This window comes from Ruegeria sp. A5, assembly GCF_056543005.1.
Map to the genome: position 1 here is coordinate 57,672 of NZ_JBQGAV010000010.1, position 99,810 is coordinate 157,481.

The window sequence follows — 99,810 nt, forward strand, 5'->3', positions numbered from 1 at the left end:
TCAAACACTTCTGGTGCCCGGCACAGATGGTAATCCGCAGATTGCCATGGCGGGATATGGCAGCGCGGCAAAACGGGTACGCAAGCGATTTCCGCTAGCCGCTGCCGCAGAATCGCTGCCCAAGGGCACCTATCATATCGCCTCGGGCGTTCCCGCAGATGTGCTTGAGGCTGAATGCCTGGGCTGGCTGATGACGGGATATGCCTTTGATCGCTATGCAGCGCAAAGCCCGGCTAACGCCACGCTGATCGCGCCCGAGGGCGTAGATGCCCGGCGGATCGAAATCATGGCCAATGCCGAGGCATTGACACGGGATCTGGTCAACACACCCGCTTCGGACATGGGCCCGGTGCAATTACAACACGCGGTTGAGGCACTGGCACGGGAACACGGCGCAGACATCTCGGTCATCTCAGGCGATGCGTTGCTGGAACAGAATTTTCCGATGATCCACGCGGTGGGGCGTGCTGCCGAACAGGCCCCGCGTCTGATCGAGATGAACTGGGGCGATCAAGGGCCAAAACTAACATTAGTTGGGAAAGGGGTCTGTTTCGATACCGGCGGCCTGAATCTGAAACCCGGTGCTTCGATGGGGTTGATGAAAAAAGATATGGGCGGAGCGGCCAATGTGCTGGGTCTGGCCCGTATGATCATGGCGCTGGATCTGAAGGTGCAATTACGGGTCCTGATCCCGGCGGTCGAAAACGCAGTAGCGGGCAATGCTTTCCGCCCCGGCGACATCCTGACGGCGCGTAATGGGCTAACGGTTGAGATCAACAACACTGATGCCGAGGGTCGGTTGGTGCTGGCCGATGCCCTTGCTCTGGCGCATGAAGGGGCACCAAACCTGCTCATCTCGATGGCCACTTTGACTGGCGCGGCCCGGGTTGCATTGGGCGCTGATCTGGCCCCGTTTTATACCGATGACGACAAAGCCGCGGACGTGCTGGCGCGTGCTGGCCGGGCTGCCGCTGATCCGGTCTGGCGTATGCCTTTTCATGACCCCTATGAAGCGATGATCGAACCCGGCATCGCTAACCTCGACAATGCGCCTTCTGGTGGATTTGCAGGCTCTATCACCGCGGCACTGTTCCTGCGCCGGTTCGCTGCCGAAAGTCGCTATATGCATTTTGACATCTATTCGTGGCAACGCAGTAAGGAACCCGGTCGCAGCAAGGGTGGTTTGGGCCAAGGCCCGCGTGCCCTCCTGGGGGCTTTGCCAGAGATCCTTGGCCTATGACTCAGGCGCGCATCATTCAACCGGTCATAGACCTGCTACGCCACCCTGACGGTCCGCGCGACCGGCAATTGTTGTTCGGCGACACGGTCACTGTTTTGGACGACCAAAGCGGCTGGAGCAAGATCTCAGCCAGCAAGGACGGCTATACCGGATGGGTGGCGACAGACCATCTGGGACCAATTGAGCCACAGACTCACTGGATCGTCGCCGCTTCGACCCATGCCTATGAGAAGCCCGATATTAAAAGCCGCGATCTGACCTCGCTGAGCTTTGGCAGTAAAATCAGGGCTCTGTCTGAGGAGGGCGGGTTTCTGGAAACGCCAATCGGGTTCATTCCGGGGGTGCATGCCGTGCCCGCCTATTCCCTGCTGACCGATCCCGTTTCCGCGGCCGAACTTTTTCTAGGCACCCCTTATCTTTGGGGTGGTAACAGTCGATTCGGGCTGGATTGCTCGGGCCTCGTACAGCTCGCACTGCTCGCCTGCGGCGTTCCTTGTCCCGGAGACAGCGGCGATCAGGAACGCGAAGTTGGTGGATCGGTGCCCGAGGGCGATCCCGCACGGCGCGGAGACTTGCTATTCTGGAAAGGCCATGTTGCCTGGGTTGCCGCCGAAAACCTTCTACTTCACGCCAACGCCTATCACATGGCTGTCGCGCTCGAACCGATGGATCAAGCGATTGCCCGGATCGCTGCCCAGGGTGACGGGCCGGTTACAGCGCACAAAAGGCTCTAATCCAGGTCAACCGCACGGATAAGCTTGCGTTCCAGAACCCTCAGAACCGCGCGCAGATCGTGCCCGCGCTTCAAAATACGCCCATCCATGCCGACCACGGAATACATGCCCTGACGTAGCCGCAGACGCGGGTGCTTCTCGACCCTGTAAATGGGATGTTCCGCCGTGCGCCGAAAGATCGAAAACACCGCCATATCCCGCAGGTTCGAGATTCCGTAGTCGCGCCATTCACCGGCAGCAACCATTCGGCCATAAACAGACAGGATTTGAGACATCTCGCGCCGGTCAAACGCGACCGGCATCTGGGCAGAGCCGGACCCGAACCGGCTGGGAGGCTGCATGTTCATATGACAAGCCTTGCCGGAAATCGCCGTCGAATCAAGCCCACTGGCATCAAGGTGTTGTATTTTTGGATCGCCCGCCCGCTATCTGCGCCCAACCTGACGGCAAATCAAGATCACCGGCAGCAACCCGACAGCCAGAATAACCAGCGACGGAACCGCTGCACCTTCAAGCCTCTCATCCGAGGCCAGACGATAGGCCTGCACTGCTAGCGTGTCGAAGTTAAAAGGCCGCATGATCAGGGTCGCGGGCAGCTCTTTCATCACATCCACAAAGACAATCAACAGTGCCGTCAGCAATGAAGGCGTAAGGATCGGCAGATGTACCCGGCGCAGCGTTCCTAACGGGGTTTGACCCAGTGACCGCGCGGCGGCATCCATATTGGCGTGAACGGTACTCTGCCCACCTTCATAGGCGCTGAGCGCGGCGGCCAAAAAGCGCACCATATAGGCCGCGATCAACAACCAGATGGATCCAGTGACCAGCAGTCCGGTCGAGATACCAAAGGTTTGGCGCATCCACGCATCCAGTGCGTTGTCGAATCCCGCAAAGGGGACGATCAGCCCCACGGCGATCACGCCACCCGGCACCGCATAGCCCAACCGCGCCACATAAGCCGCCATGGCGGACCCGCGCCCGGGGCGCAGGCGTTGGAAGAATCCTATCGAAATCGCCGCGCTGACGGTGATAACCGCCGCAGCCCCCGCCAGTGTCAGCGAGTTCTGTATGAACCCGATATATCGGCGCGACAGCAGGTTCTGCTCGGATTCCAACCCCATCTGCACCAGGATAACCACAGGCAGAAGGAATCCGAACAGGACGGGAATTGCGCATAGCAGAAATGCCGCAAGTGATTGCCATCCCTTGAGTTGCGCCGCTGGCAGACCTGCGTGGCGCTTGCCTGCCTGATAGTATTTGGCTTTGCCGCGCTGTGTCCGCTCGGCCACGGCCATGACAAGCGCAAAACCCAACAGACAAAGGGCGAGTTGCGCCGCAGCAGCGCGATCAGCCATGGAAAACCAGCTTGTGTAGATGCCAGTGGCAAAAGTCTGCACTCCGAAATAGGCGACTGTGCCGAAATCGGCGATGGTTTCCATAACCGCCAGCAAGACGCCCCCCGCAATCGCCGGGCGTGCCATCGGCAGGGATACGCGCCAAAAGGCATGCCAGGGGCCGTTGCCCAGCGCCCGGGCCGCCAGAAAGGCCGTGGCGCTTTGCTGCAGAAACGCCGCGCGCGCCAGCAAATAGACATAGGGATACAACACCAGGATCAACATCACCGCCGCACCCTCGGTCGAGCGAATCTCGGGGAACCAATAGTCGCGCGGGCCCCAGCCGGTCACATCCCGCAGCGTGGTCTGAACGATTCCGGGGTGATCCAGAATGAAGGTATAGGCATAGGCCAGCACATAAGCCGGAAAGGCCAGCGGCAGGACCAGAGCGATTTCCAGCCACCGCACTCCGGGAAAGCGGGTCATCGTGACCAGCCACGCAGCGCCGACGCCAATCGAAAACGTCCCTGCTGCGACCAGCACCACCAGGATCACCGTGGTCAGCGCATAGCCAGGCAAAACAGTCTCTAACAAATGGGAAATTGTGTCGGTGCCACCGGTCACCGCCGCCAGAACAACCGCCACCATTGGCAACAGACAGGCGGCTGCCACGACATAGGCAATGCCGCCCACAAAGCGTGTGCCTAGTGCGCCGCGATTATGCGTTCCGTGTTCTGAATATTCGACTTCGGCCATGGCGTCTGACTGAGAATCCCGTAGGGTCTGCCTTTAATCGACTAAAACTCTAAGAAACACCAGTGGGCGGACTAACAAAAACTGCGGCAATGTTCGCCGCAGATCCCTATTCATAAACGCGCTGATCCTCGATCACCAAGCCATCTTTTGGTAATGAGCCCGGCGCCACAACTTCAATCGCGCCTTTCAGTTTCAGGACTTCGACCACCGATTTTGCATAGGCACCATCGTTCTCGCAGGGGCTTTCGATCTGAACGGTCATGGTATCCATCTCGCCCTGTCGCGCCGCAATGACACGCGCCTTGACGATTTCATCATGCTTGTCGACCAGCGCGGCCACCTGTTCGGGGCGGACGAACATGCCCTTGATCTTGGTGGTCTGATCGGCGCGACCCATCCAGCCTTTGATACGCATATTTGTGCGCCCGCACGGAGACTCTCCGGGCATGATCGCCGACAGATCACCGGTTGCAAATCGGATCAACGGGTAATCGGGGTTCAGCGTAGTCACAACCACCTCACCTACTTCACCAGGTGCAACCGGGGTTCCTGTGCCGGGGGTGACGATCTCAACGATCACGTGTTCGTCGATGATCATACCCTCCATCGCAGGGCTTTCATAAGCTATGTTGCCCAGATCAGCGGTCGCGTAGCATTGCAGGCAGACGATGCCCCGATCGGCGTAATCTTGTCGTAGGCTTGGAAACAGCGCCCCGCCACCCACAACGGCCTTGGAAAATTTCAGCGCGACGCCCATGGCTTCGGCTTTATCCAGAATGACTTTCAGATAGTCAGGCGTTCCTGCATATGCGGTGCAACCCACATCGCGCGCAGCTGTCACCTGCAACTCGGTCTGACCTGTACCTGCAGGCAGGACCGACGCGCCAACAGCCTGCGCGCCGCTTTCAAAGATCATGCCCGCGGGGGTGAGGTGATAGCCAAAACAGTTCTGAACGATATCGCCCGGACCAACCCCGGCTGCATTCAGGAACCGGCCCATGCGCCACCAGTCGTGATCAGTGCTGCCGGGTTCATAGATTGGCCCCGGAGATTGAAAGACATGCTGGAAATTCCGCGCCGGTTTGACGGTGAACCCTCCAAACGGAGGCCGGGTGCCCTGCGCCTTTGTCAGATCAGATTTTCGCAGAACCGGCAGTTGTGCCAGCGCCTGCATGTCTGTCACTGTGCCGGCGTCCACGTTGGACAGGATGCCGGCATATCCGGGCGCTTTTTGCGCGCGGGCAATCTGTTCTGGCAAGGCGCGCGCGTGATCAGCGGTGCGCTCGTCAGCGGATCGGGTTTCAAGCTTATCAAAATAGGTCATTGAAATATCCTCCACCCACTTACAGCCATCTCTTGCGGCGGCGGTATGAGCGCACGTCTCGAAAGCTCTTGCGGCCTTCGTCAGACATGCCGAGATAAAATTCCTTTACGTCCGGGTTTTCGCGCAATTCCGCGGCGGGGCCGTCCATCACCACGCGGCCAGATTCCAGAATATAACCGTAATGAGCAAACCTTAGAGCCACATTTGTGTTCTGCTCGGCCAACAGGAAGGACACGCCTTCCTTCTCGTTCAGGTCCCTTACGATGCCAAAAATCTCTTCGACAAGTTGCGGAGCCAGACCCATTGAGGGTTCATCAAGAAGGATGGTCTCGGGGCGCGACATCAGAGCCCTGCCCATCGCCACCATCTGCTGCTCGCCGCCCGAAGTATAACCGGCCTGACTACGACGGCGTTCCTTCAAGCGTGGGAAGTAATTGTAAACCAATTCAAGGTCCTGCTGGATCGCGGCAGACCCGTCCTTCCGGGTATAGGCACCGGTCAGCAGATTTTCCTCGACTGTGAGGTGTTCGAAACAGTGGCGGCCTTCCATGACTTGAATGACGCCCTTCTCAACCAAGGCAGCCGGGTCGCTTTCATGCACGCCCTCGCCGCGATATTTAATCGAGCCTTTGGTGACCTCGCCCCGTTCCGAATGCAGCAAGTTCGACACGGCCTTCAATGTGGTTGTCTTTCCCGCACCATTGCCACCCAGTAGGGCTGTGATGCCGCCCTTGGGCACAGTCAGGCTAACGCCTTTCAGAACAAGGATCACATGGTTGTAGATCACCTCGATATTGTTGACCTCAAGCAGGGTTTCCGCCTGCACGTCAGTGGTTTGTGCCGCATCCAACATCAGCGCGTGTCCTTGTGCGAGTGTGGGGTTCGGGGCGGCAGCGATCCGCCGCCCCGTTTGGTTCAGAGCACCTTATTCGCAGCGCTGAGAAATATTGTTCTCAGCAGCATATGCGCCCGAGTCTTCGTCGATCAGTGCGTTGATGACCTCAGCGTCAGTCGGTTCGAAGCCCTGAATCGAGTTCCAGGTACCCGCCGCTGCATCCCACTGAACAACGCCGACAAGGCCTGGGCCGCCGTGGTTTTCGCACGAGACCGCGAATTCAGGTCCGAAACCGGCCATACCCAACGCTTCCATCTTGGCGTTGGTGATCTCCAGCGCCTCCATGCCATCGCGCATCATCGATGCGTCGATTTCGGCAGTGCCGTGCATCTCTTGCGCGGTTTTCACTGCTTCTGCGGCCAGCATCGCAGCATAGAGGCCGCGGTTGTACTGCACCGTACCCAGTTGATCACCGGCGCCTGCAGCTTTGCCCGCATCGACGACATATTTCTTCAGGTCGTCATAGACAGGATAGTCGTCGCCCAGACCGGTGAAGGTCAGCGCTTTGTAGCCGGTGGCCTTATCACCCGCAGGCTCAACATCAAACTCGGCCCCGGACCACCAGACGCCGATGAAGTTCTCCATCGGGAAGCGGATATTGGCGGCTTCTTGCACGGCGACCTGGTTCATAACGCCCCAGCCCCACATGATCACATAGTCGGGCTTTTCCCGGCGGATTTGCAGCCACTGCGACTTCTGCTCCTGACCGGGGTGGTCGACCGGCAGCAGGGTCAGGTCATAGCCATGTTTTTCAGCCAGTGTTTCCAGCGTACGGATCGGTTCCTTGCCATAGGCCGAGTTGTGATAGACCAGCGCGATCTTCTTGCCGCTCAAGTCGCCACCGTTTTCGTCCAGCAGATAGTTGATCGCGCCCGACGCCCCGTTCCAGTAGTTGGCAGGATAGTTGAACACGTTGCTGAACACCTTACCGTTCGCCGCCGAGGTGCGGCCATAACCCATCGTGTGCAGCGGAATGCCGTCTGCGGTCACTTTAGGGATCAACTGATAGGTGATGCCGGTGGACAGGGGCTGATAGACCAAAGCACCTTCGCCCTTGGTCGATTCATAACATTCCACGCCTTTTTCCGTGTTATATCCGGTCTCGCATTCGATCACGTTGGCCGCAACACCGCCGATACCGCCATCGCGTTCGTTCAGCAGTGTGAAGTAGTCGGCATATCCGTCCGCAAATGGGATACCGCCGGCCGCATAAGGCCCGGTCCGGTAACTGAGCGACGGGAATACGAGGTCGGCCATGACCGGGCCTGCGGCCATCACGGCGCCCAGCGCCAGGGTTGCCAGTTTCTTTTTCATCGGGTGTCTCCTCCCTTGGTTGATCCGATGTTGGGTTTCGGGTTTCACACCCGTCTTTTCGTTGGGCCGGTCCTTAGTGCGGGAACGGCCAGAGTCTGAGTTTCTCTTTCGCCACACGCCAGAGCTGCGCCAGACCGTGCGGTTCGAGGATCAGGAACATGATGATCAGAGCACCGACGATTACGAGGTTCAGGTGCGCCACGATATCTGTGGGCCAGCCCAGCAGATCGACGCCAAGCAGTTTCAAAACGACTGGCAGCAACACGAGGAAGGCGGCACCGGCAAAGGACCCAAAAATAGACCCTAATCCGCCGATAATCACCATGAACAGCACCAGGAACGATTTTTGAATGCCGAACACTTCTCCAACCTCGACCGCGCCCAGATAGACCGCAAAGAACAGCGCGCCGGCCACGCCCACGAAGAACGAACTGACAGCAAAGGCGGTCAGCTTGGCCTTGAGCGGGTTCACCCCGATGATCTCGGCCGCGATGTCCATGTCGCGGATTGCCATCCAGGTACGACCAGTGGTGCCGCGGGTCAGGTTACGCGCGATGATCGCGCAGACGGTCAGGAAGATCAGGCAGAACAGATAAGTCGCCCATGCCGGAGCATTCGGGCCGGTGATGATGATCCCAAATACGTCGCGTTCCGGCGCATTGATCTGGCCCGAGGCCGAGTAGTTGTAGAACCACGGCACCCGGTTAAACAGCCACACAAGAAAGAACTGCGCCGCCAGCGTGGCAACCGCCAGATAAAAGCCTTTGATCCGCAGTGATGGTAAGCCGAATAGGACACCCACAATGGCGGTGATGCCGCCGGCTAGGATCACATGGATGAACATGCTAACATCGGGAAAGGCCGTCATCAGCTTGTAGCAGGCATAGGCCCCCACTGCCATGAACCCGCCGGTGCCCAGCGAGACCTGCCCGCAATAGCCCACCAAAATGTTCAGCCCGATCGCAGCGATGGCATAGATCAGGAATGGCAGAAGCAGCGCATTGGCCCAATAATCGTTGATGATGAACGGAATTATTCCAAACGCCACCGCCAGAACGACATAGTACCGATACCGGTCAAACTTGATCGGGAAAGTCTGGCTGTCGGCGATATATGAGGTTTTGAAATCCCCGGCCTCACGATAGAACATGTCTTACTTTCCCCATTCTTCCTGCGCCCGATTGCGGGCAGCGGCGTCCAGTTGATTGGACCCTTTGGCATATCCGGTGGCCTCGGAAGCGCGCACCAGTTTCATGTAAGCCAGGATGCCCATGACCAGCCCGGCAAAGGCCAGAATTACAGCGATCACAAGTTGGCCCTCGGTCAGATCGCTCGATGTCAGGGCGATGTAGCCGAAGGCCCAAAACCCCGCCCATGCGATCACGTTGATGATGGCAATCAGCTTGGTCACGCCCTACACCCTCTCGATGATCTTCTCGCCGAACAGGCCCTGAGGTCGGAACACGAGGAATATCAGCGCCAATACATAGGCAAACCAGTTCTCAGTCGCACCGCCAACCATTGGGCCGATGGCGAACTCGAACAGTTTCTCACCCACACCGATGATCAGGCCACCGACGATGGCTCCGGGGATCGAGGTGAACCCGCCTAGCATCAGCACCGGCAGCGCCTTCAGCGCGATCAGCGACAACGAGAACTGAACGCCCGATTTGGTGCCCCACATGATGCCCGCGACCAGCGCCACAAACCCGGCGACCGACCAGACCATGATCCAGATGAAGTTCAGCGAAATCCCGACCGATAGCGCCGCCTGATGGTCATCCGCAACCGCACGCATCGCCCGACCCTGCTTGGTGTACTGGCTGAACGCGACCAGAGCCGCCACCAGAAGTGCTGCGATGATCGTGGCCACGATGTCCAGATTGTCGATGAAGAAACCGTAGTCGAAGATATTAAAGGTCGTCTCGTCAATCCACAGGTTGATACCCTGCGGCAGACCCACATCCAGCGTCTTGATCTCGGACCCCCACATCAGGTCGGCGACGCCCTCAAGGAAATAGGCCAGACCAATGGTCGCCATGAACAGGATGATCGGCTCTTGCCCGACCAGATGGCGCATGACGAACCGTTGCACGCACCAGGCCAGCAACACCATCACGGCCATGGTCAGAATAATCGCAAGCAACGCGGGCACATTCCAACCAAAATTATAGACGTGCGTGCCGAAAGTCGCGTTGATCAGGTGCGCAAAAGGCACCTGCCCGTTCATGATTCCGACCAGCGTCATCGCCGCAAACAGGGCCATAACCCCTTGGGCATAATTGAAAATCCCCGACGCCTTGTAGATCAACACAAAGCCCAGCGCGACCAGCGCATACAGCACCCCAGCCATCAGACCGTTGAGGATGACCTCCATCGCGAAGATTAATTGTTCAGGCATGCCAGCCCCTCCCCAATTCTGCCCGGACCTCAGTCATGGCTGACCCCCAAATAGGCATCAATGACTTCTTGGTTGTTGCGCACCTCATCCGGGGTGCCGTCACCAATCTTTTTGCCGTAATCCATCACAACCACACGGTCGCTCAGATCCATTACCACGCCCATATCGTGCTCGATCAGCGCAATCGTGGTGCCAAACTCGTCATTCACGTCGAGGATAAAGCGGCTCATGTCCTCTTTCTCTTCGACGTTCATCCCGGCCATCGGCTCATCCAGCAGCAGCAGTTTCGGTTCCGCCGCCAGCGCGCGCGCCAGTTCGACGCGTTTCTTCAACCCGTAAGGCAGGCGGGACACCGGCGTTTTGCGGATGTGCTGAATCTCAAGGAAATCAATGATCTTCTCGACCGCCTCGCGGTTCTCGGTCTCTTCTGCCTCGGCCTTGCCCTTCCACAGCGCTTGCTGAAGAATATTGGTCTTCATAAAACCCAAACGCCCGGTCATCACGTTATCCAACACGCTCATCCCTTCGAACAGAGCGATGTTTTGAAACGTCCGCGCGATCCCCTGCTGCGCCACCTCAAACGGCCGCATCGGAGGGCGCTTGGAGCCGTGAAACCAGACCTCACCTTCTTGCGGGACATAGAACCCCGAGATCACATTCAGCATCGAGGACTTACCCGCCCCGTTTGGCCCGATGATTGCCCGGATCTCACCCTCACGGATGTCGAACGAGATATCCTTGATGGCCACCACGCCGCCAAAGCGCAGGGTGATGTTCTTCATCTCCATCACCACACCGCCGATCTTGCGGCCGTCTTCGGTGACATATCCTTCGGAGTTATCCAGCATCAGAACCTCCCTGACACAAAAACGGGACGGCGGGCGGGGCGATGACCGCAGGTCGAGCGGCGCGCGTCAGCCCACTCATTCCGCCGCCACCTTGTGCTGCGCGACCGGAACCACTGGCGCATCGACAATTTCCAACGTCGCAGAAATCGATCCCTTACGACCATCTTCATAGGTCACTTCAGTCGTGGTCGAAACGCTCGACGACCCGTCATACAACGCCGCAATAATGTCGCTGAATTTGTCCTCGACAAACCCACGCCGCACCTTGCGGGTCCGAGTCATCTCGCCATCATCGGCATCCAGTTCCTTGTGCAGAACCACAAAGCGATGCACCTGACAGCCCGATAGCATTTCATCCGCCGCGACCGACTTGTTTACCTCTTCAACGTGGCTCCGAATCGTCTCTAACACACGAGGATGTCCCGCAAGTTCCTGATAGGACGCGTAGGCCACGTTGTTGCGTTCCGCCCAGTTTCCGACCGCCGTCAGGTCGATATTGATGAAAGCCACGCATCGATCCTTGCCATTCCCGAACAGCACGACTTCAAGAATATCGGGATAGAACTTCAGCTTGTTCTCGACATATTTCGGCGCGAACATCGAACCATCAGCCATCTTGCCCACGTCTTTGGCACGGTCAATGATCCGCAGATGGCCGGAGTTCTCCTCGATGAACCCGGCATCCCCCGTCGCCACCCAACCTTCGGCATCCTTAGTCGAGGCCGTTGAATCCGGGTTGTTGTAATACTCGACGAACACGCCGGGTGAGCGGTAATGAATCTCGCCCTTATCATCGATCTTCAGCTCGACATCCGGCGCCGGAACACCAACCGTATCCGCCCGTACCTCGCCATCCGGCTGCACGGTGATGAACACGGTCGCTTCGGTCTGACCGTAAAGCTGCTTCAGGTTGATGCCCAAAGAGCGGTAGAAATCAAAGATTTCCGGCCCGATCGCTTCACCCGCCGTATAGCCCACACGGAACCGGCCATAGCCAAGCGTATCCTTGAGTGGCCCATAGACCAGCAGATTGCCCAACGCATATTTCAACTTGTCGCCAAAGCCCACCGGCTTGCCGTCCAGCAGCAATCCACCAACCCTCTTGGCATGGGCCATGAAATAATGGAACATGCGCTGCTTCAGCTTGCCCGCATCCTCCATCCGGATCATCACGTTGGTCAGCTGGGTTTCGAACACCCGCGGTGGAGCAAAGAAATAGGTCGGCCCGATTTCACGCAGGTCTGTCATCATCGTGTCGGCGCTTTCGGGGCAGTTCACGCAGAAGCCGCACCAATAAGCCTGACCAATCGAGAATATGAAATCGCCAACCCAAGCCATCGGCAAGTAAGACAGGATGTCTTCGTTCCGGGTAAGATGATCGAATTCCGCCGAGTTCTTAGCGCTTTCGATAACATTCCGGTTCGACAGCACCACGCCTTTGGGCTTGCCCGTGGTGCCCGAGGTATAGAGCATCACGCAGGTATCGTCATAGGTGATCGCAGCGATACGCTTGTCCAGTTCGGCGTCAAACCGTGCATGACCGGCGCTGCCCTCGGCCATGATGTCCTCAAGCGCGTTCATCTGCGAGTGGTCGTATTTCCGCATCCCCCGCTTGTCGGTGTAGAGTATGTGTTTGACCTGATGCAGGTTTTCCTGAATTTCAATGACCTTGTCGACCTGCTCCTGATCACCGCAGACGACATATTTCGCACCGCAATGTTCCAGCACATAGGCCATCTCTTCGGCGACCGAATCCTGATACAGAGGCACCGGCACCGCGCCTACCATCTGAGCGGCAACCATCGACCAGTAATGGGCGGGACGGTTCCGACCAATCACAGCAATATGGTCACCCTTTTCAACGCCAAGTTCTAGAAACCCAAGCGCGATGGCACGGATTTCTTTGGCGGCTTCCGCCCAGGTCCAGCATTGCCAGATCCCGAATTCCTTTTCCCGATAGGCCGGGACATCCCCGAACTGGGTCACATTGCGGTGTAATAGCGCCGGAAGAGAGTCCATCCCTTCAGCGCCCGACTGCGTCTGAGCCAATCTTTTTCTCCTCCCCATCCGACCCCTCCCCGGGCCGAAAATGGCGGGTTCGGGATGGTGCCCGAACGCCAATGCCCCGATAAGGGACGTCGTAACGATCAGCGTCAAGTTTTGCCTGATGTTTTCTCAATTCTTACGAATTGTAACAAGGGCGGAGGAGTGAAGTTCCGAGTTGTACAAGATGTAAAAACCGTTGAACTGGATAAACAAGCGCTGCCAAAAGCGAATACAACCGCCGCGTTTCTTTGGGCAATGCGTGAGTTCGAGATAGAATTGATAATGCATAGAGCTCAGCAGATCATATTTGTGGCCATCGCGATTTTTGTGATCGCTGGTAGCGGGAGTCGACCGATTTCAGCCGATGAGCTAAAGGATTGCCCCGGCCATATTGGTGAACTTGACTTACCCATTGAGTGAATGTGCACAAAAGAGGCGCAACGGATACGGCCGTTCAATGTACAGGGATGCGAAGTGTACGCTTGGTGGAGCAACATTTGTATGGCCGCGGTGCACGCGGGAATTGCTACGCGTGAGGGCGGGCCAGTCCGGATCGAACAAAGGGAACCTCAAGCAGAATACGTCGGTTGCCTTCGTAACGATATGTTCAGCAATGACATGCACCACAGTGATTTGCCAAGCTTTGTCGTTTTGCCAGTTGAGTCAGATTAGAGTCTTTTCAGGGGCTTATAGCCAATCCCTCAGGATCGGGATCAACGGCACATCTGCCGCAGGCATCGGGTAGTTCCTCAGATCATTCGCACGCACCCATTTCAGCGCCTGACCTTCTTTCGATTGCGGTATGCCCTCCCATTTGCGGCAGGCAAACAGCGGCATCAGCAGGTGGAAATCGTCATAGCTGTGGCTGGCAAAGGTCAGCGGCGCGAGGCACGAGGCCCAGGTGTCGATGCCCAGTTCCTCGTGCAACTCGCGGATCAGGGCGGCCTCGGGGGTTTCGCCGGGTTCGATTTTGCCGCCGGGGAATTCCCAGAGACCGGCCATGGATTTGCCCTCGGGACGTTGGGCCAGTAGGACGCGGCCCTCGATGTCGATCAGAGCGACAGCAGACACCAATACTGTCTTCACGAGCGATAATCCGCGTTGATCTCGATATATCCGTGGGTCAGATCGCAGGTCCAGATGGTGGAAGCGCCCTGACCCAGTCCCAGATCGACTGCGATCACCAAATCCTGACCTTTCATATAGGCCGCAGCGTCTTCCTCGCGGTAGTCGGGGCTGACCCAGCCTTTTTCAGCCACAAGGATGTCTCCGAACGATATGCTCAAAAGGTCGCGGTCTGCAGCAGCACCGGATTTGCCGATGGCCATGACGATGCGGCCCCAATTCGGGTCCTCGCCCGCGATGGCGGTTTTGACCAGCGGGGAGTTGGCGATAGCCAGCCCGTGAGTTTTGGCATCAGCATCCGTGGCGGCGCCGGTCAGACGAATTTCGACGAATTTCGTGGCCCCTTCGCCGTCGCGGACCACTTGCTGCGCAAGGTCCAACATCACTGTTTCCAGCGCTTGCGCGAAAGCGGCATTGCCGGTGGCATCGACGCCCGATGCCCCGGTGGCGCAAAGCAAGAGGCTGTCGGATGTCGAGGTATCGCTATCCACGGTGATGCAGTTGAAGGTCCGGTCGGTCTGCGCGCCCAGCATCGCCTGCAGCGCTGTCTGCTCGATCTGAGCGTCGGTGAAGATATAAACCAGCATCGTCGCCATATCGGGCGCGATCATGCCGGAACCCTTCGCTATCCCCGCAATAGAGACTGTTTGGCCGCCAATATCGACCTGCGCCGACGACCCCTTCGGGAAGGTGTCGGTGGTCATGATCGCGCGCGCCGCGTCCTCGATCGCGTGACGGCTGAGGCCCGCCTTCAACGCCTCAAGCTGGGCAACGATGCGGTCATGGGGCAGCGGCTCGCCGATGACACCGGTCGACGAGGTAAAAACCCGATCTACCTCAACACCGGTAGCTTTGGAGACGGCTTGCGTCACCTCGGCCACTGAGGTCTGCCCGTAATGGCCGGTAAACGCATTGGCGTTGCCCGAATTCACAAGGATCGCTGCAGGCCCGTCGCCGGGCCCGCCGATCTTGTCCTGACAATCCAGAACGGGGGCCGCACGGGTGGCCGAGCGGGTGAACACTCCGGCCACCGAGGTGCCCGGATCAAGAACGGCCAGCATCACATCGGTGCGGCCTTGATATCGGACACCAGCCTCGACAGTGGCGAAGCGCACACCGTCGATCGCGGGCAATTCGGGGAAGGCCGCCGGGGCCAGCGGTGAAACCTTGGTTATCGTGGCCACGGGGCTACTCCTGCAGCAGCTCCAGCTGGCGCATGACCTCGGGGCCGGCGCCCTCGAGCGCGGGACGCTCGATCTGCGCTTGCTGCGTCAACTCGTCAATCTTGGCCTGAATTGCTTCTTGCCGAATGGTCTGAGCCAATTCATCGCGCACGACCGCCAATTCGGGGGCCTCGGTCTTGCGCTTGTCGTTCAGCGTGACCACGTGCCAACCAAACTGGGTTTGCACCGGATCCGAGACCTGACCCTTTTCAAGGCCAAGCACGGCACCTTCAAACTCGGGCACCATCTGGCCTTTGCCGAACCAGCCCAGCGCACCGCCATTGGGGCCAGAGGGTCCTGTGGATTTTTCTTTCGCTAGCTCAGCGAAATCTGCGCCTTCTTCAAGTTGGGCTTTGACAGCTTTGGCTTCGTCCTCGGATTCGACCAGAATGTGGCTGGCATTGAACTCGTCTTCGCCCTGAAACTCGGCGAATTGCGTGTCATAGGCGGCCTGTATGGCCTCATCAGTGACACTGGCGGCTGTCAGCGCTTCGACGGTTTGTACGGCGCGCAGGGACCGGGTTTCGTTTTCCAGTCGAAGGGCGTTTAGTGTATTCAGCTCTTCCTGTTCAAGGCTCAGCAGGTGCTGCTGGACCAGTTGCTCGAGGATGAAATCATATAGCACCTCATCTTCAAGCTGCTGATACTGCGCCGGCAGCGCCGAGGCGGTGGCGATGACGTGACCCAATGTGATCTCGTCGCCGTTCACGCGGGCAACCACGGTGTTGGCATCCGGTGCGTCCTGGGCGGCCAGCGGCAACGCCATCACGGCAGCAAGCGCAAGCGATGGCAGAAAAGTGAGGCCTTTGGGCATGGAATTATCCTATTTCTTTGCCGCGACAGGGCGCAGCGTTGACACTGTGGAACCTGCCCCTTACATCGCTTTGAAGCCTTGGACAGGGCCGCCTTTCACCCCCCGTATCTAGGGGCTGCGCGCAAGGTGGGCAAGCCTGTCGCAACCAAGAAAAAAACAGATCCGCTGGAGTGAACATGCTGGGACTCGGAACGCTCGCCAAAAAGGTGTTCGGAACACCGAACGACCGCAAGATCAAGGCGGCCCGCCCGCTGGTCGAAAAGATCAATGCGCTGGAGCCGGAGTTCGAGATCCTGACCGACGATGGCCTGATCGAGAAAACCGCTGAGCTGCGCAAACGAGCGCTGGACGGTGAAAAGCTGGATGACTTGTTGCCGGAAGCATTTGCCAATGTCCGCGAAGGGGCCAAGCGCGCCCTAGGTCTTCGGGCCTTTGATGTGCAGTTGATGGGTGGTTTGTTCCTGCACCAGGGCAATATCTCGGAAATGAAAACGGGTGAAGGCAAAACCCTGGTCGCCACCTTCCCCGCCTATCTGAATGCACTGACCGGCAAGGGCGTACATGTGGTCACGGTGAACGAATACCTGGCCAAGCGCGACTCGGAATGGATGGGCAAGGTATTTGCGTCCGTTGGCATGACGACCGGTGTGATCTGGTCGGGCCAACCGGATGCCGAGAAGATGGCGGCGTACAAGTGTGACATCACCTATGCCACAAATAATGAGTTGGGCTTTGACTATCTGCGCGACAACATGAAGGCCGATCTGGAACAGGTCTATCAGAAGCACCACAATTTCGCGATCGTCGACGAAGTCGACTCGATCCTGATTGATGAGGCGCGGACACCGCTGATCATCTCGGGGCCTGCACAAGACCGATCGGACCTTTATACTGCCATCGATACCGTGATCCCGACGCTGCAGGACGATCATTACTCGCTTGATGAAAAAAGCCGCAGCGTGACGTTCACCGATGAAGGCAACGAGTTTTTGGAGCAGCAACTGCTTTCAGCGGGTCTGCTGCCCGAGGGGCATTCGCTGTACGACCCCGAAAGCACCACTGTAGTGCATCACGTCAATCAGGGCCTGCGCGCGCATAAACTGTTCCAACGCGACAAGGACTATATCGTTCGGGATGGCAATGTGGTGCTAATCGACGAATTCACCGGTCGGATGATGCCGGGCCGCCGCTTGTCGGAAGGTCTGCACCAAGCCATCGAAGCCAAGGAAGGCGTACAGATTCAGCCCGAGAATGTGACGCTGGCCAGCGTGACATTCCAGAACTATTTCCGCCTCTATGACAAGCTGTCCGGCATGACGGGTACTGCGCTGACCGAGGCGGAAGAATTTCAGGAAATCTATGGTCTGGGTGTGGTCGAGGTTCCGACCAACAAACCAATCGCGCGTGAGGACAAAGACGACCAGGTCTATCGCACCACAGCCGAAAAATACGGTGCCATTATTGAACAGGTCAAAAAGGCCGGTGAAAAAGGTCAGCCGGTTCTTGTCGGCACGACGTCGATCGAAAAGTCCGAAGTGATCAGCCAGATGCTGACTAAGGAGGGTATCGAGCACAATGTTCTGAACGCCCGTCAGCACGAACAGGAAGCCCAGATCGTGGCAGATGCCGGCCGTCTGGGTGCGGTGACCATCGCCACCAACATGGCGGGTCGCGGTACTGACATCCAGCTGGGCGGTAACGTTGAGATGAAGGTGCTGCAGGCGCTGGCCGAAAACCCCGAGGCTGACCCGGCCGAGTTGCGTGCGGCAGAAGAAGCCAAGCACGCGGAAGAAAAGGAAAAGGTGCTGCAGGCCGGTGGTCTTTACGTAATGGCGTCCGAACGTCATGAAAGCCGCCGGATCGACAACCAGCTGCGCGGGCGTTCGGGACGCCAAGGTGACCCGGGCCGCACCGTGTTCTACCTGAGCCTGGAAGATGACCTGATGCGCATCTTCGGTTCGGAACGTCTGGACAAGGTCCTGACCACGCTGGGCATGAAAGAGGGCGAGGCAATCATTCACCCCTGGGTGAACAAATCGCTGGAACGGGCGCAATCCAAGGTCGAAGGTCGCAACTTTGACATGCGCAAAAACGTTCTGAAATTCGACGACGTAATGAACGATCAGCGGAAAGTCGTGTTCAGCCAGCGGCGTGAAATCATGTCAGCGGATGATCTGTCGGATGTCGTGTCCGATATGCGTGAGCAGGTGATCGACGATATGATCGACGAATTCATGCCGCCAAAATCATATGCAGATCAATGGGATACAGAAGGTCTGCACGAAGCGGTCAAAGACAAGCTGACCATCGATGCGCCGGTTCAGGACTGGGCCGCCGAGGAAGGCGTTGATGACGAGCAAATCCGCGAACGTCTGATCAAGGCCGCCGATGAAATGATGGCGCAGAAGGCCGTGGCCTTTGGCCCGGAAAACATGCGCAACATCGAAAAGCAGGTTCTGCTGCAGACTATCGATGGCAAATGGCGCGAACATCTTTTGACGCTGGAGCATCTGCGCTCGGTCGTGGGTTTCCGTGGCTATGCACAGCGCGATCCGCTGAACGAGTACAAGAACGAAAGCTTCCAGCTGTTCGAAGGGATGCTTGATTCCTTGCGCGAAACCGTCACTCAGCAATTGTCGCGCGTGCGCCCGCTGAGCGAAGAAGAACAGAAGGAAATGCTCGCACAGATGGCGGCGCAACAGGCACAGGCGCAGAAAGCTGTGGATCAAGCTGCCGGGAATGCTGAGGCGATCGCCGAAGCCGAAGCGTCTGGTGACCGTCGTCCGGGTTTTGTCGAGGATGATCCTTCGACTTGGGGTAACCCGTCACGCAATGATCCTTGCCCCTGTGGCTCGGGGAAAAAATTCAAACATTGCCACGGCAGGTTGACTTAACGTCACCTGCTTTCCACCACAATGAGTCCGCCTCACGGCCACATATTGGCCTTGATTGGGAAGCAAATTGCGACTCGCTCCTTCAACTGGGGAGGGTGTCTTGTTTGTCATTAAGAACTACGTGACCACGGGCGGAACCGTTGCCTGCGCTCTGGCCATTGGATATTTGATGCAAAGCGGATCGGCGCAGCAACCCAATGCTGAGCCGAGCGGTGAACGCGTCGCTTCGATCTCGGAACAGGACTCGGACCTGACCGGACTGGAAAGCGTTGTCCTGACCTCTTCTTCCCCGACAGAAGCACGTCCCAAGGATCTATCTCAATCCATACGCTCAGCGCCAGAAACCAGCCGTTTGCCTTCGAATTGCGATATGAGCGCGCGCGCCATGGCTGTGCCCGGCGCCAACGTACGGCTGCGGGTCAAGGCCCCCTGCCACGCCAATGAGACCATTGAGGTTCATCACAACGGGCTGGTTTTCAGCACCGAGACCGATGCGCTTGGCGGCTTGAACCTGACCATCCCGGCGCTGTCGGAGTACGCTATTTTCCTGATCTCGCTGCCGGATGAGAAAGGCACCGTTGCGACGACGCATGTGCCCGAGATCAACAGCTTCAACCGGGTTGCCTTGCAGTGGCAGGGCGAAACCGATCTGCAGCTTCATGCGCTGGAATTCGGCGCAGGTTACGGGGAAGAAGGCCACGTTTGGTCAGGGTCCCAGACCGGCGGCGCGGGCTCGGTGATCCATCTGGGTCAGGGCGGTTCGGACGTCGCGCGCAATATCGAGGTTTATTCCTACCCCATTGAGACCGCAACCGAAGCCGGAAGTATCACACTGTCGGTTGAAACTGAGGTCACTGAAGCAAATTGCGGCAAGCCCCTAAGCGTGCAATCATTGGAATGGCGCGCGGAACGGCTACGCTCACACGACCTGTCGCTGGATATGCCCGGTTGTGAGGCAGCTGGCGATTTTCTGGTGTTGAATAATCTGTTCTCAGACCTGACAATCGCTGCCAAATAAAAGCAGCAGGCAGATCTACGGTTTCCAATGAACATTCTTCGTGCGGCGTTCGCCGCGCTTTTTGCCTTATCCTTGGCACAGAGCGTATTCGCGCAGGACATCACTTTGACCTCGCATGACGGCAAGGTAGAAGTGGTCGGCACCCTTCTTGGTTACGACGGTGAATTCTACCGTGTCGATACGCTATTCGGAGAGCTGACGGTCGATGGATCGGGGGTCACCTGCGACGGCCCAGCTTGCCCCAACCTGACGGATTTTGTGGCCGAAGTTCGGTTCTCTGGCTCATCAGTGATCGCCGAGACGCTGCTGCCCGCACTTGCACAGGGCTTTGCCATCGAGGAAGGGTTAACCCTGTCACAGCCCGAGGGCACCGGAGACCTGCGGGTCTACGCTCTGCATCACCCTGATCGGCAGGCGCCTTTGGCGAGGTTCATATTTCGTGCAACGGATACGGCTGACGGCTTTATCGATCTGGTTGAGAACACCGCAGATGTCGTGTTGGCGCAGCGGGAAATTCGATCAGACGAACTGGAGTTGACCAAAGCCGCCGGGCTCGGAGATCTGACGCATACCCGTCGGTCGCGCGTCTTGGCTCTGGATGCAATCGTGCCAATCGTGTCGGCCGACAATCCCGTGCGCCAGATATCGCTTGCTGATCTGGTGAAGGTTTTCACCGCCGAGGTCGCAAATTGGGGCGATCTCGGTGGGCCTGATGCGCCGATCTCTCTGCATCTGCCACAGGTCGGTTCCGGGCTGGATCAGGCGGTCGAGGATTTGCTGTTAGCACCTGCCAACGCACATATGACCGCTCAGATCACGCGCCACGATCGAAACAGCAATCTGGTGCGCACGGTCTCGAACGACCCGTTCGCGCTCGGCGTCGCCAGTCTTGCCGAGGCCGGGACTGTGCGCGCCCTGCCTCTGACCGGTGGGTGCGGACATGCCTTGCCGGCAACGCGGCAATCGGTCAAGACCGAAGATTATCCGCTGACCTCACCCATGTTTTTCTATTTGCCACAAAGACGATTGCCCAAAGTCGCGCGACAGTTTTTGGCCTATACCCAAAGCAGCGCCGCACAGATGGTCATCCGGCAAGCCGGATTTGTCGATCAATCCCTTGAAACAATCCAGGTTGGGCTGCAAGGCGATCGGCTGGCCAATGCGATCAGCACCGGTGGAGCTGAGGTCGGGTTGGAAGAGTTGCAGCGCATGATCGAAACCCTCCGTCCACTTTCGCGGCTATCTTTGTCCTTTCGGTTCGAACCGGGGTCGTCGCGACCCGATGCTCAGTCCCGGTCAAACATCTTGAACCTTGCGCAAGCTTTGGAAAGCGGAACGTTGGAGGCGCGTCAATTGATCTTTGTTGGGTTTAGTGACGGCGAGGGCGCGGCGGTCGCCAATTCACGTATTGCCCTGCAGCGAGCCAAAACCGTCCGAAACGCAGTGCTGGCATCGGTCGAAACCAGCCTCCCCGACAGCATCGAAATCAGTGTCGAGGGCTTTGGCGAGGCCATGCCGATGGCCTGCGACGACACCGAATGGGGCCGCAAGGTGAATCGTCGGGTCGAAGTTTGGATCCGATAACCCTTACAAATAGCCTTGCGAGCGGAAACTCAGTTCAGCCGATTTCCCGATGATCAGGTGATCATGCAAAGTCAGCCCAAGGGCGGAACACGCATCCTGAATCCGGTTGGTCATATCGATATCCGACTGCGACGGCGTCGGATCACCGGATGGATGATTGTGGACCAGGATCAGAGCCGAGGCATTGAGTTCCAACGCCCGCTTCGCGACCTCTCGCGGATAGACCGGCACATGATCCACCGTGCCTTTGGCCTGCTCTTCATCCGCAATCAGCACATTCTTGCGATCTAGATAAAACACACGAAACTGCTCGATCTCGCGGTGCGCCATCGTGGTGTGACAATAGTCCAGAAGCGCATCCCATCCCGAGATCACATGCCGTTGCATCACCCGGGCACGCGCCATGCGGTGGGCACAGGCCTCAAGGATTTTCAGATCGGTAATCACCGTGTCCCCAACGCCTTTGATCTGACGCAGCCGTTCCTCGGGTGCCGTCAACACACGATTGAAATCACCAAACGCATCCATCAGCGCGCGCGCCAGCGGTTTCACATCCTGACGCGGGATGGATCGGAACAGAGCAAGTTCCAGCAGTTCATAATCCGGCATCGCTGCTGATCCGCCAGACATGAACCTTTCGCGCAGCCGCTTGCGATGGTCTTTGATGTAGGAGGGTAACCGACCAACGGGCAGCGGCTGCGCCGGTGCTTCATCCGTATCGAACAGCATGGGGGCTTCGGCAAAGGCGTCTTGGGTCATAACACCACTCTGACGCAGAATCGGTTTCCGAAAAGTTAACGCGCCCTATCCCTGCCTGCCGGATCGGCAACACACGGATCCCCTGTTTCATCTGGCCATAAATATCTCGGGGGGGGTCGCCCAAAGGGCGATGGGGGCAGAGCCCCCTGCTCAACCGTTTAACCCTTCATGCCATCCCAGAAGGACTTTACAGAAGAGAAAAAGCTTTTAGATTCCGGGTGGTTATCTTCACCCAAATCGTCAAACTCACGCAGAAGTTCTTTCTGACGACTGGTCAGATTGACCGGAGTTTCCACGGCAAGTTCGATGAACATATCCCCGATGCCTCCGCCGCGCAGGGCGGGCATGCCTTTGCTACGCAGACGCATCTGGCGTCCCGACTGGCTGCCAGCAGGAATCTGAACACGACCGCGACCACCGTCGATGGTCGGCACCTCGATCGAACCGCCAAGTGCTGCCTTGGCCATGCTGACTGGCACACGGCAATAGAGGTTCACGCTGTCACGTTCGAACAGCTTGTGCTCGGAAACTTCGACAAAAATATAGAGGTCACCGGGAGGACCACCACGCATTCCAGCCTCACCCTCACCGGCCAGACGAATCCGGGTGCCGGTCTCGACACCGGCAGGGATGTTCACGGACAATGCGCGATCTTTTTCAACGCGTCCCGCACCTTGGCACGACTTACAAGGGTTCTTAATGATCTGACCCAAACCAGAGCAGGTCGGGCAGGTGCGCTCAACCGTGAAAAAGCCCTGTTGCGCGCGAACCTTGCCCATGCCGGAACAAGTCGGACATGCAGTAGGTTCAACACCACCTTCGGCACCAGTTCCCTCGCAAGAGGAACAGGCCACAGCCGTAGGAACGTTTATGGTTTTCTGCAGGCCTGCATAAGCCTCTTCCAGCGTGACCCGCAGGTTATAGCGCAGGTCTGAACCGCGTGCAGCGCGACGGCCCCCGCCTGCCCCACGCTGGCCACCCATGAAGTCGCCGAACAGGTCGTCGAACACGTCAGAGAACGCGCTGGAGAAATCGCCCTGACCGAAGCCGCCACCGGGACGGCCGCCGCCACCGCCCATGCCGTTTTCAAACGCGGCGTGACCAAAGCGGTCATAAGCGGCTTTCTTGTCAGCATCGCGCAGAACATCGTAAGCCTCGTTGGCCTCTTTGAACTGCGCCTCGGCATCGGGGTTGTCCTTGTTGCGATCGGGATGCAGCTGTTTGGCTTTCGAGCGAAAGCCTTTTTTGATCTCATCCGCAGAAGCGCCCTTGGACACGCCGAGCACTTCGTAATAGTCGCGTTTGGACATCAGTATTTCCTTCTGCCTCAACGTAATCGGGCCGGCCCGGCAACCGGACCGGCCCAAATTGGCCCGGTTACCCGTTAGTTACGCTTGTCGTCGTCCAGATCTTCGAACTCGGCGTCGACAATGTCATCGTCACCCGGCGCGGCATCTGTGGCTGCGGGCTCATCTTCGCCCTCTTCCGCCTGTGCCTTATAGATCGCCTCACCCAGTTTCATGGCCGCTTCGGTCACGTTCTGGATGCCCGACTTGATCTTGTCGGCATTGTCCGTTTCCAGCTCATCCTTGAGCGCAGCAACGGCCAGTTCGATCGCTTCGACGGTCGACGGGTCGACCTTGTCGCCATGTTCCTCGATCGATTTCTCGGTCGCGTGGACAAGGCTTTCGGCCTGGTTCTTGGCTTCGACCAGCTCTTTGCGCGCCTTGTCCGCCTCGGCGTTTTCCTCGGCATCCTTGACCATCTTGTCGATATCTTCGTCCGACAGACCGCCCGAGGCCTGAATGGTGATCTTCTGCTCTTTGCCGGTGCCTTTGTCCTTGGCCGAAACCGAGACAATGCCGTTGGCGTCGATGTCAAAAGTCACCTCGATCTGAGGCATGCCGCGCGGTGCGGGCGGGATCTCTTCCAGATTGAACTGACCGAGGATCTTGTTGTCCGCAGCCATTTCACGCTCACCCTGGAAACAGCGGATGGTCACGGCGTTCTGATTGTCCTCGGCGGTCGAGAAGACCTGGGACTTTTTCGTCGGAATGGTCGTGTTGCGGTCGATCAGTCGGGTGAATACGCCACCCAGCGTCTCGATGCCCAAGCTGAGCGGGGTCACGTCCAGCAGAACCACGTCTTTGACGTCGCCCTGCAGAACACCGGCCTGAATGGCGGCGCCCATGGCAACAACTTCGTCCGGGTTCACACCTTTGTGCGGCTCCTTACCGAAGAACTTGGTGACCTCTTCGATCACTTTCGGCATCCGGGTCATACCACCGACCAGAACAACCTCATCCACGTCGCCAGCCGACAGGCCTGCGTCTTTCAGGGCAGCCTGGCAAGGCTTCATCGACTTCTTGATCAGGTCGCCAACCAGCGATTCCAGCTTGGCGCGGGTCAGTTTCATGACCATGTGCAACGGCTGACCGTTCGAACCCATCGAGATGAACGGCTGGTTGATTTCGGTCTGCGAGGTCGAGGACAGCTCGATCTTGGCTTTTTCAGCGGCTTCTTTCAGACGCTGCAGGGCCATCTTGTCGGCAGACAGGTCGACACCGTGTTCCTTTTTGAACTCATCCGCCAGGTAGTTGACGATGCGCATGTCAAAGTCTTCACCACCCAGGAAGGTGTCACCGTTGGTCGATTTGACTTCGAACAGACCGTCGTCGATTTCCAGAATGGTTACGTCGAAGGTACCACCACCAAGGTCATAAACCGCGATGGTTTGGGTTTCTTCTTTGTCCAGACCATAGGCCAGCGCAGCTGCTGTCGGCTCGTTGATGATCCGCAGCACTTCCAGACCGGCAATTTTACCGGCGTCTTTGGTGGCCTGACGCTGTGCGTCGTTGAAGTATGCCGGAACGGTGATAACCGCCTGCGTGACTTCCTCACCCAGATAGCTTTCTGCGGTTTCCTTCATCTTGCCCAGAGTGAAGGCCGAGATCTGGCTTGGGGAGTACTTTTCACCGCGGGCTTCAACCCACGCGTCGCCATTGCCGCCATCAACGATGGCGTAGGGCACCATTTTCTTGTCTTTTTCGACTTCTGCATCATCCACACGACGACCGATCAGACGCTTGACGCCAAAGATCGTGTTGTCGGGGTTGGTGACCGCCTGACGTTTTGCAGGCTGACCGACCAGACGCTCATCTTCTGTAAAAGCGACGATCGAGGGCGTGGTACGCGCCCCTTCAGCGTTTTCGATGACCTTCGGCTGCGAGCCGTCCATGATGGCCACACACGAGTTGGTGGTACCGAGGTCAATCCCGATTACTTTTCCCATATTTTCAATCCCTTTCCATTCAAGGCGATGTCCCGAGGGTTGGACCCGTTGCGGCATCCTGCCCCCGATTGATGTGCGCGACAGTACTACACCATCGCGCGTCGAGGCGTATATAAGGGCGAGAACAGGGGCCTGCAAGCGTTCAGAAACGCAGGTTTTCGGGAATCTGTGGCCTTTTTTGGCAAGGTTTTGGCAAGGTTTGGGGATTCTGGAATGGCGCGGCTGTTATTGCGCGGATTTGATATTCGGAAAGGCTATTTGGATGCGGCGGCGCAGTCGCATCTAGTTGACCTGCTTAGGCCGATTCTGAAAGTGGCACCGCTTTATCGGCCCGTGACACCTTCGGGCAAGGAAATGTCAGTGCGCATGACCTCGGCCGGGGTGCTGGGATGGGTCACTGACCGGGCGGGCTATCGGTATCAGGACACGCACCCAAAGGGCATGACATGGCCCGCGATTCCAGATGAGATATTGACCATCTGGCAAGACCTGACCTGCGCGGATCGCCAGCCCGATTGCTGTCTGATCAACTATTACGGTGAAGGCACCAAGATGGGCCTGCATCAGGACAAGGATGAGGCCGATTTCTCGTGGCCCGTGCTGTCGATTTCATTGGGCGATGACGCGCTGTTCCGCATCGGCAATACAACACGGGGTGGCAAGACCGAGTCGATCTGGCTGAGCTCGGGCGATGTGGTGATCATGGGCGGCCCGGCACGCTTGACCTATCACGGGGTTGATCGCATCCGGTTTGGATCATCCAAACTTTTGCCAAAGGGCGGACGCATCAACCTGACTTTGAGAGTCGCAACGTGAAACACAATCCAAATTCGGGATCAGCTTTTCAGGATAAAGTGTGCACCGCCAAGATCAGCGTCGCGCATCCCAGCTTTTCGAGACCTGCTTACGGGTATAGAACTCGCCCAGCAGGCCGATCATCGTCAGGATTATCCCGACCCAAAGCGCGTATTCCCAACTGGAGTTGCGGGGAAAGTAGTTTCGGAACACAAAACCACGGCATTGATCTATGATGTGAAACAGCGGGTTCCACGCAAACATAGTCAGCATGAACCCACCCAATGCGTTGCCGACGAACATCTTGCCAGAAAATATCATGTTCAGACGACGGTACATACTTGTCAGGATGCTTACTGTATTTGGAAACCAGGGCTTTAGCGCCAGAAACACAAGACCGACCGAGCATCCTACAAACCATGCCAGCAAAAGCATCCCAAAAGCACCGCCGGGCTCCTGAATTACAAGGGGCGAGACGGCTACGCTGTAGACGAACAGGATGACCAGGATCGAGGCAAGCTGCGTGTACAGAATACCGAAGGCAGAAGCTGACAACATCACCATCATGGTCATCGGCGAATGCAGTGTCATCGGATTGTTGCCGGATCCAACCCCGGCGATAGCAGCGACAGACTTGATATGCGTCAGGAACAGAAAAACTCCGGAGAGCAGGAACAAAACCATCTCGCCCCGGATTTTGGCCATGCCGGTCATTCGACCAATTAGCGTCATAAGTATATAAAACGCCGTCACCAGAAGAACGACCTGAACAATGTTTATCAGGATTGCGATCACCGCATTTGAATGCTGCGAGCGGATATTGCGGACCACCGCATGGAATATAAGCTCGGCGGTGGTGAAAACCCCGCCCAGCAACGACTGATTTCGCTTGTAGTGAAACACCCGAATACTCTTTCCTGCTGTGTCAGCCGCAAATTGGCACGAAATTCTTGCTGTTCCGTATCCATCGCATCATAAGTCCGTGAGATGCCCTGATCAACAAACCACAGGAACGGAGCTTTTTTGTGACTTATGACGCGCTTATTCCCGTCATCCGGCGGCTGGCCTTGCAGGCAGGCGACAAGATCATGCAGATCTATGAAGCAGATGATTTCGACGTCAAGGTCAAGTCAGACTCAAGCCCGGTAACCGAGGCGGACGAGGCGGCGGATGCTTTGATCTCGGCCGGATTGCGCGAGGCTTTTCCAGATATCCTGCTGGTGACCGAGGAACAGGCAGCTTCGCATTCCGAAAAGGGTGATACCTTTCTGATCGTTGATCCTCTGGACGGCACCAAAGAGTTCATCAACCGGCGGGGCGATTTCACCGTAAATATTGCTCTGGTCGAGAACGGCGTGCCGACGCGCGGTGTGGTTTACGCACCGGCGCGGGGGCGGATGTTCTATACGCAAGCCGATGGGCAAGCTGTCGAGGAAACCGGCGCACTGGACAAAGATCAGCCGGGTGTGTTGACGCCAATATCAGTCTCTAAACCAAACAATTCGGCGCTGATGATCGTTGCATCCAAGTCGCATCGGGATCAGGCGACCGAGGACTACATCAACAAATATCAGGTGCGCGACAGCAAAAGTGCCGGGTCGTCGCTGAAGTTCTGTCTGGTGGCGACGGGAGAGGCCGACCTCTACCCCCGTGTTGGCCGCACCATGGAGTGGGACACCGCTGCGGGCCACGCGGTTCTGGCCGGTGCGGGCGGACATGTGGTGCGCTTTGACGACCATTCGCCGCTGACCTACGGCAAAGACGGCTATGCCAATCCATTTTTCATCGCCTATGCTCCAGGCGTTGAGCTGAAGGAAGCCTGATGTCAGTATTGATTGCCATTCCCGCGCGCTACGCTTCGACCCGCTATCCAGGCAAACCTCTGGTTCCGCTGACCGGGGCAAACGGAACCAGCATGACTCTGATCGAACGATCCTGGCGCGCTGCGATTTCCGTGTCAGGCGTAGATCGCGTGGTTGTGGCAACCGACGATGACCGTATCCGCGAAGCCTCAGAGGGGTTCGGTGCCGAGGTGGTGATGACTTCAGACACCTGCCGCAACGGTACCGAACGCTGCGCCGAGGCGCACTCGGCTCTGGGTGGCGGTTATGACATCGTCGTCAACCTGCAAGGGGATGCGCCTTTGACCCCGCATTGGTTTGTTGAAGACCTGATCTCGGGTCTGCGCAACGCGCCGGATGCGGGTGTGGCCACCCCCGTGCTGCGCTGTGACGGGGACGCCCTGAACGGATTACTGAACGATCGCAAGCAAGGCCGGGTCGGGGGCACTACAGCGGTGTTCGGCAATGACCACAGCGCGCTTTACTTCTCGAAAGAAGTGATCCCTTTCACAGCCGAGACCTATGCCAGCAGTGACCCGACACCGGTATTCCACCACGTCGGAGTTTATGCCTATCGGCCTGACGCTCTGAATGCTTATCCGGGCTGGACTAGCGGTCCGCTGGAGACACTGGAAGGGTTGGAACAGCTGCGCTTCATGGAAAACGGCCGCAAGGTTCTGTGTGTCGAAGTCGAAGCCAAAGGTCGTCAGTTCTGGGAACTGAATAACCCGCAGGACGTGGCCAAGATCGAAGAAATGATGGCCGCTATGGGGCTTGAATGACAAATATTCTGGTTACAGGTGGCGCAGGTTATGTCGGCTCTCATGCCTGCAAGGCACTGACAAGGGCAGGGTATACGCCCGTAACCTATGACAATCTTGTCACCGGATGGCAGGGCGCGGTGAAATTCGGCCCTTTCGAGCAGGGCGACCTGCTGGACCGCGCCCGGCTGGACGAAGTGTTCGCCAAATACCAACCCGCCGCCGTGATACATTTCGCCGCCCTCAGTCAGGTCGGCGAAGCGATGGTTGAGCCCGGAAAATATTGGTCGAACAATGTCACCGGTTCGCTGACACTGATACAGGCGGCTGTGGATGCGGGATGTTTGAACTTTGTGTTCTCGTCGACCTGCGCCACCTATGGCGAACATGACAACGTTGTGCTGGACGAGAGCACTCAGCAGCAGCCATTGAATGCCTATGGTGCCTCGAAACGAGCGATCGAGGACATCTTACGTGATTTCCAAGCCGCATATGGCCTGAAGCACGTGATCTTCCGCTATTTCAACGTGGCCGGGGCCGACCCGGATGCCGAAGTTGGAGAGTTTCACCAACCAGAAACCCATCTGGTCCCGCTGATGCTGGACGCCATCGATGGCAAGCGGGGTGGCTTGACTGTATTCGGCACCGATTACGACACACCCGACGGCACCTGCATCCGCGATTATGTACACGTCTGCGATCTGGTCGATGCACATGTACTGGGGCTGAAGTGGCTAGAACAGGGCAAAGAAAGCCGCGTGTTCAATCTGGGCACCGGGTCGGGGTTTTCGGTGATGGAAGTCATCGAGCATTCCAAGGCCGTCACCAACCGCGCGGTACCCTACAGCATCGGCCCGCGCCGGGCCGGGGATTGCACGCGTCTAGTTTCAGGCTCGGTCCGAGCCAAGGAAGAGCTGGGCTGGACACCAAAAAGATCAACGTTAAAGACGATGATCACGGATGCCTGGCGTTGGCATCAGAATGGCGGCTATACCAAGTGAGGCTTGAGGATCAGCCGCTGACCTGGGTGCAGCGCTACAAGCTGCGCCTGAAACGCAAGCGGCTGTTGTGGCGATCCTTTCGCAGCCGCCATCAACTGAAGTCGTTGACTGACAACACGCAAAAGATCACACCCGGCGCCATTCTGGCCTTTACCACGCTGCGGAATGAGATCAGCCGTCTGCCGTGGTTCTTTCACCATTATCGCACGCTGGGCGTTGATCATTTTCTGATGGTGGATAATGGCAGCGATGACGGCTCAGTCCCGTATTTGCTTGAACAGCCGGATGTGTCGCTGTGGCGGACTACGGCAAGCTATCGCGCGTCTCGGTTCGGGTTGGATTGGCTGACTTGGCTGCAGTGGAAATTTGGGCACGGCCACTGGACGTTGATGGTCGACGCCGATGAGTTACTGATCTACGCCCATCACAACACCCATACGCTGCGCGATTTGACCGCATGGCTGGACGCGCGCGGACAAGCCACGTTTGGGGCGATGATGCTGGATCTCTATCCCAAAGGTCGGCTGGGCACGCAAAGTTATGATCCGCATTCCGATCCAACCGATTGCCTGAACTGGTTTGACCCCGGCCCCTATCGTGCCCAGCGCCAAAGGCCGATGGGCAACCTTTGGGTTCAGGGAGGCGTACGCGAGCGGGCGTTTTTTGCAGATCAGCCCCAAAAATCACCGACCCTAAACAAGATCCCTCTAACCCGGTGGTCACGACATATGGCCTATGTGAATTCGTGCCATTCCGCGCTGCCCCGGTTCTTGAATTTTGAATATGACGGTCCGGGTGGGCAGACCGCCTCGGGCGTGTTGCTCCACACGAAATTCCTGCCTGAGGTTGTCGACAAATCGCGGATCGAAAAACAGAGGCGGCAACATTTTCACGACCCCGATCGGTTCGGCGCCTATTATGACGGGATCATCAGCGGGCCTGATCTTTGGACTTCTGACTCGGTCAAACTAGGTGATTGGCAACAGTTACAAGACCTTGGGCTCATGAACGCGGGCGGATTTCCTGCCACAGGGGGGAAGTAAACCGGATTTAAACCCGTTGCCTCACAAGGTGCAGAGATGTCATAAAACGTTAATGTCCGGCACCACTCAGGCCTCAGGCGGCCCCGGGCAGACGCGCGTATCAAAAAAGGTTGGGCAGCCGCGTGAGCCTTTTGGATTCCTATCGCATGAGACTGCGGCGCAAGCGCCGCCTGCTGCGTTGCCTACGTCGGCGTCGGGATCTGAAAGCGGTGCAAGATAACACCAACAAGATCAAAAAAAACGACATCTTGTTGATGAGTGTGATGCGGAACGAAAAGATCCGCCTTCCCTATTTCTTAGACTACTATCGAAAGCTTGGCATCAATCACTTCCTGTGCGTGGACAACAACAGCGATGACGGCACCCGCGAATACCTGAGCGGCCAGCCGGACGTTTCGCTGTGGTGGACGGATGTAGGTTACAAGAATGCGACCTTTGGTCTGGATTGGTCCAACTACCTGCTGCGCCGCTATGCGCATAAGCACTGGGTTCTGACGGTCGATCCGGATGAATTCTTTATCTATCCTTTTTGCGATACCCGCCCGATCCGCGCCCTGACCGATTGGCTGGACGATACTGGTGTGCGCAGTTTCGGCACCATGCTGATCGACATGTATCCCGAAACCGGAATCATGGATGCGCCCTATCATGAGGGCCAGAACCCCTTTGAAGTCGCGCCTTGGTTCGATTCAGGCAACTTCATGATTACCCGCAACCCGACCTATGGGAATCTGTGGATTCAAGGCGGTGCACGCGCACGGGTTTTCTTTCAGAACAATCCCCTGAAGGCTCCGGCCCTGAACAAGATACCTCTTGTGAAATGGCACCGGCGCTACGCCTATGTCAGCTCAACCCACGCCTTGCTGCCGCGCGGGCTCAATCAGGTCTATGAAGAGCAGGGCGGTGAAAAAACCAGCGGAGCGCTGCTGCATGCAAAGCTGATCAATACGCTTGGGGAAAAAGCTAAAGAAGAGTTGCTGCGCGGACAGCACTATGCTGCGTCGGGCGAGTACAAGGCTTATGCCAAGCAGTTAGAGGATAATCCGGTTTTCTGGAACAAATGGTCCGAGAAATACATCAACTGGCGACAGATTGAGATCCTCGGCCTGATGTCCAAGGGGAACTGGGCATGAGCAGCTTGGGCATCGTAATGCTGGTGCACACCGCGCTGGATCGGGTTGAGCAGGTGGCACGCCATTGGGCCGCCTCGGGCTGTCCTGTGGTCATTCATGTAGATCAGAAAGTCGGCGATCCGGCTTATTCCGATTTTGTCGCCGCTTGTTCGGATGAACCGCTGATCCTGTTTTCTAAACGCCATGTCTGTGAATGGGGCGGCTGGGGTATTGTCGCCGCATCACAATCTGCCGCATCGCTGATGTTGGAGAGGTTTCCAGATGTCCGGCATGTATATCTGTCTTCAGGCGCGTGTCTGCCGCTGCGTCCGGTCGCTGATCTGATCGACTATCTGGCCGACCGGCCCCGTGTCGATTTCATCGAAAGCGCAACCACGCGCGACGTCAGCTGGACGATTGGCGGGTTGGATCTGGAACGTTTCACCCTGAGGTTCCCCTTCTCATGGCGCAGGCAACGAAAACTGTTTGACAATTACGTGCGGTTGCAACGCGCCCTCGGTCTGCGCCGCAGAATTCCCGAAGGCCTTGTACCGCATATGGGCAGTCAATGGTGGTGTCTGACCCGCCAAACCTTGTCGGCCATCCTTCAGGATCCCAAGCGCGCCGAATATGATCGCTATTTCCGCCAGGTCTGGATTCCCGATGAAAGCTATTTTCAGACACTGGCACGACTCTATTCCACCCATATCGAAAGCCGATCGCTGACCCTGTCGAAGTTCGACTATCAAGGTCGGCCGCACATGTTCTACGACGATCACCTGCAATTGCTGCGCCGGTCCGACTGTTTCGTGGCGCGCAAAGTCTGGCACAGCGCGAACCGGTTGTATCAGACCTTTCTGACCGACCACGAAGGCGCACTGACCCCGGCCGAGCCCAACCCCGGCAAGATCGACCGGGTGTTTTCCAAAGCGGTCGAGCGGCGCGTTCGCGGTCGTGATGGTCTTTATATGCAAAGCCGCTTCCCTCGCGCGGCTACGGAACGTAGCCTGACAGCCTTTCCCTATTCGGTGTTTCAAGGCTTTACCGAGTTGTTCGAAGATTTCGAACCCTGGCTGACAAACGCCATCGGCGGGCGGGTGCATGGGCATCTGTTCGGTCCCGAACGGGCGCAATTTGCCGAAGATGAGACGATCATCAACGGTGCGCTCAGCGATTGCGCCACGCTACGCGACTATAACCCCTCGGCCTTTCTGTCGAACCTCATCTGGAATACAAGAGGCGAGCGTCAGTGCTTTCAATTCGGGCCAACGGATATTCAGAAAATCAATGAATTCCTGACGCAAGATCAGAATGCACATATTGCGGTCATCTCGGGGGCCTGGGCGGTTCCATTGTTCCGTTCGAACCTGAATTTTGCCGATATCCGGTGCGAAGCTGCCCGCCTACAACAGATCGAAAGCAAACAGCTCAAGCTACTGGATGCCGCTCGGGCAAAGACGCGCATCCGAATATGGACAATGGCAGAGTTTGTGGAATCCCCCATGGAACAACTACAGACCGTTCTGGAGGACATGGGCGCGCCCAAACCCACGCATCTGACCGAGGCACCGACGATGGTCGATCTGACCGGGTTCGGAAAGTTCCTGCAAAACCTCAAGAACCAAGGGATGCATCCCTATCTGATGGGGGATTTCCCTGTGAATGACGTGTTTGGCGCACAGTCCAAATCGTTCAAGAAGCCCTATTTGGTGCAGTAACCTAAAATGACCCGCCGCTTCGATTATTTCATCGTTCTGGCCGATATGCGCACAGGTTCGAACCTGCTTGAATTACAGCTGAACACGCTGGATGGCGTCACGTGTCACGGAGAAGCGTTTAACCCCTATTTCGTCGGTCTGCCAAAACTGGACAGCGTTCTGGGCTTTACCCTGGAAGATCGTGAACGCGACCCGATGGCGCTGATCGACGCCATCCGAAACGCGCCGGGCGAGATGAACGGCTTTCGCTTTTTTAGCGACCACGATGCGCGGGCGCTGCCACCGGCGCTGGATGATCCGCGCTGCGCCAAAATCATTCTGATGCGCAACCCTCTGGATAGCTACATATCGTGGAAAATCGCTTTGGAAACAAAGCAGTGGCGGTTGGTGAACATTAAGCAACGGCGGGAGGCGCAAATCACCTTCGATGCCGAAGAATTCGCCGAACAGCTCGACCAGCGGCAAGCATTTCAACAAACAGTGCTCAAACATCTCCAGACCACCGGGCAAACACCGTTCTATATCGACTATGACGATCTAACAGATTTGGACGTTCTGAACGGCCTTGCCGCGTGGCTTGGCGTCAGCGCACGTCTTAAGGAGCTGAACCAGCATCTCAAACGTCAAAACCCGGCGCCTGCCCTGTCGAAAGTGACCAATCCGGATGATATGGAGCTGGCCCTGTCGCAACGTGACCGCTTCAAGCTACACCATATCCCAAGTTACGAGCCGCACCGCGGGCCGGCTGTTTCGCGCTATGTGGGTGCCGCGCAAACTTCGCTGATGTACCTTCCGGTGCGCGGCGGCCCCGAGGCTGAAGTGGTGCGGTGGATTGCCGATCTGGACGGGGTGTCTCAAGCCGACCTGATCACCGGCCGCAATCAAAAACAGACCCGTCAATGGATGCAGGATCATCCCGGTCACCGCAAATTCACGGTGCTACGCCATCCGCTGGCGCGCGCGCACGCTGTGTTCTGCGACCGTATTCTGCACACAGGCCCCGGCGCGTATGTGAGCATTCGCAATATGCTGAGCCGACGGTACAAGGTGCCTCTGCCTGCCAAGGGTGATCTAAGCAATTATACCCGGGATCAGCATTCCGAGGCGTTCGCGGCCTTTCTGGGCATGCTGCGCAGTATTTTGGCGGGTCAAACCCCGATCCGTGTGGATGGGGAATGGTGCGGACAGGCGCAGACGCTGGAAGGCATGGCCGGTTTCACCATGCCCGACCTGATCCTGCGCGAGAATGAGATGGAAACCGCCTTGCCCGACCTTGCCTACAAAGTTGGGCATACAGCCCCGCCAACGCCAAACAGGGCCAAGCCGGACGCGCCGTTTGCACTTGATCAGATTTACGACGCACAGCTTGAAGCGCTAGCGAAGGAAGCGTACCAGCGCGACTATACAATATTTGGATTTGGTGACTGGAAACCGCTTTGAACCTTGCTTAGGGGCGCAGGGTAATCACGGTTCCTTCATTCACCATGGCGTAGATCTCTTCGATCTCATCATTCTTGACCGCAATACAACCTGCCGTCCAATCCGGGGTCTTCTTCGCCCGCTTGAACTCGGATCGCAGATTGGGTTGTCCGTGAATGAAGATGTCGCCGCCCGGATCAACACCTGCGGCCTTGGCTTTAGCCAAGTCTTCCGAATTGGGATACGATATACCCAACGATAGATGATACCTGCTGCGCGGATTGCGGCGGTCGATCAGATAGGTACCCTCGGGCGTACGACCATCGCCTTTTTTGTTTTTCGTGCCGGTGGGTGCAAATCCTAGATCGATATCATACTCCCGCAAAATCTGCTCGTTATGGAGCAAATACAGCTTGCGTGCACCTTTGTTGATGACCATCGAGGTCACCTCGGGCCCGCGATAAGAAAGAAATCTGGGTTTGGCTGAGGCACATGCTGAAAGGCTCAGCGTTGCCATTGCGCCCATTCCGAATGCTCGACGATCCATTATTTTCACTGCCTGATGCTCTTTTTTGTCAATTATTATGTCAGATTTTCGCGAAACTTAAATCACTTTTTGCTGTTCGACTGTTCCGTCAGTCGGCGTTCAATCGATTCCAGCCTTTCAAGAACCTCATCACGATATGCATCGGTCTTGACCTCATCCTCGGCATGGTGCGCGTCCTGCATCGAGTTCACGATGAGACCGACCAGCAAGTTCACCACCGCAAAGGTGGTCACCATGATGAAGGGAACAAAGAAAAGCCAAGCGTAGGGATACACCTCCATCACAGGGCGGACAATGCCCATGGACCAGCTTTCCAGCGTCATGATCTGGAACAGCGTATAGGCCGACAGACCCAGATCGCCGAACCAATCGGGGAACGTACCCGAGAAAAGCTTGGTTGAGATCACAGCGCCGATGTAAAACAGGATCGCCATCAGCAGAAACACGCTGGCCATGCCCGGCAGGGCTGAGATGAAGCCTTCGACCACTCGGCGCAGGCGCGGCGCGACCGAGATAACGCGCAGGACCCGGAGGATACGCAGTGCCCGCAGAACCGAAAGCGCCCCTGCACTGGGAACTAGGGCGACGCCCACGATCACGAAATCAAACACATTCCAGCCGCTGGTGAAGAACCGGCGCCCTGTGGCGATCAGTTTCATGACGATTTCGATGACGAATATGGCAAGGCACAGCTTGTCCAGCGTCACGATCAGTGGACCCGCTGCGTCCATCAGCGTGGGCGATGTCTCCATCCCCAGCAGTACCGCGTTGAACAGGATCACACCGGTGATGAATTTCCCGAAAGCCGGTGCTTCGATGATGGGCAGCAGTCGTTGGGCGATCACCATGCGGGCGGTCCTTATCTCAGGGTTATTTGTTCAAAATGAACCGAGCGGCAAGTTCGGTGTGTGACGACCATCGAAATTGGTCAACCACCTGTACCCATTCAAGGGCATATCCGGCGTTAACCAGCATTTTTGCGTCACGGGCAAAGGTGATCGGGTTGCACGAGACATAAACAACCACCGGGCGCATGGCCTGCGCCAGCTCGGCCACCTGCGCCTCGGCCCCAGCGCGCGGCGGGTCAAGCACAACGGCGTCGAATTTCTTGAGTTCATCGGGCATGAGTGGGCGGCGGAACAGGTCTCGGGCCTCGGTCGTGACCTGTTTCAGGCCTTGCGCCTTGCGCCAGCCCTGATCCAGGGCTTTCGTCATCTCGGCCTCACCTTCAACCGCATGCACCTCGGCCGTCTGTGCCAGCGGCAGCGAGAATGTCCCGCATCCGGCGAACAGATCGACAATCCGCTTTGCCCCCGACGTAGCGTCGGAAACAGCCTGTAATAGAGCCTGTTCTCCGTCTTTTGTGGCTTGTAAAAACGCTCCGGGCGGTGGGGTGACGCCAGCGGTTCCAAAGCGTTGGATCGGAGGCTCACGCATGGCGATAACCTCATCATCCCAACTAAGCCGGGCAAGACCGTGATGCTCGGTCGCTTGCGCGAGCGCCAGCTCCAACGGTCCATCCAGCGGTTTGCCGCCCTTGACCGCAACATCCAAACCGCCTTCGGACAGGGTCAGCGTTACGGCCAACACACCTTTCCGACTGCCACCCAACAACGCCAAGGCTTCGGCCACCGGGATAGCAGCAATCAAGGTTGGGTGCAGCAAATGGCAATCCGGGATTTCGGTAATCGTGTCAGAAGCGCGACCATGAAACCCGGCCAGCGTACCCTTCTTGGTGCGCCGCACGGCGATGGTGGCCCGACGGCGGGATCGATCAGGCGAAGTGTGAATGGGCCGCATCGGGGCATAGAGCCCCTGCGCGGCCAACGCGTTGCGCACCACCTCAATTTTCCACTCGGCGACAAAATTATCGGTCGCATGTTGCAACTGGCAGCCGCCGCAGGCCTTGTAATGACGACAGGGTGCCTTGACCCGCTGATCCGAGGGTGTTTCGACGCGAATATCGTTCAGAAACTGACCCAGCAACGTACCGCTGACCACTTCACCCGGCAGAGTGCGTGGCGCATAGATCGGACCATCGGCGATTCCGTCGCCCTGATGTCCAAGGCGGTTTATTGTGTATTGCTGCGTCATGGAGGCCTGATAACTGGGGTTTGAGCGCAACAAAACCCCTTATTCTGCAGCCTCGGCCTGAATGAACCCGCCCGATTGGCGATGCCAGAACCGGGCGTACAACCCTCCACGCTCCAGCAGAGCCTCATGCGTGCCGCTTTCAACGATATGACCGTGATCCAGAACAATAATCCGATCCATCTCGCTAAGCGTGGACAGGCGGTGGGCAATAGCCAGCACGGTCTTGCCCTGCATCACCCGGTGCAGTGCCGTCTGAATCGCTGCCTCGACCTCGGAATCCAATGCCGACGTCGCCTCGTCCAGAACCAATATCGGTGCGTCTTTCAGGATAGCGCGAGCCAGAGCGATCCGCTGTCGTTGCCCGCCGCTCAGCTTCACGCCGCGTTCGCCCAGATGCGCGTCATAGCCCTTGCGTCCTTGCGCATCCTCTAGACCGAGTATGAATTCATGCGCCTCGGCTTTGGTCGCGGCCTCTATCAGCTCATCTTCAGTTGCGTCAGGACGACCATAGAGGATGTTCTCGCGCGCCGAACGATTGAACATCGCGGTTTCCTGCGTGACCATCCCAATCTGTTGCCGCAGGCTGTCCTGAGTCACGTGAGAGACATTCTGCCCGTCGATGGCAATAACGCCATGTTCCCCGTCATAGAGCCTTAGCAAAAGTGAAACCAAAGTGGATTTCCCCGCACCTGAGGCCCCGACTATGCCCAGCTTTTCACCCGGTGCGGCAGTGAAATTAAGATTAGCAACACCACCGATATCGCGGCCATAGGCAAAGCTGACGCTGTCAAAGGCAATCTCGCCCTCTGAGACCACAAGTGTCGATGCGTTCGGAGCATCCTCGACCCGAACGCGCTTGGTCAGTGTGTGCATTCCGTTTTCAATCTCACCGACATTTGCGTAAAGGCCCATCAGTGTGAAACTGACCCAGCCGGTCATTTGCGAGATGCGTATCGCCACGGCCCCGGCCGCCACGATGTCCCCGGCCGTCGCGATGCCCGCCTGCCACAACCACAGTGTCGCGCCGATCAACAAGACCGGCAGCACCCCCGCCAGGGTCATTAGGATGAACCGGAAACTGGCCGATAGCTTGCCGAATTCCAGCGACCGTTCACGCAGGTCGACCATGGAATTTCGGGCGGTTTGATCTTCGAACTCGGAATGGGCAAACAGCTTGACGGTTTTGATGTTGGTGATCGTATCGACCACCTGCCCCGATACCATCGCCCGCGCCCCCGCCCGCGCGGCAGAGCGTACGCGTATGCGTGGAAGATACCAGCGGACCAGCAAGAAATAGACAACAAGCCAGGCAACAAATGGCAGCATCACAAGCGGATGAATAGACCCTAATAAAAGCAATGAGCCTGTAAGTGAGGCAATAGCGAAGACAATAGCGCTGATTGTTTCGGACACCACTTGCGTCATGGCGTTTGATGTCTGCATCTGTTTTTGGGCGATGCGTCCAGCAAAATCGTCATCGAAATAGGTCACCGACTGGCCCAGCGTCCAGCGGTTCAGTTTTGCCAAAACCAATGGCGTGATGTTGGGCATGACGATGTAGTTGTTTGCCACCGACGACAGGCCGAACAATGCGGGGCGTAGAAGCATGAAGAATGCGACAGCACCCAAAATGATCGCGAGATTGCCGCCGGTCAGAAACGCCTCAGGACTGCTGTTGGTGGTCAGATCAATGACGCGGCCCAGGACCCAGGCGGTGCCAGCCTCCATCGCACCCGCGATCGCCGAGAAGGCTGCTGCGACGAACAGCATCGGCCAGGCGCCGGACAAGCTCCAACGGATGAACGCCCCCAGCGTTTGCGGCGGGGGCGTTTCTGTGTCTTTGAACGGTTGGATGAGGTCGGCAATCCTCATTCAGCGGCCTCCGGGTTTAGGAAGCCTCCAGATTGCCGCGCCCAGAACTGAGCGTAAAGCCCTCCTTGCGCCAACAGATCGGAATGACCACCTTGTTCAACGATCCGGCCGCCATCCATCACAAGGATGCGATCCATCTGAGCAATCGTGCTGAGCCGGTGCGCGATGGCGATCACGGTCTTACCTTGCATCATGCCGTAGAGTGTTTCCTGTATCGAGGCTTCGACTTCGGAATCTAGGGCAGATGTCGCCTCGTCCAATAGCAAAATCGGCGCGTCTTTCAGGATCACCCGCGCCAGCGTTACACGCTGCCGCTGACCGCCGGACAGTTTCACGCCCCGCTCGCCCACATGCGCATCATAGCCAGTGCGGCCCTCCGGGTCTTGCAGATCGAGGATGAACTCATGCGCTTCGGCCTGTTTCGCAGCGGCAATCATCTGTTCTTCGGTCGCATCAGGCCGACCATAGAGGATGTTGGCCCGAACCGAGCGGTGTAACAGAGCACTGTCCTGCTGAACCATACCAATATGGCCGCGCAAACTGTCCTGCGTGACCTTCGAGATATCCTGGCCATCGATCAGGATCGCGCCCTTCTCGACATCGTAAAATCGCAAAAGTAGCTTTACTAGAGTCGATTTTCCGGCACCGGAGCGGCCGATCAGGCCGATCTTTTCGCCTGGCCGGATGGTCAAGTTGACGTGATCCAAACCACCGGTTTCTCGTCCATAGTGATGAGACAGATCGCGTATTTCGATCTGGCCATTACCAAGCCGCAAAGGTTTCGCATCAGGTTCGTCCAACAGATCGATGGGCTGCGCGATGGTCTGCATACCCTCGGCAACGATACCCAATTCGCGAAAGAAACTGGTCAGCGCCCACATGATCCACCCGGTCATGGCATTCAACCGTAGTGTTAGTGCCGTGGCGGCGGCCACCACTCCCACCGTTGCGCTACCTTGCGCCCAAAGCAGGATTGCCCAACCGACGACTCCCACGATCAGCACACCGTTCAGCGCAACAAGCGCGGCATCCATAATGGTGAAAATCCGCATCTCGATCTGGAAAGTGCGGCGGGTTTCCGCAATCGCCTCGCGCGCATAGTCCTGTTCCTGAGTGTCATGGGCAAACATCTTGATCGAGTGGATGTTGGTATAGCTGTCCACCACCCGGCCCGTCACGGTCGAGCGTGCATCCGACGCCGCCTGAGATGCCGGGCCGACCCGCTTAACGGTCCAGCGCACCAGCGCACCGTAAAACACCAGCCAGATCAGCAATGGTAGCAACAGTCGCGGATCAGCCGCCATAAGCAGAATGGCCGCACCGATCATGTAGGCGATCGAGAACGAGATCGCGTCAAAGACTTGAAAGACCACCTCACCCGCGGCGGGCGGGGTCTGAACAACCCGGTTTGCGATGCGCCCGGCAAAGTCATTCTCGAACCAGCCAACCGATTGACGCAGAACATGTTTATGCGCCCGCCAACGGATCAGAGTCCCAAAGTTCGGCAGGATTGTGTTGTTGAGCAGCAAGACGTCAACAAGCTGAAGGATGGGACGAATAAACAGGATCAAGGCGGCAACCACGACCAATTCAGTCCCGTGCGCCTGCCAGAATTCAGCAGGAGAACTGCCCAACAGGTCCACAACGCGACCCATATAAAAGATCAGCCCGACCTCGACAGCAGCAACGACCACGGACATCAGCGCGGCCAATACGAAAACGCGTTTGAAAGGCTGCGAGTAGCCCAGCATGAAAGGCCACAGCCGCGTCGGTGGCTTGTCTACCTGTTCATAGGCAACAAAAGGGTCAATGAGGTTTTCGAAGTAGCGAAACATGGAGTGTGCTCCGATTGAGCAGAAAATAGGTCATGCGAAGAAAGATGGCGCCAGAACACCACCCCTACGGGTCAAAGTGTTCCGGGCTTTAGCCGAACCAGATCCCGTAATACATTCGCATTCCTCCCTCCATATGAGTCAGGCGCACCCTGCCAAATCAATTCGGGTTTGTCATCCCTTTTTGAGACTTCAAATCAGTCGGCAAGCAATTCTTCGCGGCTAAGCGCGAAATCCGACGCGATCCAACGCGCCTCAAGCTCGGCCAGTTTTGCGCCCAGCGCGGGGCCCGAGAAGGCGGGGATCAAATCCGCCGCCTTGATCGGGAAACTGGCCGCGGACCCTTTTTGCAAAGCTCGGTTCAGGTCTTCGGACCAAGGCTGTTCAAGAAATGCATGACGCAAAAGTGTCTCGTGCAATCCGCCTTCCGACCCATAGCGATAACCCAATTCTGCGACACTGGTCGTCGCCATCGCTTCGTCGCGCATCCGAGCCAGACGCTGCAGTTGCGCGCGGCTAAGACGCAGGGTTTTGGCCACTTCGGGCGATGCAATCGCGGCCAAACGACGAATCGCTTCGGGCGCTGCATGGGCGTCTTGTTCCAGCTGAATCAGGATCGGCAGTGCCCGGTCATCAGCCCCGGGTAAGAGCTGCGCCAAAACGCCAGTGACGCGCATGGCGGCAACCGACGGCGCGGGGTCAGGCGCAGCGAGCAGTTTAAGCATCTCTGCCCCGACCCGTTCGCGCGAAAGTGTCTCTAACCCGTCCAAATTTGCAGCTATTGCATCCAGTGCAGCGGGGTCAAAGCCACCATCCACATCCCCGTACCAAGCATGAAACCTGAAATATCTGAGCGACCTTAGGTAGTCTTCTTGGATGCGATCACTGGCCTCCCCGATGAACCGTACGCGACGCGCCTGTAGATCCGGCAAACCGTTCAGCGGATCAAGGATTGTGCCGTCAGGTTTGGCATAAAGCGCGTTCATGGTGAAATCACGACGCGCGGCGTCTTCTTCGACCTTGTCGGAAAAGGCGACGACAGCACGCCGACCATCCGTTTCGACGTCACGGCGAAACGTCGTGACCTCGTGCGGGATACCTTTGCTGACAATCGTCACGGTGCCATGGTCTATCCCTGTTGGTATCGGCTTCAGCCCAGCTTTCTGCGCCAGTTCCACGACGTGTTCCGGCTCAGCGTCTGTGGCGATATCAATGTCAGAAACCGGCGCCTGCAGCAGAGCATTGCGCACACAACCACCAACGAATAGCGCCTGCGCCCCGCCGTTGGTCAGGGCGGTGCATACATCCTGCGTGGCTTGGTCGGTTAACCAATCTTCTGTGATCCGCTTCATTCACTCATCCGCGCTGCCAATCCCCGCAGCATCCGTGCCGTCGCACCCCAGATATAATAGGGGCCATAGGGCACAGCATAGTAATACCGTCTTTGTCCACGCCAACGGCGCGACTCGACGACATAATTCTCTGGGTTCAGGACATGCGCAAGCGGAACGAAGAAGATCTCATCCACCTCGCCCGGTTCGGCGACTGGTTCAAAACTGGCTTCAAGGATCGCAACAACCGGCGTGACCGAAAAGGACGTCACGGTTTCATGAGTCGGCAGATGACCCAGAATACTGGGTAGTTCTGGCGGAAGACCAATTTCTTCCTGTGCTTCGCGCAAAGCTGTCGCAGTAACGTCGATGTCGCCCTCATCCTGTTTTCCACCCGGAAAGGCGATCTGGCCCGGATGGTGTTTCAACGCCGAAGAGCGTTTGGTCAGGATCAATCGCGGTGCGTCTCTGGTCACAGAAACAGGCACTAACACGCCCGCAGGGCGCAGTTTGCGCCCCGCCGGCAGCACCGTTTCCGGGTTCAGATCAAAGTCACTGGACCCGGACCCATCACGGCTCAGCGCCTCGGTCAGGTCTGTGATCAGATCACGCGCCATCCGGGCCTTCGGCCTCGAACCCGACGGTCGCAGGGTCCAGCACATAGTGCGCACCGCAGAATTGGCAGTCTGCTGTGACGGTGCCTTCGTCCGTGGTCATTGTCGCAATATCCTGCGCCGAATAGATCGACAGGCTTTGGCGCACGCGATCTTCGGAACAGGTGCAGCCGAATTTTACCTGCTGCGCATCATAGACGCGAGGTTGTTCCTCGTGAAACAGGCGCACCAGAAGGTCGGTTGGCGCAACGGATGGCCCGATCATCTCCAGATCATCCACGGTATCGAGCAGGATGTTGACGCGATCCCAGTTCTCGCCCTCTTCACCATCCACCAGATCCGAGGCAGACAGGATCTCTCCGCTGCCCTCCCCGGAAGCGGCAAAGGGCGAGGCTTTGGGCATGTGCTGCAGCATGATCCCGCCAGCGCGCCAGTGTTCACCGACACCGGGCTCAGTCGATTTGCCGAAGCTCAACGAAAACCGGGTCGGCAGCTGTTCGGACTGCGCGAAATAGGCTTCCGCACACGCGCTCAGTGATCCCCCGGCCAGTGGGGTGATGCCCTGATAAGGCTGTGTACCTTCACCTTGGTCAATCATGATGGCGAAGTACCCGTCACCCACCTGGTCGAAAGGGGCCGCTTCGGTCAGCCGGTCGCGGTCAAAGCTCGCATATGCGCGGATCTGCGCGGGTTCGCCCTCGACCTGTGGCGCATAATAATCGGTTGCGATCATCCGCACCGCGCCCTTGGATTGCACCTGCAGAGACAGCTTCCAGCGCAGCGATACCGTTTGCCCTATCAATGCAGTCAGCAGGGCCATCTCGGCCACCAGCGCCTCGACCACCTCCGGGTAGTCGTGCTGTTTCAAGATGCCGCCCAACACGCCGTCCAGCCGGGCCACGCGGCCTCGCATGTCGGGTATATCGAGTTGAAAGGGCAGGACGGTATCGTCCCACGCGATTTTGGTTCCAATAGACATGGGGTTTCCTTAAGCGCCACAGGTTGGCATACCGCCACCATATAGGTTGAACAGTTTGGGTTGAAAGGGGCCTTACATGATCAGACGGTTCGGTGAAAGCCCCGAGGCAGAGCGAAAATACACCCGGCGGGTCGGCGTTTATGCCCTATTGCCACAAGGCAACCGATTGCTGCTGACCTGTCAGCTGGAACCCGGACCCGATCTGCAGCTGCCGGGCGGCGGCATCGATCCGGGGGAATCACCGATTACAGCGCTTCACCGTGAGGTTTACGAAGAAACCGGCTGGCTGATCGCCGCGCCCCGGAGAGTGGGTGCGTTTCGTCGATATACCTACATGCCGGAATACGATCTGTGGGCCGAGAAGGTCTGCCTGATTTACCGCGCCCACCCGGTCAGACGCCTAGGCCCTCCGACCGAAGACATTCATGAGGCCATTTGGATGGAGACCGCAGATGCCGTTCATCTGTTGGGCAACGAGGGCGACGCCCATTTCGCCCAGCGCCACCTGCATGGGCTTTAAGGTCCGTTATATTCAAGAAACACTGCAGAGACATCATCCGCAATTCCGCTGTCCGGTGACATCACCTGTGTAAGACGCCAGAACATGTCATCCAGAAATTCCGGTCCACCGTGATCGGCGGCGCATTCAACAGCCATCGCCTTCAACCCGTCATCATCCAGCAAACTGCCGTCGGCGAGCTGGCATTCGGTGAACCCGTCCGAATGCAAGAGCAGCTTGTCGCCCGGTTGCATATAGGTTTCCGTCTGCTGAAACTGCGCCTCAGGCAGCAAACCAATGGGCAACCCGCCTTCGCCCAGAAACTCGGTTTTACCATCACGGCGCAACAACAGCGGATGCGGGTGTCCGGCCTGCACCATTTTCAGATGTCCGTTGCGCAGATCGATGATGGCATAGACCATGGTGAAATACTCTTCGATCCCGGCATCGGCGATCAGACGCGAGTTGAGCAACGACGCGACCTCTTCGGGTGGCAGAAGGGCGTAGAATTTATTGAAACGACGCTCCATCGCGATGTTCTGATCGAAATGCGTGCTGGACAGATACCCGCCCAGCCGTGCCGTCATCATCGCAGAGGTGATCCCGTGGCCGGAGACATCGATGCTGTAAAACCCCAGCCGATTGACACCGGGCGAGAACATCCCCACCAGATCACCGCCGATATGACCGCAAGGTTTCAGAAGCAGGCTGACCTGTGAGTTGCCAAAGGTTCCCTTCAATTCGGGCACCAGCGAGTCCTGAATCTTTCGGGCCTGCATCAGATCTTTATCGATCGCATCATGGGCAAGCTTCAGTTCGTTCAGCGCTGTTTCGATCAATTGGTTTTTTCGGGACAATTCGCGTTGCATGTCAAGAATACGCGCCCCGGCCGATATGCGCGCACGCAGCTCATCAGCCTCAAGCGGCTTGATCAGAAAATCGTCTGCCCCAGCGTCCAAACCGCGCGCGACCTCCTGCTTTTCGCTTTTTGAGGTCAGAAGAATGAAATAGCTATATTGCTCACTGTCCAGCTCTCGGAAGGCGCGACAAAACTCAAGCCCGCCCATACCTGGCATGACCCAGTCGCTTAGAACAAGATCAGGCGGGTCCGAGGTGCAAAGCTCTATCGCGGCTTCACCACTGTCGGCTTCAAGAACCTCGAATCCCCACTTTTTTAGCGAGGCCACCAGAATGCGCCGCTGCAGACGGCTGTCGTCCACAACAAGAACCTTGCGGATCGCGCCAAAATCCAGCTCGACCCGGGCCTCTACTTGACTGGCATCCGGCACCATGAAGTCCCTGTACTTGCTCAACTCTCCAGTTGTCGCAACGCTATGCCTCTCAGCTTAACATCCTATGAAAAACCAAATGGCCGCGATTTAACCCCATCTTTACCCGCGACGGTCTAACAATATGCAACCGCAAGAGGGTGGCATGATTCAGTGGTCCAGAGTCAGACAGTTACGTGATGAAGTCGGCGCAGACGAGTTCACCGAGGTTGTCGAAATCTTTTTGGACGAGGTTCAGGAAGTTATCACTAAGCTACGCGATGACACTGCCCCCTCCGAGATCGAACAGAACCTACATTTCCTGAAGGGCAGCGCGCTGAGTCTTGGCTTTGATAGTTTCTCGAAACTGTGCCAGGACGGTGAGCGACGCGCAGCCGCAGGTGAAAGCGCCGCCGTTGATTTGCTGGCGATTATCGCGGCCTACGACGAGTCGAAAAAACTGTTTCAGGCCGGTCTGGCCGAAAACCTGCGCTAGATCACAAACTGTGCCAGCGTCTCGTCTTCGGTGATATCCGTATAAGTAAACCCGGCTTCATCCAGATGCGCAAACAGGCGCATGAAATTCTCGGGCTTGCGGGTTTCGATCCCGATTAGCACCGAACCAAAATTGCGCGCCGATTTCTTCATGTATTCGAACCGTGCGATATCGTCTTCGGGCCCCAGAATACCCAGAAATTCTTTCAAAGCGCCAGGACGCTGCGGCAGGCGTAAGATGAAGTATTTCTTGACCCCGGAATAACGCTGCGCACGCTCTTTGACCTCTGGTAAACGCTCGAAATCGAAGTTCCCGCCCGAGGTGACACAGACCACCGTCTTGCCACGCACAAAGCTTTGCACGTCACCCACAGCCTCAACCGCCAACGCACCGGCAGGTTCCAGAACTATGCCCTCGACATTCAGCATCTCGATCATGGTGGTACAGATGCGGTCTTCGGACAAAGTCAGCACATCCGACAGATGCCGCGATTTCAGCAATTCAAACGGTTTCTCACCAATCCGGCCTACTGCTGCGCCATCGACAAATGTATCCACATGATCCAGCGCCACCGGGTGCCCCGCTGCCAGCGCCGCGCGCAAACACGCCCCGCCGGCCGGTTCCACGAACAGGCAATGCGCCCGGTCCCCGAACCAGGTCGCCACCCCCGAAGACATACCGCCGCCGCCAACCGGCAGAATTACATGATCGGGCACTCGGCCCAATTGCTCTTCGATCTCAACCGCCAATGAGGCCTGCCCCTCGATCACATCCGCATCATCGAACGGAGACAGGAAATATCCGCCCTGTTCTGCGCACCAGCTTTGCGCCGCAGCCAGCGTGTCATCGAAATAGTCACCGATCAGGTGAACCTCGATATTGTCGCCGCCGAAAATGCGCGTCTTCTGGATCTTCTGCTGCGGCGTGGTCACCGGCATGAAGATCACACCCCGCACACCCAGATGCTTACACATATAGGCCACGCCCTGCGCATGGTTGCCAGCGCTGGCGCAGACGAAAAGGTCCTGCCCCTGCTGCTTGCGCATCGCATTGAACGCACCGCGGATTTTATACGACCGCACCGGGCTGAGGTCTTCGCGCTTGAGCCAGATATCCGCGCCGTAACGGTCGGACAGATGGGCGTTCCGCTGCAACGGAGTTGCCGGAAACACTGAGCGCATTGCCTTTTCGGCAACGCGGGCGCGGGTCGTGAAATCAGTCATGTTGGATTCCCTGCCCCATCATCGTCGAAAGGGCAAGGAATACATATGTGTACGGGCTTAGGCCAGCTCGCGTTTTTCGATGAACACACCATAGATCGTCGTCAAGATACTGACATTGATCAATGGGACGATCAGCATGCTCGCAAACAAGACAATCAAGACACCGATGATCGGGACGAAAAGCAGCAAAGACGCCAGTAGCTGAAGCAATATTTGGAAGAGGATGGATAAGACGACCAGAAGTGCGATGGCTCCGCTTGCGCCCGAGGTTGCTTGCCACGCTTCAGACAGCTTTATTGGTTTTCCGATCGCTGCGCCGGGTAAAATCGGGGAGGCCCGATAGAATCCGATCGTGAGAATGATGATCAAACCCAGCCAAACCAGAATTCCCAGCGCCACAGAGGATTGCGCCATCATGCCCATGATCAGCGCTCCCGGTATCATGATGATAAGAGCGATTAGGCCGAGCATCAGAAGGCGTCCGAAATAGGCGAGCACACGGTCGAACCTGAAAGGCGGAACCAAACCGCTTGGATATTCCTCAAGTAGAACAAAACGGTGCCACGACACGACAATCCACAGCATGACCCCAAAGACAACGGCCATAAGGCAGAGCAGAAATCCGGTGAAGGACGCGGCCGTTACGCCTTCAGGGAAGCCATTGGTTTCACTGTTGAATTCTTCGAAAGGGATGCCAAACAGGAAGAACAGGCCGATGGCTAAAAAGCCGCCAATGAGCGCCGGTACGACTGAAATCTGTAGCGCCTGCGTCAGGTTCCTAAGAACCATCCTTACCGAATGCACGAAAATCTCTAATCCCAGCATAAATACCGCCCTCTCAACCAATCCTTGTTCTCCATCCGCCCGTTTCACCCCAATTCCCGGGCTGCGTCAATCCACACAGCTTGCCCCCACGCCCAAAACCCGTTAGGGGCCAGTCGTTCTACGCATAAAGGGAAGTCAGATGTCCGCGCCCAAGAAAGTTGTTCTGGCCTATTCCGGTGGCCTTGATACCTCGATCATTCTGAAATGGCTGCAGACCGAGTATGGTTGTGAGGTCGTAACCTTCACCGCCGATCTGGGTCAGGGCGAGGAGCTGGAGCCCGCCCGCAAGAAAGCCGAGCTGCTGGGGATCAAGCCCGAGAACATCTATATCGAAGATATTCGCGAGGAATTCGTTCGCGACTTTGTCTTCCCGATGTTCCGCGCCAATGCACAGTACGAAGGGCTGTACCTGCTGGGCACCTCGATCGCACGGCCTCTGATCTCGAAACGTCTGGTCGAGATCGCCGAGGCGACCGGTGCTGACGCTGTGGCCCACGGCGCGACTGGCAAGGGCAACGATCAGGTTCGTTTTGAACTGGCTGCTTACGCACTGAATCCCGAAATCAAGGTGATCGCTCCGTGGCGTGAGTGGGACCTGACCAGCCGTACCAAGCTGTTGGAATTTGCCGAGGCGAACCAGATCCCGATCGCCAAGGACAAGCGTGGTGAGGCCCCGTTCTCGGTCGATGCCAACCTGCTGCACACCTCGTCCGAGGGAAAAGTTCTGGAAGACCCCGCCGATATGGCACCCGACTATGTCTATCAGCGCACCGTCCACCCCGAGGATGCGCCGAACGAGCCGGAATTTATCGAGATCGGTTTTGAAAAAGGCGATGCGGTCAGCATCAATGGCGAGGCGATGAGCCCCGCGACCATCCTGACCAAGCTGAACGAATATGGCGGCAAGCACGGCATCGGTCGTTTGGACCTGGTTGAAGGCCGGTTCGTGGGCATGAAATCGCGCGGCATCTACGAAACTCCCGGCGGCACCATCCTGCTGGAAGCACATCGTGGCATCGAGTCCATCACCATGGACCGCGGCGCGATGCATCTGAAAGACCAGCTGATGCCGCAATATGCCGAGCTGATCTATAACGGCTTCTGGTACAGCCCCGAGCGTGAGATGCTGCAGGCAGCCATCGACAAGTCGCAAGAGCATGTCACCGGCACCGTTCGGGTGAAACTGTACAAAGGTCTTGCCTCAACCGTGGGCCGCTGGTCGGATCATTCGCTGTACTCCGAGGCGCACGTGACCTTTGAGGAAGACGCCGGTGCATATGACCAGAAAGATGCGGCAGGCTTCATCCAGTTGAACGCACTGCGCCTGAAGCTTCTGGCCGCGCGTGACAAACGGCTGAGCAAGTAAACGTTTAGAATTTTAGATCTGGCCCCGGTGTCTGATCAGGCACCGGGGTTTTTCTTTGCCGGGTTTCCGTCGGGTCGGGCTTGCCCGGATCAGGCGATTGTCTTTACGCATACGTCAATCAGGGAAGGACGGATAATGCTGCAAGACATCGCCGACGGAATTCAAAAGGGTTTGAACGGCAAAAACTTTGACGGATCGCTTAAGTTCGATTGTGGCGACGAGGGCGTGATCGTTCTGGCGGAGAATACTGCCTCAACCCAGGATCGGGACACAGACTGCACCATCCGCATCTCGCGCGAGAACCTCTCTAAGTTGCTGACCGGTAAGCTGAACCCAATGACTGGGGTTGCGCTGGGCAAGCTGAAAATCTCGGGCAACATGGGTGTTGCGATGAAGCTGGGGCATCTGCTGGGCTGATAAACTCGTCTCACCAGCGCGTGACAAATCATGTCAGCGCATTGCAAGCGCAAAAATCTGCGGGCAGCTTGGTTTCGGAAGGAGACCTGCCATGACCCGGATCACTTACCTTGATTGCCTGAAACCTTCACTTCTGTTCGTGCTAATCTTGTTGGCAGCAATGCTGCGCGCCTTACCTGCTCCGGCCGCTGGCACTGAAACGCTAACAGTCGCCGGTGGCTGTTTCTGGTGCGTGGAATCCGATTTCGAGTCCGTGCCCGGCGTGATCGGCGCGGTCTCGGGCTATACCGGTGGCAAGACGGATAGTCCCACCTATGATCAGGTCTCGAAAGGCGGAACAGGGCATTACGAGGCGGTCCAGATCACCTTCGATCCCGCCCGCGTTTCCCGTGCAACCTTGCTGAACATGTTCTTCCGCTCAGTCGATCCCACGGATGCGGGTGGCCAGTTCTGCGATCGCGGCGACAGCTATCGCACAGCAATTTTCGTCTCTAACAAGGGGGAAAAGGCGCAGGCACAGCAAGCCAAGACCAGCGCACAAAACGCGCTGGGGCAGACTGTGGTCACGCCGATCCTGCAAGCCGGAACGTTTTATCCAGCCGAGGCGTATCACCAGGATTATTACAAGGGTAGCAAGCTGGTACTGACCCGCTTTGGCCCCAAGCGCCAAAAGAACGCCTATAAGGCCTACCGCGAAGCCTGCGGTCGCGATGCGCGGGTCAAACAATTGTGGGGCAACGAAGCGCCCTTTGCAGGGTCCTAGTCAAACTGCGCTTCGCGCACCTCTTTCAGATCAGGAATGACATCTGCAGTGCCGTGCCGCGTGACCATCAGGGCTGCGGCGCGGTTTGCTTGGGCAATCGCCTGCGCCATCGGCATACCCCGGTCCATTCCAGCCAACACATAGCCGGTGAATGTGTCACCTGCCCCGGTGGTATCCACAGCGTTGACCTTATGGGCCTGAAACGCTTGGGGTTGATGATCTTGCTGATAATAGCGCGCACCTTTTGAGCCAAAGGTGACGATCACATGTTCGACCGGCAGGTCTGAAGGGGCGAGACCCGTTGCATCCTGCAATTGCTCGGCCTCGACTTCGTTGAGGATCAGAAAATCCAGATACGGTAAAACCGCTTGCACTGCGTCTGCCTGAAATGGGGCGGCGGCGTAGCAGACAGTCAGCCCCATTTCGCAACCTAGTTTAGCGGCCTCAATCTGCGCATTGGTTTCGTTCTGCATCACCAGCAGATCACCTGAAACCGCCGAGGACAACGCCTGCCCAAGTTTGTGGTTCGAGATGGCATGGTTGGCGCCTTGATACAGAACGATCAGGTTTTCACCCTGAGCATCTACTGCGATGATGGCGTGACCGGTCGGCACATCCACCTCGGCAATATGCCGCGTGTCAACGCCATACTCGGTCAACCGATCCCGCGCCCAAAGGCCATCCGAGCCCACCGCGCCGATATGGGATACCCGCGATCCGGCTCGTGCAGACGCCACAGACATGTTGGCGCCCTTGCCACCAAGAAACCTCTGTAGCCCACTGGCCGCCAGTGTCTCACCCGCTTCGGGCAAATGCGGCAGGGCATAGACCATATCCGCGTTGATTGAGCCAAGGTTCCAGATTGTCATGATTTACCCGATATCGCAGGAGGCCAGGATGGCCATGTTCAGAATGTCATTTGCGGTCGAGACCGTCGAACAGATCTGGATCGGCTTGTCGACGCCGGACAGGATCGGGCCGATCACGGTGGCGCCGCCCATTTCCTGCATCAGTTTGGTCGAAATCGAGGCCGAGTGTCGTGCAGGAACAATCAGGATATTGGCTGGTCCGGTCAGTCGTTGGAACGGATAGGCTTCCTGCTGATCCACATTCAGGGCCACATCAACCGTCATCTCGCCTTCGTACTCGAAATCGACGCCGCGCTCATCCAGCACCGCCGGGGCACGGTGCATCTTCTCAGCACGTTCAGACACCGGGTAACCGAAGGTCGAGAAACTGACAAACGCCGCCCGAGGCTCTAGCCCCATGTGGCGCGCCACGGCTGCGGCGCGTTCAGCGATATTGGCCAAATCGTTCTCATCAGGCCATTCATGCACCAAAGTGTCTCCAATCAGAACAATCCGTCCCTTGTGCAGCAACGCGGTAACCCCAGCCGCGCCATGGGCGGCATCGGCGTCAAACACATGGTTGATACGGTCCAGCACGTGCGCCGACTTGCGTGTGGCCCCGGTCACCAGACCATCCGCATGACCATGCGCAAGCATCAGAGACGAAAACACATGTCGGTCCCGTGCAGCGAGGCGGTGAATATCTTTGTGATCAAAGCCCTTACGCTGCAGGCGCTGATACAGAAAATCCTTATAGGCCTCGAGATGCGCGGTATTGGCGGCGTTCACCACATCAATTTCACGCACCGCGTCCCCAAGACCTGCGGATTCGAGCTTTTCCTTCACGTCGTCTGGCCGGCCCACGACCAGCGCCTTGCCGAAGCCAGAACGCTGATACATGACCGCAGCACGCAAGACGCGCGGATCGTCGCCCTCGGCAAAGATCATCCGGCTTTGCGCCTGACGCGCCCGCGCGTTCAAGCCGCGCAAGATGCTTGCGGTCGGGTCCATGCGGGATTTCAGGCTCAGCTCATAAGCGTCCATATCGATGATCGGACGTCGCGCCGCGCCGGTATCCATACCAGCCTTGGCAACCGCAGGCGGGATACGGTGGATCAGGCGCGGATCAAAAGGCGTTGGAATGATGTAGTCGCGCCCAAAAGTCAGCGACTTGCCATAGGCCATGGCAACCTCATCCGGAACATCTTCACGTGCCAATCGCGCCAGAGCATGAGCGCAGGCGATTTTCATCTCGTCATTGATCGCACGGGCATGAATATCCAGCGCACCGCGGAACAGGTAAGGAAAACCCAGAACGTTATTCACCTGATTCGGATAATCGCTACGGCCCGTCGCGACGATCGCATCAACGCGCACCTCGTGCGCCTCTTCCGGGGTGATTTCCGGGTCAGGGTTCGCCATGGCGAAAATCACCGGATTGTCAGCCATGCTGGCGACCATGTCTTGTGTCACCGCCCCTTTGACCGATACGCCCAGAAATACATCCGCATCCTTCATGGCCTCTTCCAAAGTGCGAAGATCAGTCGTGATGGCATGGGCCGACTTCCACTGGTTCATACCCTCGGTCCGGCCCTGATAAATCACGCCTTTGGTGTCGCAGACGATGCAATTCTCATGCCGTGCACCCATGGCCTTGAGCAGTTCGATACATGCAATTCCTGCAGCGCCTGCCCCGTTCAGGACGATTTTCACATCTTCGATCTTTTTGCCCGAGATATGCAACGCGTTAAGCAGGCCCGCCGCACAAATCACTGCTGTGCCATGCTGGTCATCGTGGAAGACCGGGATATCCATCTCTTCCTTCAGGCGTTGTTCGATGATGAAACATTCAGGTGCTTTGATATCTTCCAGATTGATACCGCCAAAGGTCGGACCCATCAGGCGCACAGCGCGACAGAACTCGTCAGGGTCTTCGGTATCCAGCTCGATATCGATCGAGTTCACATCAGCGAACCGCTTGAACAGGACCGATTTGCCTTCCATCACCGGTTTTGAGCCCAGCGCACCCAGATTTCCAAGGCCCAGAACGGCGGTACCGTTCGAGATCACGGCAACCAGATTGCCCTTGTTGGTATAATCATATGCGGTCTCTGGTGCTTCAGCGATGGCTTCACAGGGAACCGCAACGCCAGGGCTGTAAGCTAGCGAAAGATCGCGCTGCGTGGTCATGGGTACGGTGGCCTGCACCTCCCACTTGCCGGGGGTCGGGTCTAGGTGAAAGGCCAGCGCCTCTTCTTTGGTGATCTTCGCTTTGGGCATCTTACAGGTCGTTTCCATGACTTTGGGGCTTTTGCCTCATAACGCAGGCGGGGCCGCGCCTCAACGAGAATGAGTTTTCACCTTTTACTGAAGATGCGGGATTTGTAAGGTCGCGCCCGGAACACGCCAGAAGGGGGCCGAATTTGTCCACAGTCACGCCGATGATGGCGCAGTACCTTGAGATCAAAGAGGCTCATGTAGATGCCCTGCTGTTTTATCGCATGGGTGACTTCTACGAGATGTTCTTCGAGGATGCGGTGAACGCGGCTGAGGCGCTGGATATCGCGCTGACCAAGCGCGGCAAACACAATGGCGACGATATCCCGATGTGCGGCGTGCCGGTGCATTCTGCCGAGGGCTACTTGCTGACCCTGATCCGAAAAGGGTTCCGCGTCGCGGTCTGCGAGCAGATGGAAAGCCCGGCGGAAGCCAAGAAAAGAGGCTCTAAATCGGTGGTAAAGCGCGGTGTTGTGCGTCTGGTGACGCCCGGCACACTGACCGAAGATGCCCTGCTAGAGGCGCGGCGGCACAACTTTCTGGCCGCCTATGCCGAGGTTCGGGACGAAGCCGCACTGGCCTGGGCCGATATCTCAACCGGTGCGTTTCACGTGATGCCGCTGACGTCAATCCGGTTGAGCCCTGAACTCGCTCGGCTGGCCCCATCTGAGCTGATCGTGGCCGATGGGTCCGAGGAAAAGCTGCATGAAACCGTCATGGACCTTGGCATATCGCTCACCCCTGTTGGACGCGCCAGTTTTGACAGCGCTGCAGCCGAGAAACGCATCTGCGGGTTGTTTCACGTCGGCGCTCTGGATGCATTCGGGAACTTCGGGCGTGCCGAGGTTTCGGCCATGGGCGCGCTGATCGATTATCTGGAGATCACGCAAAAGGGCAAACTGCCACTACTGCAAACTCCCCTGAAGGAATCCGAGGATCGCGTGGTTCAGATCGACGCCGCAACGCGACGCAATCTGGAACTGACCCGGTCGCTGTCTGGTGGGCGCGCCGGGTCGCTGCTGTCCGTGGTCGACAGAACAGTAACGCCAGGTGGCGCAAGACTTCTGGAACAGCGACTGTCCAGCCCCTCGCGTAATCTGGATGTGATCCACGCCCGACTCGACGCGGTATCTTTAGCGGTCGAAGATAGCCTGATCGCCTCGGATCTGCGCGAAGCTTTGCGCAAAACACCTGATCTGGATCGTGCCCTGTCCCGGCTTTCGCTGGACCGGGGCGGCCCGCGTGATCTGGCCGCTATCCGCAATGGATTGGAACAAGCCGCAACAATTGCCGAAACCTGTGCCTCACAGGATCTGCCTGTTCTGCTGGCCACTGCCGTCCAGAACCTTGTCGGATTTGACGATCTGTTGGCTTTGCTGGACGAAGCATTGGTTGCTGATCCACCCTTGCTGGCCCGCGATGGCGGCTTTATCGCCCCCGGGTTTGGTGCCGAATTGGATGAAGCGCGTACCTTGCGTGACGAAGGCCGTTCGGTCATCGCAGGTTTCCAACAGAAATACGCCGAGCATACCGGCATCACGTCACTGAAGATCAAACACAACAATGTGCTTGGCTACTTCATCGAGACCACGGCAACCCATGCCGAGAAAATGTTGAACCCGCCATTTAGCGAGACTTATATCCACCGCCAAACCACCGCCAATCAGGTGCGCTTCACCACGGTGGAGCTGTCCGAGATCGAAACAAGGATTCTGAATGCCGGAAATCTCGCGTTAGAGATCGAAAAACGGCTCTATCAAAGGCTTTCTGGGGCTGTTCTGGATCTTGCCGCCCGATTGAATCAGGCCGCGCGCGGACTGGCTGAGTTGGATTTGACCACTGCACTCGCCGATCTGGCTCGCGGCGAAAGCTGGTGCCGTCCAAAGGTCGACGGGTCACGCGCATTCGACATCAAAGGAGGCCGTCACCCGGTGGTCGAGCATGCCCTGAGGCAGCAAAGCGGCGATGCTTTCATCGCCAACGACTGCGATCTGAGCGCCGATGCAGGCGCTGCAATTTGGTTGCTCACCGGCCCAAACATGGCCGGTAAATCAACCTTCCTGCGCCAGAATGCGCTGATCGCCCTACTGGCGCAGATGGGCAGCTATGTTCCGGCGGAACGGGCGCAAATCGGATTAGTCAGTCAATTGTTCAGCCGCGTCGGAGCGTCAGACGATCTGGCGCGCGGCCGCTCGACCTTTATGGTCGAAATGGTCGAAACCGCAGCCATCCTGAATCAGGCCGACGACCGCGCGCTCGTAATCCTTGATGAGATCGGCCGAGGCACCGCGACCTACGACGGCCTTTCCATTGCCTGGGCCACACTGGAACACCTACACGCGGCAAACCAATGCCGCGCATTGTTCGCCACCCACTACCACGAATTAACTGCACTCGCTGGAAGTCTGAACGGTGTAGAAAACGCGACCGTTGCAGTCAAAGAATGGCAGGGTGAAGTCATCTTTCTGCATGAGGTACATAAAGGCGCTGCCGATCGGTCTTACGGCGTCCAGGTTGCACAATTGGCTGGCTTGCCCGCCTCGGTCGTGGACCGCGCCCGTATCGTGTTGGATCAATTAGAAAAAACCGAACGTGAAGGCGGTAAGCAGAAAGCACTGATCGACGATCTGCCCCTGTTTTCAGCTGCGCCGCCGCCTCCCCCTGCGCCAAAAACCTCGCCCGTTGCTGATATGCTGGAAACCATCCTTCCAGATGAACTCAGCCCCCGCGAAGCCTTGGACTTGATCTACAAACTGAAAGAGGCGGCCAGATCCTGACCGCCTCGAACCCGGTTGACCCAGGAACTGTTCAGCTTGCGGGCGTTGACGACACCCCAACCTGCGCCGGTCGCAACAACCTGTCGTGCAGCATGAAGCCTTCTGCCGACACCTGAATGATGTCGCCGGCCTTGGTTCCGGGCACAGGGGCCTCGAACATCGCCTCATGCACATTCGGGTCGAACCTGTCCCCGACCTGAGGCGTAATCACCTCAATCCCATGCTTCTGGAACACATCCTTCAGCGCGCGCATGGTCAACTCGACACCTTCCAGCAAGCCGGCGGCAACCTCTTTCTGCTCATCCGTCGCGGCCTCAAGCGCGCGTTTCATATTGTCGTAAACCGGAAGCATGTCGCGGGCCAGTTTTGACCCGCCATACTGTTCCGCATCCCGACGCGCCTTGTCGCCACGCTTGCGCGCATTTTCGGCATCGGCCAGCGCACGCATGAACTTGTCTTTGTAATCATCGCGCTCAGCACGCAGTTGATCGACCTCAAGCGCCTCATCGCTGATCTCAGCAAAATCTTCGGCAAACTCTTCCGCCTCGGCGGACATGATGTCGTCCAGAAAATCTTCGTTCTTGGGCTCTGCCATCTCTTACCCTCTAGCTCCGGTCGGAAATCAGCTTGCCGACCAGTTGCGCCGTATAATCCACAATTGGTACGATTCGCCCGTAATTCAGACGTGTGGGTCCAATGACCCCAACCGCACCGATTATCTTACGATCAGCGTTCATATATGGAGACACCACCAAAGAGGAACCCGAAAGTGAGAAAAGTTTGTTCTCAGAGCCAATAAAAATGCGCACACCTTCGCCTTCTTCGGTCAATTCAAGGAATTCGGCGATATCGCGTTTGCGTTCAAGGTCGTCAAACAGGGTGCGGATTCGATCAAGCTCTTCTGCCTGACCCGGCTCATTTAACAGATTCGCACGCCCGCGCACGATCAGCCGGGCCGAGTCGCCGCCGTCCCCGTCCCAAGCGGCAATGCCGCTCTCGACCATCTCACGCGCCAGAACATCGATTTCCTGTTTCCGCGCGTCGATCTGTGACAGCATCTGCCGCCGCACTTCGCCAAGCGTTCGACCTTCGATGAGTGCATTCAGAAAATTGGCTGCCTCGCGCATCGAACTGGGTGTTTGGCCAGGCGGAGGTGTAAACAGCCGGTTTTCCACCTGCCCGTCCGAAAACACTAAAACCACCAAGGCCCGGTCATGACCAAGCGAGACGAACTCGATATGCTTGATCTCGGCCTCATGCTTTGGCGTCAGAACCAGCGAAGCCCCTTGTGTCACGTGTGACAAAGCCGAGCCCACGCGATCGAGCATACCCCCTACATCGCCCGCGTTAGAGCCTAGTGTTTCGTCCAGCTTCTGCCGATCATCCGCACCCAAATCGCCCATTTCCAGCAATCCGTCCACGAACATGCGCAGCCCCTGCTGTGTTGGAATTCGACCAGCGCTGACATGCGGACTGTCGAGCAAACCCAGAAATTCAAGATCCTGCATCACATTGCGTACGGTCGCAGCACTGACTTTCTCGGACAATGTGCGCGTCAGAGTCCGGCTGCCCACGGGTTCACCGCTTTCCAGATAGCTTTCGACAATCAACCGGAACACCTCACGCGACCGGTCATTCATCTCGTCCAGAATTTTGCTTGCTTCGCTCATCGGCGGCCCTCTGCTGGATCGTCATTAAATCGCAGGCAAATGAAAGGTCAATCGGGCTTGCATCGTAACGCCGCAGGACGGTATCCCCAACCCAGCAGATAAAGGATTTCTCATGCGACCCTCAGGACGTGATCTAAACGAAATGCGCGCCGTTTCAATTGAAACGGGGTTCACCAAACATGCCGAAGGCTCTTGCCTGATCAAGATGGGCGACACCCATGTGCTATGCACCGCCACAATCGAGGATCGCGTGCCACCGTTCATCAAAGGCTCGGGCCTGGGCTGGGTCACCGCTGAATATGGCATGCTGCCCCGTGCGACCAATACGCGGATGCGGCGCGAGGCTGCCAGCGGCAAGCAAGGCGGACGCACCGTGGAAATCCAGCGCCTTATCGGCCGCGCCTTGCGCGCCGGTGTGGACCGGGTTGCCTTGGGAGAACGGCAGATCACTGTTGACTGCGATGTCATTCAAGCCGACGGCGGCACCCGCTGTGCCTCGATCACTGGCGGTTGGGTGGCGCTGCGTCTGGCCGTGAACAAGCTGATGAAAACAGGCGATGTGATCTCTGACCCTTTATTAGACCCTGTTGCCGCCGTTTCATGCGGAATTTATGCCGGTCAGCCCGTGCTAGATCTGGACTATCCCGAAGATAGCGAAGCTGGCGTTGACGGCAATTTCATCATGACCGGCTCGGGCAAGCTGATCGAAGTGCAGATGAGCGCCGAAGGATCCGTTTTCAGCCGCGCGCAAATGGATCAACTGATGGATCTGGCCGAGAAAGGCGTGGGTGAACTTGCTGCTGCCCAGAAAGCTGCAACCGCATGACTCGCAGGTTCGAAGGTGATCGACTGCTGGTCGCCACCCACAACAAAGGCAAGCTCGAGGAGATGGCGCATCTGCTTGAGCCCTTTGGCGTAACGGTTGTCGGCGCGGGCGAAATGAACCTGCCAGAGCCGGAAGAGACCGAGGACACTTTCGTCGGTAACGCCCGGATCAAAGCCCACGCAGCTGCAAAGGCGACCGGCCTACCTGCCTTGTCGGACGATTCCGGGATCACCATCGATGCATTGGATGGAGCACCCGGTGTTTACACCGCCGATTGGGCCGAAACCGGCAGTGGCCGCGATTTCCTGATGGCGATGACTCGCGCCCATAATGAGCTAGAGGCGAAAGACGCCCCCCACCCGCGTATGGCCCAGTTTCGCTGCACACTGGTTCTGGCCTGGCCCGACGGGCATGACGAAGTGTTCGAGGGCATCGCGCCCGGTCACCTGACTTGGCCGATCCGTGGCAAGGACGGGTTCGGCTATGACCCGATGTTTGTCCCTGAGGGGCACGACATTACCTTTGCCGAAATGGATCGCTGGGAAAAGAACAAGATCAGCCATCGCGGGCGCGCGGTGGAGATGTTCGTGAAAGGCTGCTTTGGCGGATGATTGGCGAAACGGGGGCTTTGGCCTTTATGTGCATTGGCCCTTTTGCGAGGCCAAGTGCCCCTATTGCGATTTCAACAGCCACGTTTCCAAGAATATTAATCAAAAACAATGGCTTGAGTGTTATCTCAGTGAACTGAGCCGCTCGGCCATCGAAACTCCTGACCGGGTTTTGAACACAATCTTCTTTGGCGGCGGAACTCCATCACTGATGGCCCCCGAGACCGTCGCCACCATCATCGACAAGGCCCGCGCCCTTTGGCGATCGGCCAACGATATGGAAATCACGCTTGAGGCCAATCCAGGTTCGGTCGAGGCCGGGCGGTTCGCGGCCTATCATGATGCGGGCGTGAACCGCATCTCGATGGGTGTTCAGGCCTTGAACGACGATGACCTGCGTCGTCTGGGGCGCATTCACACGGTTGCCGAGGCTCGCGCTGCCTTCGATATCGCGCGCTCTTGCTTTGACCGTGTGAGCTTTGATCTGATCTATGCCCGCCAGCATCAAACTCTGGACGCCTGGCGTGCTGAGCTGACCGAAGCCCTATCGATGGCAGTTGATCACCTGTCGCTATACCAACTGACCATTGAGGAAGGCACAGCGTTTGGTGATCGCTATGCCCTGGGCAAGCTGCGCGGTCTGCCGGAGGATGACAACGCTGCGGATATGTATCTGGCGACGCAGGAAATCTGCGAAGCGCATGGGCTGCCTGCCTATGAGATCTCAAACCACGCCCGGCCCGGAGCGGAATCACGGCATAACCTCATCTATTGGCGCTATGGTGACTACATCGGTATTGGACCCGGCGCACACGGTCGGATCACCCTGGATCGCCGGAAATTCGCGACGGAAACTCATCTTTCACCAAACAAATGGCTGAAGGCTGCCTCCAACGGGCACGGCGAAAGCAATCGGTTCGAGCTTAGCCAACGTGAACAAGCTTCAGAATACCTTATGATGTGTCTGCGTTTGGTCGAGGGCCTTAATATAGACAGATATACTCGGCTTGCAGGTGAAGAACTTTCGCATGACAAACTTGATTCACTGATCGATCTGGGCATGCTAACCCTTGATCGCAATCAATTGCGCGCCACTTCAAACGGGCGCGCCGTGCTCAATGCGGTAATCCGAGAGCTGTTGGAGTAACAGATGCAATTTCTCTGGGCCGGATTGGGGTTGTTATGCGTTGCGCTTGCCATGATCGGAGTCGCTCTGCCGCTGCTGCCGACGGTGCCATTTCTTCTGTTGGCCGCGTTCTTTTTTGCCCGCTCATCGTCACGGCTACATAACTGGTTGCTGAGCCATCGAACCTTTGGCCCTATGATCGTCGATTGGCAAAGCTCTGGCGCGATCAGACCCGGTGCAAAAAAGGCGGCCACCCTTTCGGTTGCCGCCGTATTTGGTTTATCGGTTCTACTGTCGGTTCCTTCTCACGTCCTGATCATTCAGGCCATTGTGCTCAGCGCTGTGATGCTCTTTATCTGGACCCGACCTAACGGCTGAGCTTCGCGCACAGATCATCCAACTGATCCAGGTTCTCATAAGCCAACACAACCTGCCCGGATTCAGATCCGGCCTTATGGTTGATCGTCACCTTCATCGCCAGAATCGCAGACAAATCCTTTTCAAGTGCTCGGGTGTCTGCGTCCTTCCCAGCATTCAGATTTCTGGATTTCGGAGCCGGCTTATCCGTCCCGCCTTGCTGCTTTTTCACTAATGCCTCGGTCGCACGCACCGAAAGGCCCTCACGAACCACCTGTTTCGCCAGCTCCGATGGGTTTCCTGCCGTGATTAACGCCCTTGCATGACCGGCGGATAGTTTTCCTTCTATTACAAGGGATTGCACGTCCAATGGCAGTGACAAAAGACGCAGCAGATTAGCGATATGGCTTCTGCTTTTACCAAGCGCTTCGGCCAGCTTTTCTTGCGTGTGACCAAAGCGATCCATCAATTGCTTAAAGCCTGCCGCCTCTTCCACCGCGTTCAGATCTGCGCGCTGAATGTTCTCGATAATCGCGACCTCAAGCACTTCGGTGTCATCAAATTCGCGAACAATAACTGGGATATCATGCAGTTGCGCCATCTGCGCAGCACGCCAGCGCCGTTCACCCGCAACGATTTCGTATTGGCCGCCATCGATGCTGCGGACAATCAGCGGCTGGATAATACCCTTTTCCTTGACCGAGGCCGCAAGCTCATCCAATTGCTCTTGCGCGAAACGGCGGCGCGGCTGATCTGGGTTCGCCTGCAGTTTTTCGATCGGTACCGTGAGATCCGGACGGCGGGGTTCAGATACAATCCGACCGTCAGCTTCTGGTGCGACATCAGCCATCAACGCAGATAGCCCGCGACCTAATCCTCGGGGTTTTCCTTTCCTGGCATTCATGTTGCCCTCCTCACGGCCACTTAAATGGCTACCTTGTTGTTCTTGTGCATAACCTCTCGGGCGAGATACCGGTACGCCATCGCCCCGAGCGAACCCGAATCATATTGCAGCACAGGAAGCGCGTAAGATGGTGCCTCGCTGACCCGCACATTTCTGGGTATCTTGGTTTTAAATACCATCTCACCCAGATTGTCACGCGCATCCTTTTCGACCTGACGGGACAAGTTGTTGCGGTTGTCATACATCGTTAACACAACACCTTCGATTCTGAGGTCAGGATTAGCGGTCTGACGAACCTCGCGAATGGTCAACATCAATTGTGACAGCCCTTCCAGCGCAAAGAACTCACTTTGCAATGGAACAAGGACGGAATGCGCTGCTACCATTGCGTTTACGGTGAGCAGGTTCAAGGACGGCGGACAATCAATCAGCACAAAGTCCAGATCGAAGGCATCAATTGCAGTCTGTCGAAGCGCGTCATGCAGCAAATAACTGCGCTTTTCATTCGAGATCAGCTCAATATCTGCCGAGCTGAGATCTACGGTCGCCGGAACCACAAAAAGATTACCGATCTCGGTCTCCTGCACCACAGCTTCCAATGGTGCATCGTCAAGAAGAAGATCATATGTCGTCCAGTCGCGATCTTCGACCCCTAGGCCCGTAGAGGCATTTCCCTGAGGATCGAGATCGACCACAAGAACCTTGCATCCGGCCTCGGCCAATCCGGCTGCCAGATTGATCGCTGTAGTGGTTTTCCCGACCCCGCCCTTTTGATTGGCAACCGCGATAATCCGAGGCCCAGCAGGACGAGACAGATCAACCACGTGCAACTCCTTTGATTTTCAGGATAACGGCTTGGGGTTCTGTTGAACTCTTAATGGGTTCAGCCTCGAATTTCCATTCTTTGCGCGCATCTTCCAGCTCTTTTTTCCAGGTTGCGCCTTTTGGCAACAACGCTGTACCGTTTTTACTTAAATGCCTGTCACAAAATGACATTAGAGTGGTCAGATCAGCCAGAGCCCGAGCTGAAAGCACGTCCGCATGCAAGGGATCAATGGCTTCAATTCGACGAGAGATCACGGAACAATTGGCGCCACTCTCTCTGGTCACACTTCGAAGAAATGCGGATTTACGTTGGTCGCTTTCGACTAATGTGAAACGCGTTTCAGGCGCAAATTCAATTGCCATGATTGCGCAGACCATGCCAGGAAAGCCGCCTCCGCTGCCTAAATCCACCCAATGATCTACGCGATCTGCGTTCTGAAAAACTTGAATGGAATCTTTGATATGGCGAATCCAAATCTCTTCAAGACTATTTCTTGAAACCAGATTGATTTTTGGGTTCCATTTTTCAAGCAGAGATACATAGATCACCAGGCGTTCGAATGTTTCACGTGAAACATCCAGAGCCTCCGCAGAAACGGCGTTCTGATAACTCATGCTTTTCTGGCTTTCACATCGCGCCTGAGCTTCGCCAGGACGAGGGTTAAAGCCGCAGGCGTGACACCTTCAACCCGACTCGCCTGCGCAATATTCGCAGGCTTCGCCTGCGATAGCTTTTGCTTCATTTCATTCGACAGACCATCAAGCGCAAAATAATTGAAATCCCGAGGAATTTCATGCGCCTCATCGCGCTTCATTGCTTCGACATCCCGTTGTTGGCGCGCAATATAGTTTGCATACAACGCATCGCGCTCGACCTGACGGCGAATTTCATCGTCTGTATTCTGTAGATCGGGTTCGAGTAAAACCATGTCTTCAAACGATACTTCTGGAAAAGCAAGAACCGCCATTCCATCGCGCCGGTTTCCGTCCTGATTTATGCTGATACCAGCTTCGCGAATTTGCTTTGGCGTATATGTGGTCTCTGTCAGTTTGTTCTTTGCCTTTACAAGTTTTTCTGATTTCTCAGCAAAAACCTTGCGGCGGAGTTCACCCACACAGCCCAACTGCTCACCAATCGGGGTCAGTCTTTGATCTGCGTTGTCAGCGCGAAGTGATAGGCGAAACTCTGCACGGGATGTGAACATCCGATAAGGCTCGGCAACGCCTCGTGTTGTCAAATCGTCAATCATTACGCCAATATAGCTGTCTGAGCGTGTAAAATGTATTGGCGCACGCCCCTGTGTTTCCAGAGCTGCATTCAAACCTGCAACGAGGCCTTGCGCGGCCGCTTCCTCATATCCTGTGGTCCCATTGATCTGCCCTGCAAGATATAGACCAGGAACATCGGGCACAGACAAAGACGCAGATAGAACGCGCGGGTCAACGTAGTCGTATTCAATCGCGTATCCGGGTTGTAAGATTACCGCGTTTTCCAATCCTATGATGGATTGGACATATTCGACTTGTACATCTTCGGGCAAAGACGTTGAAATCCCGTTTGGGTACACCGTATGATCCCGCACGCCTTCCGGTTCCAGAAATATCTGGTGTGACTCCTTTTCCGCAAATCGGACGATTTTGTCTTCGATTGAAGGGCAATATCTGGGACCAACACCATCAATATGACCTCCATACATTGCTGATCGCGATAGATTTTTCTCGATTATTCCGTGCGTCTGAGCATTGGTATGAGTTATTCCACAGGCGATTTGCGGCGCCGTCACCGCTTGGGACATGAATGAAAACAGTGTTGGCTCTGCATCGCCATCCTGTCGTTCAAGTATATCCCAATTTATGGTTCGTCCGTCCAACCTCGGTGGCGTACCTGTTTTCAGCCGTGCCGTCGGTAATTCAAAAGCGTCAAGGCGCTCAGCCAACCTAACCGATGGACGATCCCCCATGCGCCCACCTGGCCTTGTAACGTCTCCTATGTGAATTACACCGCGCAGAAATGTACCCGACGTCAGAACAACTGTCTGAGCTGGGACCTCGGAACCGTCGGCTAGTTTGACACCGATTACGCAGTCACCATCCATTAGGAAATCGACCACTTCCCCAGTGATCACCGACAAATTGTCTTGTTTTTTCGTTTCTTCCTTCATCGCGGTCCGATAAAGCGCACGGTCCGCTTGCGCCCTTGGGCCTTGAACAGCTGGTCCTTTACGTCGGTTTAATAGACGAAACTGAATGCCGGCACGATCCGCCACACGACCCATGACCCCGTCCATTGCATCGATTTCACGGACCAGATGACCTTTCCCTAGCCCTCCGATCGCAGGATTGCAGGACATGACACCGATGTCCTGTTCGGACAAAGTAACCAGCGCCGTGTTCGCACCCATCCGTGCTGCCGCATGGGCAGCTTCGGTACCGGCATGTCCAGCGCCAATGACTACAACATCAAATCTCGAATGTTTCACGTGAAACACTCCCTATTTTCCCAGACAGAAACTTGCGAAGATTTCATCCAAAAGGGTTTCGACATCAATCCTGCCAACCAAAGATTCAAGCGACCGAATTGCCGTTCTCAACTCTTCAGCAGCTATATCATACATGTCCGGACCTGATTCCAGAACATCTCGCGCAGCCGCAAGTGCGTCCGATGCTTTAGTCATCGCAATACGGTGACGTTCCCGCGTTGCAATACCATGGCTAGCTGTTCGAACAGTCAGTACACGCGATATGTTGTCTATCAACTGGTCAATCCCGTGCCCGGTTTTCCCCGATATACCACCGGAAAAGGGCTCACGCAGGTCAGATTTTGGCAGAACATGAATGTCATCTGCCTGCATCGGTACACCTAGCTGATCAGGCTCATCCGACAGAAATACTCGTAGATCGGCCGCCTCTGCCCGTTTGCGCGCCAGTTCAATTCCCAGGTTTTCAACGTGATCATCGGTTTGCCTCAAACCGGCCGTGTCCAGCAGCGTGACAGGCAATCCGTCCAAGTCCATACGAACTTCAATCACATCACGGGTTGTCCCGGCATATTCCGAGGTAATAGCGGCTTCCCGACCTGCCAACGCGTTCAGCAAGGTCGATTTCCCTGCGTTCGGAAGGCCAACAATGGCGACCTCAAAGCCGGTGCGAATGCGTTCTGCGATCCGAACGCCTTTCGCTTCTTGCCTCAGGTCCTCCATAACACCAGAGATTAACGTTCGAACCTCAGGGGTTACGTCGATCGGCACCTCTTCATCAGCAAAATCAATCACGGCTTCCAACAGGGAAGCCGCGCGGATCAGATCATGCCGCCAACTTTCTGCCAATGTGCCCAAAGCACCAGCCAAAATCGTCTGCGCTTGTTTCCGTTGTGCTTCGGTTTCTGCATCAATCAGATCAGCAAGTCCTTCGACCTGCGCCAGATCCATCTTGCCGTTTTCCAGTGCACGACGCGTGAACTCACCAGGTTCGGCCAGCCGAAGATCGTCCATATCCGAAAGAGATGTCAGCACAGCGTTGACTGACGCCATACTTCCGTGAATCTGAAGCTCGGCCACGTCTTCGCCGGTAAAGCTGGACGGGGCCTGAAACGTCAGAACCAAGCCCTCATCCAACCGCGATCCATCCGACGCGCTGAGTGTTCGTACTCTCATTCCACGCCTTGGCAGGCCCCCGCCAGACAACTCATTGGCGGAGGCATATGCCTGCGGACCAGAAAGCCTGATCACAGCCACGCCTGCTTTGCCCTGGGCGCTGGCCAGGGCGAATATCGTATCCATTGATAGCCCCCGCGTCAGTGCCAGAACCTTGTCAGGTGTTCATTGAATCGAAGAACTCGCCGTTCGTCTTGGTTTGTTTCAACTTCGACAACAGGAACTCGATTGCATCTGTTGTGCCCATCGGATTGAGGATGCGGCGCAGAACGAATGTCTTGGCCAAATCGCCCTTGTCGACCAGCAGATCCTCTTTCCGGGTGCCGGATTTGAGGATGTCGATTGCCGGGAACACGCGTTTGTCTGCAATCTTACGATCCAGAACGATTTCCGAGTTACCAGTGCCCTTGAATTCTTCGAAGATCACTTCGTCCATGCGGCTGCCGGTATCGATCAGGGCGGTGGCGATGATGGTCAGCGAACCACCTTCTTCGATGTTCCGCGCAGCACCAAAGAAGCGCTTGGGCCGTTGCAGGGCATTTGCATCTACACCACCGGTCAGAACTTTACCCGAAGATGGCACCACAGTGTTGAATGCCCTACCAAGTCTTGTTATCGAATCGAGTAGAATAACAACATCTCGTTTATGTTCGACCAGGCGCTTAGCCTTTTCGATGACCATTTCCGACACGGCCACGTGGCGAGTCGCGGGTTCATCAAAGGTCGAAGACACAACTTCACCCTTCACCGAGCGTTGCATGTCAGTCACCTCTTCCGGGCGTTCGTCGATCAGCAGGACGATCAGATAACACTCCGGGTGGTTCTGTTCGATGGAATGCGCGATGTTCTGCAGGATCACCGTCTTACCAGTCCGCGGCGGTGCCACGATCAGCGATCGCTGACCTTTACCAATCGGCGAAACCAAATCGATCACGCGAGCAGACTTGTCCTTGATGCTCGGATCTTCGATTTCCATCTTTAGACGCTCATCCGGATACAGAGGCGTCAGGTTGTCGAACAGAATCTTGTGTTTGGCCTTGTCCGGATTTTCAAAGTTGATCTTGGTGACGTTGGTCAGCGCAAAGTAACGCTCGTTTTCATCGGGCGCTTTGATCTCACCTTCAACCGTATCTCCGGTGCGCAGCGAATGCTTGCGGATCATGTCAGGCGAAACATAGATGTCATCCGGTCCGGGAAGATAGTTCGCCTCGGGCGAGCGCAGGAAACCGAAGCCGTCTTGCAGAACCTCTAACACGCCGTCGCCGCCGATGGTCCAGCCCTCATCCGCACGTTCGCGCAGAATCTGAAACATCATCTCGCCCTTGCGCATGGTTGAGGCGTTTTCGACCTCAAGCTCCTCGGCCATGGCCAGAAGGTCTTTGGGGCTTTTGGCCTTCAGATCGGCCAGATTCAGGGATTCAGTTGTCATGATGATACGAACCTCGGCCGCTTGGATCGCGGCACCAGAGTGGAATTTCAGAACGGAAGATACCTCGCCCGGACGGGCGCGTTACGCGTTAGATAAGCGCTTACCTAAGAAGAGTCAAACAGGCCCTCAGAACTTCACAACGACCGCTAGAACGATAACAACCATTAAAACGGTCGGAACCTCATTCATCATGCGGTACTGCCGCCCAGTCAGCTTATTTCGCCCCTCAGCAAAGTCCTTGCGCCGAGCCATAAGCCAATGGTGAAACCATGTCATGCCGATCACTGCTGCGCCTTTGACCCAGGGCCAGTTCCAGTCCCACCCGACAATACCAGGTGTGAAAACCATGATCAGCCCGCAAATCCAGGCCACGACCATTGCGGGGCGCATGATCACACGCAGCAGCTTTTCTTCCATTTCAAAGAAAATCTGTTGCGCACCCTCTACGGCTTGCGCCTTTTCAACGTGATACACGAACAATCTGGGCAGATAGAATAAACCAGCCATCCATGAAATCACGGCCATGATGTGCAGCGATTTCACCCAAGGGTATATTGCGAAAAGAATATCGGTCATTGGGTATTCCGGGCTTACCTGAACCCCTCCTAATAAAAAAAATAAGAAAGAAAAAGGATGATGGTTTTGTAGGGAGGTCAAATTCGGTGGATTACTTTTTTGTCCTGCCTTTTTCCCCAGGTGGAAAAAGTGAAGCACATCGGCGCAGAATCTGTTGATCAAGAAAAAAATTGATTAATAACAATAAATTATGAGATAAAAGTTCGGGCTGAATTGTGGATAACCATTGGAACAATCCGGGACGGGATGCTTATCCGAGTATTCCAACTTATCCTTGTCCCGTCTGGACAGGATCCGGGCGACTCGGGGAAGTCTTGCGCCAAATTCCCGGGGTTGCGTGTCAACCGGAAAGCCATACAAACCATTCGAGACTACTCATTGATTTGCACACGGGGTTTTCCACATGACTGTCCCCATAGTCCTTGCCTCAGGGTCCGTGATCCGCGCGCAGTTGCTCAGAAACGCAGGCGTCCCGTTTTCGGTTCAGATCGCGCGGGTGGATGAAGACACAGCCAAACGCGCCCTGATTGCTGAGGGAGCTTCGCCCCGTGATGTTGCCGATGCGCTTGCCGAAATGAAAGCACGTAAGATCAGTGACAAAGTGCGCGGCGCTATGGTTCTGGGTTGCGATCAGGTTCTGGATTTCGAAGGTCAGATGCTGTCGAAGCCGGAAACGCCGGAAGAAGCACTGGCGCAGCTTAAAGCAATGCGCGGCAAGCGACATATGTTGCTGTCGGCGGCGGTGATCTATCAGGATGGTGAGCCCATCTGGCGGCATGTAGGTCAGGTGCGTTTGCGTTTGCGGGCCAGCTCGGATGCTTATTTACGTGATTACGTGGCGCGGAACTGGGACAGTATTCGGCACGCAGTGGGGGCTTATAAACTGGAAGAAGAAGGCGTGCGCCTGTTTGCCACCATTGACGGCGACTACTTTAACGTCTTGGGTATGCCCCTGTTAGAGCTGCTCAATTTTCTGGCCGTGAAGGGAGTGATCGATCAATGACGGAGCATCGCGTTCCTCTGGCCGGCGTGATTGGGCAACCCATTGCACATTCCCGCTCGCCAAAACTGCACGGGCATTGGCTGAAAACCTATGGATTGGTGGGGCACTACATCCCAATGGATGTCGCCCCGGCTGATCTGGAAACCGTTCTGCGGACACTACCCAAGGCTGGGTTTGTTGGGGCCAACGTGACCGTACCGCATAAAGAGGCTGCTTTGCGGTTGGCGGATCATGTCTCGGACCGTGCCTCAGTCATCGGGGCGGCAAATACGCTTGTATTCCGCGAGGATGGTTCAATTCACGCGGATAATACGGATGGCTACGGGTTCATGGCCAATCTTCGCAGCGGTGCGCCCGATTGGAACCCGCAGGATGGGCCTGCGGTTGTATTTGGTGCGGGCGGTGCTGCGCGGGCGGTGCTTCAAGCGCTGGCAGAAGCCGGAGTGCCTGAAATCCTGTTGACCAACCGCACCCGCACCCGTGCGGATCATTTGAAGGAAGAGTTCGGCCAACGGATTACGGTCGTTGACTGGGTGCAGGCGGGAAATGTGATCGAAGACGCAGAACTAGTCGTGAACACCACGTCTTTGGGTATGCAAGGGCAGCCAGAGTTACGCGTTCCACTGGATGGATTGCAACCCGGCGCTGTTGTCACCGATCTGGTATACGCGCCGCTTCAAACGCATCTGTTAAAACAGGCGGAAGAGGTTGGATGTACAACGGTCGACGGGCTGGGAATGTTGCTGCATCAAGCTGTTCCCGGGTTTGAACGCTGGTTCGGTGTTCGCCCCGAAGTGGATGCGGAAACCCGCGCGGCGGCCTTGGCATGAGTTTTGCGCTGGGGCTCACCGGATCAATCGGTATGGGCAAGAGTACGACCGCTCAGATGTTTGCAGATGAAGGCTGTGCGCTTTGGGATGCGGATGCTGCGGTGCATCGGCTCTATGCAAAGGGCGGTGCGGCGGTTGAGCCCATGCGGATTACGTTTCCTACCGCCATTGCCGAGGATGCGGTCAGCCGGGATGCGTTGAAGCAAATCATTGCGAATGATCCTAACGCGCTAAAAACAATTGAAAAAATCGTACACCCTCTGGTAGCGGCGGATCGCGCCTCATTTCGATCTTCGTCGTCCGCCGATATCTTGGTATTCGACATTCCGCTGTTGTTTGAAACCGGTGGTGATGCGGCGATGGATGCTGTTGCTTGTGTTTCAATCTCTGCTGAAGAACAAAAAAGACGGGTCATGGCGCGCGGCACGATGAATGAGGCGCAGTTTGAGCAGATTCGCTCCAAGCAAATGCCAAACGAAGAGAAATGCGCGCGATCGGATTTCGTGATTGTCACGGATACTCTGGACCATGCTCGCGCGCAGGTGCAGGATATCGTCAGGCAGATACGGGCAGGGTTGGCAGATGCGTGAGATTGTACTCGATACCGAGACCACAGGGTTTGATCCCGAAAGCGGCGACCGGATCGTCGAGATCGGCGCGGTTGAGCTGTGGAACCACGTAGCCACAGGAGAAACTTATCACGTCTACATCAACCCCGAGCGTTCTATGCCGGAAGAGGCATTTGGTGTGCATGGCATCGGCCCCGACCTGCTGGAAAACCCGCGCCCGCCGGAAAAAGGCGAAGTCACGCTGAAGGACAAACCTGTCTTTGCCAAGGTTGGGCAAGGGTTTCGCGAATTCGTGGGTGACGCCAAGCTGGTGATCCACAACGCTTCGTTCGACATGAAGTTTCTGAACGCCGAACTGGGCTGGATGGGGGTGTCGCTGATCCCGATGGATCAGGCAATCGACACGCTGGCCATTGCGCGTAAGCGGTTTCCGGGATCACCCGCTTCGTTGGATGCGTTGTGCCGCCGGTTTGGCATCGATAACTCAAACAGGGTGCTGCACGGCGCGCTGCTTGACTCGGAAATTCTGGCCGAAGTGTATCTGGAGCTGATCGGAGGCCGTCAGCCCGACTTTGGATTGTCAACGTCGGCAAGTGCAGCGTCTGGCGTTGGTGAGGAATGGCGCCCGACAGCGCGACCCGATGCCCTGCCATCCCGGATCACCGAGGATGAGCGCGCAGCGCATCAGAAATTTGTCGAGAAGCTGGGCGAGAACGCCCTGTGGGCCCGCGCCTGACTCGAACCAGACGCGGACCAAAACCTTAGGCGTCAGTTTTCTGCTCTTGAGCGGCGGCCTGACGGCGCGCCAGTTCGTTGCGATAAAGTGCCACGAAATCAATGTTATCCAGGTTGACCGGCGGGTAGCCACCGTCGCGGGTGATGTCGCTGACGATGCGGCGCAGGAACGGGAACAGCATGCGCGGGCATTCGATCATCAGGAACGGATGCATTTGATCCTCGGGCACACCTTCCACGTGGAACAGGCCGCAATAGTCGATTTCGCACAGGAACAGGACGTCTTCCAGGCCCTTGGCCTTGGATGTCAGTTTTAGCTTGATCGAGACTTCATACTGGTGCTCGGTCGTGCGTTTCTTTGCGTCCAGATTGACCTGAACTGAAATCTCGGGCTGTACGTCGCCTGAGACGCCTTTTTGCGCCATGACGTTTTCAAAGGACATGTCGCGAATGAACTGTCCCAGAACGCGCATCTGGATCTGAGGGGCTGCCTGTGCGGCGGTGTTTTCTGCAGGGCTTTCGTCAGCCATGAAACTTCTCCGGAATTGAAATTCGGCACTGCTTAGCAATTTGGGCCGGATAGCTCAATGCTGGTGCGGGCCTTCCACCCACTTCGACGGCTTTCCGGAGTTCTGGCGAGGGCGAACCTCGGTGAATTCGCCATCTATCACATCGTCCTGATCAAACGGGTTTGGCCCCGACCTGAATTGTGCGCCGGTGCCCATTTGAAAATGCGTGATGGTCGCCTTGGACTTGAGATAGCGGAACACTGCGACCCGGATGCCGGGAACAAGCAGCGCAAAACCAATGGCATCGGTGAAAAACCCTGGTGTCAGCAGCAAAACACCAGACAGCAAGATCATCGCCCCATGGGCCAGCGGTTCGGTTGGGTCGTCCAATTCGGCAAAGGATCGCTGCAAATTGGCCAGCGCCATGCGACCTTGTGTCCGCACCAGAACCGTGCCCAGAACGGCGGTCAGAACCACGATTGCAAGCGTCGGCCAAAGCCCGATCAGACCGCCAACCTGGATAAACAGGGCGATCTCGATGATCGGAACCAATAAAAAAGCCAAGAACAAGTACATTTGCGGTATCCTTTAGCATGGTCCGGGCTGTGGACTTGGCCCCGACTGTCACCTACATAGTGGCAGAGGGCAGCGTATACAAAGCCCGGGTTCTGAAAAGAGGACGAAATGAACTCACCCCTGATCCAGCTTCTGGTGCTGGCCGGAATTGCCATTTTCCTGATCCTGCGCTTGAAAAGCGTGTTGGGTACACGCGAAGGTTTTGAGAAACCGCCCCTTCAGCAACAGCCTGATACCAATGGCGCGCGCCGTGATTTCGAAGTGATTGAAGGCGGGCCAGATCACGACATCACCGACCATGTGGCCGAAGACAGTGAACAGGCGCAAACATTGGCCGCAATGAAGCGGGTCGAACCCAGTTTTTCTGTCAGCGAATTTGTTCAGGGCGCGCGCGGCGCCTATGAGATGATCGTGATGGGCTTTGAAAAGGGCAATCTGGACGAAATCCAGCCGTTCCTGTCCGAAGAAGTATTCGACAGTTTTGTATCGGTTGTTGCGGATCGTGAAGACAAAGGTCTGACCATCGAAGCCGAATTCATCGGGGTGCGTGAAACCACTCTGGTCGATGCGACCTTCGATAAGGATACCAATCAGGCCGAGATCACCATGCGCTTTATCGGTGAGCTGACGTCGGTCGTGCGCGATCGCGGCGGGGATATTGTCGAAGGCAACCCGAACACCGTCAAACGCCAAAAGGACAGCTGGACCTTTGCCCGTGTCATGGGCGCGGACGATCCGAACTGGCTGCTTGTTGCCACGGACGCATGATTGCAGCGCTCCGGTCGCTATTTCTGGGGGTCGTCATGACCACTGCCAGCGCCGCCGGAGCCGAGGCGACGCGATCCATCCTGTCATTCGATGACCTCGATGGCTGGGCCGCCGACGATCACGGGGCGGCCCTTTCGGTTTTTCTGAACACCTGTGGTGATCTGGACGATCCTGATTGGCAGGCGCTGTGTGGCGTGGCTCAGAGTTATGAACCTGGCGCGGCGCGGGCTTTTTTCGAGCTGTTCTTTCGCCCTGTTCTGGTCGAAGACGGCGATGATGCCCTGTTCACCGGATATTTTGAACCTGAACTGGATGGGTCGAAAACCCCAACTGATAAATACCGCTATCCACTCTACCGGATGCCGCCCGAGGCGCGAGAGGCGGGCAAGTGGCTCAGTCGCCGTGACCTGCTGACCGGTGACGCCCTGACAGGTCGGGGCCTTGAGATAGCGTGGGTCGATGACCCTGTTGAGTTGTTCTTTCTGCAAATTCAAGGCTCGGGCCGGATACGTCTGCCCGATGGCGGTGCATTGCGGGTTGGATATGGCGGTGCGAATGGGCATCCCTATCGCTCGATCGGCGCGGAACTGGTCCGACGGGGTGCGCTGGGCGCGCACCAGGTCAGCGCGCAGATGATCCGGACCTGGGTACGCAAAAACCCTGAAGCCGGGGCTGAGCTGTTACTACACAACCCTTCTTATGTTTTCTTCCGAGAGGTGACGCGTGTTGCGCCCGAGTTCGGACCGTTAGGCGCCATGAACCGCTCAGTGACCACGATGCGCAGTATCGCGGCAGATCCGGCTTATACACCTTTGGGCGCGCCAGTTTGGGTAGAAAAGGATGGCAAAAACCCGCTGCGCCGATTGATGATCGCACAAGACACCGGATCGGCGATCAAGGGTGCGCAACGTGCCGACATTTTCTTTGGCACAGGGGATGATGCCGGGCAGGCCGCCGGTCGCTTGAAGGATCCCGGCCGTATGGTTGTGCTGTTGCCGATCCAGAGGGCCTACGCCCTGTTACCGGATGAGTTCTGATGACCCGGCGCAAACTGACTGCGGATGAGATCGATTTGTGGCGCAAGGTCGCCAAACAGGCTGAGCGTTTGCACCCCGAACTGCCTCAGACTGTGCACCCCACTACCTTGCCCAAGCCCAAACCGACCAAAACGCCCAAGGCGCGGATAGAAGCCTTTGAACTGGGTCAGACTGCGCCAACCAAACCGTCACGGAATAACCTTAAGCCATCGATCACCGAAGGTTTGCGGGCAAATCTGGTGCAGATGGACACCAAGTCTTTTGGTCGCATGAAACGCGGCAAGCTCAAGCCCGAAGGCAAGCTGGACCTGCACGGGATGCGCATGAGCGCTGCTCATCCCGCATTGGTTCGGTTCATCCTGACCGCACAGGCACAGGGCAAACGGCTGGTGTTGGTCATAACCGGCAAGGGCAAGGACCGGGACGAACCGGGACCCATTCCAACACCGCGTGGGGTCTTGCGCAATCAGGTGCCCCACTGGCTGTCTATTCCGCCACTTGCACAAGCGGTGCTGCAGGTAACACCCGCACATATAAGCCATGGCGGTGATGGCGCCTATTACGTTTACCTCAGGCGCGTCCGTTAGTCGGATCGCTGATTCTAGCTTGTCCACATGAACCGGATTCGCACGCGAACCCTGCCCTTACCCCTACTGATTTATTGTTTCTGCAGGTCCCGCAACCCAGGTGATAAGCTGCCGGCGCAATGAAACTTCGTAGCCTTGTCCAAGGCTTGCGAGGTTGTGCTTAACAACACAACCAGAACGGTACGGCAGACAACCGCCGATCCCATCTGATTGCATTGACCCAGTGGTTTCCGATTGCTTACCCTACGTAAAGCACCCCTGTGGCGCTGATATTTTTATGACGAATTTATGGTGGCCGAATGTTAGGCTCCACTGCCATTTCCCGACCTCAAAGGTCGGAAGCATCCGCCATTTCAGGTGACAATGGCGCCAACAAAGATGTGCTGTCGCTTAATCTGCCGAAAGGCGGTGGCGCGATTTCTGGTATTGGTGAAAAGATCACCTCGAATCCGGTGACCGGGTCTGCGTCCTTGACGATTCCGGTTCCTGTCAGCACCGGGCGCGGTGGTTTCACACCAGAGCTGCAACTGAGCTATGAGGCTGGCACCAGCAGCGGCATTTTCGGCTTTGGATGGTCACTTTCGCTGCCCGAGATCACGCGCAAAACGGAAAAGGGCCTGCCCCAATACGACGATGCCGCCAGATCGGATGTCTTCCTGATTTCTGGGTCTGAAGATCTGGTGCCGCTGCTCGATTCTCAGGGGGCACAATGGGAAGATCGCGCGCGGTTTCCAGGTGTGACCATCCACAGGTTCCGCCCACGGATCGAAAGCACTTTTGCCCGCATTGAGCGGTGGACAGACGAGGCGTCGGGTATCGCGCATTGGCGTGTCACGTCGCGCGAAAACGTCACTTCGATCTATGGCGCGTCAGGCCTATCAAGGGTGGCAGACCCGGACGACCCCGCCCGTGTATTTCGCTGGTTGTTGTCCGAGACCTTTGACGACAAAGGCAACGCCATCCGATACGAGCATGTCGCCGAAGACGCAGTTGGAATCGATCAGGCGCAGGCGCACGAAGCCAATCGGTCCCGCACAGCCGAGCGGTATCTGAAACGCATCCGCTACGGCAATCGAGTCTCTCGTTTGGTTGATCCGGATGTGAATGCAGGTGGATGGCTGTTCACGGTCGTATTCGATTATGGCGAAGACCACCTGTTGCCAATCGCACCTGATCCCAACGTGGCGGCGGATGCTCAGCATGAGCTTGTCCATGCATCCGCTAATCCCGGCCGAAATTGGCAAGTGCGCCCGGACCCCACATCAAGCTACCGCGCGGGCTTTGAGGTTCGGCGCTATCGTCGCTGCCATCGAATTCTGAATTTTCACGATATCCCCGACCTGCCGACGGGCGAACCGGGCTATCGCGGTCTCGTGAAGGCAACCGAGTTTTCCTATGACGATTTCACCCCTCCCGGTGCTGACACCGATGACGAGCGTCAGCACCCCGGCAGTACGCGCTATGGCTCATTCCTCATGGCGGTCGCGCAGTCGGGCTTCGCTCCGGACGATACGGTTGCACCGCTCGATGTGAACGGTGCCACGTTCCTCGCCTACAGACGACAGGCAATTCCACCGGTGGAATTCACCTATAGCCGAGCTGAAGTGAACGATATTGTGCACGGCCTTGACCGCGAGCAGACCGAAGGTGCTCCGGCCGGACTTACCGATCCGGCAAACTGGGTTGATTTGGACGGTGACGGAGTTGGTGGAATACTGACCTCGACCCCGGGTGCCTGGCATTACACTCGCAACCTTGGACCAATGAATGGCACGGCGCGCTTTGCTGCCCCCGTGCTGGTTGCCGAACGGCCTGCATTTGCTGAGTCAGGCCAATGGATGGACCTTGCAGGGGACGGTCGCCCGGATCTGGTGGTAATGGACCGGACAACCCCGGGGTTCCATGAGCGCGACGCGCAATCCGGCTGGTCCGACTTCCGCGCGTTTGAATGTTGGCCACATGTAGATGTGTCCAATGACAGCATGAAGATGGTTGACCTGACAGGCGATGGCCTTGCAGACATTCTTCTGACCGAGGACACCGCTTTTGTCTGGCACCCCTCTGAAGGCGAGGCCGGGTTTGGCCCCGCGCGCAGGCAAGCGCAGCCATGGAACGACACTGACGGACCCCGACTTGTGTTTTCCGATCCGGAGGCTGCAATTTTTCTGGCGGATATGTCCGGCGACGGATTGTCTGATCTGGTTCGTATCCGCTGTGGTGAAGTCGCCTATTGGCCCAATTGCGGATATGGGCGTTTCGGCACCAAAGTGGCGATGGACGACGCGCCACAATTTGATCGCCCCGAAATGTTCGACCGCAGCCGCCTGCGCCTGACGGATATCGACGGCTCGGGCACCACCGACATTGTCTATCTGGGTGCAGAAGGTATCGACCTCTATTTCAACATGTCTGGCAACCGGCTTGCACCGCGTCGACGCCTAGGGAATGTGCCGCCGCTTGATACCGAAACTTCGGTTGATCTGCTCGATCTATTTGGAACGGGCACCGCCTGTCTTGTGTGGTCCTCTACTTTGTCCCGCGACGCAGGTCAGCCTCTGCGTTACGTCGATCTGATGGGCGGACAAAAACCGCACCTCATGACCCGATATGTCAACAATTTCGGTGGCGAGACCGAATTGCGCTATGCCTCGTCGTCGCGGTTTTACCTGCAAGACCTTTATGAAGGACGTCCTTGGGCCACACGCCTGCCGTTCCCGGTGCAGGTGGTTGATCGCATCGTCACACATGATCGTGTGGCGCAAACCCGGTTCGTATCTCGCTTTGCCTTTCACCATGGTCATTTCGACGGGGTCGAGCGCGAGTTTCGCGGGTTCGGCATGGTCGAACAATGGGACACCGAGGAATTCGCAGCGCTCTCGTCAGATGCGCTGGGGCCACTGGCATCAAACGAAGACCCGGTGTCTCATGTTCCGCCCGTACTGACCAGAACATGGTTTCATACTGGCGTGTATCTCGACCAAGGTAGTCTGCCCGATGTCTTGGCTGGTCTGCTTGATGGGCAGGATCGTGGGGAATACTGGCGCGCACCCGCTTGGCGTGACGACGATGTTGAAGCGCGGCGGCGGCTTTTGCCCGACACGGTGTTGCCACCCGGATTGACAACCGGAGAAACCCGCGAGGCTGCGCGCGCGCTTCGCGGCACGGTGCTTCGGCGTGAAACCTATGCGCTCGATGGCTGGGCGGAGCCCGGCTATCCCAATGGTCACCCCTATCAGGTGGTCGAGCAAACGCAGACTGTGCATTTGCTGCAGTCCCGTGGACCCAACCGTCATGCCGTGTTTCTGACCCATGCCCGGGAAAGCCTAACCGCGCATTATGAGCGGACCCCCGATGACCCGCGCCTTCAGCATCAGGTCATTCTGGAGGTTGACCCGTTTGGGACTGAACTGCGCCGCGTCGATGTCATGTATGGCCGGCAAACACCTGATCCGACGCTGACGCCTGAAGATCAGGTGCGTCAGGCGCAGTTACATGCGGTATTACACACGCGGCGCGTCACGGACCTGATCGCGACAGATCAAACCTACCGCGCCCCGGTGTCATGTGAAGAACAAAGCTTTGAGCTTACCGGCTTAAGCCCAGCGCAGGGTACGCGTTTGTCCTTTGATGAGATCGAGACAGAGGCGAACGCTGCAGCCGATCTTGCTTATGAAGCGACCCCAACCGCGGGTCAGGTGCAGCGTCGTCTGATCGAACACCGCCGTCAGTACTTCAGGGAAGATACGCTGACCGGCCCACTGCCGCTAGGCCAGTTGGGTAGTTTGGGGCTTCTCCATCAAAGCTTCCAACTGGCCTTCACGCCGGGTCTTGTCACGCAGGTTTATGGAGGCCGCGTTGGTGCGGCCGAGATGGCGCAGGCGGGATACACCGAGATTGACGGCGACGGCCAGTGGTGGCGCCCATCGGACCGTCAGCTTTTGTCGCCCTCAAGCGGTGATACGCCCGCGCAAGAGCTGGCATTTGCACGACAGCATTTCTTTCGACCACATCGCCTGCGGGACCCGTTCCATCAGCCTGCGACACATACGGAAACAACAGCCCGCTATGACGCTTTCGACCTGCTGATCGAGGAAACGCAGGACGCATTGGGCAATCGCATGTCGGCAGGGGTACGCTCGACCGGTCCAGCTGGCGCAATCACCGAACGCCGACAGGATTATCGCGTTTTGCAAGCCTCGGTATTGACCGATGAGAACGGCAATCGCAGCGAGGTGACCTTTGACGCCTATGGCCGCGTGACCGGCATGGCCCGAATGGGCAAGGTCGATGGGCCCGACGAAGGTGACAGGCTGGATGGCTTTGATCCGACACTGGTGCCTGCAGCACGCACCCAAGTGCTGACTAATCCGCGTGGACCTGAAGCTCTGGCAGCACTTGGGCGCGCGACAATGCGTTATGTTTATGATCCCTGGGCCTATTATCACTCTCGTGGGGATCCTGTCCCATCACCCGTCATCGGTCTTTCCCTGCATCGAGAGGTTCACGACAGTGATCTTTTGCCGGGTCAAACCACCCCGTTCCTGGCCGAACTTACCTTTACAGATGGGATGGGGCAGGAAATTCAACGCAAGATTCAGGCCGAAGACGGTCCGGTCCCAACGCGTGATGGCTCGGGGAACATCCTGTTGGGTCCTGATGGTCGACCGGTTATGTCCGCATCGCCATCGCCACGCTGGGTCGGTACCAGCTGGCAAGTGCGCAACAACAAAGGCAATATTGTTCGACAGTTCGAACCGTTCTTCACAGATCGCCCGACCTATGAGTCCGACATCCGCATCGGTGTAAGCCCAATTTTCTTCTACGACGCATTGGGCAGAGAGATCGGGATTTTGAATCCCGATCATACATGGAGCAAACACCGGTTTTCTGTTTGGGACCAGACGACATGGGACCCGGGCGATACTGTACTGATTTCGGATCCCGCCCAAGACCCCGATCTTGGCGACCATTTCCGCAGGTTGCCGCAGGCTGCCTATTTACCCACTTGGCACGCGCTGCGCACTGATCCGGCGCAAGCGCAGGCGTTGGCTAACCGTTTCCCCGATCCCGAAGACCGGCAGCGCGCCACTGAGGCTGCATCGAAATCGGCGCTTTATGATGACACACCGATGCGGGCATTGGCGGATACCCGTGGTGCGCTGATCGCGCGCCTCACCACGAACCGCACGCTCTACAGCAACACGGCCCCGGGCACCCTACCGACCGAGACACTCCACCGCGTTGCGACCGAAATCGATATCGAAGGCAATACGCGCCGAACCTGGGATGAGCTTGGGCGCGAGGTTCAGCGTACCGCTTTCGACATGCTCAGCACCGCCATTCGGACCGACAGTATGGAGGGCGGTACCCGTTGGCGGCTAACGGATGTAAGTGGCGAAACGGCGTTTACGTGGGATGCGCGCGACCACCGGCTGCGCCACGAATTCGATGTATTGCGCCGACCCATCGCCACTCATCTAAGCATCAATGCGGGTCCTGAGCTGCGGATCGATGAAACGATCTACGGAGAATCGCTGCCGACGCCCGAAGCCCTGAACCATCGCAAACGCATTGCGATCAGCCGCGACCAATCCGGCACGATGGAAATTTTGGCCCATGATTTCAAAGGCAACCCAATCCGCAGCCAGCGGCAACTGGCGCAGGAGTTTCGCACCACGCTCGATTGGGCCACACCCGTGGCGACTGAGCCCGAGATTTTCGCAGGGCAAACCCGCTTTGACGCGCTGGACCGTCCGGTCCAACTGGTGCCGCTGCAATCGCAATCGCCGGGCGCGCGCATCCAGGTTGTGCAGTACCGCTATAACCCGTCCTCGCGGCTTGATCGGGTGGACACCTGGCACGCACGACCCGCGGCACCTGACACTTTATTGGATCCCGCCACTGCGGATCATGCCGTGGTCACAGGCATTGCATACAACCCTTGGGGCGACCGCGAACGCATCACCTATGGCAACGCGGTTGAAACAGAAATCCTACATGATCCGTTGACCCGTCTCACCGAACGCATCATCACCCGGCGCGATGCAATCGGATTTGGCTCGGACTGTCCGACACCGCCAGTTGCAGGCTGGCCAGGATGCCACTTGCAGGCGCAGCACATGATCTACGATGTGTCTGGCCACGTGACCCACATCCGCGACAGCGCGCAACAGCAGATCTTTTTCCGCAATCGCCGTGTTGATGCTTCTAACGACTATACGTTTGATGCCCTGCATCGTTTGATCGAAGCGACGGGCCGCGAACATCTGGGCCAGCAAGGCGGCGCACCCGGCGCCCACAGCTATAACGACGCCGCGCGAACCCGGCTGCCACACCGCAGTGATGGTTTCACCCTTGGCCGTTATCTTGAGCGTTTTCACTATGACATTGCGGGCAACTTGATTGAGATGCGCCACCGGGGCTCTGATCCCGTGGCGCCCGGTTGGACGCGGACCTACACCTATGGCGAGGACAGCGATCTGGCCGCGGGGGTATCCTCGAACCGCTTAAGTCAAACATCGGTCGGTGCCTTGAATGATATCATCAGTCAGGGCGGTGACGGCTATGATGCGATGGGCAACATGCTGCGCCTTTCTCATCTCGATCAGATCGCATGGGACCACGACAACCAACTGCGCATGTGCCGCCGTCAGGCAGTTGGACCTGATGATGCGGACGGCCTGGCGCACCAAGGGGACCGCACTTTCTTTGTTTACGCCTCTGACGGGACCCGCATCCGAAAAGTGACAGAAACCGCTGCAGGAGCCATCCGTCGCGAAACGATCTCGCTGGGCGGGTTCGACATTATCCGCGAACCGGGTGCAAACCCGCGGACCCGAGAGACCCTGCATGTGGGGGACGAAGCTGGCCGTATTGCATTGGTTGAGACGACGATCGCCGGTGGAGCGGTCAGCCGCGTCATTCGTTATCAGCACAGTAACCATGTGGGCAGTGTGGGGATCGAACTGGACGAGAACGGCAATGTTCTGTCTTACGAGGAATACAGCCCCTTCGGCAGTACCACCTATCAAGGCGTTGCCACCGCTGGCCTAGGTCCGAAACGTTTTCGATATACCGCGATGGAGCGGGATGCCGAAACCGGGCTTAACCATCATGGTGCCCGCTATGCCGCCCCTTGGCTCGGCCGATGGATCAGCGCCGATCCCATCGGAATTGAAGGTGGGCTGAACCTTTATGCTTATGCCTATAACAACCCGGTAACGCTCAACGATCCCGAGGGCACTGCACCGCCCACTGTGCCCAACGGAGGCCTTGAAGTTGCATCGTTGCAGAAGGGTCTTGAGACGCTTGATGCGCTGGCGACTCAGGTCAGGAACACTGAAGGCAGCGTGCAGGAGTTTGCCCTTATCAAAGAGAACAACACGTTCAAGATATTGAAGGGCACGGCCACCAAGCCCGAGGTCTCGATTCCAAAGGGAACGACGGCTATCGCACACACGCACCCGCCCACTGCCATGGTTTCCTTTGCAGACGTCAACACCACCCATGCCCAGGGTGTGAAGGTCGCCGGAGTCCGGTCTCATCTGGTGGCGCATGGCAACGGCAATTGGACGCTGATCGAGATCCCGAAACAGGGAAACGGAATGTTGACCTCATTCGACACCAATACCGGCATGATCAAGGGCACCGTGCAAGTCTACCGCCCGGGCGCTGCGCCCGATACTGCGTCGATGGTGCAAAAAGTCGACACCATGAACATGGTGAACAAGCAAGGCAAAATCACCTCAATCTCCAAGCTCGCCAAAGCAATGCGGGGTAGCAAGGCAGTGTCGCAGACCCTGTCCGGGGGCCGCGCCATCCTAGGGGTCATGGGCCGTGGGCTCATGGTGATCGGTATGGCGGCCAGCGGCATTCAGGTTGGCACAGGGATCACGCAAATCGCCGAAGGCGAGACCGGCGTGGGCACCGCAAATGTGGTCGAGGGCACGGCCTCGGGCACTCTCAACGTGGTCTCGGTGTCGGGCAAGCTCGTCACGGGTGGTGGTGCTGGATCGGTCCTTGCCGCCGGGCTCGCAGCTTTCGGCTCAATTGCACTGGCCGGAACCGAAGCTCGCTCCGCAATCAAAGGCGAAAAAACCGCCGCACGCGAAGCGGCCGATTTTTGGGTGGACGAAATCGATGCAGGCCATCGTCAGGGCGGCGTTGGCGGCTTTTTCCGACGGTCCGCTGGATACCTTGGCCTGGGCGCGGCAGGCACGATGTCGATCCTGCAAGGCCAGGGCATCAAAGGCCATTTGAAATGGTGAACGCAGTTGTCAGAAAGGGTACCTCCTCATGACCAAAGTTACGCATCCGCTAAAGCCCAGAATGCGCCGCGCTACGGTGGGCGATCTGCAATCCGCTTTGCTGGCACTGCTGCGTGAAGGCTTGCTGCTGGCCAATGATATCAGCGCGCGCCGAGCGCTGGCCGATATCGTGTCGCGCGAAAAGGATGGCCGCACACCGACCTACGGAAAAGGCACCACTGAAGCCGTTCGCCTGGTTCAGAAAGAGGCCGATCTGTCCCCGACCGGCAGTGTCGATAAAAGAACGGCAGCTGTGATTAACGATCTGGTCGCTCGACTGGACACGCCGACGGATTTTGGCACCTACCGTGTCAGCGGTCGCGTTATAAGTGCGCAAAGTGCGGCTGTTGATGGCCTTGCTGTTGTTGTTGTCGACAAAGGTGTCGGCGGCGACGTTGAACTGGGGAAGGCTACAACCGGTAAACGCGGTGCCTTCGAGATTGTGTTTACCGGAGATCAGATCACCAAGCGCGGCAAGGATGCACCAGACCTTCAGGTGCAGGTGCGTTTGAATGACGATGTGGTTGCCGCTTCGGCGGTGGAATATGACGCCGGACCGGATTCCGAGCTTTCCGTGGTTCTGCCTGCTGAAAGTGCCGCAAAACTGTCTTCAGAACACGCCACACTGACCAAGGCGCTCTCTGGTCAGTTCAACGGTGCCTTGTCGAAACTTGAAGAAAGCGACACCCGTCAGGACATCACATATCTGGCCAATAAAACAGGTTGGGACGCGCGCGCCGTGGCACTGGCGTCGCTATCCCAGCAGTTGTCTGACAAGACCGCTGGACGGCGTGGTCAACGCATCGACTCTGGCCTGTTCTATGCGCTTTTACGTGCAGGTGTTCCCGCCGATGACACCGCGGTTTTCCGCACGCCCCCTGCTAAAGTGGCGCAAATCTGGAAATCCGCGCTGGATGAAGGATTGATCGACGCCAAACTGGCGGATCAGACAGATGCCTCCCTTGCCCGATTTACCGAAGTCTCCGCGCGCGTGCGGCTGGATACGCCCCCTCCCGGGGCTTTGGCCGGAATGCAGCCTTTGCTTGCACTTTCGCTGACGCGGGATGACGAGCGTGAAACTTTTGCCGCGCTCCATGCGGCGCATGGTGATGATCTCGATACATTCTGGACCGAGGTAGAGGGTAAGTTGGGTCAGGACAAAGCCGCCCGTTTGCAGACCGATGGCAAGCTTGCCTATCTGACGCTCAACAACTCCAAGCTGGTCGAACGCTTGCACCGTGACACCGATGGCGATGCGGACGGTACGTTGGGAGGCCTAGTGAAGGCGGGTTTTCATAAAGCCGATGCCTGGGCCGCGATCATGGATGACACCGACCCCGTGCCAGAGGCAGTTCAGGGCCGGGATGCCGCCGAAAGACGCGCCAACTATGCAGAATTCATGGCCGCTCAGGTGCGGCTGTCTTTCCCGACTGCGGTTGTTGCGGAAATGGTCCGGGCGCAGGAGACGCCATTGGTCGATACAGGGCTGTCGAATAACGTGCATGATTTCCTCGCAAAACATGCCGATACCTTCCAGATAGGCCAGCAGCCCGTTGCGCGCTTTATTGCAAAAAATGCGCTGGACGAACCGCCAGAAGTGGTGCGCGAAATCTCACGCATTCAGCGGGTCTATCAGATCTCGCCCGACGACAGCAGTATGAATGCCATGTTGGCTGCAGGGTTGGATTCGGCCTATACGGTCGTGGCGCTGCCACAAGATGAGTTCCTGCGCGCCCACAAGGCCGTTCTGAACGAGGCCGTCGCGATGCAGATCTACCGCAAGGCAGAACAGGTCCATGGAGCGGTTCTGAATCTGGCCACCGCCTATATGACTCATCGGATGATGCCAGCGATCGGCCCCAGCGTGGGCGCTGCTGACGGGTTTTTGAACCCTACCCCGGGCGGGTCGGACAATTTTGGCGATGTGCTCGCATACTCCACATTAGAAGAGCTTTTCGGTTCGATGGATTATTGCGGATGCGAGCATTGCCGGTCAGTCCTCAGCCCCGCAGCCTATCTTGTCGATCTTCTGCTGTTTCTCGATCGCCCCGCGACCGAGATTCCGAACGGCTTCACCAATCCACTTGATGTGTTGCTTGATCGGCGGCCTGATATTCAACACCTGCCTCTGACTTGCGAAAACACTCTGACGCCTGTGCCATACATCGACTTGGTGAACGAGGTGCTTGAGCATTTCGTTGTCAACGGCATGTCTTTGGGTGGATATCAGGGTCATTCGACCGATGGTCAAACACCGCCTGAAGAGTTGTTGGCCAGCCCTCAATTTGTACGCGATGCCGCCTATGCCACGCTGGCCACCGCCCAGTTCCCCATCCCATTGCCGTTTGACCGTTCGTTGGAGGCACTGAAGGCCCTGTTCAATCGTTTCGACGCGCCTTTACATCGGGTTATGGCCGACTTGCGTTCGTCAGACGCGCTGGACGATGCACCGTACGGATGGCGCGACATCTGGCTGCAGCGCTTGAACATCTCGCGCGGTCTCAACGCCGTCCTGACCGAAAGCGTGTCGGTTGCCGGGTCAGCGCGACCCGATCTGACAGTGCGTTCGCTTTATGGTTTTGATGCGGGTGCCAGCGCAGCCGAAGTGCGTGATGGCTTGGAAAGCGTGCGCGACCTGTGCCGCCGCACCGAGATCACGCCGGTTGATCTCGTGAACATCCTAAAGACCGAGTTCGTGAACCCCGGAGCCGCGCTGATCCCGAAGCTTGAGCATCTTGGCCTGGGCTTCGACGATATCCGGGCCTTCCGGGACGGCGCGATCAACTTCGCAGAACTACAAAGCCGAATGGCGGCAGGGGTCGAGCCTGAACGCTTTGGGGGTGATATCGAGGCATGGTTGCTTGATGACACTACTTTCGACCGGATCATGGGTCTGATCGTGCTTACAAATCCGCAAGACCCGTCGGATATGTGCGACCTAAGCGCGCTTGAATTGCGTCACCCAGACCCTGATCCGCTGTCCAACCGCCTTGAATGGAATGACTTTATCCGGATTAACCGGTTCGTCCGTCTGTGGCGTGTTCTGGAACTTAGCATTGCCGACACGGATGCTATCATCTCGGCGCTTTATCCGACGAACCAGATGCCGGACGGCGCCGACGCGCAGGTAGACCTGGCTCGCATGGATGCCGGCTTTGCCGAGCTCCTGCCACAGTTGGGCATCGCCATGTCGGCCCTTGATGCGCTGGAGCTAAGGCCCGAGGACGCGCTGCGCCCGATCCTGGCCCTCTTTGGACCAATCAGCACCAATGGAACCGCCGCGCTATTCCGTGAAATGTTCCAGCGGCCTGCTCGCGAAAACCCCGCCTTTGCCGAGGACGGTTTTGGCGGTGTGCTTACAGACCCTGCGGCCCTGTTGCTGCCCGAGGTTGAAACCTTGCGCGCGGCCTTTTCATTGACGGGTCCGGAATTTAACCGGATCGTCGCTGTTTTGGGGTTCGATGACACGACACCCCTGACCATCGAGACGGTCAGCGCAATCTACCGTCGCGGCTGGTTGGCGCGCGCGCTTGAGCAAAGCGTGCCGGGATTGGAGCGTTTGCTGCAAGCCACCGGTCTTGACCCCTATGGCCCGCAAGACGCCACTGCACCCGCTCTGCTGACGGTTATCGATCTGGTGCATCGCCTGTCCGAGCTAGGCCTGTCGCTGGAAACAGCGCTGGCGCTGCTGTTGAACCATGACCCAAGTGGCCAGACGACACCGCCCGCAGAAAACATCACGACCCTGGCACGCGATCTGCGTGCAGGGTTTGCGGCGATCACCAATGACTTTGTTCTGGTGGACGATCCCGATGGCGGTATTGCCCGGTCCCACATGGCTCTGGTCTATGGGGCCGAAGCGACCGAGCAGTTCTTCGGATATCTGGAGGCCACATCCTCGGCCGAGGTTACCTATGACCATTCTGCCCCTGCGCTAGAGCCGGCGATCCTGGCCGAGGCGCCCGATCAAATCGCTTATGACGATTTCCGCAAGGTTCTGGTTTTCAACGGGCTGATGTCGGCCACTGTCAGAGATGCCCTGCAAGCCGTCGCCGGGACACCTGCTGCCTTCGCGCCAGCAATTGACGCTTTGTTCAACGCCAGCGAGGCACAATCACAGCCATTCTTCACCCGCTTCCCCGAGCTGCTCCCGCTTCACGACGCATACCGCAGCTCAACCGCGTCAAAGGCCGAGGCCTATCGTGCCCTGCTTGAAGGAATCCTGCCGCAGCTGATCTCAAGACGGAAACGCCAGGTGGCGCTGCAGCTTCTGGGTACCGCGATCGAAGTTGAGGCTGATCTGGCAGCCGTCCTGTTCGAAAAGGCCGAGGTTCTGCATGCGGCGACTGATCCAGCCAGCTCCGCGCTTGAGGATGCCCTGATGCTCGAATCCGGGGGTCTGAGTGCTGAAATCAGCGATGGTCCGGCCCACACTGCACCGCCTGCGCGGGTCGAAACCATATCTGGCGCGATTGATTTTGCCTCCACTGGAACAGTGCTGCCAGACAATCAAACCACACCAGGTTCTTCGATTTCGATCCGGTTACGGGGATATCTGGAAGCGCCTGAAAACGGATTCTTCAACATTGCTGTCGAAGCTGATGCGGGCGCGACCGTGACACTCAGCATCGCAGGCGAACCTGTTCTTCTAACAGAGGCGGGCGGCATATGGTCAAACACCAACGCGATCGAGCTTCGCGCAGGCACTTTGGTCGAAATCGCGCTGGGCGTGGCCAATGTGACCGACCGACTGGCGTTGCGTTGGAGTGCACCGGGCCGAGGAACTGAGGTCATCGGCGCTTCGCATCTCTACCCGGCTGATCCAGTATCGCATCTGGGCGCGGCCTACTTGCGCACGCGCCGCATTGCCCGGTTGTCCGAAACGCTGAAACTTGACGTCGCTGAGATCTTGCACCTGACGACACATGGCGATTTGCAGATTGCGGGTGCGGCCTGGCCAAACAGCCTGCCCATCACCGGTTCACCCGATGATCCGACCTCTGCCGCGCTGATGGGGGTGCTAACGGCCCACCTGCGCATGGCGCGATTAAAGGCGACTTATGCCCCTGAAAATGCCCGGCTGGTCTCGATAGCCGAGAATCCAGCGGTCGCCATAGCCGACGCCGAGGCTGAGTTGTTCCAAGTCACGCGCTGGGATCCCGTGGATATCGCCGCCCTGTTGGTACATTTCGGACTCACCCCTGCCGATATTGGCGATCTGGCCGTTCTGGAGCGGCTTCATGACATCGCCGAATGGCTGACGGCACTTGGGATTCCGGCGACAGCGCTTATCGCTGCCGCAACACCCGCCCCAACCGGACCCATTGCGCGGAATTTCCGCGCTGCCCTTCGCGCGCGTTACAGCCCGGATGACTGGCTCAAAATCCTGCAACCGATCAATGACCGCCTGCGCAAGCGCCAGCGTGATGCATTGGTGGCGCATATCCTGCACGATCTGCGCGGGCGTCCGGATGCGGCGCATATCAACACGCCCGAAAAGTTGTTCGAATACTTCCTGATGGACGTGCAGATGGAGCCGTGCATGCTCACTTCGCGGGTTCGTCACGCATTGTCCTCGGTACAGATCTTTACCGAGCGCTGCCTGATGAACCTTGAACCCCGTGTAGCCGCATCCAGCCTTCGGTCCAAGCATTGGGAGTGGATGAAGCGTTACCGCGTGTGGGAGGCAAACCGGAAAATTTTCCTGTACCCTGAAAACTGGATGGAGCCGGAATTGCGCGACGACCAGTCACCCTTCTTCCGCGAGGCGATGAGTGAATTGCTGCAGGGTGACATCACCGAGGAACGCGCAGCCACCTCGCTGATCGGGTATCTGCAGAAACTGGAAGAGGTAGCCAAGCTGGAAGTATGCGGTGTCTACCAGATCGAAGGCGATCCCGGTGCTGCAGACGACGTGTTGCATGTTATCGGGCGCACCGCGGGGGCCAAGCGCAGTTATTACCACCGGACCCGTGCCTACGGGTCCTGGAGCGCGTGGGAGAAAATCCCGCTGGATATCGAAGACAATCCGGTCATGCCGCTGGTCTGGAACAATCGTCTGTTCCTGTTCTGGATCAAGATGATGCCTGAAAACACGGCGCGGGGAACACCCAATGCCGGATCAGGCCCGCTGGCCGAGGTGGAGGCGTCATCGCTGATGGATGTTGATGAGCCCACCTTCGACGTCAAGGTCATGCTGAACTGGACGGAACGGGCGGATGGCATGTGGCAACCGCCACGCAGCTCGGACCCGGATGAGCCCCTGTTGCTGCGCGAAAACGTTCCGGCCCGAGAGATGCGCAATTTCCGCAAGGGTATTCGCCTGTCTTCGTTCCCATGGACCAACGGGATGCGGATATCGATCTCGTACAAGGATTGGCTGGGCGTTTCGTTCTTCATGTACAACACGTTCAGTACTCCCGATACGCGTTCGCCCAAAAAGGCGCCGCATTTCTTGCCGAAACGGATCACGTCAACTGGGTCAAACCGCCTTGCCGCGCTCTATTCCCATGACGGTATCACGCATCGGTTGCTGTCGAACAAAGCACCCGATCAGGCCACGCAGCCGCATCACCCGACCAAAGGAGAAGCCTGGGAGTCGCCGTTCTTCTATGCCGACCCGCGGCATGTGTTCTACGTGTCCACGAAACAGCGGATCGTCGAAGTTGTGACCTGGCTTGATTTTGGCCGCGTGGCCGAGGTTGACCCGACAATCGATACCATGGTGCTGGCATTCGAGCCGCTTGCCGAGCAGCCCGACCGGATTGAACAGGTGACTGCAATCCCCGGCTTTGGCAGCGCCGACCTGAGCACCCTTCGTGCATTCGTGACCGAAGATGCCTTTGTCCACACAGCGCTGGGCACCGGTGGCACGGTCCGCTTTGGCGACCGCGACATCGGCCCGATGGGCAGCACCGTCCGCATGCGTCGCACTTGAACCGGAAAGGACTTTGATCATGGATACCAGCAAGATCAGCACTTACGGCTATCATCACCTGCTTGATCAGGACATTTTCGGCCCCCAGAAGATCAAGCTTATCAGCTATGAAAAACACTGGGACTACACGTTCGAGAACTTCTTCCACCCCTTCGTGTCAGAGTTGATCGAACGGTTGAACACGCAAGGTGTGCCTGGGATGCTATCGCCGGAGTTTCACAAAAGCCTGCGCAAGTCGTTCTTCAATTTGCTCTATTCCCCGCAGGAAACCGACAAGATCGACATCCATTCGTTTCCAAAGGAAATCGACACGCGGATGGGTGGGCCCTATGCCAACTACAATTGGGAACTGATGTTCCATGTGCCGCTGACCATCGCGGTGCACCTGTCCAAGACCCAACGTTTCGCCGAAGCGCAGCGCTGGTTCCATCTGATTTTCGATCCGACCGAGAATGACCCAAACGTGCCGGTGCCAACACGCTATTGGCGTTTCCTCGCCTTTCGCGAAGGCGAAGCCCAGTCAATCGATACGCTGTTGACCCTGCTTAGCAAACCAAACGACGAATGCACCGACGCGGAACTGGCCGAGAAAGAAGCGATCCTAAATGGGTATGAAGCGGTGCGAAACACCCCGTTTCAGCCCTTTGCAGTCGCGCGCACACGGACGATTTCATTCATGATGCACGTGGTGATGAAGTACCTCGACAATCTGATTGCCTGGGGTGACAACCTGTTCCAGCAATTCACCCGCGAAGCCATCATGGAAGCGCTGCAGATCTATGTGCTCGCCTCGAACCTGCTGGGCGACAAGCCGCAGCGGTCACCTGCGGGCGGAACCACGACACCGCGGACCTTTGCGCAGCTTCGGGCGCAGGGGCTTGATCCGATGGGCAATGCTCTGGTCGAGCTTGAAGGCGCGTTCCCCTTCAACTTCACAACGCCAACGGGTGCGGGCACCAACGACAGTGCTGCGCCGTTATTCGGTATGGCCCGCACGCTGTATTTCTGCATCCCGCATAATGAAAAGCTGTTGGGCTATTGGGATACGGTTGCGGACAGATTGTTCAAAATCCGCAATTGCATGGATATCGAAGGACAAGTTCGTCCGCTTGCGCTGTTCGACCCGCCGATCGATCCCGGAATGCTGGTCAAGGCGGCAGCGGCTGGGCTGGATATCGGCTCGGTCGTATCAGGCTTGAATCAACCAGTCAGCCCCGTCCGCTCGCGCGTGTTGATCGAGAAGGCGGCGGAATTGGCCGGAGAGGTCCGCAATATCGGGTCGGCCTTGCTGACCGCCTTGGAAAAACGCGACGCCGAGGCACTTGCCCTGTTGCGGCAAGGTCACGAAGTCAGCTTGCAGAAACTGCAGGTCGATCTGCGTTACCTTCAATGGAAAAACACCGAGGCAGCGACGCAAGCCCTGATCGGCAGCCGTGGCGCGGCGCTTGAGCGATTGAACTACTACAAGCGCTTGCTGGGTCAGGAAGCTGATCCAAATGCGCCCGAAACCCTGGAGCTGACCCGACAGACCCTGACGAAGGCCAATTTCGACGAAGCCTACGAAGCCCTTGTTGCGCAATATGACGTGCCGGTTCAGCGGCTGGAGTTTCCCGATCTTGAGCGTCCGGGCGATGGCGATGGCGCGCAGACGTCAGGCCAAACTGGGGACGGAGACCTTCACCTGTCGAAAAAAGAGAATGAAGAACTTAACATCCTGTTGCCAATAGCCCGGGACACAACGCTGGCCAAATCGGTGTTCCACTCGATCTCGGCAACGCTTACCCCGATCCCCGACCCGAAACTGGACCTGCATTATTGGGGCCTCGGCGGCACCATCGACTTTAAGGTGGGAACCGTGCTGTCCTCGGTTATGCGGATCGCGGGGGATGTATCCGGGATGATCGCGGACTGGAACCGTGATCAGGCCGGGATGGCGTCCCGCGCTGCCGCCTATGAACGCCGCGCCGACGAATGGATTTTACAGCACAATCTGGCGGCCCATGATGTGATGCAGATCGGGCGTCAGATCCTGACGTCGCTGATCGCGGAACAGGCGCAGCATCGCGAATATCTGAACGTCAAAAAGGCAATCCGTCTGACCGAACAGACCCGCGATTTCCTGCAGGATAAATATACCAACGAAGAACTCTACGGCTGGCTGCAGGGCGAGTTGTCAAAGCTGTATTACGAGTACTATCGCTTTGCCTTCGATACCGCGCGGCGTGCCGAGCAGACCATGAAAGCCGAACTGATGCGGCCCGAGCTGGATCAGAAAACTCTGGTGCAGTTCAACTATTGGGATGGCGGTCGCAAGGGGCTTCTTTCAGGCGAGGCGCTGCTGCTGGACGTCAAGCGGATGGAGCTTGCGTATCACGAGCACAATCGCAACGAATACGAGCTGACCAAACATGTCAGCCTGCTACAAATCGATCCGCTGGCCCTGGTCAATCTGCGAAGAACAGGTCGGTGTACCTTTAAAATCCCCGAGGCCCAGTTCGATCTGGATGGGCCGGGCCATTACTTCCGCCGGATCAAGAGTGTTGCGCTCAGCCTGCCCTGTGTTTCCGGGCCCTATATAGGAACCCATGCGAAACTTGTGCATCTCAAGAGCAGCATCCGGCAACGACCGGATATCGGGGATGGCTATGTTCGCACGGGCCCCGAAGACGACCGTTTCGCCGATATTCACAGCGCCGAAAGCAATGTGTTCAGTGCGGCGCAAATGGAAACCGGTCAGTTCGAGGGCATGCCTGATGATCGCTATTTACCATTCGAAAATGTGGGCGCAGTCAGCGAGTGGCGGCTAGAGCTGCCGGCGGACCCAACGCAGGGCGATCCGCAGCAGTTCGACTATGACACGATCTCGGACGTCGTCTTGCACCTGCGCTACACTGCGCGGGATGGCGGTGGGCCTGTGCGCAATGCAGCCGTTGATCAACTGAAGGCTGACATTGCGGCAGACGGGACTGTGGGCAATGTGCGGCTATTTTCACTGCGGCACGAGTTCCCGACAGAATGGGCACGCTTCTGCCGCGAAACACCCGCTGCGGGTGGGCGTCACGAGCTGCGGCTGACACTCCGACCCGAGCACTATCCCTATTGGTCGGCTGGTCGCCTCACGACGCTCAAACGGTGCGATCTTTTTGCTGAAAGCAGTCTGGATGCTGCTCCGGCAACAATCACGGTGTCTGATCGTTCTGATACCAGCGACGGAGGTGTGGTTCAGGACACATTGACCCGCCGTCCGGAACTGGGCGATCTGGCGGTTGGTCAGTTGGCGACGGTTCCGTTACCCGCAGGCCCAACGGGTGAGATCGTGTTGTTTTTCGACACCGCAGAGTTCGAGGATATGCTGATGACTGTAACCTGGGGTGGTTGACGATCCTCAGCCATATAGGAACGTCACGGATGGCGCGGACCATCCGGGGTGATCATCCAGTTTGACAGGGTCTTGTCCATTTTCCGCATCCGGTGGCGCAACATGTCGCGTGTCATGCGTGCCAATGTGGCGGCGTGTTCAGGATGTTCTGCCACGTTCTCCATCTCACCCTGCCCTTCACCGTCAAACAGCATGGGCGGAAGATCAGCCGCAAACTCAACCAATGTAAACCGGTTGTCGCGCAGGATGCTCAGGCAGCTGTCCTCTAACCCCGTTTCCAGTTCGCGTTGCCAGCGGGTTGGGTTCAGCGGATCAGCGAAGTCCAACTCCGAGAATGAATAGCGGCGCCAGTCAGCCGGGGTTGAGGATTCACTCTGAAGGAAGGGCAACAGCGAATGCCCATTCATGGAATCCGGTATTGTCTGCCCGATCCATTCGAGAATCGTCGGAACGATATCAATCGATTCCGTGGGTGCCTCGACCCGTTTACCACGGGCTCCATCGGGCATGCGCACGATCAAGGGTGTATGATAGGCCGCATCATAAACCGACATCTTACCCCAACTGTGCCGATCCCCCAGCATCTCGCCATGATCTGCGGTGACCACCAGCATTGTGTTGTCGTACTGCCCTGTCTCTTTCAAAAACGAAACCACGCGGCCGATATGATGATCTACCTCCGTGGCAAGACCCAGATAGATCGAACGCAGCGTCTGCACTACCTCGTCCGTCGGTTCAAGGTCCGGGAAACCTTCAACAAACCCGGCAACCGTGCTGTTGGCCCGTGCCGGAGCGAAAAACGGATGCAACGCCTCTTCGGCCTCGGCGGTTAGCAGTCGCGATGGCAATGGTAGCGAGGCAGGGTCATACATTCGGTTATATGGTGCCGGGGCTACCAGCGGTGGATGCGGGCGAATGTAGGTCAGATGTGCAAACCATCCCCTGTCATCATCCGCATACGCCGGCATGGTTTCCAGAAACCGATCGGTTAGAAAGGCGGTATCGCTATCCTCGGCTGCGTAGAAGGCCGGGTCATTCAGTGCAGGCTGGCCGCCATTGGGTGCGACCGGTTTGAACACGTCAATATAGTTTTCGAACTCATATCCACGGTTTTTCAGATGAGAACGCCATGGGAATGACATCTCCAAACGCATTTCCAGCATTTCCTGAAAACCGGCCATGTGGAATTCATATGACCTGAGCGCCGGGTCTTTTGCATCAAACACGCGCGGGTCCTGTGATGTGTCGGTATATCCAAACAGCATCGGCAGATACCCTGCCTTGCGCATCTCGCTGGCGATGGTCGGTGCATCGTGGCGCAGGGGCGTGCCGTTTCGTACCGACCGGTGGTTCATCGCGTATTGCCCGGTCAGCAATGAGGCGCGCGATGGCCCGCAGGGGTTGGTAACGGAAAAGTGCCGCGTGAAAGAAACGCTGTCCTCCATCAATGCGCGCATGTGAGGCAGGTCAACATGGGCCTCCAATGCCCCAAACAAACAATCCGCCCGCATCTGGTCGGTAATGATAAACAGGACGTTGTGTTTGTCTGTCATATCCCGGTGCTCCTGATCGCTGAACCGAATCTTTGGCCCTGCGCGTGTATTCCTGCCAAAACTACGCGGCGGTATTGCCTGCTTTGCCTCGGAATGGCGATACCCACCGCTCAAAAATCCACAAACGAAACCGCTAATCAACCAAAAACGGAATAATTTGGTTGAATAAGTTGTTTTTTGTGGGTTAATGTTGCTGTGCTGTGTGGGGTTTTGTGACGTTGATGCTTAAAAGATGTTGCGTAATGCAGCATCGCAGAGTGACGATACAACCGGAACACCCATGTGCAATGGCGATCCGTTAGTCATCCAGTTTACCTGTACCATGACGGCGTCTCTGAATACTGCTTAAGGCATTGCAATGAGGGACAAAAACAGATGCTAACCCCACCAAATACCGTTGCAACGCCCGAAGGTACGTCAGATATCGCGATTCACGCCGCCGAAATCGCCAATATCGCCGCGCAGGCTGCGCGCGGGTACTTTCGGGGACGTTTGGGGGTTGAGTTCAAGGCGGACGAAAGCCCGGTCACACAGGCGGACAAGGGTGTCGAGGCCGTTGTGCGACAATATTTGGCTGAGAACTTTCCAGATGACGGTATCTTTGGCGAAGAGCAGGGGTTCGAAGGTCAGGATCGGCAGAATGTCTGGATTGTAGATCCCATTGACGGCACCCGGTCATTCCTGTCGGGGCATCCGTTGTTTGGGTTCCTGTTGGGATATCTCACGAATGGTGTTCCCCGATTGGGGGTCATCGGCATGCCTGCCCTGAACGAATTTCTGATCGGCATGAAAGGTCAAGGGGCCACACTGAATGGCAAGCCTGTCTCGGTCAGCGTTACACGCCAATTGAGCGACGCAGTTTTTTTCGTCAACGAAGGCGACAAGATTTACCGGGATCATCCGGCCCTGTTTGATCGGTTGATGAATTCGGGACAGACCCGACGCTTTGCCTATGACTGCTACCCGCATGCACTGCTTGCGATGGGCCATGTTGATGCGGTCATCGATTATGATCTGCAACCTTATGACTATCTGCCGGTTTCCGCCGTAGTTGAAGCTGCGGGCGGGATCATGAGCGATTGGGAGGGTAAGCCGCTAGGTCTGAACTCCGACGGCCGAGTCATATCGGCGGCCACGCCGCAACTGCATTCCGAGCTGCTTGATCTGGTGAACGGATAACGGAATGGCGATTGTCAGTTTCCTCATAAGTCTGGCTGGTGCAACGATGCTGCTGCTCTACGCTGTGCGCATGGTGCGCACGGGCATCGAGCGTAGCTATGGTGCATCGTTTCAGCGGGTGATGACGGGGCAGCGCAGCTATGCGCAGGCCTCGATGGTAGGGCTTACAATGGCCGTCGTCTTGCAAAGCTCGGCCGCGGTTGCATTGCTGACCTCCGGATTTGCGGCGGGCGGGATGTTGGCCTTTCCGACCGGGCTCGCGATGGTTCTGGGTGGCGATCTCGGCTCGGCGCTGATCATTCAGGTTCTGTCCTTCAAACTGGATTGGTTGGTGCCGCTGCTGCTTGCGGTCGGCGGCTATCTGTTCGTCAAGACAGAGGCCAAGAAACCGCGCCAGTTGGGCCGTATTCTGATGGGTGTCGCATTCATACTGATCTCACTGCGTTTTCTGCGCGAGGCGATGGACCCAATCCGTGACAGCGCCTTTCTACCCGCCATCGCCGAGTATCTTGCGCGTGATTACATCACAGCGTTCCTAGTCGGTGGAGCGCTGGCCTTTGTCATGCATTCTTCGGTCGCTGCGATCTTGATGTGTGTGACCCTGGTGCAAATCGGGGCGATCCCGTTTGCCGCCGGGCTCTCACTAGTGTTGGGTGCTAATTTCGGGTCCGCCTTCATCCCGGTTTGGCTGACACGCGGCATGGCCCTGTCTGCAAGGCGCATTCCCTTCGCTAATCTGGCGCTGCGGGGCAGTTGGTCAATTGTCTCGCTGTTTGCTGCCAACATGGCGCTACGAACCGGAGTATTGGGCGATCTGCAAGGCGGGCAGATGCTGGTGAATGCACATCTGATTTTCAACGCCTCGCTTCTGGTTCTGGCCCTGCCGTTCTGCGGCATGCTGCGCGCGCCATTCGAAAAACTGCTGCCCGATCCGAAAAGTTCTGAAAGCAGCGCGCAGCCCGGGCAACCGATCAGCGCACTTGATCTCGACTCCCTCAGCAGACCCAATCAGGCCCTGTCTAACCTCAAACGCGAGCTTCTGCGGATGAGCGACTTGGTTGGCTCGATGTTCCGGCCTGCGCTGGAGCTTTATCGCAGCGGCGACAAGGAGCAGATCCGGGCCATTCGGGACATGGATACTGATGTGAACGATTGCCTTTCTGGTATCCGGCAATATGTGGCGGCTATCCCCGCTGATGCGTTCGGCAAGGAAAATGCCAAGATTGCGCGGGACCTAATGGAATATGCCATTCGCCTGGAAACCGCGGGCGACGTGGTGGCCAAACGCCTGACGGCATTGGCGGATGACATGCGCAAAAAGGGGGCCGCGTTCTCGAAAGAAGGTTGGTCAGAGCTGGTCGAAATGCACGAGGGGATTGTGGCCAACCTGAAACTGGCCTCGAACGTGCTGATCTCGGACGATCTGGAAAGCGCGCGTCTGCTGAGCCTGGAAAAAACCGAAATCAAGCGGGCCGAGCGTGACAGTCGCAAACGCCACCTTAAACGCTTGCAACATGGCAGCGCAGAAAGCTTTGAAACCAGTGACATCCACCTCGAAACCCTGCGCGCCTTTCGCGAATTCAACAGCCATATCGCGGCGGTTGCCTATCCGATCTTGTATCGCAATGGGCAGTTGCTTGAAACGCGTCTGATCGAAGAAATGCCGCAGATGGAACAGGATGCGGATACCGAGGTCAAAGGATGACCGGATCGGTCGAAATCCTGAACCAAGCGGGTAAGGGGCGGGTTGTTCTGTTGTGCGAACACGCAAGCAACCACATTCCGCAAGAATATGATGGGCTGGGTCTGTCCGAAGCTGATCAGATCAGCCACGCCGCCTGGGACCCTGGCGCGTTGGCGCTGACCCAGGTGTTGTCGCAGGCTCTGGATGCGCCGGTGGTTGCCTCAACGTTGTCGCGGCTGGTCTATGATTGCAATCGCCCGCCCGAAGCGGCAAGCGCGATGCCCGAGAAATCTGAACTGATCGAAGTGCCGGGAAATGTGGGCCTCGATCAACCGCAACGCGATGCGCGAATCCAATCGGTATATATCCCGTTCTGTCAGGCTGTTGCGCAGATGCTGGACGCGCGCGGGCCGGACACGGTCGTCGTAACCGTTCATTCCTTTACGCCGGTATATTTTGGGCAGCCGCGTGCGGTAGAACTGGGTCTGCTCCATGATGAAGACAGTCGTCTGGTTGATGCCATGCTGGATCACGTGGACCAAATCCCGCTCCGCCGTACGAAACGCAATGAACCCTATGGCCCCGCGGACGGAGTGACACATTCGCTCCGTCTACATGCGCTCAGCCGAGGACTGGCTAATGTGATGATCGAAGTGCGCAATGATCTTTTGGGCAATGAAGTACAGGTTGCCAACATGTCCCGGGACATACTGGCGCTGCTTGAACCGGCGCTGAACGATATCACGATCAGGGAGGACGCATCGTGAGCGCGACGCTGACATTTGAGCATTTGAAGGCTGAGGTTTCGTCTGGCGAGATTGATACGGTATTGGTTTGTCTGGTTGACATGCAGGGCCGTTTGTTG

Annotated in this window: 80 protein-coding genes (1 of these 80 cut by a window edge); 38 read left to right on the forward strand and 42 right to left on the reverse strand. The window is 57.2% G+C overall.

What is annotated here, in order from left to right:
• Together ACR0AY_RS18550 and ACR0AY_RS18555 are read left to right on the forward strand one after the other, a co-directional pair.
• Nucleotides 1-1,240 carry the 3' portion of a M17 family metallopeptidase gene (locus ACR0AY_RS18550; protein ID WP_170515411.1) on the forward strand. The gene continues 143 nt to the left of window position 1, outside the view, so the window shows 1,240 of its 1,383 coding nt (coding positions 144-1,383); the start codon falls outside the window, past its left edge; its stop codon occupies nt 1,238-1,240.
• On the forward strand, nt 1,237-1,974 hold the full coding sequence (locus ACR0AY_RS18555; protein ID WP_170515414.1) for an NlpC/P60 family protein: 738 nt from the start codon (nt 1,237-1,239) through the stop codon (nt 1,972-1,974). The genes ACR0AY_RS18550 and ACR0AY_RS18555 overlap by 4 nt, the downstream gene beginning before the upstream one ends.
• Here ACR0AY_RS18555 and ACR0AY_RS18560 read toward each other — a convergent pair.
• From ACR0AY_RS18560 to ACR0AY_RS18605, 10 genes are all read right to left on the reverse strand, one after another.
• Nucleotides 1,971-2,321: a DUF2794 domain-containing protein gene (locus ACR0AY_RS18560; protein WP_170399260.1), complete on the reverse strand. Its 351-nt coding sequence runs from the start codon at nt 2,319-2,321 to the stop codon at nt 1,971-1,973. The genes ACR0AY_RS18555 and ACR0AY_RS18560 overlap by 4 nt on opposite strands.
• Before the next feature lie 78 nt (nt 2,322-2,399).
• Nucleotides 2,400-4,064 carry an ABC transporter permease gene (locus tag ACR0AY_RS18565; protein WP_170515416.1) on the reverse strand — a complete coding sequence of 555 codons (1,665 nt, stop codon included), beginning with the start codon at nt 4,062-4,064 and terminating at the stop codon, nt 2,400-2,402.
• Nucleotides 4,065-4,170: 106 nt separating this feature from the next.
• Complete coding sequence (locus ACR0AY_RS18570) at nt 4,171-5,388, reverse strand: acyl-CoA synthetase family protein (RefSeq protein ID WP_170426281.1); 1,218 nt, start codon at nt 5,386-5,388, stop codon at nt 4,171-4,173.
• Nucleotides 5,389-5,407: 19 nt separating this feature from the next.
• Nucleotides 5,408-6,241: an ABC transporter ATP-binding protein gene (locus tag ACR0AY_RS18575; protein ID WP_170399269.1), complete on the reverse strand. Its 834-nt coding sequence runs from the start codon at nt 6,239-6,241 to the stop codon at nt 5,408-5,410.
• 72 nt (nt 6,242-6,313) lie between these two features.
• Nucleotides 6,314-7,597, reverse strand: coding sequence for an ABC transporter substrate-binding protein (locus tag ACR0AY_RS18580; RefSeq protein WP_170408764.1), 1,284 nt, complete (start codon nt 7,595-7,597; stop codon nt 6,314-6,316).
• Nucleotides 7,598-7,670: 73 nt separating this feature from the next.
• Nucleotides 7,671-8,747, reverse strand: a complete 1,077-nt coding sequence (locus ACR0AY_RS18585; protein ID WP_170408765.1) for a branched-chain amino acid ABC transporter permease — start codon at nt 8,745-8,747, stop codon at nt 7,671-7,673.
• A 3-nt stretch (nt 8,748-8,750) separates the two neighbouring features.
• Nucleotides 8,751-9,008, reverse strand: coding sequence for a hypothetical protein (locus ACR0AY_RS18590; RefSeq protein ID WP_170408766.1), 258 nt, complete (start codon nt 9,006-9,008; stop codon nt 8,751-8,753).
• 3 nt (nt 9,009-9,011) lie between these two features.
• A complete protein-coding gene (locus ACR0AY_RS18595; protein WP_170408767.1) occupies nt 9,012-9,998 on the reverse strand; it encodes a branched-chain amino acid ABC transporter permease in 987 nt (328 codons plus the stop codon).
• A gap of 29 nt (nt 9,999-10,027) precedes the next feature.
• On the reverse strand, nt 10,028-10,846 hold the full coding sequence (locus ACR0AY_RS18600) for an ABC transporter ATP-binding protein (RefSeq protein ID WP_170399285.1): 819 nt from the start codon (nt 10,844-10,846) through the stop codon (nt 10,028-10,030).
• A gap of 75 nt (nt 10,847-10,921) precedes the next feature.
• Nucleotides 10,922-12,865: an AMP-binding protein gene (locus tag ACR0AY_RS18605; RefSeq protein WP_170515561.1), complete on the reverse strand. Its 1,944-nt coding sequence runs from the start codon at nt 12,863-12,865 to the stop codon at nt 10,922-10,924.
• Between the two features lie 87 nt (nt 12,866-12,952).
• Between ACR0AY_RS18605 and ACR0AY_RS18610 the strand changes: the two genes are divergently transcribed.
• Together ACR0AY_RS18610 and ACR0AY_RS18615 are read left to right on the forward strand one after the other, a co-directional pair.
• Nucleotides 12,953-13,312: a hypothetical protein gene (locus tag ACR0AY_RS18610; RefSeq protein WP_480454499.1), complete on the forward strand. Its 360-nt coding sequence runs from the start codon at nt 12,953-12,955 to the stop codon at nt 13,310-13,312.
• Complete coding sequence (locus ACR0AY_RS18615; RefSeq protein WP_170515422.1) at nt 13,313-13,564, forward strand: LCCL domain-containing protein; 252 nt, start codon at nt 13,313-13,315, stop codon at nt 13,562-13,564.
• Between the two features lie 15 nt (nt 13,565-13,579).
• Here ACR0AY_RS18615 and mutT read toward each other — a convergent pair whose 3' ends face one another.
• From mutT to ACR0AY_RS18630, 3 genes are read right to left on the reverse strand one after another with little or no spacing between them, the layout of a single operon-like run.
• Complete coding sequence (gene mutT, locus ACR0AY_RS18620; RefSeq protein ID WP_170334201.1) at nt 13,580-13,978, reverse strand: 8-oxo-dGTP diphosphatase MutT; 399 nt, start codon at nt 13,976-13,978, stop codon at nt 13,580-13,582.
• A complete protein-coding gene (gene argJ, locus ACR0AY_RS18625) occupies nt 13,975-15,201 on the reverse strand; it encodes a bifunctional glutamate N-acetyltransferase/amino-acid acetyltransferase ArgJ (RefSeq protein WP_170515425.1) in 1,227 nt (408 codons plus the stop codon). Before argJ ends, mutT begins: the two co-directional genes overlap by 4 nt.
• 4 nt (nt 15,202-15,205) lie before the next feature.
• The gene (locus tag ACR0AY_RS18630; RefSeq protein WP_170399297.1) at nt 15,206-16,054 is read right to left on the reverse strand and encodes a peptidylprolyl isomerase; all 849 of its coding nucleotides are present in this window, start codon (nt 16,052-16,054) and stop codon (nt 15,206-15,208) included.
• Nucleotides 16,055-16,230: 176 nt separating this feature from the next.
• On the opposite strand from ACR0AY_RS18630, the gene secA reads away from it, so the two are divergent.
• From secA to ACR0AY_RS18645, 3 genes are all read left to right on the forward strand, one after another.
• On the forward strand, nt 16,231-18,948 hold the full coding sequence (gene secA, locus ACR0AY_RS18635) for a preprotein translocase subunit SecA (RefSeq protein WP_170515428.1): 2,718 nt from the start codon (nt 16,231-16,233) through the stop codon (nt 18,946-18,948).
• 100 nt (nt 18,949-19,048) lie between these two features.
• On the forward strand, nt 19,049-19,966 hold the full coding sequence (locus ACR0AY_RS18640) for a hypothetical protein (protein ID WP_480454500.1): 918 nt from the start codon (nt 19,049-19,051) through the stop codon (nt 19,964-19,966).
• Between the two features lie 27 nt (nt 19,967-19,993).
• The gene (locus ACR0AY_RS18645; protein WP_170515431.1) at nt 19,994-21,550 is read left to right on the forward strand and encodes a phosphate ABC transporter substrate-binding/OmpA family protein; all 1,557 of its coding nucleotides are present in this window, start codon (nt 19,994-19,996) and stop codon (nt 21,548-21,550) included.
• Nucleotides 21,551-21,553: 3 nt separating this feature from the next.
• On the opposite strand, the gene radC is transcribed toward ACR0AY_RS18645, so the two are convergent.
• The 3 genes from radC to dnaK form a co-directional block, all read right to left on the reverse strand.
• Nucleotides 21,554-22,309 carry a RadC family protein gene (gene radC, locus ACR0AY_RS18650; protein ID WP_170515434.1) on the reverse strand — a complete coding sequence of 252 codons (756 nt, stop codon included), beginning with the start codon at nt 22,307-22,309 and terminating at the stop codon, nt 21,554-21,556.
• Between the two features lie 158 nt (nt 22,310-22,467).
• Nucleotides 22,468-23,619 carry a molecular chaperone DnaJ gene (gene dnaJ / locus ACR0AY_RS18655; protein ID WP_170399308.1) on the reverse strand — a complete coding sequence of 384 codons (1,152 nt, stop codon included), beginning with the start codon at nt 23,617-23,619 and terminating at the stop codon, nt 22,468-22,470.
• 74 nt (nt 23,620-23,693) lie between these two features.
• Complete coding sequence (dnaK, locus tag ACR0AY_RS18660) at nt 23,694-25,601, reverse strand: molecular chaperone DnaK (RefSeq protein WP_170515437.1); 1,908 nt, start codon at nt 25,599-25,601, stop codon at nt 23,694-23,696.
• 213 nt (nt 25,602-25,814) lie between these two features.
• On the opposite strand from dnaK, the gene ACR0AY_RS18665 reads away from it, so the two are divergent.
• Complete coding sequence (locus ACR0AY_RS18665; RefSeq protein ID WP_170636723.1) at nt 25,815-26,417, forward strand: alpha-ketoglutarate-dependent dioxygenase AlkB; 603 nt, start codon at nt 25,815-25,817, stop codon at nt 26,415-26,417.
• Between the two features lie 54 nt (nt 26,418-26,471).
• Here ACR0AY_RS18665 and ACR0AY_RS18670 read toward each other — a convergent pair whose 3' ends face one another.
• Complete coding sequence (locus ACR0AY_RS18670; protein WP_170515440.1) at nt 26,472-27,299, reverse strand: ABC-2 transporter permease; 828 nt, start codon at nt 27,297-27,299, stop codon at nt 26,472-26,474.
• A gap of 122 nt (nt 27,300-27,421) precedes the next feature.
• Here ACR0AY_RS18670 and cysQ point away from each other — a divergent pair, with 122 nt between their 5' ends.
• The 7 genes from cysQ to ACR0AY_RS18705 all read left to right on the forward strand — a co-directional run bounded on the left by cysQ (nt 27,422) and on the right by ACR0AY_RS18705 (nt 35,312).
• Nucleotides 27,422-28,219 (forward strand): 3'(2'),5'-bisphosphate nucleotidase CysQ, encoded by a 798-nt coding sequence (cysQ, locus tag ACR0AY_RS18675; protein ID WP_170515168.1) that lies wholly within the window; start codon nt 27,422-27,424, stop codon nt 28,217-28,219.
• Complete coding sequence (locus ACR0AY_RS18680) at nt 28,219-29,019, forward strand: 3-deoxy-manno-octulosonate cytidylyltransferase family protein (protein ID WP_170515443.1); 801 nt, start codon at nt 28,219-28,221, stop codon at nt 29,017-29,019. The genes cysQ and ACR0AY_RS18680 overlap by 1 nt, the downstream gene beginning before the upstream one ends.
• Nucleotides 29,016-29,999, forward strand: a complete 984-nt coding sequence (galE, locus tag ACR0AY_RS18685; protein ID WP_170515446.1) for a UDP-glucose 4-epimerase GalE — start codon at nt 29,016-29,018, stop codon at nt 29,997-29,999. The genes ACR0AY_RS18680 and galE overlap by 4 nt, the downstream gene beginning before the upstream one ends.
• On the forward strand, nt 29,996-31,042 hold the full coding sequence (locus ACR0AY_RS18690; protein ID WP_170515449.1) for a glycosyltransferase family 2 protein: 1,047 nt from the start codon (nt 29,996-29,998) through the stop codon (nt 31,040-31,042). Before galE ends, ACR0AY_RS18690 begins: the two co-directional genes overlap by 4 nt.
• Before the next feature lie 146 nt (nt 31,043-31,188).
• Nucleotides 31,189-32,175 carry a glycosyltransferase family 2 protein gene (locus tag ACR0AY_RS18695; RefSeq protein ID WP_170515452.1) on the forward strand — a complete coding sequence of 329 codons (987 nt, stop codon included), beginning with the start codon at nt 31,189-31,191 and terminating at the stop codon, nt 32,173-32,175.
• On the forward strand, nt 32,172-33,872 hold the full coding sequence (locus tag ACR0AY_RS18700) for a DUF5927 domain-containing protein (RefSeq protein ID WP_170515455.1): 1,701 nt from the start codon (nt 32,172-32,174) through the stop codon (nt 33,870-33,872). Before ACR0AY_RS18695 ends, ACR0AY_RS18700 begins: the two co-directional genes overlap by 4 nt.
• 6 nt (nt 33,873-33,878) lie before the next feature.
• Nucleotides 33,879-35,312, forward strand: a complete 1,434-nt coding sequence (locus tag ACR0AY_RS18705; protein WP_170515458.1) for a sulfotransferase family protein — start codon at nt 33,879-33,881, stop codon at nt 35,310-35,312.
• A 7-nt stretch (nt 35,313-35,319) separates the two neighbouring features.
• Here ACR0AY_RS18705 and ACR0AY_RS18710 read toward each other — a convergent pair whose 3' ends face one another.
• From ACR0AY_RS18710 to hslO, 8 genes are all read right to left on the reverse strand, one after another.
• Complete coding sequence (locus tag ACR0AY_RS18710) at nt 35,320-35,838, reverse strand: L,D-transpeptidase family protein (protein ID WP_170399336.1); 519 nt, start codon at nt 35,836-35,838, stop codon at nt 35,320-35,322.
• A 62-nt stretch (nt 35,839-35,900) separates the two neighbouring features.
• Nucleotides 35,901-36,686, reverse strand: a complete 786-nt coding sequence (locus ACR0AY_RS18715) for an ion transporter (RefSeq protein ID WP_170515462.1) — start codon at nt 36,684-36,686, stop codon at nt 35,901-35,903.
• 22 nt (nt 36,687-36,708) lie between these two features.
• Nucleotides 36,709-37,932 (reverse strand): class I SAM-dependent RNA methyltransferase, encoded by a 1,224-nt coding sequence (locus ACR0AY_RS18720; protein WP_170515465.1) that lies wholly within the window; start codon nt 37,930-37,932, stop codon nt 36,709-36,711.
• A gap of 39 nt (nt 37,933-37,971) precedes the next feature.
• A complete protein-coding gene (locus tag ACR0AY_RS18725) occupies nt 37,972-39,804 on the reverse strand; it encodes an ABC transporter ATP-binding protein (RefSeq protein WP_170515468.1) in 1,833 nt (610 codons plus the stop codon).
• The gene (locus ACR0AY_RS18730; RefSeq protein WP_170515470.1) at nt 39,801-41,639 is read right to left on the reverse strand and encodes an ABC transporter ATP-binding protein; all 1,839 of its coding nucleotides are present in this window, start codon (nt 41,637-41,639) and stop codon (nt 39,801-39,803) included. The genes ACR0AY_RS18725 and ACR0AY_RS18730 overlap by 4 nt, the downstream gene beginning before the upstream one ends.
• 194 nt (nt 41,640-41,833) lie before the next feature.
• Nucleotides 41,834-42,988 (reverse strand): CCA tRNA nucleotidyltransferase, encoded by a 1,155-nt coding sequence (locus ACR0AY_RS18735; protein WP_170515472.1) that lies wholly within the window; start codon nt 42,986-42,988, stop codon nt 41,834-41,836.
• A complete protein-coding gene (locus ACR0AY_RS18740) occupies nt 42,985-43,584 on the reverse strand; it encodes a CoA pyrophosphatase (protein ID WP_170515475.1) in 600 nt (199 codons plus the stop codon). The genes ACR0AY_RS18735 and ACR0AY_RS18740 overlap by 4 nt, the downstream gene beginning before the upstream one ends.
• Nucleotides 43,574-44,560, reverse strand: coding sequence for an Hsp33 family molecular chaperone HslO (gene hslO / locus ACR0AY_RS18745; protein WP_170515479.1), 987 nt, complete (start codon nt 44,558-44,560; stop codon nt 43,574-43,576). The genes ACR0AY_RS18740 and hslO overlap by 11 nt, the downstream gene beginning before the upstream one ends.
• A 76-nt stretch (nt 44,561-44,636) precedes the next feature.
• On the opposite strand from hslO, the gene ACR0AY_RS18750 reads away from it, so the two are divergent.
• Nucleotides 44,637-45,080 carry an NUDIX hydrolase gene (locus ACR0AY_RS18750; RefSeq protein ID WP_170426319.1) on the forward strand — a complete coding sequence of 148 codons (444 nt, stop codon included), beginning with the start codon at nt 44,637-44,639 and terminating at the stop codon, nt 45,078-45,080.
• Here ACR0AY_RS18750 and ACR0AY_RS18755 read toward each other — a convergent pair.
• Nucleotides 45,077-46,351 carry a SpoIIE family protein phosphatase gene (locus ACR0AY_RS18755; protein WP_170515567.1) on the reverse strand — a complete coding sequence of 425 codons (1,275 nt, stop codon included), beginning with the start codon at nt 46,349-46,351 and terminating at the stop codon, nt 45,077-45,079. The two genes, ACR0AY_RS18750 and ACR0AY_RS18755, sit on opposite strands and share 4 nt — an antisense overlap.
• 142 nt (nt 46,352-46,493) lie before the next feature.
• On the opposite strand from ACR0AY_RS18755, the gene ACR0AY_RS18760 reads away from it, so the two are divergent.
• Nucleotides 46,494-46,823: an Hpt domain-containing protein gene (locus tag ACR0AY_RS18760; RefSeq protein WP_170515482.1), complete on the forward strand. Its 330-nt coding sequence runs from the start codon at nt 46,494-46,496 to the stop codon at nt 46,821-46,823.
• On the opposite strand, the gene ilvA is transcribed toward ACR0AY_RS18760, so the two are convergent.
• Together ilvA and ACR0AY_RS18770 are read right to left on the reverse strand one after the other, a co-directional pair.
• Nucleotides 46,820-48,046, reverse strand: coding sequence for a threonine ammonia-lyase IlvA (gene ilvA / locus ACR0AY_RS18765; RefSeq protein WP_480454501.1), 1,227 nt, complete (start codon nt 48,044-48,046; stop codon nt 46,820-46,822). The genes ACR0AY_RS18760 and ilvA overlap by 4 nt on opposite strands.
• Before the next feature lie 57 nt (nt 48,047-48,103).
• The gene (locus tag ACR0AY_RS18770; protein ID WP_170408791.1) at nt 48,104-48,871 is read right to left on the reverse strand and encodes a hypothetical protein; all 768 of its coding nucleotides are present in this window, start codon (nt 48,869-48,871) and stop codon (nt 48,104-48,106) included.
• 139 nt (nt 48,872-49,010) lie between these two features.
• On the opposite strand from ACR0AY_RS18770, the gene ACR0AY_RS18775 reads away from it, so the two are divergent.
• From ACR0AY_RS18775 to msrA, 3 genes are all read left to right on the forward strand, one after another.
• Nucleotides 49,011-50,237 carry an argininosuccinate synthase gene (locus ACR0AY_RS18775; RefSeq protein WP_170426327.1) on the forward strand — a complete coding sequence of 409 codons (1,227 nt, stop codon included), beginning with the start codon at nt 49,011-49,013 and terminating at the stop codon, nt 50,235-50,237.
• Between the two features lie 135 nt (nt 50,238-50,372).
• Nucleotides 50,373-50,654 carry an SCP2 sterol-binding domain-containing protein gene (locus ACR0AY_RS18780; RefSeq protein WP_170515488.1) on the forward strand — a complete coding sequence of 94 codons (282 nt, stop codon included), beginning with the start codon at nt 50,373-50,375 and terminating at the stop codon, nt 50,652-50,654.
• 91 nt (nt 50,655-50,745) lie between these two features.
• Nucleotides 50,746-51,417: a peptide-methionine (S)-S-oxide reductase MsrA gene (gene msrA, locus ACR0AY_RS18785; protein ID WP_170399396.1), complete on the forward strand. Its 672-nt coding sequence runs from the start codon at nt 50,746-50,748 to the stop codon at nt 51,415-51,417.
• Here msrA and ACR0AY_RS18790 read toward each other — a convergent pair.
• Together ACR0AY_RS18790 and ACR0AY_RS18795 are read right to left on the reverse strand one after the other, a co-directional pair.
• On the reverse strand, nt 51,414-52,286 hold the full coding sequence (locus ACR0AY_RS18790; protein WP_170515491.1) for a ribokinase: 873 nt from the start codon (nt 52,284-52,286) through the stop codon (nt 51,414-51,416). The two genes, msrA and ACR0AY_RS18790, sit on opposite strands and share 4 nt — an antisense overlap.
• A 3-nt stretch (nt 52,287-52,289) precedes the next feature.
• Nucleotides 52,290-54,545: an NADP-dependent malic enzyme gene (locus ACR0AY_RS18795; RefSeq protein WP_170466734.1), complete on the reverse strand. Its 2,256-nt coding sequence runs from the start codon at nt 54,543-54,545 to the stop codon at nt 52,290-52,292.
• A 161-nt stretch (nt 54,546-54,706) separates the two neighbouring features.
• Here ACR0AY_RS18795 and mutS point away from each other — a divergent pair, with 161 nt between their 5' ends.
• Nucleotides 54,707-57,319, forward strand: a complete 2,613-nt coding sequence (gene mutS, locus ACR0AY_RS18800; protein WP_170515570.1) for a DNA mismatch repair protein MutS — start codon at nt 54,707-54,709, stop codon at nt 57,317-57,319.
• 31 nt (nt 57,320-57,350) lie between these two features.
• Here mutS and ACR0AY_RS18805 read toward each other — a convergent pair whose 3' ends face one another.
• The gene (locus tag ACR0AY_RS18805) at nt 57,351-57,914 is read right to left on the reverse strand and encodes a nucleotide exchange factor GrpE (protein ID WP_170399405.1); all 564 of its coding nucleotides are present in this window, start codon (nt 57,912-57,914) and stop codon (nt 57,351-57,353) included.
• A gap of 10 nt (nt 57,915-57,924) precedes the next feature.
• Nucleotides 57,925-58,989, reverse strand: coding sequence for a heat-inducible transcriptional repressor HrcA (gene hrcA / locus ACR0AY_RS18810; RefSeq protein WP_170515497.1), 1,065 nt, complete (start codon nt 58,987-58,989; stop codon nt 57,925-57,927).
• A 112-nt stretch (nt 58,990-59,101) separates the two neighbouring features.
• Between hrcA and rph the strand changes: the two genes are divergently transcribed.
• Genes rph through ACR0AY_RS18830 form a run of 4 tightly spaced genes read left to right on the forward strand, consistent with a single transcriptional unit; the run spans nt 59,102 to nt 61,927 of the window.
• Complete coding sequence (gene rph, locus ACR0AY_RS18815; RefSeq protein ID WP_170399411.1) at nt 59,102-59,815, forward strand: ribonuclease PH; 714 nt, start codon at nt 59,102-59,104, stop codon at nt 59,813-59,815.
• Complete coding sequence (gene rdgB, locus ACR0AY_RS18820) at nt 59,812-60,426, forward strand: RdgB/HAM1 family non-canonical purine NTP pyrophosphatase (protein WP_170515499.1); 615 nt, start codon at nt 59,812-59,814, stop codon at nt 60,424-60,426. Before rph ends, rdgB begins: the two co-directional genes overlap by 4 nt.
• Nucleotides 60,416-61,570: a radical SAM family heme chaperone HemW gene (hemW, locus tag ACR0AY_RS18825; RefSeq protein WP_170515501.1), complete on the forward strand. Its 1,155-nt coding sequence runs from the start codon at nt 60,416-60,418 to the stop codon at nt 61,568-61,570. Before rdgB ends, hemW begins: the two co-directional genes overlap by 11 nt.
• Nucleotides 61,571-61,573: 3 nt before the next feature.
• On the forward strand, nt 61,574-61,927 hold the full coding sequence (locus ACR0AY_RS18830; protein WP_170408799.1) for a YbaN family protein: 354 nt from the start codon (nt 61,574-61,576) through the stop codon (nt 61,925-61,927).
• On the opposite strand, the gene ACR0AY_RS18835 is transcribed toward ACR0AY_RS18830, so the two are convergent.
• From ACR0AY_RS18835 to hemJ, 7 genes are all read right to left on the reverse strand, one after another.
• The gene (locus ACR0AY_RS18835; RefSeq protein ID WP_170515504.1) at nt 61,917-62,810 is read right to left on the reverse strand and encodes a ParB/RepB/Spo0J family partition protein; all 894 of its coding nucleotides are present in this window, start codon (nt 62,808-62,810) and stop codon (nt 61,917-61,919) included. The genes ACR0AY_RS18830 and ACR0AY_RS18835 overlap by 11 nt on opposite strands.
• A gap of 20 nt (nt 62,811-62,830) precedes the next feature.
• A complete protein-coding gene (locus ACR0AY_RS18840) occupies nt 62,831-63,634 on the reverse strand; it encodes an AAA family ATPase (RefSeq protein ID WP_170408801.1) in 804 nt (267 codons plus the stop codon).
• The gene (gene rsmG / locus ACR0AY_RS18845; protein ID WP_170515507.1) at nt 63,627-64,250 is read right to left on the reverse strand and encodes a 16S rRNA (guanine(527)-N(7))-methyltransferase RsmG; all 624 of its coding nucleotides are present in this window, start codon (nt 64,248-64,250) and stop codon (nt 63,627-63,629) included. The genes ACR0AY_RS18840 and rsmG overlap by 8 nt, the downstream gene beginning before the upstream one ends.
• A complete protein-coding gene (gene mnmG, locus ACR0AY_RS18850) occupies nt 64,247-66,115 on the reverse strand; it encodes a tRNA uridine-5-carboxymethylaminomethyl(34) synthesis enzyme MnmG (RefSeq protein ID WP_170515510.1) in 1,869 nt (622 codons plus the stop codon). Before mnmG ends, rsmG begins: the two co-directional genes overlap by 4 nt.
• A 12-nt stretch (nt 66,116-66,127) precedes the next feature.
• Entirely contained in the window at nt 66,128-67,414 is a 1,287-nt protein-coding gene (gene mnmE, locus ACR0AY_RS18855) for a tRNA uridine-5-carboxymethylaminomethyl(34) synthesis GTPase MnmE (protein ID WP_170515513.1), read from the reverse strand.
• Nucleotides 67,415-67,445: 31 nt separating this feature from the next.
• Nucleotides 67,446-68,717 carry a transcription termination factor Rho gene (gene rho, locus ACR0AY_RS18860; RefSeq protein WP_170515517.1) on the reverse strand — a complete coding sequence of 424 codons (1,272 nt, stop codon included), beginning with the start codon at nt 68,715-68,717 and terminating at the stop codon, nt 67,446-67,448.
• A 126-nt stretch (nt 68,718-68,843) separates the two neighbouring features.
• Entirely contained in the window at nt 68,844-69,293 is a 450-nt protein-coding gene (gene hemJ / locus ACR0AY_RS18865; RefSeq protein ID WP_170515519.1) for a protoporphyrinogen oxidase HemJ, read from the reverse strand.
• Nucleotides 69,294-69,696: 403 nt separating this feature from the next.
• On the opposite strand from hemJ, the gene ACR0AY_RS18870 reads away from it, so the two are divergent.
• Genes ACR0AY_RS18870 through dnaQ form a run of 4 tightly spaced genes read left to right on the forward strand, consistent with a single transcriptional unit; the run spans nt 69,697 to nt 72,431 of the window.
• A complete protein-coding gene (locus tag ACR0AY_RS18870; protein ID WP_170515522.1) occupies nt 69,697-70,296 on the forward strand; it encodes a nucleoside triphosphate pyrophosphatase in 600 nt (199 codons plus the stop codon).
• Complete coding sequence (locus ACR0AY_RS18875; RefSeq protein WP_170515525.1) at nt 70,293-71,126, forward strand: shikimate dehydrogenase; 834 nt, start codon at nt 70,293-70,295, stop codon at nt 71,124-71,126. The genes ACR0AY_RS18870 and ACR0AY_RS18875 overlap by 4 nt, the downstream gene beginning before the upstream one ends.
• Nucleotides 71,123-71,716, forward strand: coding sequence for a dephospho-CoA kinase (gene coaE / locus ACR0AY_RS18880; RefSeq protein WP_170515527.1), 594 nt, complete (start codon nt 71,123-71,125; stop codon nt 71,714-71,716). Before ACR0AY_RS18875 ends, coaE begins: the two co-directional genes overlap by 4 nt.
• On the forward strand, nt 71,709-72,431 hold the full coding sequence (gene dnaQ, locus ACR0AY_RS18885; RefSeq protein WP_170515530.1) for a DNA polymerase III subunit epsilon: 723 nt from the start codon (nt 71,709-71,711) through the stop codon (nt 72,429-72,431). The genes coaE and dnaQ overlap by 8 nt, the downstream gene beginning before the upstream one ends.
• A 25-nt stretch (nt 72,432-72,456) precedes the next feature.
• Here dnaQ and secB read toward each other — a convergent pair whose 3' ends face one another.
• Together secB and ACR0AY_RS18895 are read right to left on the reverse strand one after the other, a co-directional pair.
• Nucleotides 72,457-72,960 (reverse strand): protein-export chaperone SecB, encoded by a 504-nt coding sequence (gene secB / locus ACR0AY_RS18890; protein ID WP_170399455.1) that lies wholly within the window; start codon nt 72,958-72,960, stop codon nt 72,457-72,459.
• A 54-nt stretch (nt 72,961-73,014) separates the two neighbouring features.
• Nucleotides 73,015-73,515 carry an FxsA family protein gene (locus ACR0AY_RS18895; RefSeq protein WP_170399458.1) on the reverse strand — a complete coding sequence of 167 codons (501 nt, stop codon included), beginning with the start codon at nt 73,513-73,515 and terminating at the stop codon, nt 73,015-73,017.
• A 108-nt stretch (nt 73,516-73,623) separates the two neighbouring features.
• On the opposite strand from ACR0AY_RS18895, the gene ACR0AY_RS18900 reads away from it, so the two are divergent.
• The 6 genes from ACR0AY_RS18900 (at nt 73,624) to ACR0AY_RS18925 (ending at nt 94,529) form a co-directional block, all read left to right on the forward strand.
• The gene (locus ACR0AY_RS18900) at nt 73,624-74,283 is read left to right on the forward strand and encodes a Tim44/TimA family putative adaptor protein (RefSeq protein WP_170399461.1); all 660 of its coding nucleotides are present in this window, start codon (nt 73,624-73,626) and stop codon (nt 74,281-74,283) included.
• Nucleotides 74,280-75,320 carry a murein transglycosylase A gene (gene mltA / locus ACR0AY_RS18905; RefSeq protein WP_170408811.1) on the forward strand — a complete coding sequence of 347 codons (1,041 nt, stop codon included), beginning with the start codon at nt 74,280-74,282 and terminating at the stop codon, nt 75,318-75,320. Before ACR0AY_RS18900 ends, mltA begins: the two co-directional genes overlap by 4 nt.
• Complete coding sequence (locus ACR0AY_RS18910) at nt 75,320-75,907, forward strand: Smr/MutS family protein (RefSeq protein WP_170515533.1); 588 nt, start codon at nt 75,320-75,322, stop codon at nt 75,905-75,907. Before mltA ends, ACR0AY_RS18910 begins: the two co-directional genes overlap by 1 nt.
• 299 nt (nt 75,908-76,206) lie before the next feature.
• Nucleotides 76,207-84,174, forward strand: a complete 7,968-nt coding sequence (locus ACR0AY_RS18915; RefSeq protein ID WP_480454502.1) for a SpvB/TcaC N-terminal domain-containing protein — start codon at nt 76,207-76,209, stop codon at nt 84,172-84,174.
• A 28-nt stretch (nt 84,175-84,202) separates the two neighbouring features.
• Nucleotides 84,203-91,150 carry a neuraminidase-like domain-containing protein gene (locus ACR0AY_RS18920; RefSeq protein ID WP_170515539.1) on the forward strand — a complete coding sequence of 2,316 codons (6,948 nt, stop codon included), beginning with the start codon at nt 84,203-84,205 and terminating at the stop codon, nt 91,148-91,150.
• A gap of 19 nt (nt 91,151-91,169) precedes the next feature.
• Nucleotides 91,170-94,529: a Tc toxin subunit A-related protein gene (locus tag ACR0AY_RS18925; RefSeq protein WP_170515542.1), complete on the forward strand. Its 3,360-nt coding sequence runs from the start codon at nt 91,170-91,172 to the stop codon at nt 94,527-94,529.
• A 23-nt stretch (nt 94,530-94,552) separates the two neighbouring features.
• Here ACR0AY_RS18925 and ACR0AY_RS18930 read toward each other — a convergent pair whose 3' ends face one another.
• Nucleotides 94,553-96,082, reverse strand: coding sequence for a sulfatase-like hydrolase/transferase (locus ACR0AY_RS18930; protein ID WP_170515552.1), 1,530 nt, complete (start codon nt 96,080-96,082; stop codon nt 94,553-94,555).
• Nucleotides 96,083-96,457: 375 nt separating this feature from the next.
• Here ACR0AY_RS18930 and ACR0AY_RS18935 point away from each other — a divergent pair, with 375 nt between their 5' ends.
• From ACR0AY_RS18935 to ACR0AY_RS18945, 3 genes are read left to right on the forward strand one after another with little or no spacing between them, the layout of a single operon-like run.
• Nucleotides 96,458-97,261: an inositol monophosphatase family protein gene (locus ACR0AY_RS18935; protein ID WP_170408817.1), complete on the forward strand. Its 804-nt coding sequence runs from the start codon at nt 96,458-96,460 to the stop codon at nt 97,259-97,261.
• A 4-nt stretch (nt 97,262-97,265) separates the two neighbouring features.
• A complete protein-coding gene (locus tag ACR0AY_RS18940) occupies nt 97,266-98,966 on the forward strand; it encodes a Na/Pi cotransporter family protein (protein ID WP_170515555.1) in 1,701 nt (566 codons plus the stop codon).
• Complete coding sequence (locus ACR0AY_RS18945; RefSeq protein WP_170515558.1) at nt 98,963-99,712, forward strand: N-formylglutamate amidohydrolase; 750 nt, start codon at nt 98,963-98,965, stop codon at nt 99,710-99,712. The genes ACR0AY_RS18940 and ACR0AY_RS18945 overlap by 4 nt, the downstream gene beginning before the upstream one ends.
• Nucleotides 99,713-99,810: the final 98 nt, after the last annotated feature.

Bases quoted from the DNA above. Each gene is read 5' to 3' on its own strand.
- radC (WP_170515434.1), bottom strand. From the start codon at position 22,309: ATGACCCAAGACGCCTTTGCCGAAGCCCCCATGCTGTTCGATACGGAT.
- ACR0AY_RS18630 (WP_170399297.1), bottom strand. From the start codon at position 16,054: ATGCCCAAAGGCCTCACTTTTCTGCCATCGCTTGCGCTTGCTGCCGTG.
- ACR0AY_RS18875 (WP_170515525.1), top strand. From the start codon at position 70,293: ATGACGGAGCATCGCGTTCCTCTGGCCGGCGTGATTGGGCAACCCATT.
- ACR0AY_RS18790 (WP_170515491.1), bottom strand. From the start codon at position 52,286: ATGACAATCTGGAACCTTGGCTCAATCAACGCGGATATGGTCTATGCC.
- ACR0AY_RS18895 (WP_170399458.1), bottom strand. From the start codon at position 73,515: ATGTACTTGTTCTTGGCTTTTTTATTGGTTCCGATCATCGAGATCGCC.
- galE (WP_170515446.1), top strand. From the start codon at position 29,016: ATGACAAATATTCTGGTTACAGGTGGCGCAGGTTATGTCGGCTCTCAT.
- mutS (WP_170515570.1), top strand. From the start codon at position 54,707: ATGATGGCGCAGTACCTTGAGATCAAAGAGGCTCATGTAGATGCCCTG.
- ACR0AY_RS18730 (WP_170515470.1), bottom strand. From the start codon at position 41,639: ATGTTTCGCTACTTCGAAAACCTCATTGACCCTTTTGTTGCCTATGAA.
- ACR0AY_RS18680 (WP_170515443.1), top strand. From the start codon at position 28,219: ATGTCAGTATTGATTGCCATTCCCGCGCGCTACGCTTCGACCCGCTAT.
- ACR0AY_RS18925 (WP_170515542.1), top strand. From the start codon at position 91,170: ATGGATACCAGCAAGATCAGCACTTACGGCTATCATCACCTGCTTGAT.
- hrcA (WP_170515497.1), bottom strand. From the start codon at position 58,989: ATGAGCGAAGCAAGCAAAATTCTGGACGAGATGAATGACCGGTCGCGT.
- ilvA (WP_480454501.1), bottom strand. From the start codon at position 48,046: ATGACTGATTTCACGACCCGCGCCCGCGTTGCCGAAAAGGCAATGCGC.
- ACR0AY_RS18805 (WP_170399405.1), bottom strand. From the start codon at position 57,914: ATGGCAGAGCCCAAGAACGAAGATTTTCTGGACGACATCATGTCCGCC.
- dnaK (WP_170515437.1), bottom strand. From the start codon at position 25,601: ATGGGAAAAGTAATCGGGATTGACCTCGGTACCACCAACTCGTGTGTG.
- rdgB (WP_170515499.1), top strand. From the start codon at position 59,812: ATGACTCGCAGGTTCGAAGGTGATCGACTGCTGGTCGCCACCCACAAC.
- ACR0AY_RS18615 (WP_170515422.1), top strand. From the start codon at position 13,313: ATGTGCACAAAAGAGGCGCAACGGATACGGCCGTTCAATGTACAGGGA.
- ACR0AY_RS18585 (WP_170408765.1), bottom strand. From the start codon at position 8,747: ATGTTCTATCGTGAGGCCGGGGATTTCAAAACCTCATATATCGCCGAC.
- ACR0AY_RS18725 (WP_170515468.1), bottom strand. From the start codon at position 39,804: ATGAGGATTGCCGACCTCATCCAACCGTTCAAAGACACAGAAACGCCC.
- msrA (WP_170399396.1), top strand. From the start codon at position 50,746: ATGACCCGGATCACTTACCTTGATTGCCTGAAACCTTCACTTCTGTTC.
- ACR0AY_RS18775 (WP_170426327.1), top strand. From the start codon at position 49,011: ATGTCCGCGCCCAAGAAAGTTGTTCTGGCCTATTCCGGTGGCCTTGAT.
- ACR0AY_RS18575 (WP_170399269.1), bottom strand. From the start codon at position 6,241: ATGTTGGATGCGGCACAAACCACTGACGTGCAGGCGGAAACCCTGCTT.
- ACR0AY_RS18930 (WP_170515552.1), bottom strand. From the start codon at position 96,082: ATGACAGACAAACACAACGTCCTGTTTATCATTACCGACCAGATGCGG.
- mltA (WP_170408811.1), top strand. From the start codon at position 74,280: ATGATTGCAGCGCTCCGGTCGCTATTTCTGGGGGTCGTCATGACCACT.
- ACR0AY_RS18580 (WP_170408764.1), bottom strand. From the start codon at position 7,597: ATGAAAAAGAAACTGGCAACCCTGGCGCTGGGCGCCGTGATGGCCGCA.
- ACR0AY_RS18735 (WP_170515472.1), bottom strand. From the start codon at position 42,988: ATGAAGCGGATCACAGAAGATTGGTTAACCGACCAAGCCACGCAGGAT.
- ACR0AY_RS18910 (WP_170515533.1), top strand. From the start codon at position 75,320: ATGACCCGGCGCAAACTGACTGCGGATGAGATCGATTTGTGGCGCAAG.
- ACR0AY_RS18935 (WP_170408817.1), top strand. From the start codon at position 96,458: ATGCTAACCCCACCAAATACCGTTGCAACGCCCGAAGGTACGTCAGAT.
- ACR0AY_RS18605 (WP_170515561.1), bottom strand. From the start codon at position 12,865: ATGGACTCTCTTCCGGCGCTATTACACCGCAATGTGACCCAGTTCGGG.
- ACR0AY_RS18720 (WP_170515465.1), bottom strand. From the start codon at position 37,932: ATGACGCAGCAATACACAATAAACCGCCTTGGACATCAGGGCGACGGA.
- ACR0AY_RS18755 (WP_170515567.1), bottom strand. From the start codon at position 46,351: ATGGTGCCGGATGCCAGTCAAGTAGAGGCCCGGGTCGAGCTGGATTTT.
- ACR0AY_RS18565 (WP_170515416.1), bottom strand. From the start codon at position 4,064: ATGGCCGAAGTCGAATATTCAGAACACGGAACGCATAATCGCGGCGCA.
- ACR0AY_RS18945 (WP_170515558.1), top strand. From the start codon at position 98,963: ATGACCGGATCGGTCGAAATCCTGAACCAAGCGGGTAAGGGGCGGGTT.
- ACR0AY_RS18715 (WP_170515462.1), bottom strand. From the start codon at position 36,686: ATGGTGATCGCCCAACGACTGCTGCCCATCATCGAAGCACCGGCTTTC.
- dnaJ (WP_170399308.1), bottom strand. From the start codon at position 23,619: ATGTCCAAACGCGACTATTACGAAGTGCTCGGCGTGTCCAAGGGCGCT.
- ACR0AY_RS18665 (WP_170636723.1), top strand. From the start codon at position 25,815: ATGGCGCGGCTGTTATTGCGCGGATTTGATATTCGGAAAGGCTATTTG.
- ACR0AY_RS18700 (WP_170515455.1), top strand. From the start codon at position 32,172: ATGAGCAGCTTGGGCATCGTAATGCTGGTGCACACCGCGCTGGATCGG.
- ACR0AY_RS18795 (WP_170466734.1), bottom strand. From the start codon at position 54,545: ATGCCCAAAGCGAAGATCACCAAAGAAGAGGCGCTGGCCTTTCACCTA.
- ACR0AY_RS18595 (WP_170408767.1), bottom strand. From the start codon at position 9,998: ATGCCTGAACAATTAATCTTCGCGATGGAGGTCATCCTCAACGGTCTG.
- ACR0AY_RS18760 (WP_170515482.1), top strand. From the start codon at position 46,494: ATGATTCAGTGGTCCAGAGTCAGACAGTTACGTGATGAAGTCGGCGCA.
- ACR0AY_RS18870 (WP_170515522.1), top strand. From the start codon at position 69,697: ATGACTGTCCCCATAGTCCTTGCCTCAGGGTCCGTGATCCGCGCGCAG.
- dnaQ (WP_170515530.1), top strand. From the start codon at position 71,709: ATGCGTGAGATTGTACTCGATACCGAGACCACAGGGTTTGATCCCGAA.
- ACR0AY_RS18570 (WP_170426281.1), bottom strand. From the start codon at position 5,388: ATGACCTATTTTGATAAGCTTGAAACCCGATCCGCTGACGAGCGCACC.
- mnmE (WP_170515513.1), bottom strand. From the start codon at position 67,414: ATGGATACGATATTCGCCCTGGCCAGCGCCCAGGGCAAAGCAGGCGTG.
- ACR0AY_RS18835 (WP_170515504.1), bottom strand. From the start codon at position 62,810: ATGAATGCCAGGAAAGGAAAACCCCGAGGATTAGGTCGCGGGCTATCT.
- rph (WP_170399411.1), top strand. From the start codon at position 59,102: ATGCGACCCTCAGGACGTGATCTAAACGAAATGCGCGCCGTTTCAATT.
- ACR0AY_RS18645 (WP_170515431.1), top strand. From the start codon at position 19,994: ATGAACATTCTTCGTGCGGCGTTCGCCGCGCTTTTTGCCTTATCCTTG.
- hslO (WP_170515479.1), bottom strand. From the start codon at position 44,560: ATGTCTATTGGAACCAAAATCGCGTGGGACGATACCGTCCTGCCCTTT.
- ACR0AY_RS18750 (WP_170426319.1), top strand. From the start codon at position 44,637: ATGATCAGACGGTTCGGTGAAAGCCCCGAGGCAGAGCGAAAATACACC.
- ACR0AY_RS18740 (WP_170515475.1), bottom strand. From the start codon at position 43,584: ATGGCGCGTGATCTGATCACAGACCTGACCGAGGCGCTGAGCCGTGAT.
- ACR0AY_RS18705 (WP_170515458.1), top strand. From the start codon at position 33,879: ATGACCCGCCGCTTCGATTATTTCATCGTTCTGGCCGATATGCGCACA.
- ACR0AY_RS18560 (WP_170399260.1), bottom strand. From the start codon at position 2,321: ATGAACATGCAGCCTCCCAGCCGGTTCGGGTCCGGCTCTGCCCAGATG.
- ACR0AY_RS18915 (WP_480454502.1), top strand. From the start codon at position 76,207: ATGTTAGGCTCCACTGCCATTTCCCGACCTCAAAGGTCGGAAGCATCC.
- rho (WP_170515517.1), bottom strand. From the start codon at position 68,717: ATGACAACTGAATCCCTGAATCTGGCCGATCTGAAGGCCAAAAGCCCC.
- ACR0AY_RS18920 (WP_170515539.1), top strand. From the start codon at position 84,203: ATGACCAAAGTTACGCATCCGCTAAAGCCCAGAATGCGCCGCGCTACG.
- hemJ (WP_170515519.1), bottom strand. From the start codon at position 69,293: ATGACCGATATTCTTTTCGCAATATACCCTTGGGTGAAATCGCTGCAC.
- ACR0AY_RS18900 (WP_170399461.1), top strand. From the start codon at position 73,624: ATGAACTCACCCCTGATCCAGCTTCTGGTGCTGGCCGGAATTGCCATT.
- secB (WP_170399455.1), bottom strand. From the start codon at position 72,960: ATGGCTGACGAAAGCCCTGCAGAAAACACCGCCGCACAGGCAGCCCCT.
- ACR0AY_RS18780 (WP_170515488.1), top strand. From the start codon at position 50,373: ATGCTGCAAGACATCGCCGACGGAATTCAAAAGGGTTTGAACGGCAAA.
- secA (WP_170515428.1), top strand. From the start codon at position 16,231: ATGCTGGGACTCGGAACGCTCGCCAAAAAGGTGTTCGGAACACCGAAC.
- ACR0AY_RS18695 (WP_170515452.1), top strand. From the start codon at position 31,189: ATGAGACTGCGGCGCAAGCGCCGCCTGCTGCGTTGCCTACGTCGGCGT.
- ACR0AY_RS18940 (WP_170515555.1), top strand. From the start codon at position 97,266: ATGGCGATTGTCAGTTTCCTCATAAGTCTGGCTGGTGCAACGATGCTG.
- ACR0AY_RS18555 (WP_170515414.1), top strand. From the start codon at position 1,237: ATGACTCAGGCGCGCATCATTCAACCGGTCATAGACCTGCTACGCCAC.
- ACR0AY_RS18600 (WP_170399285.1), bottom strand. From the start codon at position 10,846: ATGCTGGATAACTCCGAAGGATATGTCACCGAAGACGGCCGCAAGATC.
- ACR0AY_RS18830 (WP_170408799.1), top strand. From the start codon at position 61,574: ATGCAATTTCTCTGGGCCGGATTGGGGTTGTTATGCGTTGCGCTTGCC.
- ACR0AY_RS18710 (WP_170399336.1), bottom strand. From the start codon at position 35,838: ATGGATCGTCGAGCATTCGGAATGGGCGCAATGGCAACGCTGAGCCTT.
- rsmG (WP_170515507.1), bottom strand. From the start codon at position 64,250: ATGAGTTATCAGAACGCCGTTTCTGCGGAGGCTCTGGATGTTTCACGT.
- ACR0AY_RS18770 (WP_170408791.1), bottom strand. From the start codon at position 48,871: ATGCTGGGATTAGAGATTTTCGTGCATTCGGTAAGGATGGTTCTTAGG.
- coaE (WP_170515527.1), top strand. From the start codon at position 71,123: ATGAGTTTTGCGCTGGGGCTCACCGGATCAATCGGTATGGGCAAGAGT.